93 protein-coding genes and 3 tRNA genes are annotated in these 96753 nt (G+C 66.8%); 48 read left to right on the top strand and 48 right to left on the bottom strand.

Features of this window, described 5'->3' with window-relative positions; genetic code table 11:
* The 10 genes from DN824_RS11595 to DN824_RS11550 form a co-directional block, all read left to right on the top strand.
* Positions 1 to 740 (top strand): S1 RNA-binding domain-containing protein (locus DN824_RS11595; RefSeq protein ID WP_138408557.1); only part of this gene is annotated, 740 nt, incomplete at its 5' end.
* Positions 737 to 1480: a 23S rRNA (guanosine(2251)-2'-O)-methyltransferase RlmB gene (gene rlmB, locus DN824_RS11590; protein ID WP_138408556.1), complete on the top strand. Its 744-nt coding sequence runs from the start codon at positions 737 to 739 to the stop codon at positions 1478 to 1480. The genes DN824_RS11595 and rlmB, both read left to right, overlap by 4 nt.
* 200 nt (positions 1481 to 1680) lie before the next feature.
* Positions 1681 to 3345, top strand: coding sequence for a PAS domain-containing sensor histidine kinase (locus tag DN824_RS11585; protein ID WP_138408555.1), 1665 nt, complete (start codon positions 1681 to 1683; stop codon positions 3343 to 3345).
* Between the two features lie 188 nt (positions 3346 to 3533).
* Complete coding sequence (gene rpsF / locus DN824_RS11580; RefSeq protein ID WP_138408554.1) at positions 3534 to 3953, top strand: 30S ribosomal protein S6; 420 nt, start codon at positions 3534 to 3536, stop codon at positions 3951 to 3953.
* Positions 3954 to 3981: 28 nt separating this feature from the next.
* Entirely contained in the window at positions 3982 to 4212 is a 231-nt protein-coding gene (gene rpsR / locus DN824_RS11575) for a 30S ribosomal protein S18 (protein WP_003283112.1), read from the top strand.
* A 37-nt stretch (positions 4213 to 4249) separates the two neighbouring features.
* Positions 4250 to 5143, top strand: coding sequence for a hypothetical protein (locus DN824_RS11570; RefSeq protein WP_138408553.1), 894 nt, complete (start codon positions 4250 to 4252; stop codon positions 5141 to 5143).
* 21 nt (positions 5144 to 5164) lie between these two features.
* Positions 5165 to 5611: a 50S ribosomal protein L9 gene (rplI, locus tag DN824_RS11565; RefSeq protein WP_138408552.1), complete on the top strand. Its 447-nt coding sequence runs from the start codon at positions 5165 to 5167 to the stop codon at positions 5609 to 5611.
* 108 nt (positions 5612 to 5719) lie between these two features.
* Positions 5720 to 7114: a replicative DNA helicase gene (gene dnaB / locus DN824_RS11560; protein ID WP_138408551.1), complete on the top strand. Its 1395-nt coding sequence runs from the start codon at positions 5720 to 5722 to the stop codon at positions 7112 to 7114.
* Positions 7115 to 7202: 88 nt separating this feature from the next.
* A complete protein-coding gene (gene alr / locus DN824_RS11555) occupies positions 7203 to 8276 on the top strand; it encodes an alanine racemase (protein WP_138408550.1) in 1074 nt (357 codons plus the stop codon).
* Between the two features lie 111 nt (positions 8277 to 8387).
* A complete protein-coding gene (locus tag DN824_RS11550) occupies positions 8388 to 10682 on the top strand; it encodes a YgiQ family radical SAM protein (protein ID WP_138408549.1) in 2295 nt (764 codons plus the stop codon).
* Between the two features lie 46 nt (positions 10683 to 10728).
* On the opposite strand, the gene DN824_RS11545 is transcribed toward DN824_RS11550, so the two are convergent.
* Positions 10729 to 12699 (bottom strand): methyl-accepting chemotaxis protein, encoded by a 1971-nt coding sequence (locus tag DN824_RS11545; protein ID WP_138408548.1) that lies wholly within the window; start codon positions 12697 to 12699, stop codon positions 10729 to 10731.
* Between the two features lie 101 nt (positions 12700 to 12800).
* Entirely contained in the window at positions 12801 to 14396 is a 1596-nt protein-coding gene (locus DN824_RS11540; protein WP_138408547.1) for a response regulator, read from the bottom strand.
* 274 nt (positions 14397 to 14670) lie between these two features.
* Between DN824_RS11540 and DN824_RS11535 the strand changes: the two genes are divergently transcribed.
* Positions 14671 to 15729 carry a DUF2333 family protein gene (locus DN824_RS11535; RefSeq protein ID WP_138408546.1) on the top strand — a complete coding sequence of 353 codons (1059 nt, stop codon included), beginning with the start codon at positions 14671 to 14673 and terminating at the stop codon, positions 15727 to 15729.
* Positions 15730 to 15791: 62 nt separating this feature from the next.
* On the opposite strand, the gene DN824_RS11530 is transcribed toward DN824_RS11535, so the two are convergent.
* From DN824_RS11530 to DN824_RS11520, 4 genes are all read right to left on the bottom strand, one after another.
* Positions 15792 to 17132, bottom strand: a complete 1341-nt coding sequence (locus DN824_RS11530; protein ID WP_138408545.1) for a sigma-54-dependent transcriptional regulator — start codon at positions 17130 to 17132, stop codon at positions 15792 to 15794.
* Positions 17133 to 17257: 125 nt separating this feature from the next.
* Complete coding sequence (locus DN824_RS11525; RefSeq protein WP_241663895.1) at positions 17258 to 18850, bottom strand: sensor histidine kinase; 1593 nt, start codon at positions 18848 to 18850, stop codon at positions 17258 to 17260.
* A complete protein-coding gene (locus tag DN824_RS22700; protein WP_241663894.1) occupies positions 18840 to 19079 on the bottom strand; it encodes a PP0621 family protein in 240 nt (79 codons plus the stop codon). The genes DN824_RS11525 and DN824_RS22700 overlap by 11 nt, the downstream gene beginning before the upstream one ends.
* A 97-nt stretch (positions 19080 to 19176) precedes the next feature.
* The gene (locus DN824_RS11520) at positions 19177 to 20175 is read right to left on the bottom strand and encodes an outer membrane protein assembly factor BamD (protein WP_138408543.1); all 999 of its coding nucleotides are present in this window, start codon (positions 20173 to 20175) and stop codon (positions 19177 to 19179) included.
* Between the two features lie 146 nt (positions 20176 to 20321).
* Here DN824_RS11520 and rluD point away from each other — a divergent pair, with 146 nt between their 5' ends.
* The 3 genes from rluD to clpB all read left to right on the top strand — a co-directional run bounded on the left by rluD (position 20322) and on the right by clpB (position 24749).
* The gene (gene rluD, locus DN824_RS11515) at positions 20322 to 21296 is read left to right on the top strand and encodes a 23S rRNA pseudouridine(1911/1915/1917) synthase RluD (protein ID WP_138408542.1); all 975 of its coding nucleotides are present in this window, start codon (positions 20322 to 20324) and stop codon (positions 21294 to 21296) included.
* A complete protein-coding gene (pgeF, locus tag DN824_RS11510) occupies positions 21293 to 22042 on the top strand; it encodes a peptidoglycan editing factor PgeF (protein ID WP_174236499.1) in 750 nt (249 codons plus the stop codon). Before rluD ends, pgeF begins: the two co-directional genes overlap by 4 nt.
* 142 nt (positions 22043 to 22184) lie before the next feature.
* A complete protein-coding gene (gene clpB, locus DN824_RS11505) occupies positions 22185 to 24749 on the top strand; it encodes an ATP-dependent chaperone ClpB (protein ID WP_138408540.1) in 2565 nt (854 codons plus the stop codon).
* Positions 24750 to 24787: 38 nt separating this feature from the next.
* Here clpB and DN824_RS11500 read toward each other — a convergent pair whose 3' ends face one another.
* Positions 24788 to 25132, bottom strand: coding sequence for a PilZ domain-containing protein (locus DN824_RS11500; RefSeq protein ID WP_138408539.1), 345 nt, complete (start codon positions 25130 to 25132; stop codon positions 24788 to 24790).
* Positions 25129 to 27405 carry a DUF1631 domain-containing protein gene (locus DN824_RS11495; protein ID WP_138408538.1) on the bottom strand — a complete coding sequence of 759 codons (2277 nt, stop codon included), beginning with the start codon at positions 27403 to 27405 and terminating at the stop codon, positions 25129 to 25131. The genes DN824_RS11500 and DN824_RS11495 overlap by 4 nt, the downstream gene beginning before the upstream one ends.
* Positions 27406 to 27608: 203 nt before the next feature.
* Between DN824_RS11495 and DN824_RS11490 the strand changes: the two genes are divergently transcribed.
* The 3 genes from DN824_RS11490 (at position 27609) to DN824_RS11480 (ending at position 27853) form a co-directional block, all read left to right on the top strand.
* Positions 27609 to 27684 (top strand) — tRNA-Asn (locus DN824_RS11490).
* Positions 27685 to 27693: 9 nt separating this feature from the next.
* A tRNA-Pro gene (locus DN824_RS11485) sits at positions 27694 to 27770 on the top strand.
* 7 nt (positions 27771 to 27777) lie between these two features.
* A tRNA-Lys gene (locus tag DN824_RS11480) sits at positions 27778 to 27853 on the top strand.
* Positions 27854 to 27981: 128 nt separating this feature from the next.
* Here DN824_RS11480 and DN824_RS11475 read toward each other — a convergent pair.
* The 3 genes from DN824_RS11475 to DN824_RS11465 all read right to left on the bottom strand — a co-directional run bounded on the left by DN824_RS11475 (position 27982) and on the right by DN824_RS11465 (position 31876).
* Positions 27982 to 29280, bottom strand: coding sequence for an NAD(P)/FAD-dependent oxidoreductase (locus DN824_RS11475; protein WP_138408537.1), 1299 nt, complete (start codon positions 29278 to 29280; stop codon positions 27982 to 27984).
* A 53-nt stretch (positions 29281 to 29333) separates the two neighbouring features.
* Positions 29334 to 29507 (bottom strand): DUF3094 family protein, encoded by a 174-nt coding sequence (locus DN824_RS11470; RefSeq protein WP_138408536.1) that lies wholly within the window; start codon positions 29505 to 29507, stop codon positions 29334 to 29336.
* Positions 29508 to 29608: 101 nt separating this feature from the next.
* On the bottom strand, positions 29609 to 31876 hold the full coding sequence (locus tag DN824_RS11465; protein ID WP_138408535.1) for a DUF1631 domain-containing protein: 2268 nt from the start codon (positions 31874 to 31876) through the stop codon (positions 29609 to 29611).
* Between the two features lie 288 nt (positions 31877 to 32164).
* Between DN824_RS11465 and nadC the strand changes: the two genes are divergently transcribed.
* On the top strand, positions 32165 to 33013 hold the full coding sequence (nadC, locus tag DN824_RS11460) for a carboxylating nicotinate-nucleotide diphosphorylase (RefSeq protein ID WP_138408534.1): 849 nt from the start codon (positions 32165 to 32167) through the stop codon (positions 33011 to 33013).
* A 43-nt stretch (positions 33014 to 33056) separates the two neighbouring features.
* On the opposite strand, the gene DN824_RS11455 is transcribed toward nadC, so the two are convergent.
* A complete protein-coding gene (locus DN824_RS11455) occupies positions 33057 to 33494 on the bottom strand; it encodes a Z-ring associated ZapG family protein (RefSeq protein WP_138408533.1) in 438 nt (145 codons plus the stop codon).
* Positions 33495 to 33640: 146 nt separating this feature from the next.
* Between DN824_RS11455 and DN824_RS11450 the strand changes: the two genes are divergently transcribed.
* The 3 genes from DN824_RS11450 (at position 33641) to zapE (ending at position 36951) form a co-directional block, all read left to right on the top strand.
* Positions 33641 to 34261 carry an alpha/beta hydrolase gene (locus DN824_RS11450; protein ID WP_138408562.1) on the top strand — a complete coding sequence of 207 codons (621 nt, stop codon included), beginning with the start codon at positions 33641 to 33643 and terminating at the stop codon, positions 34259 to 34261.
* A gap of 73 nt (positions 34262 to 34334) precedes the next feature.
* Positions 34335 to 35696, top strand: coding sequence for a tryptophan--tRNA ligase (locus DN824_RS11445; protein ID WP_138408532.1), 1362 nt, complete (start codon positions 34335 to 34337; stop codon positions 35694 to 35696).
* 160 nt (positions 35697 to 35856) lie between these two features.
* Positions 35857 to 36951, top strand: coding sequence for a cell division protein ZapE (gene zapE / locus DN824_RS11440; protein ID WP_138408531.1), 1095 nt, complete (start codon positions 35857 to 35859; stop codon positions 36949 to 36951).
* Positions 36952 to 37118: 167 nt separating this feature from the next.
* Here the strand turns inward: zapE and DN824_RS11435 are convergent, their stop codons facing one another.
* On the bottom strand, positions 37119 to 38108 hold the full coding sequence (locus DN824_RS11435; protein WP_138408530.1) for a GlxA family transcriptional regulator: 990 nt from the start codon (positions 38106 to 38108) through the stop codon (positions 37119 to 37121).
* Positions 38109 to 38267: 159 nt separating this feature from the next.
* Here DN824_RS11435 and nfi point away from each other — a divergent pair, with 159 nt between their 5' ends.
* The 6 genes from nfi (at position 38268) to DN824_RS11405 (ending at position 44305) form a co-directional block, all read left to right on the top strand.
* Positions 38268 to 38984 carry a deoxyribonuclease V gene (nfi, locus tag DN824_RS11430; protein WP_138408529.1) on the top strand — a complete coding sequence of 239 codons (717 nt, stop codon included), beginning with the start codon at positions 38268 to 38270 and terminating at the stop codon, positions 38982 to 38984.
* Between the two features lie 70 nt (positions 38985 to 39054).
* Positions 39055 to 39624 carry a 1,6-anhydro-N-acetylmuramyl-L-alanine amidase AmpD gene (gene ampD / locus DN824_RS11425; protein ID WP_138408528.1) on the top strand — a complete coding sequence of 190 codons (570 nt, stop codon included), beginning with the start codon at positions 39055 to 39057 and terminating at the stop codon, positions 39622 to 39624.
* Entirely contained in the window at positions 39621 to 40457 is an 837-nt protein-coding gene (gene ampE / locus DN824_RS11420; protein WP_138408527.1) for a regulatory signaling modulator protein AmpE, read from the top strand. Before ampD ends, ampE begins: the two co-directional genes overlap by 4 nt.
* 192 nt (positions 40458 to 40649) lie before the next feature.
* Positions 40650 to 42680 carry a methyl-accepting chemotaxis protein gene (locus DN824_RS11415; protein WP_158295381.1) on the top strand — a complete coding sequence of 677 codons (2031 nt, stop codon included), beginning with the start codon at positions 40650 to 40652 and terminating at the stop codon, positions 42678 to 42680.
* A 198-nt stretch (positions 42681 to 42878) separates the two neighbouring features.
* A complete protein-coding gene (locus tag DN824_RS11410; RefSeq protein WP_138408526.1) occupies positions 42879 to 43547 on the top strand; it encodes a peroxiredoxin-like family protein in 669 nt (222 codons plus the stop codon).
* 53 nt (positions 43548 to 43600) lie between these two features.
* On the top strand, positions 43601 to 44305 hold the full coding sequence (locus DN824_RS11405) for an SDR family oxidoreductase (protein ID WP_138408525.1): 705 nt from the start codon (positions 43601 to 43603) through the stop codon (positions 44303 to 44305).
* Between the two features lie 11 nt (positions 44306 to 44316).
* On the opposite strand, the gene DN824_RS11400 is transcribed toward DN824_RS11405, so the two are convergent.
* The 4 genes from DN824_RS11400 to ada all read right to left on the bottom strand — a co-directional run bounded on the left by DN824_RS11400 (position 44317) and on the right by ada (position 47474).
* On the bottom strand, positions 44317 to 45225 hold the full coding sequence (locus DN824_RS11400) for a LysR family transcriptional regulator (protein WP_138408524.1): 909 nt from the start codon (positions 45223 to 45225) through the stop codon (positions 44317 to 44319).
* A gap of 101 nt (positions 45226 to 45326) precedes the next feature.
* Complete coding sequence (locus tag DN824_RS11395; RefSeq protein ID WP_138408523.1) at positions 45327 to 46106, bottom strand: TatD family hydrolase; 780 nt, start codon at positions 46104 to 46106, stop codon at positions 45327 to 45329.
* A gap of 43 nt (positions 46107 to 46149) precedes the next feature.
* Positions 46150 to 46386, bottom strand: coding sequence for a hypothetical protein (locus tag DN824_RS11390; protein ID WP_138408522.1), 237 nt, complete (start codon positions 46384 to 46386; stop codon positions 46150 to 46152).
* A gap of 50 nt (positions 46387 to 46436) precedes the next feature.
* Positions 46437 to 47474: a bifunctional DNA-binding transcriptional regulator/O6-methylguanine-DNA methyltransferase Ada gene (gene ada, locus DN824_RS11385; RefSeq protein WP_138408521.1), complete on the bottom strand. Its 1038-nt coding sequence runs from the start codon at positions 47472 to 47474 to the stop codon at positions 46437 to 46439.
* A 148-nt stretch (positions 47475 to 47622) separates the two neighbouring features.
* Between ada and DN824_RS11380 the strand changes: the two genes are divergently transcribed.
* Positions 47623 to 48513, top strand: a complete 891-nt coding sequence (locus DN824_RS11380) for a PA4780 family RIO1-like protein kinase (protein ID WP_138408520.1) — start codon at positions 47623 to 47625, stop codon at positions 48511 to 48513.
* A 163-nt stretch (positions 48514 to 48676) separates the two neighbouring features.
* Here the strand turns inward: DN824_RS11380 and DN824_RS11375 are convergent, their stop codons facing one another.
* Genes DN824_RS11375 through DN824_RS11365 form a run of 3 tightly spaced genes read right to left on the bottom strand, consistent with a single transcriptional unit; the run spans position 48677 to position 54208 of the window.
* Positions 48677 to 50119, bottom strand: a complete 1443-nt coding sequence (locus tag DN824_RS11375; protein ID WP_138408519.1) for an efflux transporter outer membrane subunit — start codon at positions 50117 to 50119, stop codon at positions 48677 to 48679.
* Positions 50116 to 53175 carry an efflux RND transporter permease subunit gene (locus DN824_RS11370; RefSeq protein ID WP_138408518.1) on the bottom strand — a complete coding sequence of 1020 codons (3060 nt, stop codon included), beginning with the start codon at positions 53173 to 53175 and terminating at the stop codon, positions 50116 to 50118. The genes DN824_RS11375 and DN824_RS11370 overlap by 4 nt, the downstream gene beginning before the upstream one ends.
* A 4-nt stretch (positions 53176 to 53179) precedes the next feature.
* Positions 53180 to 54208, bottom strand: coding sequence for an efflux RND transporter periplasmic adaptor subunit (locus DN824_RS11365; RefSeq protein WP_138408560.1), 1029 nt, complete (start codon positions 54206 to 54208; stop codon positions 53180 to 53182).
* 258 nt (positions 54209 to 54466) lie between these two features.
* On the opposite strand from DN824_RS11365, the gene bfr reads away from it, so the two are divergent.
* Positions 54467 to 54931, top strand: coding sequence for a bacterioferritin (gene bfr, locus DN824_RS11360; RefSeq protein WP_138408517.1), 465 nt, complete (start codon positions 54467 to 54469; stop codon positions 54929 to 54931).
* A gap of 57 nt (positions 54932 to 54988) precedes the next feature.
* On the opposite strand, the gene cueR is transcribed toward bfr, so the two are convergent.
* Together cueR and DN824_RS11350 are read right to left on the bottom strand one after the other, a co-directional pair.
* Positions 54989 to 55387, bottom strand: coding sequence for a Cu(I)-responsive transcriptional regulator (gene cueR, locus DN824_RS11355; RefSeq protein ID WP_138408516.1), 399 nt, complete (start codon positions 55385 to 55387; stop codon positions 54989 to 54991).
* Positions 55384 to 57795 carry a heavy metal translocating P-type ATPase gene (locus DN824_RS11350; RefSeq protein ID WP_138408515.1) on the bottom strand — a complete coding sequence of 804 codons (2412 nt, stop codon included), beginning with the start codon at positions 57793 to 57795 and terminating at the stop codon, positions 55384 to 55386. Before DN824_RS11350 ends, cueR begins: the two co-directional genes overlap by 4 nt.
* 134 nt (positions 57796 to 57929) lie before the next feature.
* Between DN824_RS11350 and DN824_RS11345 the strand changes: the two genes are divergently transcribed.
* Complete coding sequence (locus DN824_RS11345) at positions 57930 to 58127, top strand: heavy-metal-associated domain-containing protein (protein ID WP_138408514.1); 198 nt, start codon at positions 57930 to 57932, stop codon at positions 58125 to 58127.
* A 3-nt stretch (positions 58128 to 58130) separates the two neighbouring features.
* On the opposite strand, the gene DN824_RS11340 is transcribed toward DN824_RS11345, so the two are convergent.
* A complete protein-coding gene (locus tag DN824_RS11340) occupies positions 58131 to 58754 on the bottom strand; it encodes a TetR family transcriptional regulator (RefSeq protein WP_138408513.1) in 624 nt (207 codons plus the stop codon).
* Positions 58755 to 59076: 322 nt separating this feature from the next.
* On the opposite strand from DN824_RS11340, the gene DN824_RS11335 reads away from it, so the two are divergent.
* Positions 59077 to 60252: a multidrug effflux MFS transporter gene (locus tag DN824_RS11335; protein ID WP_138408512.1), complete on the top strand. Its 1176-nt coding sequence runs from the start codon at positions 59077 to 59079 to the stop codon at positions 60250 to 60252.
* A gap of 13 nt (positions 60253 to 60265) precedes the next feature.
* Here the strand turns inward: DN824_RS11335 and DN824_RS11330 are convergent, their stop codons facing one another.
* From DN824_RS11330 to rutA, 12 genes are all read right to left on the bottom strand, one after another.
* Positions 60266 to 60445 (bottom strand): hypothetical protein, encoded by a 180-nt coding sequence (locus tag DN824_RS11330; RefSeq protein WP_138408511.1) that lies wholly within the window; start codon positions 60443 to 60445, stop codon positions 60266 to 60268.
* Positions 60446 to 60524: 79 nt separating this feature from the next.
* On the bottom strand, positions 60525 to 61475 hold the full coding sequence (locus tag DN824_RS11325; protein WP_138408510.1) for an adenosine deaminase: 951 nt from the start codon (positions 61473 to 61475) through the stop codon (positions 60525 to 60527).
* A gap of 437 nt (positions 61476 to 61912) precedes the next feature.
* Positions 61913 to 62506 (bottom strand): IMPACT family protein, encoded by a 594-nt coding sequence (locus DN824_RS11320; RefSeq protein WP_138408509.1) that lies wholly within the window; start codon positions 62504 to 62506, stop codon positions 61913 to 61915.
* A gap of 101 nt (positions 62507 to 62607) precedes the next feature.
* Entirely contained in the window at positions 62608 to 63246 is a 639-nt protein-coding gene (locus DN824_RS11315) for a DUF1826 domain-containing protein (protein WP_138408508.1), read from the bottom strand.
* Entirely contained in the window at positions 63246 to 64451 is a 1206-nt protein-coding gene (gene zigA, locus DN824_RS11310) for a zinc metallochaperone GTPase ZigA (RefSeq protein WP_138408507.1), read from the bottom strand. Before zigA ends, DN824_RS11315 begins: the two co-directional genes overlap by 1 nt.
* Positions 64452 to 64461: 10 nt before the next feature.
* Positions 64462 to 64866, bottom strand: coding sequence for an RNA polymerase-binding protein DksA (dksA, locus tag DN824_RS11305; protein ID WP_138408506.1), 405 nt, complete (start codon positions 64864 to 64866; stop codon positions 64462 to 64464).
* Between the two features lie 315 nt (positions 64867 to 65181).
* Positions 65182 to 65712: an NADH-dependent FMN reductase RutF gene (gene rutF / locus DN824_RS11300; protein WP_138408505.1), complete on the bottom strand. Its 531-nt coding sequence runs from the start codon at positions 65710 to 65712 to the stop codon at positions 65182 to 65184.
* A gap of 13 nt (positions 65713 to 65725) precedes the next feature.
* Positions 65726 to 66316 carry a malonic semialdehyde reductase gene (locus tag DN824_RS11295; protein ID WP_138408504.1) on the bottom strand — a complete coding sequence of 197 codons (591 nt, stop codon included), beginning with the start codon at positions 66314 to 66316 and terminating at the stop codon, positions 65726 to 65728.
* Between the two features lie 11 nt (positions 66317 to 66327).
* A complete protein-coding gene (rutD, locus tag DN824_RS11290; protein WP_138408503.1) occupies positions 66328 to 67125 on the bottom strand; it encodes a pyrimidine utilization protein D in 798 nt (265 codons plus the stop codon).
* Positions 67126 to 67165: 40 nt separating this feature from the next.
* Positions 67166 to 67552: a pyrimidine utilization protein C gene (gene rutC / locus DN824_RS11285; RefSeq protein ID WP_138408502.1), complete on the bottom strand. Its 387-nt coding sequence runs from the start codon at positions 67550 to 67552 to the stop codon at positions 67166 to 67168.
* Positions 67553 to 67609: 57 nt separating this feature from the next.
* A complete protein-coding gene (gene rutB / locus DN824_RS11280; RefSeq protein ID WP_138408501.1) occupies positions 67610 to 68356 on the bottom strand; it encodes a pyrimidine utilization protein B in 747 nt (248 codons plus the stop codon).
* On the bottom strand, positions 68356 to 69444 hold the full coding sequence (rutA, locus tag DN824_RS11275; protein WP_138408500.1) for a pyrimidine utilization protein A: 1089 nt from the start codon (positions 69442 to 69444) through the stop codon (positions 68356 to 68358). The genes rutB and rutA overlap by 1 nt, the downstream gene beginning before the upstream one ends.
* A 308-nt stretch (positions 69445 to 69752) precedes the next feature.
* Between rutA and rutR the strand changes: the two genes are divergently transcribed.
* Positions 69753 to 70454, top strand: coding sequence for an HTH-type transcriptional regulator RutR (gene rutR, locus DN824_RS11270; protein WP_414718413.1), 702 nt, complete (start codon positions 69753 to 69755; stop codon positions 70452 to 70454).
* 33 nt (positions 70455 to 70487) lie between these two features.
* Entirely contained in the window at positions 70488 to 71123 is a 636-nt protein-coding gene (locus DN824_RS11265; protein WP_138408498.1) for a cysteine hydrolase family protein, read from the top strand.
* A 65-nt stretch (positions 71124 to 71188) separates the two neighbouring features.
* On the opposite strand, the gene DN824_RS11260 is transcribed toward DN824_RS11265, so the two are convergent.
* Both DN824_RS11260 and DN824_RS11255 read right to left on the bottom strand, forming a co-directional pair.
* Complete coding sequence (locus DN824_RS11260) at positions 71189 to 72316, bottom strand: PQQ-dependent sugar dehydrogenase (RefSeq protein ID WP_138408497.1); 1128 nt, start codon at positions 72314 to 72316, stop codon at positions 71189 to 71191.
* Between the two features lie 76 nt (positions 72317 to 72392).
* The gene (locus tag DN824_RS11255; protein WP_138408496.1) at positions 72393 to 73199 is read right to left on the bottom strand and encodes a helix-turn-helix transcriptional regulator; all 807 of its coding nucleotides are present in this window, start codon (positions 73197 to 73199) and stop codon (positions 72393 to 72395) included.
* 98 nt (positions 73200 to 73297) lie between these two features.
* Between DN824_RS11255 and DN824_RS11250 the strand changes: the two genes are divergently transcribed.
* Both DN824_RS11250 and DN824_RS11245 read left to right on the top strand, forming a co-directional pair.
* Positions 73298 to 73756, top strand: a complete 459-nt coding sequence (locus DN824_RS11250) for a carboxymuconolactone decarboxylase family protein (RefSeq protein ID WP_138408495.1) — start codon at positions 73298 to 73300, stop codon at positions 73754 to 73756.
* 233 nt (positions 73757 to 73989) lie between these two features.
* Positions 73990 to 75015, top strand: a complete 1026-nt coding sequence (locus DN824_RS11245) for a CNNM domain-containing protein (protein WP_138408494.1) — start codon at positions 73990 to 73992, stop codon at positions 75013 to 75015.
* A 243-nt stretch (positions 75016 to 75258) separates the two neighbouring features.
* Here DN824_RS11245 and DN824_RS11240 read toward each other — a convergent pair whose 3' ends face one another.
* The 5 genes from DN824_RS11240 to DN824_RS11220 all read right to left on the bottom strand — a co-directional run bounded on the left by DN824_RS11240 (position 75259) and on the right by DN824_RS11220 (position 78573).
* Positions 75259 to 76554: a PQQ-dependent sugar dehydrogenase gene (locus tag DN824_RS11240; RefSeq protein WP_138408493.1), complete on the bottom strand. Its 1296-nt coding sequence runs from the start codon at positions 76552 to 76554 to the stop codon at positions 75259 to 75261.
* On the bottom strand, positions 76551 to 76994 hold the full coding sequence (locus DN824_RS11235) for a DUF2231 domain-containing protein (protein ID WP_414718412.1): 444 nt from the start codon (positions 76992 to 76994) through the stop codon (positions 76551 to 76553). The genes DN824_RS11240 and DN824_RS11235 overlap by 4 nt, the downstream gene beginning before the upstream one ends.
* Before the next feature lie 281 nt (positions 76995 to 77275).
* Positions 77276 to 77641 carry a GFA family protein gene (locus DN824_RS11230; protein WP_138408492.1) on the bottom strand — a complete coding sequence of 122 codons (366 nt, stop codon included), beginning with the start codon at positions 77639 to 77641 and terminating at the stop codon, positions 77276 to 77278.
* Positions 77642 to 77763: 122 nt separating this feature from the next.
* The gene (locus DN824_RS22895; RefSeq protein ID WP_138408491.1) at positions 77764 to 78084 is read right to left on the bottom strand and encodes a putative signal transducing protein; all 321 of its coding nucleotides are present in this window, start codon (positions 78082 to 78084) and stop codon (positions 77764 to 77766) included.
* A gap of 75 nt (positions 78085 to 78159) precedes the next feature.
* Entirely contained in the window at positions 78160 to 78573 is a 414-nt protein-coding gene (locus DN824_RS11220) for a hypothetical protein (RefSeq protein ID WP_138408490.1), read from the bottom strand.
* Between the two features lie 655 nt (positions 78574 to 79228).
* Between DN824_RS11220 and DN824_RS22890 the strand changes: the two genes are divergently transcribed.
* The 9 genes from DN824_RS22890 to DN824_RS11175 all read left to right on the top strand — a co-directional run bounded on the left by DN824_RS22890 (position 79229) and on the right by DN824_RS11175 (position 88856).
* Positions 79229 to 79426, top strand: a complete 198-nt coding sequence (locus tag DN824_RS22890) for a hypothetical protein (RefSeq protein ID WP_158295380.1) — start codon at positions 79229 to 79231, stop codon at positions 79424 to 79426.
* Positions 79427 to 79672: 246 nt separating this feature from the next.
* The gene (locus DN824_RS11210; protein ID WP_138408489.1) at positions 79673 to 80683 is read left to right on the top strand and encodes an isopenicillin N synthase family dioxygenase; all 1011 of its coding nucleotides are present in this window, start codon (positions 79673 to 79675) and stop codon (positions 80681 to 80683) included.
* On the top strand, positions 80680 to 81066 hold the full coding sequence (locus tag DN824_RS11205; RefSeq protein ID WP_138408488.1) for a VOC family protein: 387 nt from the start codon (positions 80680 to 80682) through the stop codon (positions 81064 to 81066). Before DN824_RS11210 ends, DN824_RS11205 begins: the two co-directional genes overlap by 4 nt.
* A 40-nt stretch (positions 81067 to 81106) precedes the next feature.
* Complete coding sequence (locus DN824_RS11200; protein ID WP_138408487.1) at positions 81107 to 82207, top strand: BMP family ABC transporter substrate-binding protein; 1101 nt, start codon at positions 81107 to 81109, stop codon at positions 82205 to 82207.
* Positions 82204 to 83763 carry an ABC transporter ATP-binding protein gene (locus DN824_RS11195; protein ID WP_138408486.1) on the top strand — a complete coding sequence of 520 codons (1560 nt, stop codon included), beginning with the start codon at positions 82204 to 82206 and terminating at the stop codon, positions 83761 to 83763. Before DN824_RS11200 ends, DN824_RS11195 begins: the two co-directional genes overlap by 4 nt.
* Entirely contained in the window at positions 83756 to 84883 is a 1128-nt protein-coding gene (locus DN824_RS11190) for an ABC transporter permease (protein ID WP_138408485.1), read from the top strand. The genes DN824_RS11195 and DN824_RS11190 overlap by 8 nt, the downstream gene beginning before the upstream one ends.
* Positions 84883 to 85809 carry an ABC transporter permease gene (locus DN824_RS11185; RefSeq protein WP_138408484.1) on the top strand — a complete coding sequence of 309 codons (927 nt, stop codon included), beginning with the start codon at positions 84883 to 84885 and terminating at the stop codon, positions 85807 to 85809. The genes DN824_RS11190 and DN824_RS11185 overlap by 1 nt, the downstream gene beginning before the upstream one ends.
* 128 nt (positions 85810 to 85937) lie before the next feature.
* On the top strand, positions 85938 to 87434 hold the full coding sequence (locus tag DN824_RS11180; protein ID WP_138408483.1) for a CoA-acylating methylmalonate-semialdehyde dehydrogenase: 1497 nt from the start codon (positions 85938 to 85940) through the stop codon (positions 87432 to 87434).
* Positions 87435 to 87593: 159 nt separating this feature from the next.
* Positions 87594 to 88856: a 3-phosphoshikimate 1-carboxyvinyltransferase gene (locus DN824_RS11175; protein WP_206666164.1), complete on the top strand. Its 1263-nt coding sequence runs from the start codon at positions 87594 to 87596 to the stop codon at positions 88854 to 88856.
* A gap of 31 nt (positions 88857 to 88887) precedes the next feature.
* Here DN824_RS11175 and DN824_RS11170 read toward each other — a convergent pair whose 3' ends face one another.
* From DN824_RS11170 to DN824_RS11160, 3 genes are all read right to left on the bottom strand, one after another.
* Entirely contained in the window at positions 88888 to 89277 is a 390-nt protein-coding gene (locus DN824_RS11170) for a hypothetical protein (RefSeq protein WP_138408482.1), read from the bottom strand.
* A 109-nt stretch (positions 89278 to 89386) separates the two neighbouring features.
* The gene (locus tag DN824_RS11165) at positions 89387 to 89587 is read right to left on the bottom strand and encodes a hypothetical protein (protein WP_174236498.1); all 201 of its coding nucleotides are present in this window, start codon (positions 89585 to 89587) and stop codon (positions 89387 to 89389) included.
* Between the two features lie 89 nt (positions 89588 to 89676).
* Positions 89677 to 90021 carry a zinc ribbon domain-containing protein YjdM gene (locus DN824_RS11160; RefSeq protein ID WP_138408481.1) on the bottom strand — a complete coding sequence of 115 codons (345 nt, stop codon included), beginning with the start codon at positions 90019 to 90021 and terminating at the stop codon, positions 89677 to 89679.
* A 196-nt stretch (positions 90022 to 90217) separates the two neighbouring features.
* Here DN824_RS11160 and DN824_RS11155 point away from each other — a divergent pair, with 196 nt between their 5' ends.
* From DN824_RS11155 to DN824_RS11145, 3 genes are all read left to right on the top strand, one after another.
* Entirely contained in the window at positions 90218 to 90652 is a 435-nt protein-coding gene (locus DN824_RS11155) for a phage infection protein (protein ID WP_138408480.1), read from the top strand.
* 119 nt (positions 90653 to 90771) lie between these two features.
* Positions 90772 to 91482 carry a DUF1294 domain-containing protein gene (locus DN824_RS11150; RefSeq protein WP_138408479.1) on the top strand — a complete coding sequence of 237 codons (711 nt, stop codon included), beginning with the start codon at positions 90772 to 90774 and terminating at the stop codon, positions 91480 to 91482.
* Between the two features lie 105 nt (positions 91483 to 91587).
* Positions 91588 to 92223, top strand: coding sequence for a c-type cytochrome (locus DN824_RS11145; protein ID WP_138408478.1), 636 nt, complete (start codon positions 91588 to 91590; stop codon positions 92221 to 92223).
* Here the strand turns inward: DN824_RS11145 and DN824_RS11140 are convergent.
* A complete protein-coding gene (locus tag DN824_RS11140; protein ID WP_138408477.1) occupies positions 92217 to 92699 on the bottom strand; it encodes an acyl-CoA thioesterase in 483 nt (160 codons plus the stop codon). The two genes, DN824_RS11145 and DN824_RS11140, sit on opposite strands and share 7 nt — an antisense overlap.
* A gap of 73 nt (positions 92700 to 92772) precedes the next feature.
* Positions 92773 to 93534, bottom strand: a complete 762-nt coding sequence (locus DN824_RS11135; RefSeq protein WP_241666693.1) for a phytanoyl-CoA dioxygenase family protein — start codon at positions 93532 to 93534, stop codon at positions 92773 to 92775.
* Between the two features lie 317 nt (positions 93535 to 93851).
* Here DN824_RS11135 and DN824_RS11130 point away from each other — a divergent pair, with 317 nt between their 5' ends.
* Positions 93852 to 94385: a cytochrome b gene (locus DN824_RS11130; protein WP_138408475.1), complete on the top strand. Its 534-nt coding sequence runs from the start codon at positions 93852 to 93854 to the stop codon at positions 94383 to 94385.
* Positions 94386 to 94407: 22 nt separating this feature from the next.
* Here the strand turns inward: DN824_RS11130 and DN824_RS11125 are convergent.
* Positions 94408 to 96753: SbcC/MukB-like Walker B domain-containing protein (locus DN824_RS11125; RefSeq protein ID WP_282097004.1), on the bottom strand; the 2346-nt coding region annotated here is incomplete at its 5' end.

Here is a 96753-nt window from a genome sequence, read left to right as displayed (position 1 = left end):
CGCCGCACGTGCGGCGCGAGGGCGCCGGGGTGATGCCCAAGGCCAAGATCTATCCGTACGACGAGGCGGCGCTCGAGCAGTTGGGCGAGCAGTGCTCGATGACCGAGCGACGGGCCGACGAGGCGACGCGCGATGTGGTCAACTGGCTCAAGTGCGAGTTCATGAAGGATCGTGTCGGTGAGGTTTTCCCCGGCGTGATCACGGCCGTGACCGGCTTCGGCATCTTCGTCGAGCTGACCGACATCTACGTCGAGGGCCTGGTCCACGTCACCGCGCTGCCCGGTGACTACTACCACTTCGACCCGCTGCACCATCGCCTTGCAGGCGAGAAGACCGGCCGCAGTTTCCGTCTTGGCGATACCGTCCAGGTCAAGGTCATGCGCGTTGCGCTCGACGAGCGCAAGATCGACTTCGAACTCAGCAGCGGCGGCACCGTCGGCCGTGCCGATCGTGCGCCGGGCGCTGCATCCGATGGCAAGCGGAGCAAGCGCAAGGACGAGGGCGGCAAGCGCGGCGTGGACGAGTCCTTCATGGCGGACGAGACGCGGGGCAACGCCGAGGTACGCAAGAGTCGCGAACTGAAGAAGGCCCTGCTGGCCGAAGCCAAGGCGCCGAAAAAGGCCCGGACCGGCACGTCGAAAGGCGACAAGCGCAGCACGTCGAGCAAGCCGGCTGCCGCCAAGCCGAGCGCGCGCAAGGACACGGGCTCGACGCCGCGCAAGCGCAAGGCCAAATCATGAGTGACCTCGAGAAGATATACGGCCTGCACGCCGTAGAAGCCCTGTTGCGGCATCATCCCAAGCGGGTCAAGCGGGTCTGGCTGGCCGAAGGGCGGGGCGACCCCCGTGTTCAGACGCTGCTGGAGCTGGCCGGGCAGGCGCGGGTGTCGGTCGGTCAGTGCGAGCGTCGTGAGATGGATGCCTGGGTCGAGGGCGTTCATCAGGGTGTGGTCGCCGAGGTCAGTCCCAGTCAGGTCTGGGGCGAGGCGATGCTCGAAGAACTGCTCGACCGCGCCGAGACGCCACCACTGCTGCTGGTGCTCGACGGTGTCACCGACCCGCACAACCTCGGTGCCTGCCTGCGTACCGCCGACGCCGCCGGAGTGCTCGCCGTGATCGTGCCCAAGGACAAGTCGGCCACGCTCAACGCGACGGTGCGCAAGGTTGCCTGTGGCGCGGCGGAAGTGATTCCGCTGGTGGCTGTCACCAACCTGGCGCGCACGCTCGAGAAATTGCGCCAGCGTGGGCTGTGGACCGTCGGCACCGCGGGCGAGGCGGAGCAGGAGCTCTATGACCAGGACCTGAGCGGTCCGACGGTGCTGATCATGGGAGCCGAAGGCAAGGGCATGCGGCGGCTGACCCGCGAGCACTGCGACTACCTGGTGCGGCTGCCCATGGCCGGCAGCGTCAGCAGCCTCAATGTGTCGGTCGCCACCGGCGTCTGCCTGTTCGAGGCGTTGCGCCAGCGCCGGGCTCGCTGATCGAACTTCGGCGCGGCTTGTCGGGTCGTTCGCACTTTGGCGATCGCCCGGCAACCGATCGCCGGATTCGCGGTCAATGGCTTGCCCGAGGCAAAAGCCCGGGCTCCTTCTAATAAAATTTCCAGGCCCTTGAGCCAGTTGCCGGGATCGGGCTGCAAGAACGCCCCGAGCGTCGCCAGGCCCCGCGTGTTGGAGGTGGTATGCAGCAAAGTCCGTCGTTCGAGAGCCTGTTCCGGCTGTCGCCCAATGCCTATGTGCTGCTCGATCCCGAGCGGGTCATCCTCGACGCCAACGCGGCCTATGTGCGTCTCACCGGACGGACCCTGGACGAGATTCGCGGGCACCGCCTGCCTGAAGCCTTCGCGGCAGACCACGAACAAGCCGGGTCCGCCCATCCGCAGGCGCTGCTGGATTCTTTCGCTCGCGTGCTCGAGCGCAAGGAAACCGACTCGCTGTCGCGGGTTCGCTACCCCGTCCGTGATGCCGGCCAGGGCGCCGCTGGCGAGGGCCGCCCCTGGCGTGTGACGCATACGCCGATCATGGATGAGCAGGGCAAGGTCACGGCGGTCCTGCAGCATGTGGCGCAGGAGCCGCATGGCGAGGCGGAACTGGTCGGTCATCGCCAGCAACTGGAGGCGCTGGTCAACGAGCGTACCCGCGAGCTCGAGCGCAGCGAGGCAGAGCGGCAAGCGGTCGAGGCCGCGCTGTTCCAGGCGCAGAAGCTCGAAGCGGTCGGCAAGCTGACCGGCGGGATCGCCCACGACTTCAACAACATGCTGCAGATCATCGGCGGCAACCTCCAACTGCTGCGGCGCAACCTGTCCGGTGATGCCACCGCGCTGCGCCGCCTCGACTCGGCGGTCAGCGGTGTGGAGAAGGGCGCGCGGCTGGCCAGCCAGCTGCTCGCCTTCGCCAGCCGTCAGCCGCTGCAGCCGCAGACCATCCATCTCGGCGAGCTGGTGCCGCGCATGCTCGAGCTGCTGCATGGCTCGCTCGGCCAGGCCACCGAGGTGGAGGTCGACATCGATCCGGCCGCCTGGCCGGTCTTCGCCGATGTGTCCAACCTGGAAACGGTGATCCTCAACCTGGCGGTCAATGCCCGTGATGCCATGGGCGCCGGCGGGCGGCTGCTGATCGGCGTGCACAATCAGCGCATCGAGCCGGGCTCGCTGGAGTTTCCCGAGGCCGCGCCCGGGGACTACGTCCGGCTGCAGATGACCGACTTCGGTCCGGGTATGGAAACCGAGGTGCAGGCGCGCGCCTTCGAACCCTTCTTCACCACCAAGCAGGCCAGCAATGCCTCCGGTCTCGGGCTGAGCATGGTGTACGGCTTCGTCAAGCAGAGTGGCGGTTTCGTGACCTTGCAAAGCGAAGTGGGCAAGGGCACCACGGTGGTGGTCCTGCTGCCTCGCGGCGAAGGCGAGGCGGCAGCCCCGGCCGAAACGGCGCCTGCCCAGGTGGCGGCTCCAGCGCCTGCGGCCCCCGCTGACGAGGTGCTCTCGGCGGGCCTCAAGGTGCTGTTCGTCGAGGACGATCCGACCCTGCGGATGCTCACCGGCGAGGTGATGATGGAGCTGGGGCACGAGGTGAGCCTCAGCGAGTCGGCCGAGGATGCGCTGGCGCGTCTGGAGAACGAGCGTTTCGACGTGCTGTTCACCGACGTCGGCCTTGCCGGCATGAGCGGCATCGAGCTGGTGCGCAAGGTGCAGGAGCGTTACCCGCAGCTCAGCGTGGTGATCGCATCGGGCTATGCGGTCGACCCTCGGCAAGAGGGGCTCAAGCCCCTGCATACCATGCTCAAGCCCTACGATATTCATCGGGTGCGGGACATGCTGGCGGGTATCCAGGCGACGCTTCGGCCATGACGCAGCGCTGATCGGCGGCTGGTCAAAAAACCACCATTCGCCTTGCGTGCGCGCAGGGCCTTCTCTAGAATGGCGCCCCTTGCCCGTACGGCAGGCGCTTGCGCGCCCGTCATGCAGGCAGGAATAACTACTCATTCACTCCTTGCCTGACCGCTTCGTCGGCAGGCTGCAACCCGTAAGGAGCATCTATGCGTCATTACGAAATCATCTTCCTGGTTCACCCGGACCAGAGCGAGCAGGTCGGCGGCATGGTGGAGCGTTACACCAAGCTGATCGAAGAAGACGGTGGCAAGATCCATCGCCTGGAAGACTGGGGCCGCCGTCAGCTGGCTTACGCCATCGACAACGTGCACAAAGCCCATTACGTCATGCTGAACGTCGAGTGCAGCGGCAAGGCCCTGGCCGAGCTGGAAGACAACTTCCGCTACAACGACGCCGTCATCCGTAACCTCGTCATCCGTCGCGATGAAGCCGTCACCGAGCAGTCCGAAATGCTCAAGGCCGAGGAAAACCGTAGCGAGCGCCGCGAGCGTCGTGATCGCCCTGAAAACGCTGATGGCTCCAACGAGCGCGACAGCGACAGCAGCGATAACAACGCTGACGAGTAATCCACGGGTCTATTGAGGAGCCTATTTCATGGCACGTTTTTTCCGTCGTCGTAAGTTCTGCCGTTTCACCGCTGAAGGCGTGAAAGAGATCGATTACAAGGATCTCAACACCCTGAAGGCGTACATCTCCGAGACCGGCAAGATTGTCCCCAGCCGCATCACCGGAACCAAGGCCCGTTACCAGCGTCAGCTGGCCACGGCCATCAAGCGTGCGCGCTACCTGGCCCTGCTGCCTTACACCGACAGCCACGGTCGTTGAACCAGGTTGCTCGACAAGGACGTAAAGGATAGATCGCATGCGCGCGCTGGCTGAATTCATCATGCGCGGGCGCATGCAGGCCACCCTGGTGGTGGTCGGTTGCGCGGCGCTGCCGCTGTTGTTCTGGCTAAGTGCTGCGGCAGGTGCTCTGGTGCTGCTGCGACGAGGCCTGAACGACGCGATGGGCGTCATCGGTTGGGCGCTGCTACCGGCGTTTGTCTGGTGGTATTTCGGCGATCCCCGCACCCTGTTGGTGCTGGTGGGCGCGCTGGGCCTGGCGATGCTGCTGCGAAGCAGTGGTTCGTGGAACCGCGTGATGTTGTGCAGTGTGGGGCTTGGGTTGCTGTATGCCTGGGCCCTGGGTGAAGTGTTCGGCGAGCCGATCGCGGCCGTCGCAGGCGAGCTGCAGAAAGTCCTCCCGGGCACCTTGTCGGATGCCTACGAGCAGCTTTCGGCAGCCGAGCGCGAGCGGCTCGAAGGGCTGCTGGCGCCGGTTCTGACCGGTCTGCTGGCGGCGCTGATGCAGATGGTGACGTTGCTGAGCCTGATGCTCGGCCGTTACTGGCAGGGGGTGTTGTACAACCCTGGCGGCTTCGGCCGCGAGTTCCAGACGCTGCGTTTTCGGCCGCTGCTGGCGTTCCTGCTGCTGATGGGCATGCTGATCGGGCCGAACCTCGGTGTGCAGTTCGCGGTGTTGACACCGCTGTGCAGCGTGCCGCTGTTCTTCGCCGGCCTGGCCCTGGTTCACGGGCTGGTCGCACAGGGCAGGCTGGCGCGGTTCTGGCTGGTCGGGCTGTACGTCACCCTGGTGCTGTTCATGCACATGATTTATCCGTTACTGGCCGTAGTGGCCGTTGTCGACAGCTTGTTTGATTTTCGCGGCCGCGCCTCCCGAAACAACGGTGCGGGGCCTGCGAACGGTGAAGGTTAAAAGTTAAGAGGTAAGACTCAAATGGAAGTCATCCTGCTGGAAAAGATCGCCAACCTGGGCAACCTGGGCGACAAGGTAAACGTCAAATCCGGTTACGGCCGTAACTACCTGCTGCCGCAAGGCAAGGCGACCGCTGCGACTGCTGCCAACGTGGCCGCTTTCGAAGAGCGTCGTGCCGAGCTGGAAAAGGCTGCTGCCGAGAAGAAGGCTTCGGCCGAATCCCGCGCTGCTCAGCTGGCCGAGCTGGAAGTCACCATCACCGCTACCGCGGGCGATGAGGGCAAGCTGTTCGGTTCCATCGGCACCCACGACATCGCCGACGCCCTGACCGCCTCCGGCGTCGAAGTGGCCAAGAGCGAAGTCCGTCTGCCGAACGGCACCATCCGTCAGACCGGTGAATACGACGTGGCTGTGCACCTGCACACGGACGTCGAAGCCACCGTCAAGCTGATCGTGGTCGCTGGCTGACACAGCCGTCGTCTGGCACCGACGGTGCCTGACGAGTAACATCGGGCACGTTTCCGCGCGAGCGGGACGTGCCCTTTGTCTTTCTGAGCCCCTATTTTTCCGAGTCCCATGAACGACATCAGCATTCCCCAGCAGTACGATCTGGAAACCGCGGCGCTGAAGGTGCCGCCCCATTCCATCGAGGCCGAGCAGGCCGTGCTCGGCGGGCTGATGCTGGACAACAACGCCTGGGAGCGCGTGCTCGACCAGGTGTCCGATGGCGACTTCTACCGTCACGATCATCGCCTGATCTTCCGCGCCATCTTCAAGCTCGCCGAGCGCAATTCGCCGTTCGACGTGGTGACCCTGTCCGAGCAGCTGGACAAGGAAGGGCAGCTGTCACAGGTCGGCGGCCTGGCCTACCTGGGCGAGCTGGCGAAGAACACGCCGTCGGTCGCCAACATCAAGGCCTACGCGCAGATCATTCGCGAGCGGGCGACCCTGCGCCAGCTGATCGGGATCAGCAACGAGATCGCCGACAGCGCCTACGCGCCGCAGGGCCGCACCGGCGAGGAGATTCTCGACGAGGCCGAGCGGCTGATCTTCCAGATCGCCGAAGCACGGCCCAAGACCGGCGGTCCGGTGGGGATCAACGACATCCTGGTCAAGGCCATCGACCGGATCGACAGCCTGTTCAACAACGGGGATGCGATCACCGGGCTCTCCACCGGCTTCACCGACCTGGATGGCCAGACCAGCGGCCTGCAGCCGGCCGACCTGATCATCGTTGCGGGTCGTCCGTCGATGGGCAAGACCACCTTCGCCATGAACCTGGTCGAGAACGCCGTGTTGCGCACCGACAAGGCGGTGCTGGTCTACTCGCTGGAGATGCCGGCCGAATCCATCGTCATTCGTATGCTGGCTTCGCTCGGCCGCATCGACCAGACCAAGGTCCGCGCCGGTCGCCTGGACGACGACGACTGGCCGCGTCTGACCTCGGCGGTCAACCTGCTCAACGACCGCAAGCTGTTCATCGACGACACCGCCGGCATCAGCCCCTCGGAGATGCGCGCGCGTACCCGGCGCCTGGCGCGCGAGCACGGCGAGATCGCCATGATCATGGTCGACTACCTGCAGCTGATGCAGATTCCCGGCTCCAGCGGCGACAGCCGCGTCAACGAGATCTCCGAGATCTCGCGCTCGCTCAAGGCGCTGGCCAAGGAATTCAACTGCCCGGTGGTGGCTCTGTCGCAGCTCAACCGCTCGCTGGAACAGCGACCCAACAAGCGTCCGGTGAACTCCGACCTCCGCGAATCGGGGGCCATCGAGCAGGACGCCGACATCATCATGTTCGTCTATCGGGACGAGGTGTATCACCCGGAGACCGAGTACAAGGGCGTCGCCGAAATCATCATCGGCAAGCAGCGTAACGGCCCGATCGGCACCACGCGGCTGGCGTTCCTCGGCAAGTACTCGCGCTTCGAGAACCTGGCGCCGGGCGCCTACCAGTTCGACGACGAGTAAGCGCAGTCGGCTCCCGGCGGCGGTTGAGCTTGAAGCTTGCGGCTCGAAGCCTGAAGCTTGCACCACCTTTCTCACTGCGGATCTTGCTATGCGTCCCCTCATCGCCACGGTCGACCTGGCCGCACTTCGCCACAACTACAGCCTGGCCCGCCAGTGCGCGCCCGGGCGCAAGGCCTTTGCGGTGGTCAAGGCCGATGCCTATGGCCACGGCGCGCGCCAGGTCGTCGCGGCGCTGGCTGATGTGGCCGATGGCTTTGCGGTCTGCAGCCTGGAGGAGGCCGCCGAGATTCGCGCGGTGAACGAGCAGGCCCGCATGCTTCTGCTCGAGGGCTGCTTCGAGGCCGCGGAATACGAAGCCGCCGCCGAGCTGCGGCTGGATGTGGCGGTGCAGGGCTCGGCCAACGCCGAGCAGCTGCTCGCCGCCTCGTTGCCACGGCCGCTCAACGTCTGGATGAAACTCGACTCGGGCATGCACCGCCTGGGCTTCACTGCCGAGGCGGTGCGCGACTGGTATCCCCGGTTGCGCGAGGCGCCCCAGGTCGCCGAGCTGAATCTGATGAGCCACTTCGCCTGCGCCGACGAGCGAGGGCACCCGCTCAACGAGCTGCAGCTGGAGCAGTTCTGCGCGCTCTGCGAGCTGGAGTTCGATCATCGCTCGATGGCCAACTCCGCCGCGGTGCTGACCCTGGCGGCGGCGCACATGGACTGGCTGCGTCCGGGCATCATGCTCTACGGCGCGACGCCTTTCGCGGAACTCTCGGCCGAGGCGCTGGGGCTCAAGCCCGTGATGACCCTCACCGCCGGGCTGATCGCGATCCGGGACGTGCCAGCAGGCGAGAGCGTTGGCTACGGCGCGGGCTGGGTGGCACAGCGGCCCTCGCGTATCGGCACGGTCAGCTGCGGGTACGCCGACGGTTATCCGCGCACGGCACCGCCCGGCACCTCGGTGGTGATTCGCGGGCGGCGCGTGCCGCTGGCAGGCCGGGTTTCGATGGACATGCTGGCGGTGGACCTCACCGACCTGCCCGACGCGCAGCTTGGCGATGCGGTCGAGCTGTGGGGCGCGCAGATGCCGATCGACGAGCTCGCCCAGGCCTGCGGCACCATCGGCTACGAGTTGCTGACCAAGGTCACCCGGCGCGTGCCGCGGCGCTATATCTGACAGCCGGCAGGCTGGCGCGGCTCGTCGTAAAGGCTGAGCGGGGTGGTCGGGTTTGTTCATTTTTTGTGCTATATTCCGCGCCCCTGAAAAACCTGTCGTCGGTCCCCCGTGATGCAAGCAGCCAAGCCGCTTTTCGACTACCCCAAGTACTGGGCCGAATGTTTCGGTCCGGCGCCGTTCCTGCCCATGAGCCGCGAGGAAATGGACACGCTCGGCTGGGACAGTTGCGACATCATCATCGTGACCGGCGATGCCTACGTCGATCACCCGTCGTTCGGCATGGCGATCATCGGCCGCCTGCTCGAAGCGCAAGGCTTTCGCGTGGGGATCATCGCCCAGCCGGACTGGCGATCCAAGGACGACTTCATGAAGCTCGGCCAGCCGAACCTGTTCTTCGGCGTCGCGGCGGGCAACATGGACTCGATGATCAACCGCTACACCGCGGACAAGAAGATCCGCTCCGACGATGCCTACACGCCTGGCGGCCTGGCCGGCAAGCGTCCGGACCGCGCCAGCCTGGTCTATAGCCAGCGCTGCAAGGAAGCCTACAGCCACGTGCCGGTGGTGCTCGGTGGCATCGAGGCCTCGCTGCGCCGCATCGCCCATTACGATTACTGGCAGGACAAGGTACGTCGCTCGATCCTGATGGATGCGACGGCGGACATCCTTCTTTACGGCAACGCCGAGCGCGCCGTAGTGGAGATCGCCCAGCGCCTGGCGTTCGGCGAGAACATCGACAACATCACCGACATCCGCGGCACCGCCTTCATCCGTCGCGACGCGCCGCAGGGCTGGTTCGAGATCGACTCGACGCGCATCGATCGTCCAGGGCGGGTCGACAAGATCATCAACCCCTACGTCAATACCCAGGACACCGCCGCCTGCGCCATCGAGCAGGAGAAGGGCGCGCCCGAAGCCGAGGACCCCAACGAGGCCAAGGTCGTGCAGCTGCTCGCGCATCCGCGTCTGGAGCGGGACAAGACGGTGATCCGCCTGCCGTCCTTCGAGAAGGTGCGCAACGACCCGGTGCTCTATGCCCACGCCAACCGCGTGCTGCACCTGGAGACCAATCCGGGCAACGCCCGTGCGCTGGTGCAGAAGCACGGCGAGGTGGACGTCTGGTTCAACCCGCCGCCCATCCCGATGACCACCGAAGAGATGGATTACGTGTTCGGCATGCCTTACGCGCGCGTGCCGCACCCGGCGTATGGCAAGGAGAAGATCCCGGCCTACGAAATGATCCGTTTCTCGGTGAACATCATGCGCGGCTGCTTCGGCGGCTGCACCTTCTGCTCGATCACCGAGCATGAAGGCCGGATCATCCAGAACCGTTCCCACGACTCGATCATTCGCGAGATCGAGGAGATGCGTGACAAGGTGCCGGGCTTTACCGGCGTGGTCTCCGACCTCGGCGGGCCGACCGCCAACATGTACCGCATCGCCTGCAAGGACCCGGAAATCGAGCGCCACTGTCGCAAGCCGTCGTGCGTGTTCCCCGGCATCTGCGAGAACCTCAACACCGACCATAGCTCGCTGATCGAGCTGTACCGCAAGGCGCGCGCGCTACCGGGGGTGAAGAAGATCCTGATCGCCTCGGGACTGCGCTACGACCTGGCCGTGGAGTCGCCGGAGTACGTCAAGGAACTGGTGACCCACCACGTCGGCGGCTACCTGAAGATCGCGCCGGAACACACCGAGCGCGGCCCGCTGGACAAGATGATGAAGCCGGGCATCGGCAGCTACGACCGCTTCAAGCAGATGTTCGAAAAATATTCGAAGGAGGCGGGCAAGGAGCAGTACCTGATCCCGTACTTCATCGCCGCGCACCCGGGCACCACCGACGAGGACATGATGAACCTCGCCCTGTGGCTCAAGCGCAACGGCTTCCGCGCCGACCAGGTGCAGGCGTTCTACCCGTCGCCGATGGCCACGGCCACCGCCATGTACCACTCGGGCAAGAACCCGCTGCGCAAGGTCACCTACAAGAGCGACGGCGTGACCATCGTCAAGAGCGATCAGCAGCGGCGCCTGCACAAGGCCTTCCTGCGCTACCACGATCCCAAGGGCTGGCCGCTGCTGCGCGAGGCGCTGCAACGCATGGGGCGTGCCGACCTGATCGGCAACGGCAAGCATCAGCTGATCCCGGCCTTCCAGCCGGCGACGGACGAGTACCAGAGCGCCCGGCGCAAGAACTCCACGCCGGCCGGCAGCAAGAAGCTCGGCAAGCAGGGTGCCAAGCCGTTGCTGACCCAACACACCGGCCTGCCGCCGCGCAGCCACGATGGCAACCCTTGGGAAAAGCGCGAGCAGGCCAAGGCCGCCGCCGAAGCCCGGCGCCGTGGCGCGGCGGGCGGCAAGCCAGCCGGCAAGGGCAAGCCGGGTAAGCGTCCGGTGGCGCCGCGCTGATCGAAGCGGTCGGTTAGCGGGCGGGCGCTTCGTCCGCGCCCGAATGTCAGATGCGGAACGTCTGGGTCGCGGCGCTCAGGTCGCTGCCCAGTTTCAGCAGCGTCTCGCTCTGGTCCCGGCCCCGGCGGATGTGTTCCAGATTGGCGTCACCCAGCTGGTGGATGCCCTCGCTGTTGCTGCGGATTTCGCTGACGGTCTCGCTCTGTTGAGCGGTCGCCTGGGCAATCTGGTCAGCCATAGAGCCGATGGTGGCGATGGCCGCGACGATCTGTTCGAGGGCGCCATCGGCTGATTTGGCGCCCCTGGCCGTGGCTTCGGCCTGGGCGGCCTGGGCACGCATACCCTCCACCGAGTGCTGCGCGGCCTGCTGAAGGCTGACGATGCGCTTCTGAATCTCCTCGGTGGCGGCGCTCGAGCGCTGCGCCAGCGACCTCACCTCTTCGGCCACCACCGCAAAGCCGCGTCCGTTGCTGCCTGCGCGAGCGGCCTCGATCGCCGCATTCAGTGCCAGCAGGTTGGTCTGCTCGGCGATGGCACGGATGACGCCGAGGATATTGCCGATGCTGGACGTTTCGCTCGCCAGGTGCTCGATCGCCTGCTCGTTGCGCTGCACCGCTTCGACCAGGCCGCGAAGCTCACCGAGGCTTTCGCCGATGACCTGCTGGCCCTGGGCCACGGCTCGGCTGGCGTCCCGGCTCGCGCCTGCGGCCTGGTTGGCCCCGTCGGCGACCTGCTGGATGGTGGCTTCGAGTTCGCCCAGGGAATCGCGGATCTGGGCAGTGCCGCCGGCCTGGCGCTGGGCGCCCTGGTGCAGCTCGTTGCTCATCTGTGCCAGACGCCCGCTGCTGTCGGTCACCTCGACGGCATGCTGGCGCAGCGTGCCGACCAGCTGCAGCAGATAGGTGCGCAGGTGGTTGAGCGAGGTTTCGATGTCGAGCAATTCCCGTGTGCGCGAGGGGACCGCGGCCGGCCGGCTGAAGTCGCCGGCCGCCCAGGCGCCGAGCGCTGGGGCCAGGCCTCCCAGGGTGCGGGTGAGCTGGCGTTGCAGGCGGTCGATGGCCAGCGCGATCAGCAGGATGAAGCCGATGATGATGGCCTGGACCAGGCGTACTTCACCCTGGATTCTGCCGTGCTCCTGGCGCACGGCTGGCTCCAGGGCCGCCAGGGCGTTCTGCAGGTCGGCCAGCTTGCGCAGGCTGGCCTCGGCCAGCGTCGTGCGCTGCCGGGTCGATTCGAGGGTGCGCTGCAGTTCCGCGGGATAACGGCTCACCAGGCTTGCGAAGTCGCGTTTGACCGACGCCGCGGGGTCCTCGGTGGGCTTGTCCGCCTCGACGTCGCGCTCCAGGCCCAGCAGCGCGGCAAAGTTGTCGGCCGTCGAGTTTTGCACTTCGCTGACACCCAGGGCGGGCAGACTGTCGAGGCGCCGCGCATCGGCGCTGAGCAGCTGCAGTATCTGGTCGATGTCGCCGGCCAGTTCGTCGCGACCGCTGTTCATCATGCGGCCCCGGGCGTGGGCGAGGCGCAGCAGGTGCTGAGCGCTGGTGAACAGGACGCCCTGATAGTCCGCCGCGACCGACGCCTGGGCCTTCGCGGCGTAGCCCTGGAGCGTGCCGAGTGCCGCGGCCATTTCACGCTCGGCCTGCAGCAGCAGGCCCTGCGGGTCGCCCGCGAGTTTTCCGGCCGCAAGCAGGTCGCCGGCGCTGAACTGAAGCAGGTCTTCGAGCGTGGGGAGAACCTGATCCAGGAACGAGGCGGGCATCGCCTGATGCAATTCGCCTTCGAGCGCCTGCAGCGCTTGCAAGGCTTCGCTGTGGCGAACGGCGTCGCCGCTGGCCAGATAGCCCTGGATGTGCTGCGCGACGTCATGCTGAAACTGTTGCGAGATGCCCAGGTAGCGCGCCATCAGCAGGTAGGGCTTCTCCAGGGCCCGTTCCGACCACCAGAGGGTGGCCGCAAGCGCGGCGCAGACGCCGACGAGCAGGAGGGTGTTCAGGGTGGTGAGCGACTTCAGGCGCATGCTCGCCTCGCAGCAAGACAGGGAGCTCCGAAGATATGGCGTTTTGATGTCAGTCTGGTGACGGCGGGCGCCCTCTGGTCGGAGGGCGCTGCACTAGCGGCTCAGAAGCGCTCGACGCGGTTGCGGCCGCCTCGCTTGGCACGGTAGAGCGCTTCGTCGGCACACTGGGTGAGGGTCTTCACGTCGGCATCGGCACTCAGTTCGACGATGCCGCAGCTGAAGGTGCAAAGCAGATCCTGGGGCTGTGCCGGGTAGCGGATCTCGGCGAAACGCCGACGGATGTCGTCGAGCACCTTGGCGGCGGAGGCGGCATCGGTATCGGGCAGCACCACCGCGAACTCCTCGCCGCCGTAGCGGCCGATCTGGTCGGTCTTGCGCAGGCGCTGCTTGAGGAACAGGGCGAGGCTCTTGATGACCCGGTCGCCCATGGGGTGGCCGTACTCGTCGTTGACCTTCTTGAAGTGGTCGATGTCGAGCATGGCGAAGCTCAGCGGCTGGTTGTCACGCCGGGCACGCAGTCGGGCATCTTCGAGCAGCTGCAGCGTATGGGTGTGGTTGAACAAGCCGGTGAGGCTGTCGCGCACGATGCGTGCCTTGAGGTTGCGGGCGCGTTCTGCGCGGGTGCGGACGGTGGCGATCAGGTGGCTGGGCTTGATCGGCTTGGTGAGGAAGTCGTCGCCGCCTTCGCTCATCGCGTCGAGCTGCTTGTCGAGGTCGTCTTCGGCCGACAGGTAGATGATCGGCACGCTGACGTAGCGCTCGTGCTGGCGGATCACCTTGGCCAGCTCGGTGCCGATGCAGTCGGGCATGTACATGTCGAGGATGATCAGGTCCGGCTGGAACTCGGCCAGCGCGTTCAGCGCATTGATCGGGTCGATCAGCGTGCGGGTGACGATCCCGGCATTGTTGAGCACGCGTTCGGTGTGGGTGGCCTGGGCCCGCGAGTCGTCGATGATCAGCACGCGGAAGGGCTCGTAGTGCGCCGAGCTGGTCACCACCTCGATCTTTTCCAGCAGGCTGGAGGCATCCAGGGTGCCGGTGAAGAAATCCAGCCCTCCGGCGCGTACCGCGGCCAGTCGGGTAGGGGTGTCGGTTTCGTCTTCGCTGAAGAACAGCAGCGGGATGCGCTGTTCGACGCCTTGCTGAATCTGCTCGGCCAGGCGCAGGCCTTCACCGGCACCGCTGAAGTCGACCTCCATGACGATGGCGGCCGGGTGACGCTCGCGCATCGCGGCGCGAAAGGCCGTGACGTCGTCGAACGCCTGGGCCGACATGCCGAAGAACTCCAGCTGGCGTACCAGGCGCGTGGCGCGCTCGTGGTCCTGCAGGGCAAGGTAGACCGGCTTGCGCAGCGGCGGCAGGTAGGTGTTGTCCAAGGGATCGTTCTGGCGCAGGCCGGTTCGTGCCAGGCGGTGCATCAGGTGGCTCAGCGAGGAGATGGTCGCGCTGGACAGTCGCCCACGGTTGTCCTGCACGTCGCTCAGGCATTCGCCGATGGCGGTGGCCAGTTCACTGTGCTCGGCCTGCTTGAAGCGGTCGGCGAAGCGGCGAAGCCGCAGGTTGGCGTCGCCCAGAGCGGTGAGGTAGCCGGCGTTCCATTCGCTGCGTTGCAGGCGTTGCCAGACTTCGAGCACCTCGCGGGCCTGGTGGATGACGCGCTGGGCAAAAAGCTGTTTGAGAATTTCTTGATCCGACATGCTGGCTTCCTGGGAGCGCCGTGGTCGAACAGGGATGAACAGGTGGGGCCGGCTCGGGAGCGGGCGTGGCAGATAGGCTGTTCAGTGCTGTCGAAGGTAGAGCATGGCCTAATGCTACCACTGATGCCTGCCGTGCCAGTCGCGGTTTTTACCCGCGCCATTGGATGTTGTGACGCGGAGCATGCCGCAGCCTGCGTTATAGTGCGGGACGTGCTTCGCAACCCTGTCACGGCCTTGCGGTCGAACGATGAATTCGAGAGAAAGGACACATTTCATGCTGGACTGGAAGAATCGCGGCGGTCGTTTCGGTCGCACGCCCGATGGCTCTACGCGAACCGGCCGATGGGTCGACAATCCACTGCTGCGCGGCCTGGCGTTGCTGCTGGGGCTTTACCTGCTGGTGGTCCTGATCCTCGGCTGGTACTGGAGTCGCGAGCCCGGTGCTTTCTCGGTGCAGCAGAACGCCCGCGAAATGGCCGAGGCGTCGCAGCGTCCGCTGGTGAACGGTTACACCACGGTGGCGACCCTGCGTCGTGTCGCCAGTACATTGCTGGACAAGCCCGGTGGCTACCTGACCAACGACATCGCGCCGCCCGGTGTCTGGCTCGACAACATGCCCAGCTGGGAGTACGGCGTGCTGGTGCAGGTGCGCGACCTGACCCGGGCCCTGCGCAAGGATTTCGCCCGGTCCCAGTCCCAGTCGACCGAGGACCCGGATCTGGCCAAGGGCGAGCCGCTGTTCCACTTCAACAACCGCAGCTGGATGCTGCCGGCGACGGAATCCGAATACCGCGAAGGCATCCGGGCGCTGGATCGCTACCTCGGGCGGCTGAGCGCGCCTGAGCCGCAGGCGCTGTTCTACACCCGCGCCGACAACCTCAACAACTGGCTGGGTGACGTCAATACGCGGCTGGGGTCGCTGTCCCAGAGACTGTCGGCGAGTGTCGGGCGGGTGCGCCTGAACAGCAACGCCGACCCCGAGCAGGCCGAGGCGGGCGTCGCGCCGCAGGTCAAGGAAGAGGTCGTGGTCACGCCCTGGCTGCAGATCGACAACGTGTTCTACGAGGCGCGCGGCCAGGCCTGGGCGCTGTCGCACCTGCTGCGCGCGATCGAGGTGGACTTCGCCGACGTGCTGGCCAAGAAGAACGCGACGATCAGCGTGCGGCAGATCATTCGGGAGCTCGAGGCCGCCCAGGAGCCGCTGTGGAGCCCGATGGTGCTCAACGGCAGCGGCTACGGATTGCTGGCCAACCACTCGCTGGTGATGGCCAACTACATCTCCCGCGCCAACGCCGCGATCATCGACCTGCGCAACCTGCTCGCCCAGGGCTGAGATCGGTCAAAAAGAAGGGGACGGCCCTTGCGGGCGCGTCCCCTTTTTCATGTCCGGAGCCGTCAGTCCAGGCCGAGCTTCTTCAGCCGGTAGCGCATCGAGCGAAAGCTCAGGCCGAGGCGCTGGGCGGCGGCCGTACGATTCCAGCGCGTTTCCTCCAGTGCCTGCATGATCAGCTTGCGCTCGATCTCTTCCAGGTGATCTTCCAGGTTGTCGATCTGCGCCAGGCTGGCTTCGCCCTTTTCCGTCGCGCCGGTCGCATCGGCCAGGCGCAGGTCGCTCGGTTTGATCTGGTCGTCTTCGCAGAGCGTGTAGGCGCGCTCGAGCATGTTCTCCAGTTCCCGCACGTTGCCGGGAAAGCGGTAGTTCTTCAGCTTTTCCAGGGCGTCGGGATGCAGCTTGGCGGCGCTTTCACCGTAGTCCTTGGCCAGGCGCTGGAGCATCACGGTTGCCAGCTGGGCGATATCCTCGCGGCGCTCGCGCAGCGGCGGCACGCGTAGCTCGATCACGTTGAGCCGGTAGTAGAGGTCCTGGCGGAAGCGGCCGGCACTCACCTCGGTGGCCAGGTCCTTGTGGGTGGCGCAGAGGATGCGCACGTCGACCAGCAGTTCGTGCTGGCCGCCGACGGCCCGCACGGCCTTTTCCTGGATCGCGCGTAGCAGTTTGACCTGCATCGGCAGCGGCAGGTCGGCCACCTCGTCGAGGAAGAGGGTGCCGCCGTTGGCCGTCTGGAACAGGCCGAGCTTCTCTTCGGTGGCACCGGTGAAGCTGCCTTTCTTGTGGCCGAAGAATTCGCTTTCCATCAGCTCCGAAGGAATGGCACCGCAGTTGACCGGTACGAAGGCGCCGTCGCGACGTGGGCCCTGCTCGTGAATCAGCCGGGCCACCAGCTCCTTGCCGCTGCCGGATTCACCGCTGATGTAGACCGGTGCCTGGCTGCGCGCCAGTTTGCCGATCTGTTTGCGCAGCGCCTTCATCGGTGGCGATTCGCCGAGCAGGCGGCTGTCGACCGGCACCTCCTCGGTGCTGGCTTCGCGCAGCCGCAGGGCGGTGCTGACCAGTTCGCGCAGGCGGTTGAGGTCGACCGGCTTGGTCAGAAAGTCGAAGGCCCCGGCCTTGAGTGCGTTGATCGCGGTGTCCAGGCTGCCGTAGGCGGTGATCATCGCGACGGGCATCTGCGGATGCTGCTGCTGGATGTACTGCACGATCTCGAGCCCGGTGCCGTCGGGGAGGCGCATGTCGGTGAGGCAGAGGTCGTAAGGTTCCCGGGCGAGGCATTCGCGCGCTTCCTTGACGTTGCGCGCGCTGCGCGTGTCGAGCTTCATGCGGCCGAGGGTGATTTCCAGCAGTTCCCGGATATCCGGCTCGTCGTCGATGATCAGCGCTTTCTGGCGGGCAGTCATGTATCGGTCTGCAGTCCTGGCGGGTGGTCTGGGGTGTCGTCGTTTATGTTAACCCTTAGCAGGCTGGCTGTACGCAGGGGCGTGGTCGTTGTGTGACCTGTTGCCACGCCACGGGACGAATCGGTTCAGCTGAGCTTGCGCGGATGGGCGAAGAAGATGCGGAAGCAGCTGCCGCCTTCCTCGCGCGGCCGATAGTCCAGCCGTGCCTGGTTGCTTTCGCACAGCTCGCGGGAGATGTACAGGCCCAGGCCGGTGCCCTTGGCTTCGGTGGTGAAGAAGGGCTCGAATATGTGCTGGCGCTGCTCGTCCGAGACGCCGGGGCCATCGTCCAGAATTTCCACCACCGGCAGGTCGCTGTCGGCGTCGCGATACAGGCGCAGCCAGACCTGGGCCTGCGCGTGTCGCTTGCCGCTGAAACGCAGGCCGTTCTGCACCAGGTTGGTCAGCACCTGGATCAGCTGGTTGGGGTCCATGCGTGTCTGCAGGGAGCTGCCGCTGGTTTCTACGTGCAGTGACTGGTTGGCCGACAACCCGACCCGGAACTCGCCGGCGAAGCGGTGCAGCCAGTACTTGAGGTCCAGCAGTTGGGGTTCCGACTGGCGCCTGCGCGACAGCTGCAGGACGTTCTCGATGACCAGGTTCATCCGGCGGGAGTGATCCTGGATGATCTGCGCCAGGCGACGATCCGGACCATCCAGCTCCTCGGACTCCTGCAGCAGCTGGGCGGCATGGCTGATGGCGCCCAGCGGGTTGCGGATCTCGTGGGCGATGCCGGCGGTGAGGCGCCCGAGCGAGGCGAGCTTGAGTTGCTGGGCCTGCTGCGCGATCTGCGAGATGTCTTCCAGGAAGATCAGGGTGTCGTGCTGTTCGCCGTGCTGGAGGGAAGCGAAGCTCGGCTGCAGCGTCGGGCCGCCGTCGTTGCTCTGCAGGCTTGCCGGACGTCGGGTGGGGTTGTGGTGCCACTGTTGCAGGCGCTTGACCAGTTCCGGGCAGAGCGGGTCCAGGAGCTGGCCGGCCAGCGCCTCCTGGCCGAGCATGCTGAGTGCCCCCTGGTTGGCCAGCAGCACGCGGTTGTGGCGGTCCACCACCACGATGCCGGTACGCATGCGCTGCAGGATCAGCGCATTGAGCGCCTCGAGGTTGGCGACGTCCTCGGCGCGCTGCTGGGCCAGGGTTTCGCTCAGTTGCAGGCGCTTGGTCAGCTCCTGGACGAGCAACGCCGCGGCGAAGCACAGGGTGCCGAGGGCGGCGGCCTGCACGAACTGGCCATTGGCCGCCGGCACGCTCAGGCTGAGGTAGAAGGTCAGGTAGATCAGGCCGATGGCGGCGACCGCGGCGACCACCAGGCCGATCCGCCCGCGCAGCAGGATGTTGGAAATCGCCACGGCGATGATCAGCAGGTTGCCGATGCCGCTCGGCGTGCCGCCGGCGAAGTAGAACAGCGCCGACAGCAGGCTGACGTCGAGCAGTGCGAGCACGAAGACATAGCCGCCGCGGCGAGGGTTCTGGATCATGACCGCGGCGAGCATGTTCAGCGCCAGGTAGAACCAGGCCCCTTGGCGAAACAGCGTCGGGTTGGCCATCTCCAGCAGATTGCTGTGCAGGTCGCTGCTGACCAGCAGCACCAGCGCCAGACCGATGGTGAGGCGATAGAGATGGTAGAGGCGAAGGATGCGCCGGCCCTGGATGCCGCCGAGCGTCAGGGGCTTATCGGCCACCGTCTTTCTCGCCCTGCTCCAGGTGGGCTCGGCTGCAGAACCACTGGTCGTGCGCCAGTAGCGCCTGCTGACGGGGAACGTGCACGCCGCAATGGGCGCAGCGCACCATCGGCGCGGCGCCGGGCTCGGCATGGGTCTTCAGTGGCGGCTTCTTGTGCGTGAGCCGTCGCCACAGCCAGACGGCCGCCGCGATCAGCGCGATCAGTATCAACAGACGAAACAGACCCATGGCGCGTTTCCAGAAGCCGGGTTGGGTATCGGCCAGAGCCCGGCAGGGTGCCGGGCTCTGGTGTGCTAAATCGACCCGTGCGGGTGCCGCAGCAGGTTCAGTCGAACAGGCCGAAGGTGAGGCGGCTCCACCAGGAGCGGCGCGGGCCTTCTTCCTGCTGGGCGGCTTCCTCGAGCTCTGGCAGCAGGTCGCGCGGCAGGTCCTGCTGGGCGTTCTCGTACTGGCGGATCACGTCCTGGCTGGCGCGGGTGCTGCTCTGCGGGCGCGGTACGTCGCCATCGATCAGGCCGAGGGTAGCCTTGGCCAGCCAGGAGCGGGAGTCCTCTTCGCGCTCGCGCGGTACGAACTGCCCGTCACGCAGGCTGGGGTGGTCCGGGTAGTTCAGTTTCAGGGCGGCGAGGCTGCTCGCGGCCGGCTCCTCGAGGCCCATGCGCTGGTAGGCTTCGGTCATCACCGCCAGGCCATCGCCGACCGACGGCGTTTCCTGGAAGTTTTCCACCACGTAGCGCCCGCGGTTGGCGGCGGCGACATAGGCCTGGCGCTTGAGGTAGTAGTGGGCGACGTGGATCTCGTTGGCGGCCAGCAGGTTGCGCAGGTAGATCATCCGCGCCTTGGCGTCCGGCGCGTAGCGGCTGTTGGGGTAGCGAGCGGTCAGTTGGGCGAATTCGTTGAACGAGTCGCGCGCCGCGCCCGGGTCGCGCTTGGTCATGTCCAGCGGCAGGAAGCGCGCCAGCAGGCCGCGGTCCTGGTCGAAGGAGGCCAGGCCCTTGAGGTAGTAGGCGTAATCGACGTTCGGGTGCTGCGGGTGCAGGCGGATGAAGCGCTCGGCGGCGGAGCGGGCCGCGGCGGGCTCCTGGTTGCGGTAGTTGGCGTAGATCAGTTCCAGCTGCGCCTGCTCGGCGAAACGGCCGAACGGATAGCGCGATTCCAATGCCTTGAGGTTGTTGATGGCGCTGGTGTAGTTGCGGTTGTCCAGGTCGGTTTGGGCGCGCTGATACAGTTCCGCTTCGCTCAGGTTCTCGCTGATGGGTTCGTTGGAGGAGCAGGCGGCGGTGAGGGCGAGGATGGCGATAAGCAGCAGGTGTTTCACTGGCATGGCGGCTTGCGTCCCTGTGACGGCTGGCTGTCTCGTGCGCAGCCGTCCTGTTATGATGGGCGCCCCGGAGTGCCGGGACAAAGATGCCGTATTTAAACATAAAGCGCGCAGCCGAACCAAAGGCGGCGCCCTCGCCGCAGTCCTCTATGCCCACTATCCCGAACCAGACCATCCATCTGCGCGCAGAAGTGCCTTTCGAACTGGGCGGACAGCGCTTCGATCAGGTCGCGGCGCAGCTGTTTTCCGATCATTCGCGCTCGCGCCTGGCTGCCTGGATCAAGGACGGGCAGCTGACGGTCGACGGTGCGTCGCTGCGCCCGCGCGACACGGTGCACGCCGGTTCGGTGCTCGAACTCAGCGCCGAACAGCAGGCGCAGGGGGAGTGGGTCGCCCAGGACATCGAGCTCGACATCGTCTTCGAGGACGAGCACATCCTGGTGCTGAACAAGCCCGCCGGGCTGGTGGTGCATCCGGCGGCCGGCCATGCGGACGGCACGCTGCTCAACGCCCTGCTGCACCACGTGCCTGACCTGGTGAACGTGCCGCGTGCCGGCATCGTCCACCGCCTGGACAAGGACACCACCGGCCTGATGGTGGTGGCCAAGACGCTGCAGGCACAGACGCGCCTGGTCGAGCAGCTGCAGCAGCGCAGCGTCAGCCGTATCTACGAGGCCATCGTGATCGGCGTGGTGACCGCCGGCGCCACCATCGATGCGCCGATCGGGCGCCATGGCCAGCAGCGCCAGCGCATGGCGGTGGTCGATGGCGGCAAGCCGGCGATCAGCCATTACCGGGTGCTCGAGCGCTTCCGCTCCCACACCCATGTGCGGGTCAAGCTGGAGACCGGCCGCACCCACCAGATTCGCGTGCACATGGCCCATGTCGGCTTTCCGCTGGTGGGCGACCCGGTCTATGGCGGGCGTTTCCGCATCCCGCCGGCGGCGAGCCAGACCCTCGTGCAATCGCTGCGCGACTTCCCTCGTCAGGCGCTGCATGCGCGCTTCCTCGAGCTGGACCATCCGGCGACCGGAAAGCGGATGAAATGGGAGTCGCCCCTGCCCGACGACTTCGTCTGGCTGCTGACCCTGTTGCAGCAGGACCGCGAGGCGTTCGTCGGGTGAGCGCCTGGTCGCAGGACTGGATCGTCCCGGACTGGCCTGCCCCCGCACGGATAAAAGCCTGCGTGACCACCCGGCTCGGAGGCGTCAGTCAGGCGCCTTTCGACACCTTCAACCTGGGCGACCACGTGGGCGACGACCCCCTCGCAGTGGCTCGTAACCGGCAAGTGCTGGCCGATGCCCTGGGGTGCCGTCCAGCCTGGATGAGCCAGGTCCACTCGTCCATCGCCGTCGAGGCCGACCCTGAGCGGGTGCTCGAAGCGGACGCCTGCTGGACCGCCCGAGACGGTATCGCCTGCGCGGTGCTGACCGCCGATTGCCTGCCGGTGCTGTTCTGCGACCGGGACGGTACCCGTGTAGCGGCGGCGCACGCCGGCTGGCGCGGGCTCGCCGGCGGTATCCTGGAGGCGACGATGGACGCGCTGGCGGTGCCGGCCGATCAGTTGCTCGTGTGGCTGGGGCCGGCCATCGGCCCCGCCGCGTTCGAGGTGGGGCCCGAGGTACGCGAAGCCTTCGTCGCCCAGCATCCCGAAGCGGCGGATGCCTTCGTGCCAGGCGCCAATGCCGGGCGCTTGCTGGGCGACCTCTATGCCCTGGCACGCATTCGCCTGGCGGCGCGCGGTGTCGCGGCGGTCTACGGCGGCGGGCTCTGCACCTTCAGCGAAGCGCGCTTCTATTCCTATCGCCGGGCGCCGCGCACCGGCCGGCTGGCCAGCCTGGTCTGGATCGATCCCTCCGACGGACGCTGACCACGACACGGCTCCCGACTGACCTGAATCAGTCCGGGTCGGCTTGAATCTCCCACAATGACCCTTATCTAAGCTGCATTCGCGCAGGTTTTGTTCGAGGTGCGGTTCAGTGCGCCGGCCTGCCTTACTTGAGGGTTAATCCATGCGTATCGACCGTTTGACCAGCAAGCTGCAGCTTGCTCTGTCCGACGCCCAATCCCTGGCCGTCGGTCTCGACCATCCTGCCATCGAGCCCCTGCACCTGATGCAGGCGCTGCTCGAGCAGCAGGGCGGCTCCATCAAGCCGCTGCTGATGCAGGTCGGCTTCGACATCAATGGGCTGCGCAAGGCGCTGACCAAGGAGCTCGACCAGCTACCGAAAATCCAGAACCCGACCGGCGACGTCAACCTGTCGCAGGACCTGGCGCGCCTGCTCAACCAGGCCGATCGCCTGGCCCAGCAGAAGGGCGACCAGTTCATCTCCAGCGAGCTGGTGCTGCTCGCCGCCATGGACGAGAACACCCGCCTGGGCAAGGTGCTGCTGGGGCAGGGGGTCTCGAAGAAGGCGCTGGAAAACGCCGTTGCCAACCTGCGCGGTGGCGAGGCGGTCAACGACCCCAACGCCGAGGAGTCGCGCCAAGCGCTGGACAAGTACACCGTGGACATGACCAAGCGCGCCGAGGAAGGCAAGCTCGACCCGGTGATCGGTCGCGATGACGAGATCCGTCGCACCATCCAGGTCCTGCAGCGGCGCACCAAGAACAACCCGGTGCTGATCGGCGAGCCGGGCGTGGGCAAGACCGCCATCGTCGAGGGCCTGGCCCAGCGGATCATCAACGGCGAGGTGCCGGACGGTCTGAAAGACAAGCGCCTGCTGGCCCTGGACATGGGCGCGCTGATCGCCGGGGCGAAGTTCCGCGGCGAGTTCGAGGAGCGCCTCAAGGCGGTGCTCAACGAGCTGTCCAAGCAGGAAGGCCGGGTGATCCTGTTCATCGACGAGCTGCACACCATGGTCGGCGCCGGCAAGGCCGAGGGCGCCATGGATGCTGGCAACATGCTCAAGCCGGCGCTGGCGCGCGGCGAGCTGCACTGCGTCGGCGCCACCACGCTGGACGAGTACCGCCAGTACATCGAGAAGGACGCCGCGCTGGAGCGCCGCTTCCAGAAGGTGCTGGTGGACGAGCCGAGCGAGGAGGACACCATCGCCATCCTGCGCGGGCTCAAGGAGCGCTACGAGGTGCACCACGGGGTCACCATCAGCGATGGCGCGATCATCGCCGCGGCCAAGCTGTCGCACCGCTACATCACCGATCGCCAGTTGCCGGACAAGGCCATCGACCTGATCGACGAGGCGGCCAGCCGCATCCGCATGGAGATCGACTCCAAGCCCGAGGAGCTGGACCGCCTCGATCGTCGCCTGATCCAGCTGAAGATCGAGCGCGAGGCGCTGAAGAAGGAAGACGACGAGGCGACCAAGAAGCGCCTGGCCAAGCTGGAAGACGACATCGCCAAGCTGGAGAAGGAATACGCCGACCTCGACGAAATCTGGAAGTCGGAAAAGGCCGAGGTGCAGGGTTCGGCGCAGATCCAGCAGAAGATCGAGCAGGCCAAGGCCGACCTGGAGGCGGCACGGCGCAAGGGCGATCTGGCACGCATGGCCGAGCTGCAGTACGGCATCATCCCGGACCTGGAGCGCAGCCTGCAGATGGTCGACCAGCACGGCAAGGCGGAGAACCAGCTGCTGCGCAACAAGGTGACCGATGAGGAAATCGCCGAGGTGGTCTCCAAGTGGACCGGCATCCCGGTGTCGAAGATGCTCGAAGGCGAGCGCGAGAAGCTGCTGCGCATGGAAGACATGCTGCACCAGCGGGTGATCGGCCAGCACGAGGCGGTGGTCGCGGTGGCCAATGCGGTGCGCCGTTCGCGCGCGGGCCTGGCCGACCCGAACCGCCCGAGCGGCTCGTTCCTCTTCCTCGGTCCGACCGGGGTGGGCAAGACCGAGCTGTGCAAGGCGCTGGCCGAGTTTCTCTTCGATACCGAGGAGGCGATGATCCGCATCGACATGTCCGAGTTCATGGAGAAGCATTCGGTCGCGCGCCTGATCGGTGCGCCACCGGGCTACGTCGGCTACGAGGAGGGCGGCTACCTGACCGAGGCGGTGCGCCGCAAGCCGTATTCGGTGGTCCTGCTCGATGAGGTCGAGAAGGCTCACCCGGATGTGTTCAACATCCTTCTGCAGGTGCTCGAGGACGGCCGGCTGACCGACAGCCACGGGCGCACCGTGGACTTTCGCAACACCGTGGTGGTGATGACCTCCAACCTCGGTTCGGCGCAGATCCAGGAGCTGGTCGGTGATCCGGAGGCCCAGCGGGCCGCGGTGATGGACGCGGTGTCCCATCACTTCCGACCGGAGTTCATCAACCGTATCGACGAAGTGGTGGTGTTCGATCCGCTGGGGCACGACCAGATCGCCGGTATCGCCGAGATTCAGCTGGGACGGCTGCGCCAGCGTCTGGCCGAGCGCGAACTGAACCTGGAGTTGACCCAGGAGGCGATGGACAAGCTGATCGCGGTCGGCTACGACCCGGTCTACGGCGCACGGCCGCTCAAGCGCGCCATCCAGCGCTGGATCGAGAACCCGCTGGCCCAGCAGATCCTGGCCGGCACGTTCGGGCCCGGCGCCTTGGTCAAGGGCGAGGTGAAGGACGACCAGATCGTGTTCGCCTGAGGTCGCTCCGCCGGCGTCCCGGCGCGTTCAGGCGGGGTTCACGGTGTATGGCTGAAGCACTCCAGCAGCGCCTGCAGATGCAGGTGCTGCGCTTCGTCGAGGTCATCGAAATGAAAGCCCGACCAGTGGTGCCGATCGTCCGCGCCGGCGCGGCTCCACAGGCATTCGGTACCCAGGGTCAACTCTTCCAGGCCGACCGACGGCGGGATGCGGGTAATCCTGCACCGGTGGGCTCCTTCGGTCTGCGGCTGTTCGCTGAGCAGCATGAACCCGCCCAGGGACAGATCCACCACACGACCCAGGCGCTCCCCGCTCGAGGCGTCGAACACTTCGAGCGTAACGGGAATTGGCAGGCGTTGCTGCTGCCGGCGTTCGTCGCTCATCGCTCCTTCTCCTGACGATGCTTCATGCCGCGCCCCGTCAGGCGCTGCAGGAACCTGAAAATGGCGCTCATGGCGCGATCCATCAGGGGCGCGCCGCGCTCGGGCATCACGATGCGGGCGTCGCCGCGCTCCATTTCCCTGGCCAGCTCGACGATGGGCTTGACGGCGACGCGCTGGCCGCTGTGATCGACGAACATGTAGTTGCGCGTCGTCGGGCTGAACCAGGAAAGCTTGAGCAGGAGCGGCTGTCCCTGCCCGAGGAATTCGAACCAGGTGCCGAACTCGAGCCGCTCCAGGTCCTTCACGCGTTTGGCCAGCGGCCGGGGCAGGTCGGCATCGATGGTGTCGTCCGGCGCTGTGGCGTCCGCATCCAGCAGGGTGCCCAGTGGGCTTTCCGGCAGTGCGGGGGTGAGCGTGGCGGCGATCTGCGGCTGCTTGCCCTGGACGGCGTGCTGGCAGGCAACCAGATCCTGCAGTAGGCGGCGAATGCCGGCTTCGTGGTGGCCGCCCAGCAATTCGAGGCCTTGCCGCAGGTCGTCGAGCATCGCCAGGCGAAGGTTCTGCAGGCGTTCGACGCCTTCCTCGTCCAGTGGCGTTCCGCTCCAGGCCAGCTCCTGCGCGACTTCGCAGGCGCGCTGCCACTGAGGGCTCTGGTCGCCATGGCGCAGGCTGACGAAAACCAGCACGTCGGTCCAGGTCTGCTGCAGGAAGGTGCTGATGGCCAAGGGTACCGTCTTGCCGTCGAGCGCCCGGGCGGTCGCCTCGACGGCCTGCTGGCGGGCGGCCAGGAGGCGATCCCGTCCCTTGATCGCCTCGACGGCGCGGCGCTCGCGCAGTTCCACCTTGTTACGCAAGGCGGCGATGAACTCGTTGAAGTCGTCCAGCAGGCGGTCGAACAGTTGCAGGTCGGTACGGTAATGCCGCGCGACCTGCTCGACGACCCACTGCTGCTTGTTCAGCAAGGCCTGGTCGTCGCTGTCGCCGTCGCCGCCATAGAGTGCGCCGGCCTGGGCCATGGCGTTGAGCAGTCGCCGCGCGGGGTGGTGGTGATCGGTGAACAGCGCCTCGTCCTGCAAGGCCACCTTCAGGTAGGGGGTGTGCAGGTGGGACAGGACGGTCTTGCAGCTATCCGGCAGGTTCTCGTCGTCGCGGATGAACTCGAAGAGCATGCCGACCAGGTCGATGGTGTCCAGTTGCTCTTCAGTGAGCTTTCGCATGCCCGGCTGGGCGCTGCAGGCATCGAGCCGCTGGTGCAGGCCGTCGCGAAAGGCGTCGATGCCCTGCGGCTGGGCGATCCGCTGGCCAAGCTCCTCGGCCATTTCGGCCTGCAGGCGATTGAGCGCGTCGATCAGCTCGTCGGCGCTGAAACTGCGTTTGCCGGGCTGGGGCGCCTCGTCCTGATCGTCATTCGTGGTCGGGGCGCTCAGGCGCCGCTGCTCGCCGAGCAGGGCGGTCAGTCCGCGCAACAGCGCAGCCGGGTCCTGGGGCGGCGCGCCATCGAGATCGGTCGGCTGCAAGGATGTTTGCGCCGGGTCGGTTTTTGCCTGCGTAGCGGGGCGGGCCGGCGGGGTACCGCGTGGTGGCGCGTACTTCAGCTCCGGCAGGACGCCATCCTCGATGAGGCGCTGGTTCAGCGCATCGTAGAGGCTGTCGAGGCCGAACATCACATGCTGTTCGAACAGCGTATAGAGGATGGTCTTGATGCGCAGGGGGAAGGGCGAAGAAGCCATGGCCTCGCGAAAGCCCTGCGCGATGACCGCCGGTGCGAAGGGGTTGGCGTCCTCGTGCAGTTCCGGTCGTTCGACCAGCCACGCCAGGCGCTGATCCAGGCCGTTGAGCGAGGGTGCGCAGCGCTCCTGGACACGCCTGCTCATGGCGTTGATCTGCAGCGTTTCCTCGTAGTCTTCGTTGCCCACCAGCGACAGCTCTTCGGCGCTTGGCGTTGCCGCGTCATCAGTCGTGGCGATGCCGCCCAGAAAGGCATCGAAGCGACTGCCGACGAACTGGTGATAGGAGCGCTCGATCAACGGTCGCTGCTTGCGAATGTCCTGCATGCTGTCGAAGAACATTCCCTGGACCTGGTTGTTCTCGGCGCCCTGGGCGCATTCGAACAGCGTGTCGTCCGCCTGCGCGAAGACGCTGCCCAGGTGCTCGGCGAGCCTGTTCATGGCCAGGCGCCGCAGGCTTTGCCCCAGCTCACCGAAGCGGGGTTGGATGCCGCGGCTGGCGAGCGTCGAAACGGCGGGGAAAGGTGGGATGTCCTTGGTGCTCATTAGGCAGTTCCTGGAGCTTGCGGCCTGCGCTTCCTGCTGCGTCACGGATGATATGACGTCCGGCGCACAGATATATCAATTCGATAGCAGCGCTGCAAAGTATTGTCGAACCGCGAATTTTTAGGCTTGACAGCTTCGGCGGGAACCGTAAAATGGCGCGCCTCTGAAGCGGGAATCCTGCTGAAGAGCTTGAAGTGCTACGTTCCGCGATAGCTCAGTCGGTAGAGCAAATGACTGTTAATCATTGGGTCCCTGGTTCGAGTCCAGGTCGCGGAGCCAACTTCAAATCGGGGTATAGCGCAGTCCGGTAGCGCGCCTGCTTTGGGAGCAGGATGTCGGGAGTTCGAATCCCCCTACCCCGACCATCTTTATGGGTCGTTAGCTCAGTTGGTAGAGCAGTTGGCTTTTAACCAATTGGTCGTAGGTTCGAATCCTACACGACCCACCATTTCCTCCCCGCGTCGTTCGATTCTCTCCTCTCTCGATTAAAGTCTCACGGCAGGTCGCTGCGGTGGGTTTTTCTGCGTTCGTCTTTTCGCTCCGCAAGGGCCGGCGGTCATGCCGGCCCTTTGGTGTTCAGTGGAGCTTCAGGCGTGGCTCGGTGCCTTTGCTGATGCGGTCCGCGAACATCAGCAGCAGCGTGCGCGTCACGCCGTAGAGCGTGAACTGGTGCATGCGATACAGCGAGATGTAGAACATGCGCGCCAGCCAGCCCTCGAGCATGACGTTGCCGGTGAGATTGCCCATCAGGTTGCCGACGGCCGAGAAGCTCGACAGCGAAATCAGCGAGCCATAGTCGCGATAGCGGTATTCCGGAAGCGGCTTGCCTTCGAGCCGCAGCCTGATCGACTTGGCCAGCAGCGACGCCTGCTGGTGCGCGGCCTGGGCGCGGGGCGGCACGTTGCGGCCTTCGGTGCCAGGCTGCGGGCAGGCCGCGCAATCGCCGAGGGCATAGATGTCATCGTCAACTGTGGTCTGAAGCGTCGGGCGAACCACCAACTGATTGATCCGGTTGCTCTCCAGTCCGTCCAGGTCCTTGAGAAAGCTCGGTGCGCGGATGCCGGCTGCCCACACCTTGAGCGTGGCGGGGACGAACTCGCCCTGCTTGGTGTGCAGGCCTTCCGCCGTGACGTCGCTGACGGCGGCGTTGGTGAGTACCTTCACGCCGAGCTTGATCAGGGTCTGGTGGACCGGCTGGCTGATCCGTTCCGGCAGGGCGGGCAGCACGCGCGGCCCGGCCTCGATCAGGGTCACGTGGACGTCTTCGGGCTTGATGCGGTCAAGTCCGTAGGACGCCAGCTCGCGCGCGGCGTTGAGCAGCTCTGCGGCGAGCTCCACGCCAGTGGCGCCGGCGCCGACGATCGCTACGCTGATGGCAGCGGGAGGGCCTTCCTCGGCGTGGGCGCGCATGTAGTGGCTGAGCAGCTGATGGTGGAAGCGCTCGGCCTGCAGGCGGGTGTCGAGGAAGATGCAATGCTGCGCTGCACCGGGGGTGCCAAAGTCGTTCGTGGTGCTGCCTACGGCCAGGACGAGGGTGTCGTAACCGATCGTGCGTGGCGGGATCAGTTCGTTGCCCTGTTCGTCGAGCGTTGCCTGCAGCTTGACGCACTTGGTCGCGCGGTCCAGTCCGCACATGCGGCCGAGCTGGAACTCGAAGTGGTTCCATTTCGCCTGGGCAACGTAGTTGAGTTCGTCCGTAGACGAGTTCAGCGAGCCGGCGGCGACTTCGTGCAGCAGCGGTTTCCAGATGTGCGTGAGGTTCGCGTCGACCAGGGTGATCTTGGCCTTGCCCCGTTTACCGAGGGTTCTGCCGAGGCGGGACGCAAGCTCCAGCCCGCCGGCGCCGCCGCCGATGATCACGATGCGATGTGACATGTGGGTTACTCATAAGCGTGAAGGAAATTCTGTCGGATCGGCCTGCGGCGGACTCACAGCACCAGGCGACTGAGGAGGCGGCTCAATAAACCGAGACCAAGGGTGACGCCGATCACGACCAGTAACAGGATCCAGGGGCGGAAGGGTTTGCGCTCGACCTGGTGCTGTGGTGCTCGCAGGTAATCGTCGACGCGCTGCTGGTCTTCGGGAGTCAGGCGGCTTGGCATACGCACCTCTCGGGGAATGAAGCCATTCTAGCGGTGCATGGCCAAAAGCCAAGGACAAAGCTTGGCTTGGCGGGAGAGACGAGGTTGCCTGAGGGGGGGGCTCAGGCGTTCTTCAGGCGGCGCAGATTGCCGATGACCGATTCCAGGGCGCGATCGAACAGCAGTGCGTCGTCGAGCAGGCGGATGGCGCCGCGTCTGAACTCGATCGCCAGGCCCGTGCGGGTCTTTTCCAGCACCTTCATGCCGGTGCGGTTGACGAAGATGTACTTGCCGGTGGGCTTGATGATCGCGGCGAGCTTGCAGCGCAGCTTGTGCTCTTCGTCTTCCTGGAATTCGACCCAGCTGCCGACGCGCAGATTGTCGACCTTGAGCAGCGCCTCGTCGTCATCGGGGAGGCTGATCTCGGCTTCCTGGTCGCGGCTTTCGCCGGGGGCGACGAGGACGATCTCTTCGATCACCTCGATCATTGCCGGTGCGGGCGGTCCGATCAGCTCGGGTTCGTCTGGTGGCAGCTCCAGCAGGTCGAAGACGTTGTCGCCGCGCGATTCCGGCGCGGCCGGTGGGGTCGGTTGCTTCGGAGGCTGTAGCGCCTGGACGTGCAGCGCTTCGAGCTGGTTGAAGAAGTCGCTGGTGGAGAAGGGGTCGAACGCCGCGCTGGAGAGGCCGTCGCGCAGCGCCTTGAGAAGGTTCGGTACCAGTTCCAGCAGGCGTGCCCGTTCTTCGTCCGACTCGTGGGGGCTGACGCTCCAGATCAGGTCGTCCATGGTCGCGACCGCGGCGTCCCATTCGTCCGAGAGGGTGCCGTGCTTCAGGCAGGTCAGCAGCAGCACCTTGCTCCAGGCTTCCTGCAGCAGGCGGACCACCACTTCAGGGAGCGTCTTGCCGAGCATGCGCGCATTGAGCGCCTGTTCCACTTCCTGGCGGGCCATCTCGGCGCGGGCGCGGCCTTCTTCGGCGTCGCGGGTGCGCTGCTCGAGCAGCTCGCTGCGGCGACGTTCATCGCCGGTGAAGGAGAGGAAGTCGGCGAGCAGTTCGGAGAAGATCGCCGGGTCGTCGACGAAGTCGTTGAGCAGGCGAACCACCACCTGCTCGATCTTCTGGTACAGGCTGTCGCGCTGGGCTTCATCCTGGTCGCCCCAGCCCATGGCGGCGGAAGCGATCTCGTTGAGCAGGCGGCGGGCGGGGTGGCTGCCGCGGCTGAAGAACGTCTTGTCCAGCACCGCGACTTTCAGCACGGGAATCTGCAAGCGGCCGATCAGCGCCTTGAGCGAGTCGGGCAGGGTGCGGTCGTCGAGGATGAACTCGAACAGCATCGACACCAAGTTGATGACATCCTCGTCGACTTCGCCGACGACGCGCGACTTGCCGCTCTTGGCGCTGGCGCGGCGCAGCAGTTGCTCGAGCTGGTCCTGGAGGTCGAAATCCTGAATCGACTGGGGCGTGCGGCTCTGCATGTGGGACAGCAGGCGCAGCAGGTCGTGGCTGGAGATCGGGACCGCGTCGCTCGGGTGGTTGCGTGCCGGCAGCGCCGTTCCGCGAACTTCCGAGAGCAGGCTTTGCAGTGCGCCGAAGACCTCCTGCATGCCGTCGTCCACGAAGCCGGCCTGGTCCGAACCCGAAGCGCCGGCCGAGCCATAGCTGGTGGTCGCGCGGGGCTGTGCCTGGCGGCGGGGCGGGGTGGACTGCAGTTCCGGGAGCACGCCGGCGGCGACCAGGGTCTGGTTCGCCTCGGCATAGAGCTGGTCGAGGTTGCTCAGCACGTACTTCTCGAACAGCTTGAGGATGATCAGCTTGACCTTGATGTCGACGCCAAGTCCCTGGCAGGCCCGCAGGAAGTTTTCGCAAAGGGCCTGCGGACCGAGCGGATTGCTTTTGTCGTCGAGTTTCTTGCTGATCAGGGCGTTGAGTCGGGTGGTCAGATGGCTGAGCGCCATGGCGTCGCGGTTGACCACCTTGGTCACCATCGTGTCGATGGCGACGGTTTCTTCCAGTTCGTCGTTCTGGACCAGGGCCAGGCTGTCGAAGGAGGTTTCCTGAAGCGCTGGCTGGCCGATCTCGTACTGGTTGAGGGTGGAGAAGGATTCGAAGATGCTCTGCAGGAAGCCGCGTTCGATGTTACGGCGCTTCATGCGCAGGTCGCGCATGGCTTCGAAGAAGGCGTTCTGCTCGACGTTGCTGGTGGCGCGATCGGCCATCTCGAACAGGGTGTCGTCCGCATTGTCGAACAGTGTCTGCAATGCCTGCTTGAGCTGCTGTGCAGCCTTGTCGCGCACGTTGATAAGCGCCACGGGCAGTCTTCCTACCGGCGAAGTTGGCTTTTGCTCAGGGGTCCCCTTGTTGAGGTGCACCACTTTCGCATCGGTTCGCATCGAAACTCTCCCGCAATCACCGGCCATGGGATTGCAACGTGAACTGGGGTTATGCGTATTCCCGCGGCTGGAACCCGTCCTGGGATTAATTATAGGGCTGGCACAGCCAAGCCAAGCCCGGATTTTGTTTGGACATGATCCAGGTCACAGATACTCCCGGTTTTTGGGAGGGCATTCAAAAAAGATCACGGCGTCGCTCCTGTCTAGCAGAACGCGTCTCACTTGCCAACTGCGCTGCGCTAACGCCAGCCTGTCTTTATAATCCGGCAACCTGCAACGGAGTATGCCATGCCCAATTTGACGCTTGCCGATCTCTCCACCGAAATCGAGATCAATGTCCGCCGCGCGCTCAGCGAAGACCTCGGAACGGGCGATATCACCGCGCAGCTGATCCCCGCCGAACGCCTTGCCCATGCGACCGTGATCACCCGGGAGAACGCCGTGATCGCCGGCGGCGCCTGGGTCGACGCGGTGTTTCGCCAGCTCGATCCGCGGGTCGCAGTTCACTGGCAGGTGCTCGATGGCGACCGGGTGCGTCCGGACCAGCCGCTGTTCCACCTGGAAGGACCGGCCCGGGCACTGCTGAGCGGCGAACGCACCGCGCTCAACTTCCTGCAGACCCTCTCCGGCGTGGCGACCCGCGCACGTCATTACGCCGACCTGGTGGAGGGGACCGGGGTGCGTTTGCTCGATACCCGCAAGACGTTGCCCGGCTTGCGGCTCGCGCAGAAGTACGCGGTCACCTGTGGCGGCTGCCATAACCACCGGATCGGTTTGTACGACGCCTTCCTGATCAAGGAGAACCACATCGCGGCCAGCGGCGGGATCGCGGCGGCGGTGGACGCGGCGCGGCGTATCGCGCCGGGCAAGCCTGTGGAAATCGAGGTCGAGAGTCTGGATGAGCTGGAGCAGGCGCTCGAGGCGGCTGCCGACATCGTCATGCTCGATGAGCTCAGCCTGGACGACATGCGCACCGCGGTGCGGCTGACGGCGGGAAGGGCGAAGCTGGAGGCTTCCGGCGGCGTCGACGAAAGCACCTTGAGGGCGATTGCCGAGACCGGGGTCGATTACATCTCGATCGGCGGGCTGACCAAGCATGTGCAGGCGGTGGACCTGTCGATGCGCTTGCGCCAGTAGGACGCGAGTGGCGGCAGGGATGCCGCCACGGGGGCGTGCCTGATCAGTGCTTGCTCTTCAGGCCGAAGTTCTCGTGCAGGGTGCCCGGGGCGCCTTCGCCCTTGGGCGCATAGTCCTTCGGCGGTTCGGTGAAGGTGGGCGAGGTCAGCCGTTCACGGCTGGAGGCGTGGTTGTTCTCGTCGGCGTGCAAGGCCGCCAGCAGGCGTTGGCGGGTCGGCTCGTCGAGGGCCAGGCGGTCGGCACCTTCGGAAAGATGGTCCTGGATGTCCTGGTAGCTGTTGGTGAGCTTACGCAGCAGGCTGGCCGTCGTGTTGAAGTGGGTCACCACTTCGCTCTGATAGGTGTCGAAGCGCTCCTGCAGGTCGTCGACCTGGCGCTGAGTGCGGTTGGGCGAGCTGTTGCGGGCCACCAGGTATCCGATGGCGATGCCGATGGCGACACCGACAAGCGGCAGTAACCAGATCGTGAGGCTTTGTTCCACGAGTCCTTCCCTCTAGGTAAACGGCTGAGCTTACGTTAACGTCTCGTACCTGCCCTGTATACCGCGATGCGACGCGGTGGACATCGGCTAGCGTCTGAGCAAGACGAGTCGACTCGACCCGAGGTCACGGAGTTCCCCCTTTGTTGATACGTGAAAATCCTGTCTCCCTCGAAGGCCCCTGCGGCGCGCTGGAAGGCCTTTATTTCGATCAGGCGGCGCCCACCCGCGTAGCGCTCGTCTGCCATCCCAACCCGGTCCAGGGCGGCACCATGCTGAACAAGGTGGTTTCCACCCTGCAGCGCACCGCCCGCGACGCCGGCTTCGCGACCCTGCGCTTCAACTACCGTGGCGTCGGCGCCAGTGCCGGCGAGCACGACATGGGCAACGGCGAAGTCGACGATGCCGAAGCCGCGTTGCGCTGGCTGCAGGGCCAGCATCCGGGGCTGCCGGTCACGCTGTTCGGCTTTTCCTTCGGAGGCTTCGTCGCGGCCAGCCTGGCCGCCCGCCTCGAGCAGCAGGGCCGGAGGGCCGAGCGCCTGTTCATGGTCGCGCCGGCGGTCTCCAGGCTGGCGGGCAAGCCGATGCCGCAGGGCGGCGCGCTGACGATCATCCAGCCCGAGAGCGACGAAGTGGTCCCGCCCGAGTCGGTGTACGCCTTCAGCGTGGCGCTCGAGCGGCCCCATGAGCTGCTGAAAGTGGCAGAATGCGGGCACTTTTTTCACGGCAAGCTGGTGGAATTGAAGGATCTGGTGCTGCCGCGCCTGTGATCCACCGCTCCCGATGATGGCGAGGCTCCGCGGCCTTGCCGTCGCTTGCCCCGCTTGAGCCGAGACGACAGCCATGACCACCCGCATCCTGACCGGTATCACCACCACCGGGACTCCCCACCTGGGCAACTACGCCGGCGCGATCCGCCCGGCGATCGTCGCCAGCCGCCAGAGCGATGCCGACTCGTTCTACTTCCTCGCCGACTACCACGCCCTGATCAAGTGCGATGACCCGCAGCGCATCCAGCGCTCGCGCCTGGAAATCGCCGCGACCTGGCTCGCCTTCGGCCTGGATACCGATCGCGTGACCTTCTATCGGCAGTCGGACATCCCCGAGATTACCGAACTCACCTGGCTGCTGACCTGCGTGGCCGGCAAGGGCCTGCTCAACCGCGCCCATGCCTACAAGGCCGCGGTCGACAAGAATGGCGAGAACGGTGAGGACCCCGATACCGGTGTGACCATGGGGCTGTTCAGCTATCCGGTGCTGATGGCTGCGGACATCCTCATGTTCAACGCGCACAAGGTGCCGGTCGGTCGCGACCAGATCCAGCACGTGGAAATGGCACGTGACATCGCCCAGCGGTTCAACCACCTGTTCGGCCAGGGCCGCGAGTTCTTCACGCTGCCCGAGGCGGTCATCGAGGAGAGCGTGGCGACCCTGCCGGGGCTCGACGGGCGCAAGATGTCCAAGAGCTACGACAACACCATCCCGCTGTTCGGCAGCGCCAAGCAGCTCAAGGATTCCATCGCCCGCATCGTCACCGACTCCCGTGCGCCCGGCGAGCCGAAGGATCCGGACAACTCCCACCTGTTCACGCTCTATCAGGCCTTCTCCACACCCGCGCAGCAGGCCGAATTCCGCCAGCAGCTGCTCGAAGGGCTCGCCTGGGGCGAAGCCAAGCAGCGCCTGTTCGAACTGCTCGAAGGCGAGCTTGGCGAGGCGCGCGAGCGTTACCAGCACCTGATCGAAAAGCCGTCGGAGCTCGAAGACATCCTCCAGGCCGGCGCGGCCAAGGCGCGCCGTATCGCCACCCCGTTCCTCCAGGAACTGCGCGAGGCGGTTGGCCTTCGCTCGTTCCGCAACGAACTGCAAAGCACCGCCAAGGCGAAGAAGAAAGCCGGCAAGAGCGCGCGTTTCGTCAGCTTCCGCGAACAGGACGGCAGCTTCCGCTTCCGTTTCCTGGCCGCCGATGGCGAGCAGTTGCTGCTCTCTCGGCCCTTCACCGATCCCAAGGCGGTGGGTGTTGCGACCCAGCGGCTGGCAACCCTGGGCGCCGATGCGCTGGAACTTCGCGCCGACGAGGGCAATCAGTTCACGCTGTGGCTGGACGGCGAGTGCATCGCCGACAGTCCGGACTATGACGACGTCAACGCGCGCGACGCGGCCATGTTCAGGCTGCACACGGCCGTGGCGACCCTGGCCGGCGCCTGAGTCTGGCCCGGCGAGCCGGCTGCAGCGGGCCCGCCATCGCTCTGCCGGCGCAGCCGTCCCGCCAACCAGTCGAGGGCTCAGGTTGAACGATTTCAGCAAATTGCCAAGCACCGAGGGCGCCGCTAAAGTGGCGACCCCGTTTCACTACCCCGATCCCGCCATGACACCTCTTGAGCGTTACCAGGCTGACCTGAAGCGTCCCGACTTTTTCCACGACGCGGCCCAGGAAACTGCGGTGCGGCACCTCCAGCGTCTGTACGACGACCTGATCGCCGCCGATCGCAACAAGTCGGGGTTGATCGGCAAGCTGTTCGGCAAGAAGACGCAGGAGCCGATCAAGGGGCTGTATTTCTGGGGCGGTGTCGGCCGCGGCAAGACCTACCTGGTCGACACCTTCTACGATGCGCTGCCGTTCAAGCAGAAGATGCGCACCCATTTCCACCGCTTCATGAAGCGCGTGCACGAGGAAATGAAGACCCTCAAGGGGGAAAAGAACCCGCTGACCATCATCGGCAAGCGTTTCGCCGACGAGGCGCGGGTGATCTGCTTCGACGAATTCTTCGTTTCCGACATCACCGACGCGATGATCCTCGCCACCCTGCTCGATGAGCTGTTCAAGAACGGCGTCAGCCTGGTCGCGACCTCCAACATCGTGCCGGACGGCCTCTACAAGGACGGCCTGCAGCGGGCACGCTTCCTGCCGGCCATCGCCCTGCTCAAGCAGCACACCGTGATCGTCAACGTCGACAGCGGGATCGACTACCGGCTGCGGGCGCTCGAGCAGGCCGAGCTCTACCACTGGCCGCTCGGCCCCGAGGCCGAACAGAGCCTGGAGAAGAGCTTCCGCAGCCTGCTCACCGAGAACTGCGAGGCGCAGGAAAACGAAGCCCTGATGATCGAAAACCGGGCGATCAAGGCGCGCAAGGTCGCCAACGACGTCGCCTGGTTCGAGTTCCGCGAGCTGTGCGACGGGCCCCGCAGCCAGAACGACTACATCGAGCTGGGCAAGATCTTCGAGGCGGTGCTGGTCTCGAACGTCGAGCAGATGGGCGTCGCCAAGGACGACATGGCGCGGCGCTTCATCAACCTGGTCGACGAATTCTACGACCGCAACGTCAAGCTGATCCTGTCGGCCGAGGTCGAACTCAAGGACCTCTATACCGGCGGGCGGCTGGAGTTCGAATTCCAGCGCACCCTGAGCCGGCTGCTGGAAATGCAGTCCCACGAGTTCCTTTCGCGTCCGCATAAGCCGTAGGACGAGCAGCTGGAAGCCTGAAGCTGGAAGAAAAAAGGCAGCCTGTAGGGCGGGTGAAACCCGCGCGGTTACACGCCCGACGTTCTGTAGGAGCCGTCGAGCGTGCCGTCTTTTCCGCTGCGCCGAACGCTTTCCAGCTTCCAGCTTCCAGCTTCCAGCTTCCAGCTTTAGCCGCCTTTATGCCGATACTGCTGGCGGTACTGGTTGGGGGTGAGTTCGGTGTGCTGGCGGAACAGGCGGGCGAAGAAGCTCGCGTCGTCGTAGCCCACTTCATAGCTGACGGTCTTGATGCTCTTGCGCGTCGATGACAGCAAGCCCTTGGCCGTCTCCACGCGCAGCCGCTGCAGATAGTGGAGCGGCTTGTCGCCGGTGGCGGCCTGGAAGCGGCGCATGAAATTGCGAATGCTCATGCCGTGCTGGCGGGCCACGTCCTCGAAGCGAAATTTTTCCGCGAAGTGCGCTTCGAGCCATTCCTGGATCTGCAACACGCTGGTGTCCAGGTGCAATTTCTGGCCGCCGAAGCCGATGCGGCCGGGGCTGTAGCGTCGCTGCACCTCGAACAGCACGTCGCGCGCCATGCCCTGGGCCACGTTCGGTCCGCAGAAGCGCTCCACCAGGAACAGGTAGAGATCGCTCGCCGAGGTGGTGCCGCCCGCGCAGTAGAGGTTGTCGCTGTCGCTCAGGTGCTTGTCCGGGTTGAGCTGGACCTGGGGAAACCGGCGGGCGAACTCCTCGGCGAAACGCCAGTGGGTGGCGCCCTGCTTGCCATCGAGCAGGCCCGCCTCGGCCATCCAGAACACTCCGGTGGCCTCGCCGCAGATGGCGGCCCCGGCCTGGTGCCGTTCGCGCAACCAGGGCATCACGCCGGGGTAGCGCCGGCAGAGCGTATCGAAGTCGCCCCAGAAGGCCGGCAGGATGATCGCGTCGGCGTCGCCCAGCCCGCTGTCCACGCCGATCTGCGTGCCGCTGAAGGTGGTCACCGGGCAACCGTCCGGGCTCGCCAGGCGGCTCTCGAGCGTTGGCGTCTCGAGGCCGAGCTGGCGAGCGTGGCGCAGGGCGGCCATGTGGAAGAAGTCCTGGGCCTGGGTCAGGGTGGAGGCGAACACGCCGTCGGTGGCGAGCACGCTGATGCGTTTGAAGCAGGTCGGCGATTGCATCGTGGCTTTTCTAATTGTTGTCGGATATCAAGGTCGTATCGGCCCTGTTACGGCGTGATCGTCGTGTGTTTTTCCGGCACTGTCCAGTTAGCCATAAGTCGTCGGCGCTGAACCGGATCGCCACGTCCGCATCCAACCCTCATCAACCTGGAGGAGTTCATGAGCGTTCCCGAGCCCCGCTATGCCTCGCCATTCGGCGACTGGGACGGCAGCACCGCCGCCGCCCGCGAACTGCAGCAGGTCCTCGCGGCGCAGGTGCGCCTGGAAGACGATTTCGGGCCGCTGAAGCTGATCGCCGGCGTCGACGTCGGCTTCGAGGAAGGTGGCGCCATCACCCGCGCCGCGGTCGTGCTGCTCGATGCCAACACCCTCGAGCCGGTGGCCCAGAGCCTGGCGCGGATTCCCACCTCGATGCCCTACGTTCCGGGCCTGCTGTCGTTTCGCGAGCTGCCGGCCGTGCTGCAGGCGCTCGAGGCGCTGCCGCAGGTGCCGGACATGATCTTCAGCGACGGCCAGGGCATCGCCCATCCGCGCCGGCTCGGCATCGCCGCTCACCTGGGCGTGGTGACCGGGCTGCCGACCATCGGCGTGGCGAAGAAGATTCTCACCGGCCGCCATGAAGAGCTGGCGCTCAACCGGGGCGCCCAGGTCGACCTGCTCGACAAGAGCGGCGACGTCATCGGCACGGTGCTGCGCAGCAAGGACAAGGTGCGTCCATTGATCGTCTCGCCGGGCAACCGGGTCAGCCTGGCCAGCGCGCCGCGGCTGGTGATGGACTACGTGACCCGTTATCGGCTGCCGGAGCCGACCCGTCTCGCCGATCGACTGGCGTCCCGGCGCGATCGCCAGGCGACGGACCAGCCGCAGCTGTTCTGACACTGGCGAAAACCGTGTGCTGAGCGGCTCGACGCTTTAAGCTTGGGGACCCCTCGACCCAGGAGCCTCCATGCAGCTGGATCCCGCCACCGGCTGGTGCCAGGGCATCAGCCACCGCCCTTCGCCCAATTTCAATGCGCGCCCCGCAGGCGAGGTGTCCCTGCTGGTGCTGCACAACATCAGCCTGCCGCCCGGGTGCTTCGGCACCGGCAACGCGCAACGCCTTTTCCAGAACTGCCTGGACCCCACCGAGCACCCTTTCTTCCAGGAAATCGCCGACCTCAGGGTTTCGGCGCACTTTCTCATCGAGCGCGACGGCGCGGTCACCCAGTTCGTCTCGACCCTCGATCGCGCCTGGCATGCCGGCGTCTCATGCTTCTGCGAGCGGGAGAATTGCAACGATTTCTCCATTGGCATCGAGCTCGAAGGCACCGATGATCAGCCGTTCACCGAGGCCCAGTACCAGGCGTTGATCCCACTGTGCCAGTTGCTGCAGCGGCACTACCCGGCGATCACCCCCGATCGGGTCTGTGGCCACAGCGATATCGCGCCGCAGCGCAAGACCGATCCCGGCCCGTTCTTCGACTGGCGCCGCCTGGTCGCGGCCTCGATCTGTACCGAAACAAGGAGCGTGATGTGAGTTTTCTGGTTCTGCTACTGGTGCTTCTGGTCGAGAAGTTCTCGTCGCTGCGTCTGGCGGTACAGCGCGACGGCTGGTGGCTGGCCCTGCAGACCCGCCTGCAGGCGCACCCGACGCTGAGCGGCTCGCCCTGGTTGCTGCTGACGCTGCTGGTGCTGTTGCCGGTGCTCGCGCTGGCGCTGCTGCTGGCGGTGCTCGAGCCGCTGGCCTATGGCTTGCTCATCCTGCCGGTGCACCTGCTGGTGGTGCTCTACAGCCTGGGCCGAGGCGACGTGAAGCGCCAGCTCGGTCCGTTTCGCGACATGTGGCGGCGCGAAGACCGGGAGGGCGCCTTCCTGGCGGCCGAGCGGGACCTGGGGCTGACCGCCGACAGCGAACAAGGGCTGTTCGAGGGCGTCGAGCGGCACCTGCTGTGGCAGGGCTTCCAGAGCTTCTTCGTGGTGATCTTCTGGTACATGCTGCTCGGCCCGCTGGTGGCGCTCGGCTACCGCCTGCTGGCGCTGGTCGCCGAGCACGGCGCCAGCCAGGGACTGCGCGAGCGGGCCGCACAGGTGCGTCATGCGCTGGACTGGCTGCCGGTGCGGGCGCTGACGGCAAGCTTTGCGCTGGTGGGCAACTTCGTGGCGGTCAATCGGGTCCTGCTGCCCGAGCTGCTGCACTGGGAGCTGCCCGCTGATCGGCTGCTCGGCCAGGCCGGGCCGGCGGCGGCCGATCTCGACGAGCGCTTCATCGGCGAGCCGGGCGTGGCCCGCCTGGACGCGCTCTGGGCCTTGCTGATTCGTGCCGGGGCGCTCTGGTATGCGGTCTTCGCGGTAGTCACGCTGCTCGCCTGAGCCGCGCCGCGTTCCGCTGTCCTCCCTCCAGGACCCTGCTCGCTCTGGCAGGGTCCCATCCTTCCCGTTTATGGCGGCACATCGCTATTGCTTAAGTTGGCTGCCGCCCCGTCGATATCCCGTATAACGATCTCACTCCGACGAGCTCCGCAGCCGGCCGGCTGCGCCCAATAACAATACGGGAGACGTCCCTTGAAGCGCCTGCTCAATCCCGCAGTGGCGATGATGAATCGCCTCAGTTTCGGCATGAAGTTCAGCCTGATCAGCGTGCTGTTCTTCGTCCCCATGCTGCTCACCAACTACTTCCTGGTGAAGGATTCCTACCGCGAGTTCGTCGCGACCCAGGTCGAGCTGGAAAGCCTCGAGCCGCTCTCGGCGGCGCTGTCGCTGCGCCGGGACCTGGAAGACTGGAAGGACCTGGTGCGGATCGAGGCGATCATCGGGCAGGCCGGCAACTCCCAGGCGCTGAGCGCGCGGATGGCGCGTGCCCAGGAGGGCGTGACCCGGGGGCTCGGCGCCCTGGCGCCGGTTGGCGAGGAGGGCGATCAGGTCGCCGAGTTCACCTCGCGCCGCGACGCGCTGGCCACCGCGTTCGAGGCGGCGCGCAAGGAATCCTCGCTGCAGTCCAGGGTGGCGATGGCCGATCAGGTGCTCGGCCACGCACAGGTGCTGATCCGCTTGATCGCCAATCAGTCGGGCCTGAGCGTCGACACCCAGAGCGACGTTCGCCAGCTCAGCGAGCTGCTGACCGCGGCGACGCCGGCCGTCACGGCATTGCTCGCAGAGGCCCGGGCGGTTGGCGCCTACACGTTCGGCCAGGGGTTTCTCAATTCCGATGCGAGCAATGCCCTGGACGGCCTGGTGCTGGAGCTGGAAAAGACCCAGGCCCAGTACGGCGCCCAGCTGCAGGATGCGTTGGGCAGCGTCGGCGCCGCCGCGGATCGGCTGCAGGCCGCCGCCGAGGCCAGCCGCGACTCCCTGCGGATCGGCAGCGAGCTGATCCAGGACGAAGTGATCATGGCCGACGCACTGGACCAGCCCTGGGAGCGGTTCTACGACCGGCTCACCGCCGAGATCGCCAAGACCTACGCCTTCAACGACGCCTCGCTGGCCGTGCTCGACCAGCGCCTGAGCGAGCGCCTGCAGGACAAGCGGCTGGAAGTGATCCTGCTGCTGACGGCGCTGGCGCTGGTGTTCGTGCTGGTGGTGTATCTCTACAGCGCGTTCTACGTGTCCACCCGCGCCTCCCTGTCGGCGCTCGGGCGGGTGCTCGATCAGGTGGCCGCGGGCGACATGACGGCCCGTTTCAAGGTCCAGAGCCGCGATGAAATGGGCGAGCTGGGACAGGTCTTCAACGCCTCGATCACCCGCATTCGCGAACTGATCGAGCGGGTCGGGCAGACGGTGGGCGAGGTCAACCGGCAGGCCGGTGCGGTCGAGGGCATCGCCGCCGACAGCAGCCATGCGGTCACCGAGCAGCGTGGCCAGATCGACCAGGTCGCCACCGCGATGAACCAGATGTCGGCCACGGCCCAGGCGGTGGCGAGCAGCGCGTCGGCGGCGGTCGACGGAGCCCAGGCGGTGAACCGGGAAACCCTGAGCGGGCGGGGCCTGGTGGATGCCCAGGTCGACAGCATCCAGCGGCTGGCGGGCGAGATCGAGCAGTCGGTGAGCGTGATCAACCAGCTGGTCACCGACAGCACGGCGATCAGCCAGGTGCTCGACGTGATCAAGGCCATCGCCGAACAGACCAATCTGCTGGCCCTCAACGCGGCGATCGAGGCCGCGCGCGCCGGCGAGCAGGGCCGGGGCTTCGCGGTGGTCGCCGACGAGGTGCGCAATCTGGCGCGGCGCACCCAGCAGTCCACCGCCGAGATCGAGCAGATGATCGCCCGTCTCCAGTCGGGTGTCGGTGCGGCGGTCAAGACCATGCACGCCAGCCACCGGATGGCCGACGACACGGTGAGCCAGTCGGCACAGGTCCAGGAAGCCCTGCAGAACATCCTCGGGGCGGTGGGCATGATCGTCGACCAGAACCAGCAGATCGCCGCCGCGGCCGAGGAGCAGACCGCCGTGGCCCACGATATCGACCAGAACATCGTCGCCATCAGCCAGGCTGGCCAGCGTACCGCCCAGGGCGCAGGGCAGGCCGAACAGGCGAGCCGCGAACTCACCGCCCAGGTGGCCCAGCTGCAGCAGCTGATCGGCGCGTTCAGGGTATGAGGGCGGGCACGCGGGCCTGAGCGACAGCGCCCCGGGGCTATCTCCAGCGCGGCGCTGCGCCGATGCGGGACGGGCGGGCCCTGCCGGCGGTCGTGGGAATAACCGTTATTCCCGCCGGCCGCCTACCTGACCACCGGCGGATACCGAAAGATGGCACCCACGACGAACACCGGGTTCGTCGACCACTTCGGAGTAGCCATGTCCCTGCAAGACTCGCTCGATGCCTTCAAGGCCGATTTCAAGGCCGGCAAGCCGCCGTTCAACGCCCCCGCCCACATCCATCCCATCATGGAGCGCGCCACTGCCGAGCTGATTGCCAGTGGCCAGGCCGCCCGTGCCGTGAAGGTGGGGGAGCGCGCGCCCGCCTTCGAGCTGGCCGACCAGAACGGTCAGCCGGTGTCCTCGGCCGAACTGCTCGCCCAGGGGCCGCTGGTGATCAGCTTCTACCGGGGCGTCTGGTGTCCGTACTGCAACCTGGAGCTGCAGGCGCTCGATGAGGCGCTCGCGCGCATTCGCGAGCTGGGCGCGAACCTGGTGGCGATCTCGCCGCAGACGCCGGTGAACAGCCGCAAGGCGGTGCGTACCCAGGCGTTGGGTTTTCCAGTGCTAAGCGACCGGAGGGGAGAGGCGGCGGCCGCGTTCGGCCTGCGCTTCACGCTGCCCGATTACCTGGTCGAGCTGTACAAGGCGCTCAAGAACGACCTGCCGGCCTTCAACGATGACCCGAGCTGGACGTTGCCGATGCCGGCGCGCTACGTGATCGGTCAGGACGGCACGGTGCTGTATGGCGAGGTGAACCCGGATTACACCCGCCGCCCCGACCCCTCGGAGCTGTTCCCCGTGCTGGAAAAGGCCCGTCGCGGCTGACCCGTCACGCCGCGCCCGTAAGGCGCGGCCATTCCCCTTGTCTGGAGTACGCCATGACGACACGTACCTTTCTCATTACCGGCGCCACCAAAGGCATCGGCCTTGCGCTGGCGGAGCGGCTGTCGCGTGCCGGCCATCAGGTGGTCGGTATCGCCCGCGAGCGCGCGGCCTTTCCCGGTGAGCTGGTCTGCCTGGACCTGGCCGATCGCGCCGCCACCGCCACCGTGCTGCACGAACTGACGGCCCGCCATGCGTTCGACGGCGTGGTGAACAACGTCGGCCTGGTCAGGCCGCAACCGCTCGGCGAGGTCGATCTCGACACGCTCGACAGCGTGCTGGCGCTCAATCTGCATAGCGTCCAGGCACTGCTGCCGGGCATGCGCGAGCGCGGTTGGGGACGGGTGGTGAACCTTTCCAGCCTGACCATTCTGGGCATGACCCAGCGCACCGCCTATGCGGCGGCCAAGGCCGCGCTGGTGAGCTTCGCTCGCAGCTGGGCGCTGGAGCTGGCCGGCACCGGCATCACGGTCAATGCGGTGGCGCCCGGTCCGACCGAGACCGAGCTGTTCCGCGCGGGCAATCCGCAGGGCAGCGAGGGCGAAAAGCGCTATCTCGCGGCGGTCCCCATGGGGCGTTTCGGCAAGCCGGAGGAGATCGCGGCGACCATCGCCTTCCTGCTGTCGGACGAAGCCGGGTTCATGACCGGGCAGACGTTGTACGTGGACGGCGGGGCGTCGATCGGCAAGGCCGCCTTCTGACCCGGTCCGGATCAGGCGGGTTGGAACGTGCCGGCCTGCGCCGCCAGGGTTTGCTCGACGAACTCGACGAACGCCCGCGTCCGTGAAGTGACCCGCCGGCCGGCCGGGAACACCGCCCAGAGGTCCACCGTCGGCAGCAGCCAGTCGTCGAGTACGGTGTGGACGGCCCCGCTCGCCAGCTCGGGGGCGAACATCCAGTGCGAGGCCACCGCCAGCCCGATGTCATTCAGTACCGCGGTGCGTACGCCTTCGGCCGCGCTGATCCGCAGCCGGCCTGAAACGCTCACGGCGGCCTCGCGGTTCTGCTGGCTGAACGGCCAGACCTCGCCGCCGCCACGCTGGGAGTAGACGATCACCTGGTGGCGGGCGAGGTCTTCCGGCGTACGCGGGATGCCCGCCGAGGCGAAGTAGGCGGGCGTGCCTATGACCCGGCGCCGGCATTGCGCGAGTCGCCGGGCCGTCATCGTGGAATCGTCCAGCGCACCCATGCGCAGCGCCACGTCCACGCCTTCGCCAAGCAGGTCGATGACGCGGTCGTCCAGCGTCACGTCGACCTCCAGCTCCGGGTAGCGGTCCATGAACCCCTTGAGCGCCGGCAGGATGTGCAAGCGGGCGAAGGTGGTCGCCGCGCTCACCCGCAGCACGCCGGACAGGCCGGCGGCGGAGGTGCGCGCGGCCTGTTCGGCGTCGTCGGCGGCTTCGATGGCGCGGCGGGCGTGCTCGTAGAAACGCTGCCCGGCGTCCGTTGGCGTCAGCCCGCGGGTGGAGCGCATCAGCAGCGGCGTGCCGAGCCGGGCTTCGAGCTGCGCGATGGTCTTGGACACGGCCGGCTGGCCGAGTTTGAGTCGTCGTGCTGCGGCCGAAAAGGAACCTGCCTCCATCACGCTGACGAAGGTTTCCATGGCGGTCATGCGATCCATAGCGGCGGGTCCTGCGCAGGAGCGGGTGGGCGGGGAGGCGAAAGTGTAGGGAAGCAATGGGCGATTGGTACAGATGGAGCCTCGCCCGAGCGGGCCGCGGCTCAGCTCCAGCCGAACAGTTCGCAGGTGTTGCGGTAGCTGGCCTCGGCCAGTGCTTCGCAAGCGATGCCGCGCAGCTCGGCCAGTTCGCTGCAGATGTCCGGCAGGAACTCGGGGCTGTTGCGCTGGCCCGCGTGGCTGAAGGGGGTGATGTCCGGGGCGTCGGTTTCCAGCACGATGCTTTCGAGCGGCAGTTGCTTGAGCACCCGGTGCATGCGGTGGGCCTGGGGCCAGGTGCCGGCACCGCCGAGTCCCAGCTTGTAGCCCAGGCGGATGTATTCGCGTGCCTCTTCCCAGCTGCCGCTGAAGGCGTGGGCGATGCCGGCGCGCTTGAGCTTGCGGCGCTTGAGCGCGGCGATCATCGGGGCGTGGGCACGGCGCACGTGCAGCAGCACCGGCAGCTCGAACTCGTCGGCCAGATCGAGTTGCGCGTCGAGCAGCTGTTGCTGGCGCTCCTTGTCCGGATCCTCGATGTAGTAGTCCAGGCCGATTTCGCCGATGGCGCACAGCTTGTCCTCGCCGCGCAGGCGCTCCAGCCAGCGCCGCAGCTCGCCCAGGTGCGCGGGACGATGGTCGGCGAGGAACACCGGGTGCAGGCCGAGCGCGGCGTGCACGCCCGGTTCATCGAGCGCCAGCTGCCAGACCCGCTGCCAGTTGGCCTGGTGCACGCCGAGTACGATCAGCCGCTCGACGCCGGCCGCCTGGCAGCGGGCGATGACCTCGTGGCGGTCGTCGTCGAAATGCTCGAAGTCGATGTGGGTGTGGGTGTCGATCAGGGGCACGCGGGTCTCCGGAGTGGCGCAAGGGCGGATTATGCCGGGCCGCTCATTCGGGTTCGATCTGGATGTTGCTCACGCCCAGCTCGTCCATCCGGCTGTGCTCGCTCCGCCGCTCGGGGCTCTCCCAGGGAGCGTCAACTGCCGCGCGAGGCTCGCGGACATGGTGCAGGAGGATTTCCAGCTCGGCCTGTTCGATGCTCGGCTCCTCGAACGAACTCATGGTCAGCGAGGCGGGCCTGCCGTCGATCAGGTAATGGATGCGGTAGCGTTTGAGGTCGGTCATCGCGGCTCTCGTGGTCGGCAGTCGTACAGCATCGGACCATCAAAAGCCGTTCAGTCTCCCTGTGACCTGCGCTGTTCTTCGTCGAGCAGGCGCGCCTTGCGCTCCACGCCCCAGCGGTAACCGGTCAGCGCGCCGCTGGCGCCGACCACGCGGTGACAGGGCACCAGCAGGCCCACCGGATTGCTGGCGCAGGCGCGGGCGACGGCGCGCGCGTGGCTGCCCAGTTCGGCGGCCAGCTCGCCGTAGCGGCGCGTCTGGCCGGCCGGGATTTCCTGCAACGCCTGCCAGACCCGTTGCTGGAAGGCGCTGCCGCGCAGGTCCAGCGGCAAACGTGCGGCGCGCGACGGCTCTTCCAGTTGCTCGACGATGCGTTGCAGCCAGTCACCCAGGCCCGCCTGATCCGGCTCGAGCCGTGCGGCGGCGAAGCGTTGGCGCAGTTCGGCCTCGAGGGCCGCCGGGTCGTCGCCGAACACCAGCGCGCACACGCCCTGGTCGCTGGCGGCGACCAGCAACAGCCCGAGGGGGCAGGGCGCCACCGCATAGCGCAGGGTTTCGCCCGCGCCCCGGGCGCGTCGCTGGCGCGGGGTAAGGCTGGTCGGGCCGCGGTACAGGGCGCGGCTGTCGGCATAGCCGCATTCCAGCGCGGCGGCCAGCACGCTTTCGGCTTCCGGCAGCCGGGTCTCGAGGCGCTGACGCCGGCGGGCGGCGGCCCAGGCGCCGGGGGGCAGGCCGGTCCGGGCCTTGAAGGCGCGGCTCAGGTGCGAGGTGGACAGGCCGATGCGCGCGGCCAGTTGCTTGAGCGTCATGCGCTCGTCCGCTTCGAGCAGCCGGCAGGCGGCCGCCACCAGTTCGTCGAGCTGCGCCGAGGGGCTGAGGCCGGTCGGCGAGCAGCGCAGGCAGGGGCGAAAGCCCGCCGCGGCGGCTTCCTGCGGATGGGCGTAGAAGGTCACTCCCTCGCGCCTGGGTCGGCGCGCCGGGCAGCTGGGGCGACAGAAGATGCCGGTCGAGTGCACGGCGAAGACGAAGCGATCGTCGAAGCGTTCGTCGCGTTCGCACAGGGCTTGCCAGCAGCGGTCGAGGTCGAGCATGGGCGGCTCCGTCGGGTGATGGGGCCATTGTCGGCCCGGTCGCTCGCGGCTGCCACCGTCAGATGCGCTTTCAAACTCTTTGCCCCGGCGTGGAAGCCTGCCGTAACCTGAGGGCACGCCTCCTAACGAAAGGACCCGCAAGTCGCAGATGAAAACGCCCAAACGACTCGAACCGTTGCTCGAGGATGGTCTGATCGACGAAGTGCTGCGGCCACTGATGAGTGGCAAGGAAGCAGCGGTGTATGTGGTGCGGTGCGGTGACGAGCTGCGTTGCGCCAAGGTGTACAAGGAAGCGACCAAGCGCAGCTTCCGGCAGGCGGTCAAGTACCAGGAAGGCCGCAAGGTGCGCGGCAGCCGTGATGCCCGGGCGATGGCCAAGGGCACCAAGCATGGTCGCAAGGAACGCGAGGAGAACTGGCAGAACGCCGAGGTGGCGGCGCTGTTCCGCCTTGCCGATGTCGGCGTGCGGGTTCCCAAGCCCTACGACTTCCTCGATGGCGTGCTGCTGATGGAGATGATCGCGGGCGAAGACGGTGACGCCGCGCCTCGCCTGAACGATGTCGACCTGCATCCGGACGATGCGCGCGAATTCCATGCGTTCATGATCGGCGAGGTGGTGAAGATGCTCTGTGCCGGCCTGGTGCACGGCGACCTGTCCGAATTCAACGTGCTGCTCGATGCCGAAGGGCCGGTGATCATCGACCTGCCGCAGGCGGTGGACGCGGCTGGCAACAACCATGCGTTCGAGATGCTCGAGCGCGACGTCGGCAACATGGCCGCCTACTTCGGCCAGTTCGCGCCGGAGCTGCGCTACACCCGCTACGCCAAGGAGATGTGGGCCCTGTATCAGGAAGGCAAGCTGACGCCCGAGACCCGCCTGACCGGCGAGTTCGCCGAGCCCGAGGACGCCGCCGACCTCGATGCGGTGATGCGCGAGATCAAGGCGACGCTGGCCGAGCAGGCCCGCCGCGAGGCCCTGCGCAACGCCGAGGACGCGCCGAACGACGAACCGCCCACCCCGCCGTGGATGCGTAACTGAACCTGCCGGTACGCGCCGCGCCGCCTTGTATGGCCGGCGCGGCGTCTTGGCGATCTCGCCTGCGATCAACGCAACGCCTGGCCGCCTGTCTTCAGGGGCATGAACTACTTAGCCGCACGCGCTCTAACGACCAGCTTCCAGCTTCCAGCTTCCAGCTTCCAGCTTACGGCTCCGCCTGCACCTGCCAGCCGCCGCCGAGGGCGACGAACAGCGCGACCTGTGCGGTGGCCAGGGCGGTACGGCCTTCGAGGGCCCGTTGCCTGGCCTGCAGGGCGCCGCGCTGGGCGTCGAGTACCTCGCTGAGGTTGGCTTCGCCGAGGCGGTAGCTGCGCTGGGCCAGGTCATAGGCACGCTCGCGGTGGCGCAGGGTGGTGTCCAGCGCGCGATGACGGCGTTGCTGGCCATCGATGCGCACCAGGCCGCGTTCGACTTCCTCCAGGGCATTGGCGACCGTTTGTTCGAAGGTCATGTACGCCGTGTCGCGTTCGGCGTCGGCCAGGTCGATGGCGGCGCCGCGATTGGCAAAATCGAGAAACGGCAGGCCGAAGGTTGCGCCGAGGCGGGCGAAGTTGGACGAGCTGCCGAGCTCGTTGTTGAGGTACATGCCCGAGCGTCCCACCGCCGCCTGCAGGGCAATGCGCGGGAACAGGTCGCGGCGGGACGCCAGCGCCTGCAGGTCGGAGCTTTCCAGGCGGGCGGCCTCGGCGATCAGGTCGGGACGCCGGCGCAACAGGTCGATGGGCTGGCCCGGCGCGATGGCCTGGCTGGCCAGCGGCACGGGTGAATGCGCCGCATAGTCGCGCGCCACGCTGCCCGGCGGCAGTGCCAGCAGGGTGTCCAGGGCCAGGCGGGCTTCGGCGAGGTTGATGTCCAGTTCGCCCAGGTCTGCCTCCAGCGAGGCCCGTTCGGCCGAGGTCGCTTCGACGTCCAGGCGCGTCACCTCGCCGGCTTCGAAAAGCCGTGCGGAAATGCGTTCCAGCTCCCGGGCCACCCCGACGCCTTCTTCGAGCAGCGCGCGCTGCGCCTCCAGGGCGCGCAGCTGGATGTAGCCCTGCGCGGCATTGGAGGCCACCGCCAGGCGCGCGGCGATGGCCTGGGCCTGGGCCGAGCGCACCTGGTGCCGGGCGCTGTCGGCGCGGGCACGGGTCGCGCCGAACAGGTCCAGCTCCCAGGTGGCCTGCAGCGCCAGTTCCCAGTTGTCCAGGCGCAGGTTGTCCTCGAGCCCCAGGCCGGCCAGCGGGCTGTCCGGCGGAATGTCCTGGTCGTTTTCCAGCCACTGGCGGCTGGCCGATCCGGGCAGATCCAGGCTCGGAAACAGCCCGGCGCGCGACTGGCGCAACTGCGCCCTGGCGTTGTTCACGCGTAGCATCGCCAGCTGCACGTCGCGGTTGCGCTCCATCGCCTGGTGGACCAGGCGAGTCAGTTCCGGGTCGCCGAAATGCCGCCACCAGTCGGCCAGGGCCTGCTCGTCGGCAGGTTGCGCCCCGGCGGCGCCGAACCAGCTGTCGGGCAGTACGGTCGGCGGCTGCTCGGGCACGCTGGAACAGGCGGACAGACCGAGCACCAGGGCGAGCAGGGCGGGTTTGAACGGTGGCAGCCGGGTCATTGCACCTCCTCCTGCTTGACGCCCATCAGCAACAGATACAGGCAGGGCACGGCGAGCAGCGTCAGCAGGGTCGCGAAGCTCAGGCCGCCCATGATGGTCACCGCCATGTTGGCGAAGAAGGGGTCGAACAGCAGCGGCACCATGCCCAGCACGGTGGTGCCGGCTGCCATGGCCACCGGCCGCAGGCGCGATGCCGAGGCCTCGATGATCGCGGTCAGGCGCGGCACCTGTTCGTCGATCTGCCGGTCGATCTCGTCGACCAGCACCACCGCATTCTTGATCAGCATGCCGGTCAGGCTGAGCAGGCCGAGCAGCGCCATGAAGCCGAACGCCTGGCCGGTCGCCAGCAGCGCCACGGTCACCCCGCAGATCGCCATGGGCACCACCAGCCAGATCATCAGCGGCTGGCGGACCTTGGCGAACAGCAGGACCGTGACCAGCATCATCCCCAGGAAGGGCAGCGCCAGGGTCCTGGACAGCGCTTCCTGGGCGTCGGCCGACTGCTCGTAGTCGCCGCCCCACTTCAGCGAGTAGTCGGGCGGCAACTCGATGCCTTCGATCAGCGGGCGGATGCGCGCCAGGGCGTCGTTGGTGTTCTCCCCGTCCAGCGGCTCGGCGCGGATGGCGATGGTCCTCACCCGGTCGTAGCGGCGGATCATGGTGTCCTCGCTGACCACGTCGACGCCGTCGGCGACCTGCGCCAGCGGCACGTAGTCGCTGATCGCCGGGCTCCAGATCAGCCGTTGCAGCAGGTCGTCGGGCCCGGCGCGGTCCCGTTCGGTGGCGCGCAGCAGGATGGGGATCAGCTCGTCCTTTTCGCGGAACAGGCTGACCTGGGAGCCCTCGGTCGCGACGGCCAGCGAACGCGCCACCGCCTGTCGGGTCAGGCCGGCGTCGGCCAGCCGCTCCAGCGCCAGGCGCGGTTGCAGGGTCAGCACCGGCGGGCGCCAGTCGTCGCGGATGTTCAGCACCTGGCCTTCGTCGCGCAGGCGCCGCTGGCCTTCGGCCGAGAGCTGGCGCAGCACCTCGATGTCCGGGCCGCTGATGCGGGCCTCGAGCTTGGACTCGGCGTTGGGGCCGAACATGAAGCGTGCGGCGGCCACATCGCTGCCCGGATAGCGGCCGGGCAGCGTCTGGTTGATCTCGCGGACCAGGCCGTCGATCACCTCGGCGTCATCGGTGCGCACCAGGAAATGCATCAGCGATGAGTTCGGCTGTTCCGGCGCGTAGGTGAGCATGAAGCGCGAGGCGCCGGAGCCGATGTAGGTGGACACGTCGGTGACCCCGTCGAGCCCGGAGAGGTAGTTCTCCAGTTCCTGCGCGGTGCGGCTGGTGTCGCGGATGTGGGTGCCCTGGGGCAGGAACAGGTTGACGTAGAACAGCGGCGTGCTCGACGGCGGGAAGAAGCTCTGCGGAACCCGGGTGAAGCCGAACATGCAGGCGACGGTCAGGATCACCAGCGCGCCGATGGTCAGCCCGGGGTGGCGCAGCGTGATACGTGCGGTCGCGCGGAAGCGGTCGTAGATCGGGCCGCTGTAGAGCGACTGCGCGTCGGCCTCGCCCTGCTCGGGCTCGTGGCGCTTGCGCTCGAGCAGGTAATAGCCGAACAGCGGCACGATCATCAGGGCGAGGATCCAGCTCAGCAGCAGCGACACGGCGATGACGAAGAACAGCGAGAAGAGGAACTCGCCCGTGGTGTCCTGCGACAGGCCGATGCCGGCGAAGGCGAGGATGCCCACCACGGTCGAGCCGAGCAGCGGCCACTGGGTCTGGCCGAGCACCTTCTGCGAGGCCTTGAGGATGGACAGGCCGCGGCGCTGCTGGATCAGCATGCCGTCGCAGACCACCACCGCATTGTCCACCAGCATGCCCATGGCGATGATCAGCGCGCCGAGGGAAATGCGTTCGAGCTCGATGCCGCTCAGCCACATCACCATCAGCGTGCCGAGCACGGTCAGGAACAGCACCGAGCCGATGATCACCCCGGCGCGCAGGCCCATCGCCAGGCAGAGCACGCCCACCACGATGGCGACGGAGAGGAACACGTTGAGCGCGAAGCTGTTCACCGAGTCGTCGACGATCTGGTGCTGCTGGTACAGCGGGTGGAGTTCGGCGCCCAAGGGCATGCGGTGCTCCAGCGCGGCGAGGGTGGACTCCACGGTGCGCCCGACGTCGACGATGTTGCTGCCGGAGATGCCGCTGACGCCAAGGGTCAGCGCTGGCTGGCCGTTGTGGCGGATGATCTGCACGGGGCGCTCGGCGTAGTCGCGGCGGATCTGGGCGATGTCGCCCAGGTCGACGCTCCGCGCGCCCTGACCGACCGGCAACGCACGCAGGGTCTCGAGCGAGTCGAACGAGCCGGTCGGGCGGATGCGCACGAACAGCTCGCCCGCCTCTACGCCGCCGGCCTCGACCACCGCGTCGGCATCGGCGAGCGCCGCGCTGATCTCGTCCGGCGACAGGCGCAGGGCGGCCAGGCGCGCCTGGTCCACCTCGACCAGGATGCGTTCTTCCTGAACCCCGGCGATGTCCACCTTGGCCACGCCTTCCGCTGCCAGCAGGCCACGGCGCAGCTCCTTGGCCGCCTCGTGCAGTTCCTTGAGGGTCAGGCCCTCGCCGGTCAGCGCGTAGTAGATGCCGTAGACGTCGCCGAAGTCGTCGTTGACCACCGGCGCCTGGGCGTCCGGCGGCAGGTCGCCCTGGGCGTCGCTGACCTTGTTGCGCAGCTCGTCCCAGACCTGGGGCAGCGCGTCGCCGGCGATGCTGTCGAGGATCTCGACGCGGATTTCCGCCTGGCCGACCATCGAGCGCGAGCGGATCTCCTTGATCTGCGACATCTGCTGGATGGCGCTCTCCAGCGGTTCGGTCACCTCCTGCTCCACCTCCAGCGCCGTCGCGCCGGGGTACTGCACGTTGATGATCGCTTCCTTGATGGTGAACTCCGGGTCCTCGAGGCGGCCGATCTCGAAGAAGGCGACGATCCCGCCGATCAGGCAGGTGAGCACCAGCAGCCAGGTGTTGACCGGCTTGCCAATGGCGTAGCGTGCGAAATCCATCGGCTCAGTTCCGCTGTTGGGCTTGGATGGGCTGGCCTTCGGACAGCTTGCTGCCGCCGGCGACGACGATCTGCGCCTCGGTGCCGAGGTCGGTACGGATCACGACCTGCTCACGCTCGATCCCCAGCACCTCGACGGCGCCGCGTTGCGCCTGGCCGTCGACGACGAGCCAGACGAAATGGCTGCCGTCCGATGCGGTCTGTAGCGCCGAGACCGGCATTCGGTAACGGTCCCGACCCTCCTCGGCCGGCGGGGCGGGGCGTTGCAGGGTGACGCGCAGGGCCATGCCGGGCAGCAGGTTGTAGTCGGCCGGGGGTTCGCCCTGCAGGATCAGGCGGTAGGTGCGCGAGCCTTCGCGCGGCTGGGTGCTGTGTTCCTTGTAGCGCAGCGGCAGGGTGACGTCCTCGGCGATCACCAGCTGGCCCTCGGCCTGCAGCTGCGGACCCAGCGGGATGCTCAGGGCGGCGTTCTCGGAGAGGTCGACGCCGACTTCCACGCGCTGGTTGTCCTGCATGCGCAGGATGGGCGTGCCGCTGCCGACCACCATGTCCGGCTCGGCCATGCGCTGCGCGACCACGCCGTCGAATGGTGCCGTCAGGGTGGCGTAGCCGATGTTGCGCTGGGCCGCGTCGCGGGCCACGGTGGCGGCCACCAGCTCCGCTTCCAGCGGCTCGACGGCGGCCGGAGCGAGGATGCCCTCGGCGAGCAGCTGGCGCTTGCGCGCCAGATCGGCCTGCAACTGGCGATGGCGGGCGCTGGCTTCGCGCAGCTGCAGTTCGTAGTCGGTGCGATCCAGCTGGGCCAAGGGCTGGCCGCGGGTCACCCGGGTGCCTTCGTCGACCAGGATGCGCTCGATCCGTCCGGATACCTGGAACGACAGTTCGGTGCTGGTGACGCTCTCCACCACGCCGGAAAAGCGCAGCGCCCGCGGCTCGGGCTCGGCGGGCTGGAGCGTCTCGACGAAGGCGACCCGCGGCGGCGGTGGCTGCTGTTCCTCTTCGGCACAGCCGGACAGCGCCAGCGCGAGGGTCATCAACAGCGTGGCGGGGCGAAGGTTTCGCGTGGACGGGGGCGTGGAGAAGGGCAGCATCCGGGCTCCTGCTCGGTATCGACATGACGGAATCGGCGCTAGAGCGTAGCAAAGTAGACGATGGCGTCTGGTTTTGGTTCGTAACCAAAGACGTACCTGCGTCAGTTGGCAGCAGCGCTCAAGGTGTGAAGCGCTTGACCCGGTTTAGTTCTATGGGATCCTTTGCCGCCTGGAGTCGTCATTTGAACGAGGAAGCGCGTCATGCAAGGTCAAACACCGGTCATCGAGTACCTCAAGGAGCTGCTGCGAGGCGAGCTGGCCGCGCGCGACCAGTATTTCCTGCATTCGCGGATGTATGCCGATTGGGGCTACACCAAGCTCTACGAGCGGATCAATCACGAGATGGAGGAGGAGACCCAGCACGCCGATGTGCTGCTGCAGCGCATCCTCTTCCTCGAAGGCACGCCGGACATGACGCCCGAGGCCATCCACCCCGGCCAGACCGTGCCGGAGATGCTGCGCAGCGACCTGGCGCTGGAATACAAGGTGCGCGAGGCGCTGGCCAAGGGCATCGCGCTGGCCGAAGCCCACGGCGACTACCCGACCCGCGATCTGCTGGCCGTGCAGCTGCACGACACCGAAGAGGACCATGCCTACTGGCTCGAGCAGCAGCTGGGGCTGATCGACCGCATCGGGCTGCAGAACTACCTGCAGGCGCAGGTATAAGGGAAGCAGCCGGAAGCCGGAAGCCGGAAGCGCCAGGCTCGGCTTCAAGCTTCAAGCTCAGCAACATCCCCCTGACTCCAGGTCCTTAAGGATCGGGCAGTCCGGGCGGCCATCGCCGTGGCAGTGATCGACCAGCTCCTGCAGGGTGTCACGCAACCCCACCAGTTCGGCGATACGCCGGTTCAGGTCGTCGATGTGGGTGGCGGCCAGCGCCTTGACGTCGGCGCTGGCGCGCTGGCGATCCTGCCAGAGGGTCAGCAGCCGGCTCACTTCCTCCAGTGAAAACCCCAGATCGCGCGAGCGCTTGATGAAGGCCAGGCGGTGCAGGTCATCGTCGCCATAGCGCCGGTAGCCGTTGGCGTTGCGCCCGGCGGGCGCGATCAGCCCGATGGATTCGTAGTAGCGGATCATCTTGGCCGAGAGGCCGCTGCGGGTGGCTGCCTGACCGATGTTCATGCGCGTGACTCCTGTGCACGGGGCGCGGTGGCCGGTTTCCAGCGTTTGAGCAGCAGCGCGTTGCTCACCACGCTGACGCTCGACAGGGCCATGGCGGCGCCGGCCACCACCGGGTTGAGAAAGCCGAAGGCGGCCAGCGGAATGCCCACCAGGTTGTAGATGAAGGCCCAGAACAGGTTCTGCCGGATCTTGTGGTAGGTACGGCGGCTGATCTCCAGCGCCGCCGGGACCAGCCGCGGGTCGCCGCGCATCAGGGTGATGCCGGCCGCATGCATCGCCACGTCGGTGCCGCCCCCCATGGCGATGCCGACATCCGCCGCGGCCAGTGCCGGGGCGTCGTTGATGCCGTCGCCGACCATGGCGACCACGGCGCCTCCCTGCTTCAGTGCGGCGACCGTGGCCGCCTTGTCCGCCGGCAGGACCTCGGCATGCACGTCGTCGATGCCCAGCGCGCGGGCGACCGCCCGGGCGCTGCCCCGGTTGTCTCCGGTGATCAGGTGGCTGCCGATGCCCTGTTCACGCAGCGCCGCCAGCGCCTCGGCGGCGCCTTCCTTGAGGCCATCGCCGAACGCGAACAGGCCGAGCACGCGCCGCTGCGGCGACGTCTCGATCAGCCAGGAGAGCGTGCGGCCTTCGGCTTCCCACGCCTGGGCCCGTTCAGCGAGTTCGCCGGGTTGCAGGCCGGCGTCCTCCAGCAGGCGACGGTTGCCCAGCGCCAGCGCGCGGCCATCCAGCCGGCCTTCGATACCGCGGCCGGTCAGCGAGCGGCTGTCGGCGACTTCATCGAGGGCCAGGTTCAACGCTTCGCAGCGACCGAGTACCGCACGGGCCAGGGGATGTTCGCTGCCGCGCTGCAGGGCGCCGGCCTGGCGCAGCAGCGCGGCTTCGTCGCCCCCGACGGCGTGCAGGTGGACGATGCGCGGCTCGCCGGAGGTCAGGGTGCCGGTCTTGTCGAAGGCCACGGCGCTGACGCGATGGGCGATCTCCAGCGCTTCGGCGTCCTTGATCAGGATGCCGTGGCGCGCCGCCACGCCGGTGCCGGCCATGATCGCGGCGGGCGTGGCCAGGCCCAGGGCGCAGGGGCAGGCGATCACCAGCACGGCCACGGCGTTGATCAGCGCGACCTCGGCCGAGGCGCCCGCCAGCAGCCAGCCGGCCAGCGTCAGCAGCGCCACGACCAGCACCGCCGGGACGAACACCTGGCTGACCCGGTCGACCAGCTTCTGGATCGGCGCCTTGGCGGCCTGGGCGTCCTCGACCAGGCGGATGATCCGCGCCAGCACGGTTTCGCTCCCCAGTGCGGTGGTGCGCACCAGCAGGCGCCCGTCACCGTTGATCGCACCGCCGGTGACGCCGTCGCCCGGCCCCTTGGCCACCGGCAGGCTTTCGCCGCTGATCAGCGCCTCGTCGGCCTGGCTTTCGCCCTCGATCACTTCGCCGTCCACCGGGAAGCGCTCGCCGGGCCTGACCCGCACCAGGTCCCCCAGCCGCAGTTCGGCGAGCGGCACATCCTGCTCCCGGCCGTCGACGACCCGCACCGCCCGCTCCGGACGCAGCGCCTCCAGGGCGCGGATGGCCGCGCTGGTCTGGCGCTTGGCGCGGCTTTCCAGGTATTTGCCCAGCAGCACCAGGGCGATGACGGCGGCGGAGGCCTCGAAGTAAAGGTGCGGCATCTGACCGGCCGGCGTCGCCCACCATTGGTAAAGGCTCAGACCGTAGCCGGCGCTGGTGCCGAGGGCCACCAGCAGGTCCATGTTGCCGGCGCCGGCACGCACGGCCTTCCAGCCGGCGACGTAGAAGCGTGCGCCGAGCAGGAACTGCACCGGCGTCGCCAGCAGGAACTGCATCCAGGCCGGCAGCATCCAGTGGTGCCCGAGCGGCATCCCGAGCATGGGCAGCACCAGGGGCGCGGCCAGCAGCAGGGCCGCGATCAGGGTCCGGCGTTCGCGCCGCAGACGCGCATCGGAGTCCCCGGCCGAGGCCGGTTGCGCGCCGGCCAGATGGGCGCCATAGCCTGCGGCCGTCACCGCGCCGATCAGCGTGCCTGCGTCGGGCAGCCCGGCGACCTCGACCCGCACCCGCTCGCTCGCCAGGTTGACCGACGCGCGGCGCACCCCCGGGACCTTGAGCAACGCGCGCTCGACCCGGCCGGCGCAGCTGGCGCAGGTCATGCCGTCGACCGCCAGCTCGAGCGATTGCAGCGGTACCCCATAGCCGGCCTTTTCCACCGCCTCGATGAGCGGCTGCAGCGCGCCGTCGCGGGTTTCGATGCGCACCTGCTCGCTGGCCAGGTTCACCTGCGCGCGGGTGACGCCCGGCACCTTCTGCAGGGCGCGTTCGACGCGTCCCGCACAGCTGGCGCAGGTCATTCCGGTCACGGGCAGGTCGAAGGTCGTGGCGTGGGTCATGGGAGCCTCCTGTGTCACACATGATCGACCTTGACCCTATGGGAAGGTCAAGCGGACAGGCAGCCGGGATTCGGCTTGACCTTGCCCGGGTGGCAAGGCCGACAATCCCGGGCATCACAACGGAGGAGAACAGCATGCAACGTTTGACGGTGGAAGGTATGACCTGCGCTCACTGCGAGCGCGCCGTGAGCGAGGCGATCAAGCGGCTGGACCCCGAGGCGCGCGTGCGCATCGAGTTGGCCAGCGGACTCGTCGAGGCGGATGGTCGGCTGGACCCTGCCGAGGTCCGCCAGGCGATCGAGGAGGAGGGGTACCGGGTCGTCTCCGGCTGAGGCTCAGTCCAGGCTCGCACCGTCGGCGAGCAGGCCCCTGAACAGCGGATCGATCAGCGCGGCCGGATCGCTCTTGGCGTCGTAGAGCGTCGGGTCGCGGGTCCAGTCGGTGAACAGGCCGATCATCAGGGCATGCACCGACAGGGCCGCCAGGCGCGGCGTCACCCCGGGGCGCAGGTGCTTTTCGGCGCAGATCATCAGCTGTTCGCAGGTATCGATGAACTGATCGATGAAGGCGTTGTGGCGTTCCTCGGCCTCGCGCAGCTCGTCGGTGAACTCGCAGCGGTGCAGCAGAATGGTGAGGATGCGCTGCTTCTGCTCGTCGTGGCCCAGGGTTTCGATCCCTTCCACGCAGAGATCGCGCAACACCCGCAGGGGTTGCTGCTGGTCACATCGGCTCAGGCGCTCAGCCAGTTGCTCGGGTGGCAGGCGGACCTGATTGAGCATTTCGTGGAACAGGTGCGCCTTGTTCTCGAAATGCCAGTAGATGGCGCCCCGGGTGACCCCCGCGTCGCGGGCGATCTGGTCGAGGCTGGTGTGGGCCACGCCGCGCTCGAGGAACAGCCGTTCGGCTGAGGCCAGGATGGCGATGCGGGTTTTTTCGGCGTCTTCTTTGGTTCGGCGCATGGCGGTCGTTCAAAAAGGTGTCGCCCGGCTCGGTGCCGGGTCAGGTGGCGAATACCGCGAGCCTGGTGGCTCGCTCCTGCCCCAGGGGGGGTTGCGGGCCGCAAACGTTCCGCTGTTCGACGCGCCGCTGACGCAGCGGCATTGGGCCGGATGCGTCGATTGGCAAAGTGCGTTCAGGGTAACGGCCCACAAGTAGCTGTCATAGGTTTACAATCGAGAGTGTATGTAACAGCATCTTACGCCCCTGTAAATGTCCAAGCTCTGGCATCGCGTCGGTAACCCACCGCCATCGCGAGGGGTTTTCCATGTGTTGGAGTAGGCAATGCCTCTGCGGATTCTCTTGATTCTCGGCGCGCTCAGCGCCTTCGGCCCCCTGGCCATCGACTTCTACCTGCCTGCCTTCCCGGCGATCGCCCAAGCCTTCGATACCCATGTGGAGCACGTCCAGCAGTCGCTGGCCGCGTATTTCATCGGCCTGGCCATCGGCCAGCTGATCTACGGCCCGCTGGCCGATCGTTACGGACGGCGGCGGCCGCTGCTGCTCGGCGTCACGCTGTTCACCCTGGCTTCGCTGGCCTGCTCGTTCGCGCCGTCGATGGACTGGCTGATCGGCGCGCGCTTCGTGCAGGCGCTGGGCGGCTGCGCCGGCATGGTGGTCGCCCGCGCGGTGGTGCGCGACCTGTGCGATCCGATGGCCAGCGCCAAGGTGTTCTCCCAGCTGATGCTGGTGATGGGGTTGGCACCGATCCTGGCGCCGGTGCTCGGCGGGCTGCTGCTGGCGCACCTGGGCTGGTCGTCGATCTTCGTCGCCCTGACGCTGTTCAGCGGCGCCTGCCTGATCGCGGTGACGCTGTGGCTGCCGGAAACCTATCCCAAGGGCCTGCCACCGGCGCCGATGTCCGGCGCGCTGGGCCAGTATCGGCGCATGTTCGGCGACCGCCAGTTCCTGGGCAATGCGATGACCGGCGGCTTCGCCATGGCCGGGATGTTCGCCTACATCGCCGGTTCGCCCTTCGTCTTCATCGAGCTCTATGGCGTTGCGCCGCAGCACTACGGCTGGCTCTTCGGCATCAATGCGGTGGGCTTCATCGTGATGGCGCAGGTCAACGCGCGGCTGATGCTTCTGCGCGGGCCGGAGTTCTGGCTGCAGCGCTGGATCCTGGTGTATTTCGTCAGCGCCCTGGTGCTGCTGATGGTCGCGGCGTTGCGCCCGCCGATGCTCTGGCCGCTCCTGATACCGCTGTTCGTCTGTATTTCCAGCCTCGGCTGCATCCTCCCCAATGCGACCGCCTGCGCGATGGCGGGGCAGGGCGCCAATGCCGGCAGCGCGTCGGCCCTGCTCGGCTGCCTGCAGTTCAGCGCGGCCGCCGGCTTCGCGTCGCTGGTCGGGTTGCTGCACAACGGCACGGCCATGCCACTGGCCGCGACCTTCAGCCTGTGCGGGCTGCTGGCCGTTGCCGTGGTCCGCTGGACCGTTCGCGGACGCCGCCTCGCCTAGACGAGGCGGCCGTTCAGACGTGCAGGGTTTGCGGTTCGCGGGGCAGCGGGTGGGGCGCTGCGAGGCGGCTCTGCAGCAGATCGACGAAGGCCCTGGCCTCGGCTTCGCTGCGGAAGGACACCTGATGGCGGTCCAGGCTCACCTGCCAGGTGCCGTTGCGGGCTGATCGGTTGGGGCAAACGCGGATGTTCATGGGTCCACCTCCAGGAAATGGACCCTGAGTCTAGACGCTGATCCGGAACCTGCCTTGATTCGGATCAATCGACTTTGGTCTAGCGCGCCAGGCGAGCCTCCAGGCTGTTGCGCGCCAGTCGTTCGGCCTGCTCGCGGGTCATCTGCAGCGCCTCGTGCAGGGCCATGAAGTTCTCCGTCACGTAGCCGCCGAAATAGGCCGGATCGTCGGAATTGACCGTGACCTTCACGCCCCGCTCCAGAAGCTCGAGGATGTTGTGCTGGCTCATGTCGTCGAACACGCAGAGCTTGGTGTTGGACAGCGGACAGACGGTCAGCGGGATCTGCTCCTCGACCAGGCGCTCGATCAGTCGCGGATCTTCCGCGGCGCGCACGCCGTGGTCGATGCGGTTCACCTTGAGCAGGTCCAGCGCTTCCCAGATGTATTCGGGCGGGCCTTCCTCCCCCGCGTGGGCGACGGCGAGTAAGCCTTCTTCCCGGGCGCGCTGGAACACGCGCTCGAACTTGCTCGGCGGATGGCCCAGCTCCGAGCTGTCCAGGCCCACGGCGAAGAAGGCGTCGCGGTAGGGCAGCGCCTGCTCGAAGGTCTTGAACGCTTCCTCTTCGGGCAGGTGGCGCAGGAAGCTCAGGATCAGGCCGCTGGTGATGCCGAGCTGCTCGCGGCCATCCCTGAGCGCCGCGTCGATGCCTTGCAGCGCCACTTCGAAGGGAATGCCGCGTTCGGTGTGGGTCTGCGGGTCGTAGAAGGGTTCTGTGTGGATGACGTTCTGCGCCTTGCAGCGCTGCAGGTAGGCCCAGGTGAGGTCGTAGAAGTCCTGCTCGGTGCGCAGGACGTCGGCCCCGCGGTAATAGAGATCGAGGAATTCCTGCAGGTTGTTGAAGGCGTAGGCGCTGCGCAGCGTGTCCACGTCGGGCCAGGGCAGCACCACCTTGTTGCGCTCGGCCAGGGCGAACAGCAGTTCAGGTTCCAGCGAGCCTTCCAGGTGCAGGTGCAGCTCGGCTTTGGGCAGGGCATTGAGCCAGTCGTACATGATCGGGTCCCGGGCGTTCGGCAAAGAGACATTCTAGCGAGGGGTCAGAGCAAGTCATATGCCAGGGAACGCCGCCCTGCCTGCGTGCTGTGGCAATTTGATGACGGCCCGGTGAAGTGTCGAAGAAATGATCAGTCACCTGGAGCCCGCTTGCGGTGAGGGCTGGCGCGGTTATCCAGCAGGTTATCCACAGAGTTTTCCCCGGTTTTTCGGCATAACTGGCGCGACGGTCGGTCAGGCCTGATATCACCCTGATACTGCCCTCTTGTTTCGAAAAAATTTCTATATTTCAGTAAGTTGAGCGAGAAAATTCCCACGCTGCGCAAGCTTTGGTCATTAAGTGAGCAACTTCGTGCAGGCCCCGCCGTGCCAGTATCCCAGCCGCCCATCCAAAGGTTATCCACAATTGGCTCCACAGTATTTGTGGGCAAGGCGCGCTAAACGGAGTCGCAGGCCTCGAGGCTGATCTGACCGCGGCTGATGTCCGCCAGCAACCGGCGCAGCCTGTCCACGTCGGCCTGCGGCAAGGCGATGACCAGCTCCGCCCCGGTGCCGTCGAAGTGCTCCTGCTCGAGCTGCGCGCCGAGATCGACCAGGCGCGCCTTCAGCAACGCGAGTTCGCCGAAGGGGCAGTGGCAGCGCCAGCGACTGAGGGCGACCAGCTCGATGCGCTCGCCGGCCTGCAGGCATTTGGCGGTGGTGCCGCCATAGGCGCGGGCCAGGCCGCCGGTGCCGAGCTGAATGCCGCCGTACCAGCGCGTGACGACCACCACCACCTGGTCGCAGTCCTGTCCCTCGATAGCGCTGAGCATGGGCCTGCCGGCGGTGCCGCCCGGCTCGCCGTCGTCGCTGAAACGGTATTGCGCACCGACTTTCCAGGCCCAGCAGTTGTGCGTCGCGCCGGCATCGCTGACCTGCTCGATGAAGGCCTGGGCCTCGGCGGCACTGGCGACCGGCGCCGCGTGGGCGAGAAAACGGCTCTTGCGGATGATTTCCTGGTAGTCGCAGGGGGCGGACAGGCTGAACGGCATGGCGGCAACGCGGCAAGGAAGGGGCCCGTAGTTTAACGGCCCCACCGCAGGCTGGGGCCAGCGCTGGCGTTCGGCGCAAGGGGGGTGCCGCAAGCCCTGGTTCAGGCCAGCCAATCCAGGGTCAGGATCAGGCGCCGTCCGCCATCGCTCGGCGGCGAACGGTGGATGATCCCGGCGCCCTCGTTGCCTTGCCATTTCTCGCCCTTGAACAGCGCGACCGCGCCGGTCGGAAGCTGCTCGATCATCCTTGCCTCGACCGGCTCGGCGGCCGGATCGCCCAGGCGCTGGCGCGGCATCGTCTCTTCGCGCAGCCACTGGCTGCCCGTGCCGACATAGGTGGTGATCAGTCGTAACGGCACATGGTCCACGTGAAAGCGCGGGCACATGGCCTGGTCCAGCAGGCGCAGCCTGACACCGACCCGACGCGCATCGACCAGGCAGGCAAAGGCGCCGGTCAGCCAGGTCACGTCATCGATGAAGTCCGGATAGCCGTCCAGGCCGCGACAGGCCGTTGCGAACGACTCCAGCACGCAGGGGGCGTCACCCTCCACGTCCAGGACCCGCGACTCGGCCAGCGGCGCGGGATTGGCCGCGACGGCCTGGCAGAAGTCGCGCAGCTGCGGTGAGAGCGCGCGTCGCCAGACCGCCAGGTTGACCCCGTCGCGCAGGGCTTCCCCGAGTACCGCCGGCGCGTCGCCGAATCGCTGCTGCGGCCCGAACGAGCGTTGCCGGGCCAGCATCAGGCGGCCTCCTCGTGCCAGGGGCCGAACGGATCGGGCAGCTCCAGCCAGGCCTCGATGCCGGCGGCCAGTTCCGCCTCGTTCAGCAGGCAGGCGTCCAGCTCGGCGGTCAGGCGGGCGAAGTCGATGTTCTGGCCGATGAACACCAGTTCCTGGCGGCAATCGCCGATGCCCTCTTGCCAGTTGCGCATGATCGCCTGCAGCCCGTCCTCGTCGCTCGGCCACTGGCTGCGCGGGACGAAGCGCCACCAGCGGCCGGCGTACCCGTGACGCATCAGGCCGCCGGCCTGGGACCAGCTGCCCGCTTCCTGCGGCTTGCTGGCCAGCCAGAAGAAGCCCTTGGAGCGCAGCAGGCGGCCATTGCTCCACCCCCGCCCGAGGAAATCGAAGAAGCGCTGCGGATGGAACGGGCGACGGGCGCGATAGGCGCTGGAGGCGATGCCGTATTCCTCGGTTTCCGGGACGTGCTCGCCGCGCAGCTCCTTGAGCCAGCCCGGCGCCTCGGCCGCGCGGGCGAAGTCGAAGCGGCCGGTGTCGAGGATCTTCTCCAGCGGCACCGCGCCCATGCTCATCGGCAGGATCTCGGCGTGGGTATTGAGGCGCTGGAGGATGGCGGTCAGCTCTTCGCGTTCGGCGCTGGAGATCAGGTCGATCTTACTGATGAGGATGACGTCGGCGAATTCCACCTGCTCGATCAGCAGGTCGGTGATCGCGCGTTCATCGTCTTCGCCCAGGGTCTCGCCGCGGCTTTCGAGGCTCTCGGCCTCATGGAAGTCGCGCAGGAAGTTCACCCCGTCGACCACCGTGACCAGGGTGTCCAGGCGCGCCAGGTCCGCCAGGCTCTGGCCCTGCTCGTCGCGAAAGGTGAAGGTCTCGGCGACCGGCAGCGGCTCGGAGATTCCGGTGGATTCGATCAGCAGGTAGTCGAAGCGGCCGTCGCGGGCAAGGGTGGCGACTTCCTCCAGCAGGTCTTCGCGCAGGGTGCAGCAGATGCAGCCGTTGCTCATCTCGACGAGCTTTTCCTCGGCGCGGTTGAGGGTGACGTCGCGCTGCACTTCGCTGCCGTCGATGTTGATCTCGCTCATGTCGTTGACGATCACCGCGACCTTGCGGCCGTCGCGGTTCTTCAGGATGTGGTTGAGCAGGGTGCTCTTGCCGGCGCCGAGAAAGCCGGACAGCACGGTGACGGGGAGACGGTTATCCATGGGGGTGTCCTCAGGCGTTGCGGTGGTGTCTTTCGCGCGCTTCCTGGCGCTCTTTGGCTTCGATGCACAGTTCGGCGGTGGGCCTTAGCAGCAGGCGCCTGAGGCCGATCGGCTCGCCGGTCTCGCGGCACCAGCCGTATTCGCCACGGGCCAGGCGCTGCAAGGCCTCGTCGATCTTGTCGAGCAGCTTCTTGTTGCGTTCGAGCACGCGCAGCTGCCACTGGCGCTGCTCCTCGGCGCTGCCCACGTCGGCGGGATCGCTGCTGGGCTCCTGCTCGCGCAGGCCTTCGAATTCGTTCGAGATGCGCTGCTGCAGGTCGCTGCGCTGGGCCAGCAACAGGTCACGAAAGAACGCCTGCTGCTCGTCGTTCATGTAGTGCCCGGCAGGCTGGGCGAGAAGTTCGGCTTCGGTCATGGCGCTTCGGTTCAAGGATGAATTAACTGTTATAACATAACATTTAATAGCGCGATGGCGAATGCTGTTTGTTGCATCTGGAAGGGGCGCCATTGCGGTCGAGCCCCGGCGTCCCGGCCGCTCCCACCAGGCAAAGCGCACCGGAGCTGAAACCATCAATGAGAAAGTCGGGGCGAGCGCTGGCGCATCACGCCCTACGGCCTGGACGGCCTCGTGCCGGTGGCCCCGTGGAAGCGGTCTCGACCGCGAAAAAGGGCATCGGAGCAATTGCGGTCGAGGCCCGGCGTCCCCGAGCGCCCTACAAGAACGGCCGGATCAGCAGGCCGCGCCGGGCAGCCCGTGGTAGTTGCGGCCGAAGTAGACCAGCGCGTCGGCGGCGTCGCGCTGGCGCACGGCGAGCACTTCGCAATAGAGGATGTCATGGGTGCCGACGCTGGTGCTGTGGCTGATGCGGCAGTCGAACGAGACCGCCGCCCCCTCGAGCAGCGGCGCCCCGGTCACGGCGGTGGTCCAGTGGGCGGCGGCGAAGCGCTCGGCCATGTCGGTCTTGCCGCCGAACAGGTTGGACAGCGCGCGCTGGTCGTCGCACAGGGTGTTCACGCACAGGGCCTGGTGCGCGGCGAACACCGCATGCACCGAGGCCGAGCGGTTGAGGCAGACCAGCAGGGTCGGCGGCTCGTCGCTGACGCTGCACACCGCGGTCGCGGTGAAGCCGGCGCGTCCGGCCGGGCCGTCGGTGGTGACGATGTTCACCGCCGCAGCCATGTGGGCCATGGCGTCGCGGTAGTCGAGCCGGGACACCGGCGCCGGCAGGTCGCGGATCGTCTCGAGGGTAGCCAGTTGCATGGACGTTCCTCCATCAGGCCAGAACGCAGGCCTTTTCGAATGGCAGTCGCGGCAGGCGGTCGCGCAGCTTGCTGGCATCGCCGTAGCCGAGGTTGATCAACAGGTTGGATTTCCAGGTGGTGCCGGCGAAGAAGGCCTCGTCCAGCGCCTTGGCGTCGAAGCCCGACATCGGCCCGCAATCGAGCCCCAGCGCCCGGGCCGCGAGGATCAGGTAGCCGGCTTGCAGCGAGCTGTTGCGCAGGGCGTTCTCGGTGATCAGCGCCGCCTGGCCGGCGTACCAGCTGCGCGCATCGGCATGGGGGAAGAGTGCGGGCAGGGTCTCGGGAAAGTCCTCGTCATAGGCGACGATGACCGTCACCGGCGCGCTCATGGTCTTTTCCAGGTTGCCCTTGGACAGGCAGGGCGCGAGCTTTTCCTTGCCCTGGGGCGTGCGTACGAAGACGAAGCGGCCCGGGCAGCTGTTGACCGCGGTCGGTCCCTGGCGGACCAGCTCGTAGAGCTGGCGCAGCAGGCTGTCGGGGATCTCGCCGGGCAGCCAGTAGCTGTGGGTGCGGGCCTCGCCGAGCAGGGCGGCCAGGGCGATGGAATCGAGCGGAGTGGGCATGGAGGGTTCCTTTAGGCTGCCGTCGCCGGGTCGCGCTGCCGCGCCAGGTGCTCGAGCAGGATTCGGTTGAAGGTGGGCGTGTCGCTGACGCTGGAGGCATGGCCGCCATGATCGAGCAGTTCCAGACGCGCGTCGGGCAAACGGTCGGCCAGGTGCTGCGAGCGGGTCCAGGGCACCAGCATGTCGTCGCGGTTGGCGATCAGCAAGGTCGGCGTGGTGATGCTGGCGAGCCGGTCTTCGATATCGAAGGCCAGCAGCGCGCCGATGCGCCGCAGGACATTGTCCTGTCCGGGGAAGTGCGCCAGCGCGTGGGCGTCGTCGCGGGCCAGGCGCTGGCTGTTTTCGGCGATCCAGGTCGGCGGGTAGAGGAACAGCGCCTGGGCCTGGACGAAGGCCGCCGGGCCGCTGTCGCGCAGCAGGTGGGTGCGCACCGCGAAGCAGCGCGCGCTGTGCGGGTTGGGGCTGCTCCAGGCGTTGACCAGCACCTGGCTCTGCAACAGCTGCGGCCGCATCAGGGCGATCTGCAGGCCGACCAGCCCGCCGAGGGCATGGCCGACGAAGTGGCAGCGCGCGATGCCCACGGCGTCGAGCAGCTCGATCAGCTCGCGGGCCATCGCCTCGATCGAATAGCCCTCGGGAATCTGCGCCGGGCTCTTGCCGGTGCCGCGCTGGTCGTAGACCAGCACCCGGTAGTCGTCGATCAGCGCCGGCAGCTGCGGCGTCCAGAACGCGCCGGCGCCGCCGAGGCCCGAGCAGAGCACCAGCGTCGGTGCGTCCGGCTCCGGGCGGCCGTGAAGTTCGTAATGCATGGTGTCCCTCCGCTGGCGGTGATGCGTGCGTCGGCGAGCCTTACCGGCCGACGTGGGCGATGCTGGCGATCTCGATCAGCGCATCGGGCTTCACCAGGCCGCACTGGATGCAGTAGCGCGCCGGCTTCTCGCCGGGGAAGTATTCGGCGTACACCTCGTTGACCTTCCCGTAGTTGGCCCAGTCGGTGAGCATGATCATGTTGAAGGTCACGTCGTCTAGGGTGCCGCCGGCGGCCTCGACGACGCCCTTGATGGTTTCCAGCACGTGGCGGGTCTGGGCGGCGGCATCGCCGACGTGGACCACGTTGTTGTCCTTGTCGAAGGGCAGGGTGCCGGCGACGTAGAGGATGCCGTCGGCCATGGAACCGGGCACGTAGGGGGCGAGCGGTTTGCCGGAGCCGGCGGGGATGATCGATTGCTTGGGCATGTCGGTGATTCCTTGCAAGGCATGGCGCGCCGGCGAGGCGGCGCGTTGTCGTTGTGGTTACAGCGCGCGGGCGGTGGCCTCGGCGTTGGCGAAGGTGGCGCAGAAGTCGTCCACGCCGGACACCCAGCCGAAGAACGTCTCGATGTTGTACAGCGCCGCCTGCTGGGCGAATTCCGGCCCGGCCTGGTGGGTGGCGTCGGCCAGCACCACGCCGAAATATTCGAGGTGGAAGCCGTCACGCAGGGTCGACTCCACGCACACGTTGGTGGCGATGCCGGTGAACACCAGGTTGCGGATGCCGCGGGCGCGCAGGGTGCTGTCCAGGTGCGAGTTGAAGAAGCCGCTGTAGCGCGGCTTGGGCACCACGATGTCGCCCGGCTGCGGCTCGAGGGCGTCCACCAGCTGGTAGTCCCAGCCGCCCTTGGCCAGCAGCGTGCCGGCCAGTTCGGGGCGCTTGCGCATGGTCTTCAGCGCATTGGACTTGTGCCAGTTGGGCGAGCCCGGGCCGCCGGCCTCGACGTAGCGGTCGTCCCAGCCGTTCTGCAGGAAGATCACCTGGATGCCCGCCGCGCGGGCGGTGGCGAGCGCCCGGGCGATCTTCTCGATCACCGGCCCCGTGCTCGACACGTCGAAGCCGGCCAGGTCCAGGTAGCCCCCGCGGGTCGCATAGGCGTTCTGCATGTCCACCACGATCAGCGCCGTCTCGCTGGCCTTCATCGCCAGCGGCTCGGGGCGCGCCGGCAGCTTCAGCGCGGCGCCGGTCGGGTCCGGTGCGTAACCGGAAAAGTGTTCGGCGGCATTCATCAGGCGGACTCCTTCAGCGGTTCGATGTGGCGCCGGCTGTGCATCAGCGGCTGGATCTTCTGGCCGAAGGCCTCGACGCCTTCGAGGAAGTCGTCGAAGGTCAGCATCACGCCCTGCATGCCGGGCACCGTGGCGATCTCGTCGAGCATGCGGGCCACGTTGGCGTAGGAGCCGACGAGGGTGCCCATGTTGATGTTCACCGCCGAGGTCGGGTCGGCCATCTGCCGCACGTTGGTGTCGCTGCCGGAGGTCTTGTCCGCCGCGCCCTGTTCGCCGAGCCAGGCGATGGCGTCCTGGTCGGCGCCGGCCTTGTAGTGCTCCCAGCGGGCACGGGCGGCCTCGTCGGTCTCGTCGGCGATGACCATGAACAGCACGCAGGAGGTCACGGTGCGGCCGGTCTTCTCGGTGGCCTTGAGCAGGCGCTCGGTGGCCGGGGCGAAGGCGGTGGGCGTGTTCACGCCCTTGCCGAAGCAGAAGTTGTAGTCGGCGTACTGCGCCGAGAAGGCCATGCCGGCGTCCGACGAGCCGGCGCAGATGATCTTCATCTCCGCCTGCGGGATCGGGCTGACGCGGCAGTCTTCCATCCGGAAGTGCTCGCCCTTGAAGTCGCTGCGGCCGGTCGCCCAGAGATCGCGCAGCACCTGGGCGTACTCGCCGAGGTACTGGTAACGGGTGCCGAAGAATTCATCGCCCGGCCACAGGCCCATCTGGCTGTACTCGGGCTTCTGCCAGCCGGTGACCAGGTTGACGCCGAAGCGGCCGTTCGAGATCGAGTCGATGGTCGAGGCCATGCGCGCGACGATGGCCGGCGGCAGGGTCAGGGTGGCGGCGGTGGCGAACAGCTGGATCTTGCTGGTCACGGCGGCGAGGCCCGCCATCAGCGTGAAGGACTCCAGGTTGTGCTCCCAGAACTCGGTCTTCCCGCCGAAGCCGCGCAGCTTGATCATCGAGAGCGCGAAGTCGAAGCCGTAGTGCTCGGCCTTCTGCACGATGGCCTTGTTGAGTTCGAAGGTCGGCATGTATTGCGGCGCGTTTTCGGAAATGAGCCAGCCGTTGTTGCCGATCGGGATAAAGACGCCAACGTCCATGGGTGATCCTCTCTGCCAGGTACCTGTGGGGCCGCCCTCGGGGGCGAGCGTTGACAGAGCCAGAGCAGGATGCGGGCCATGTTTCGAAAGTGCTTTGCTTTCAGATGCTTGCAAAATGGTCGGCGCTTGCTGCGGACCAATTGGTCTACTTTAGAGCACTCGTTTTGTGCGCCGGTGCGCGCTCATGGGGCGCCACGGCGCCCGGCGGGGGCCATCGGACGGGCCTGTCGATGCGGCCTTGCGACTCGTCACCCGCACGCGCCTTTCCGCTACAGTACCGCCTCCCTGTTGCCCGATCCCGACGACCCGTGTCCGACAAAACCCCCGTCAAACGCCCGCCCGCCAAGAGCAAGGCGCCCGCGCCGAAGAAGACCCGTACGCCCAGCGCCGCGTCGCTGCGCCGCCGTGCCGAGCAGATGGAGGCCAAGCGCGCCCAGATCATCGAAGCGGCGCTGGGGCTGTTTTCCCGCTTCGGCCTGCATGGCACCAGCCTCGATCAGGTCGCCAGCCAGGCCGACGTCTCCAAGACCAACCTGCTGTACTACTTCGGTAGCAAGGAGGAGCTCTACGTCAGCGTATTGCGCCAGCTGCTGGAGGTCTGGCTGCGGCCGCTCAAGGCGTTTTCCGTCGAGCAGGACCCGGTCGAGGCGATCGGCGACTACCTGCGGGTGAAGCTCGAACTCTCCCGCGACCACCCCGAGGAGTCCCGGCTGTTCTGCATGGAAATCATGCAGGGCGCGCCGCTGCTGCTGGGCGAGTTGGAACAGCCTTTGCGTGAACTCGTCGAGAACAAGGTCGCGGTGATCCAGGGCTGGATCGATGCCGGCAAGCTGGCTCCGGTCGAGCCCCATCACCTGATCTTCTCGCTCTGGGCCACCACCCAGCACTACGCCGATTTCCGCGTCCAGGTCGAGGCGGTCGCCGGCAGGACGCTGGATGACCCGGTGTTTTTCGAAGAGGCGCTGCACAGCCTGCAGGCGCTGATACTCAACGGGGTTCGACCGCGCTGACGGCGCATCGGGCCCCCTCCAAGGAGTCCGAGCATGGGCAAACCCCTGATCACCTGGCCGCTACATCGCGGCCGCACCGCCATCGTCGTCGTGGACATGCAGAAGGTGTTCTGCGAACCCGACGGTGCGCTGTACGTGCCGGCCACCGCCGCCATCATCCAGCCGATCGCCGCACTGCTCGAGTGCGCCCGCGCGGCGGCGGTGCCGGTCATCTACCTGCGCCACGTGGTGCGCGGCGATGGCAGCGACACCGGGCGCATGCGCGACCTGTATCCGAACGTGGACCGCATCCTCGCGCGGGACGACCCGGGCATCCAGGTCATCGAGGCCCTGAGCCCGAGGCCCGGTGACGTGGTGGTCGACAAGTTGTTCTACAGCGGCTTTCACAACACCGACCTGGACACCGTGCTGCGTGCGCGCGACATCGACACCCTGGTCGTCTGCGGCACCGTCACCAACGTCTGCTGCGACACCACCATCCGCGACGCCGTGCACCGCGAATACAAGGTCATCGCCCTGAGCGATGCCAACGCCGCGATGGACTATCCCGACCTCGGCTGGGGGGCGGTGAGCGCCGCCGACGTCCAGCGTGTCGCGCTGACCACCTTCGCCTACGAGTTCGGCGAGGTGACCACGACGGAGAACCTGATGGGCCGGCTGGCCGGCTGAAGGCCGCAGGCGGGCCGATGCGAAGGGAGCACAAGGCCGCCTGCCGCGGCCCTGTGCAGTCGGGGTTACTTGGGCTGCAGCTGGAGCAGGCGACCGCCTTTACCGTCCTCGAGTACCCAGATGCTGCCGTCCGGGCCTTCTTCGACTTCGCGGATGCGCGAGCCCAGGTCGTAACGTGCCGCCTCGGTGGCCTCCTCGCCGTCCAGGGTGACGCGCACCAGGCCCTTGAACGAAAGGCCACCGATGAAGGCATCGCCGTTCCAGTCGGCAAACCGATCGCCGCCGTAAATGATGAGGCCGGCCGGGGAGATCACCGGTGTCCAGGAAATCTTGGGCGCGATGAATTCAGGCCGCGTGTCGTGGTTGGGGATCGGCGTCCCATCGTAGTGCTCGCCCTCCGAGACTTCCGGATAGCCGTAGTTGCCGCCTTTCTGGATCAGGTTGAACTCGTCGCCGCCCTCGGGGCCCATCTCGTGTTCCCACAGGCGGCCTTGCGCGTCGAACGCGATCCCCAGGGGGTTGCGTTGCCCCAGCGACCAGATCTGCGCCGTCACGCCGCCCTTGTCGGCGAACGGGTTGTCGGACGGCACGCTGCCGTCGTCGTTCAGGCGCAGGATCTTGCCCAGGTTGCTGTTCATGTCCTGGGCCGGCGTGAACTCTTGCCGATCACCCGAGGAGATCCACAGCTTGCCGTCCGGGCCGAAGGCGAGGCGATGGGCGTAGTGTCCCCGCCCCGAGAACTTGGGCGTCTGGCGCCAGATCACCTCCACATCGGAAAGCGAACCACCGTCGTCCCCCAGCTCCAGGGTCGCACGGGCGAGGGCCGCGCCCCGGTCGCCGCCCTCGCCCTGTTCGGCGTAGCTGAGGTAGATGACGCGGTTCTGCGCGTAGTTCGGGTGAAGGATGACGTCCCCAAGCCCGCCTTGCCCGCCATAGGCCACTTCCGGAACGCCGTCGATATCGCGGGCATCGCCCGTCTGCACGTCGACGTGCTTGAGCGTGCCGCCCTTTTCGGTCACGAGTGCGGTGCCGTCCGGCAGGAACGTCATGGCCCAGGGTTCGGCGAAGGTGGCGCGGGGTGTCGCGCTGAAGGGCCACTGGTCCTGCTTGATCGCCTCGGTCGCTGCCGTTGCGGCGAGCGAGACGAAACCGAGCGCTAGCGTGCTGGCAATCTGCATGGGGATACGCTTCATAACCATCCTCCTCTGAAGTGAGGGGTTCACGTTACTGCGTGGGGCGATGACCTTGCCGGTGGATTTGTAAGGGGGTTTAACGCCGCGTCGGGGGCTGCGCACGCAACCGGTACTGCCCTGGCGTCATGCCGACCACGGTCTTGAAGTCGTGGATGAAGTGGGCCTGGTCGCTGTAGCCGCAGGCCAGGGCGGTGTCCAGCAGCGGCGTGCCCAACTGCAGTTCGCGGCGGCTCAGGGCCACGCGCTGGATGCGGCTGAACTGCTTGGGCGACAGGCCGACCTGGTGGCGGAACAGCCGCTCCAGCTGTCGCTGGCCGAGCGGCACGGCCTGCATCAGGTCCGACAGGCGTGCGCCGCCGCCACTGGCGGCGATCTGGCTCAACAGCTGCTGCACCGGGGAGCGCTGCTCGCGCGCAGCCGCCAGGCGCGCCAGCAACGCCTGCTCGACCAGCCGCTGTTGCCCGTCCCGGTCCAGATCGGCCAGCGCGTCGGTCAGGGTCGTCAACCGCAGGCCGGGCCCTCCATCCCCGTGAAAGCCCGACAGTTCGTCCAGGCCCATGCCGAAGAAGAGGGCGCCCATGCCGGGGCGAAAACGCACGCCCATCAGCTTCACCCGGCCGGCGAGCTGCAGCCGGGCGCTGGACAGCTGCGGGCCGGCGACCAGTGCGGCGGGCCTGTGCAGGACGCCATCCAGGCTCAACGGGTCGGCGAAGTTGAAGATGACGCCGCTGCCGCCGTCCGGGTGCAGCATCTGCATGTCGTAGGTGGCGCCCGCAGCGCCTTCGATCCACCAGAAGCGCTGCACATGGGCAGCCAGCGCCGGGCTCGGCGGACGGGCGAGGAAGCCCGGGATGCGCGGCAGGCGTTCATGCAGTGTGGGCATGCTGCCCCCGGCGTTGAAGGATGTCGAAATTCTACAATAGCGCACGCCGGTGGCTGCGTAGGCTGGGCTCCACATTCACACCGAGAGGAGAGTCCACCATGCGCATGAACTACCAGGCTGCCGCCCCCGAGGCGATCAAGGCGATGATGGGGCTGGAAACCTACCTGGCCCGCCAGAGCCGCAGCGAGGAGGGTGTCGACAAGCCCCTGATGGAGCTGGTCAAGATCCGCGTCTCGCAGCTCAACCACTGCGCCTTCTGTATCGACATGCATACCAAGGATGCCCGCGCGCTGGGCGAGACCGAGCAGCGCATCTATGCCCTGAGCGCCTGGCGCGAGACGCCGTTCTTCACCAACCGCGAGCGTGCCGCGCTGGCCTGGGCGGAGGCCAACACCCTGTTGCCGCAGGGGGTCGACCAGGCGCTGTTCGATGAGGTGCGCCGGCACTTCTCCGAGCCGCAGCTCGCCAACCTCACCCTGGCGGTGGCGGCCATCAACGCCTGGAATCGCTTCGGTGTATCCTTCGCGCCGGTGCCCGGCAGCTACCAGCCCGTCTGAGCAAGGGCCGCCTTTCTCGCGGGCCGGGCGGTGGTCCGGCCCACGAGAAACGGGCTCGCGGGCGACGAACGGTGCAGTCGAAAGGAATTCCTTTGCGGGTTGCTGTCCAACCGGTATTCGTCAGGCGAACACGCCGGAGGAAACAAAATGTTGCAGCCCATTCCAGGCTTTCGATTACCGTGTTGTGGCGTTGCTGTAGATTGGACGGCCCTTAGCAACGATCCTTTTGGCTCATGACCCTCCTGATAGCGTTCGCTGTCTTATCCATCCTGGTTTCCTTCATCTGTTCGATCCTGGAAGCCGCACTGCTCTCGCTGACCCCCAGCTTCATCGCCCACCAGAAAGCCACCAAGCCCAGGCTCTACGAGCGGCTGAAGGTGCTCAAGGACAAGGTCGACCAGCCCCTGGCCGCGATTCTCACGCTCAATACCGTCGCCCACACGGTCGGCGCGACCGGCGTGGGTGCGCAGGTCACCGTCGTGTTCGGCAACGGGTACGTCGGCGCCGCCTCCGCCGTCATGACGGTCCTGATCCTGGTGCTGTCCGAAATCCTTCCCAAGACCATCGGCGCCCGTTACTGGCGAGCCCTGGCACCGTACCTGCCTCCCGTCCTGAACGGCATGATCTGGATGCTCAAGCCCTTCATCCTGCTGTCCGACATGATCATGCGACTGTTCGGCGGCAAGGAGCCGGAGCACGACATCCGCCAGGAGATCAAGGCGCTGACCTTGCTCGGCCGCGAGACGAACAGCCTCGACGAGGACGAGCAGCGCGTCATCAGCAATATCCTGGACTTGCACGAGGTCAGGGTTCGCGACGTCATGACGCCACGCACGGTGTGCCATTACACCTTGCCCGACGCCACCATCGGCTCGTTCAAGGAGAAGGTCGCCGACAGCCAGTTCTCGCGCTACCCGGTGATCGGCGAGGACGAAAGCCCCCTCGGCGTGGTCTTCCGTTATGACGCGCTGGCGGCGGCCGATGACGACGCGCCGGTGTCGTCGATCATGAAGCCCCTGAAGGTCGCGCCGGAGACCACCAGCGTCGAAAGCCTCATGACCCAGCTGCTGCACGAGCGCCAGCACATGTGCCTGGTCTATGACGAATTCGGCAGCTGGCGAGGGCTGGTCACGCTCGAAGACATCATGGAAACCATCATCGGCAAGCCGATCATGGACGAAACCGACGACATCCCGAACATGCGCCGCTTCGCCAAGCGTCGCTGGGATCACCGCGTCAAGAGCGCCCGCGACAGCTGATTGCGGGCCGGCAAGCGGGGCTCGGCGGATATCGGCGCCCCTGCCGTCTGGTTTATTCACCGCTCGGCCCCCTTGCGTCGAGCGTAGGGTGGAAAACCGCGAAGCGTTTTCCACTACCGGTCTGACTACTGCCGCCCATCCCGGCCGCCACGCTTGCCGATACGGATCGGGCGCTGGCGGGGACGCTGCGCACAAAGCCGACGACCCTGCGGTCGTCGGCTTTGCGGGCGAGGGGAGAATCGCCTACTGGTCGCGCGTTACCCGCCACACGATGTTCGCCAGGTCGTCGGCGACGATCAGGGCGCCGCGCGGGTCGACCGTCACGCCGACCGGACGGCCGCGGGTCTTGCCGTCCTCCGTGCGAAAGCCCGTCACGAAGTCGATCGGCTGGCCCGAGGGGCGACCCTCGCTGAATGGCACGAAGATCACCCGATAGCCAACCGGCTGCTTGCGGTTCCAGCTGCCGTGCTCGCCGATGAACACGCCATCGGCGAACTGCTCGCCCATGGACGGCTCGGAGAAGTCCAGGCCGAGGGCGGCGACGTGGGAGCCCAGCGCATAATCCGGCGTGATCGAGGCCGCGACCTTCTCCGGATCATGCGGCCGAACCCGAGGGTCGACGTGCTGGCCCCAGTAGGCGTAGGGCCAGCCGTAGAAGCCGCCTTCACGCACCGACGTGAGGTAGTCCGGCACCAGATCCTCGCCGAATTCGTCCCGCTCGTTGACCACCGCCCACAACTGCCCGGTCCCCGGCTGAATCGTCAGCGCGGTGGGGTTGCGCAGGCCGGTCGCGTAGGGCTTGTACAGGCCGGTCTCGGCCTCGACCTGCCAGACCAGGGCGCGGTCCACCTCGGCCTCCATCCCGCGTTCGGTGATGTTGCTGTTGGAACCGATACCGACGTACAGGAAGCGCCCGTCCGGGCTGATGGTCAGCGCCTTGGTCCAGTGGTGGTTGATCTCCGAAGGCAGGTCCGTGACCTTTTCCGGCGGCCCGCTGGCCTCGGTCTGGCCGTCCTGGTAATCGAAGCGCACCAGCTCGTCCTGATTGGCCACGTAGAGGTTGCCCTCATGCAGCGCCAGCCCGTACGGCGCATTGAGGTCCTCGGCGAACACCGTCTGCAGCTCGTAGGTGCCGTCGCCATCGGCGTCGCGCAGCAGCGTCAGGCGGTCGCCGCTTTCCACCGAGGTGGTGCCCCGGGACTTGATGACACCGGCGATCACGTCCTTCGGCTTGAGATTCGGTGCGCTGCCGCCCCGTCCTTCCGCCACCAGGATGTCCCCGTTGGGCAACACCAGCGTCTGCCGCGGAATCTTCAGGTCGGTCGCGATCGCCGTGACGGAGAAGCCCTCTGGTACCGTCGGCAGGGCGTCGCCCCAGGGCGTCGGCTCGGCGATCGTCATGCTGGGCAGCAGCCCACGCGCGGGCTCGCCGAGCTTGGGATCGGGGCCGTACTGCTGGGCGATATCCTGCCCTTCGCCCCCGCAGGCGGCGAGAAACACGGCCATCGCCAGAACGGTTACTGGGCTCGAATGTTTCATGCCACACCTCCCACGTGCCGGTGAACGTACCGGTGAGAGAGACCGATCCATGTCGCCGCGCAGGCCAGCACGGCGACGATCACCGACAGCACCAGGCTTTGCGGCATGGTGGCCCAGGCATCCTTGGCGTGCTCCAGAGCGTTGATGAAACCCAGCACCCAGGTCGCCGCCATGAGCAGCACGTAAACCAGCGGCCGCCCCGTCTTTCGCTCGGCCCGGATCAGCTCGACCAGCGCGAACAGCAGCGCCAGACCACAGAAGATCAAGCCGCCGACGATCAGCCAGGAGGCGAAGTTGTTCCACTGGATCTGGTAACTGCGAACGTAGGCGATGTCGCTCAGCAAGGCGCCGAGAAACAGGGGGACGGTCCCGGCAAGCAGGGTCGCATGCAACGGGTTCGGCATGCTCGGGTAGGTGGTGCGGTGGGTGGTTGCGGTCACGGCAGATTCCTCAATCGCTGGGGCGGTCTGGCCTGATGCCATTGCAGATGCGTGGCCGCCAGGCTCGCGCTGAATGTGCTTAAAGAGGATCGTGTCGCAGGGGGATAAGTTCAGTCGTGGGTGGGCAAGGCCGAGGGTTTCGGCCGGGGCGTATGCTGCAGCTAACGAAGGTTGAGTGGTCGCTGGCAAGGCGCGGCGCGCCGGTTGGGGGCGGGCCAATCGATTGATGGTTTGGCTATCTCGGAAATTAATCTGCTCCTTTTCTTCTTTTCTAATTATTGTTACCTACTGTTTAGCCAGCATGCTCTAGACCCCAAATGAATATCTTTGATGCTTCTCGGTTCAAAGCGGCTGTCGAGTAACGCCACAGCTATAGATACCCAGTCAGGAAATTTTTCACTACCGCTCCATTCGATACTGGAGCCGCAAACGCTACAGAACTTCCTCACGACACTCCTGGATGAGTTGTAAGAGGTCAGCAGTTGCGCGGATAGATACTCCAGATCATGTCTAGGCACACTTGCATACGTGGCAAATGCAGCGCCGTGCTGCTTCTGGCACATCCTGCAATGGCAGTTCGACACTGCCTTGGGCTCGGACCGTAAGCGGAATGAAACCGCGCCACATAAACAGCTACCGCTGTGCATTCATACTCCTGCAGCTAACGTTTGGTTAAAGGGCGGGCTTTAGCCCATTCCCGTGGGCGAAGCGAGCGGTTTGAAGTGCCTGTTATGTGCAACCGGATGCCGGCGGCAAAGGATAGCCAGGGTCAATTTGAGCCCCCGCAATTCCAGCAAGACATAAAGTTGCCAGGGTTGCTCTCCTTGCATTTTTTGCACAGCCACTCAATCTCACTGTGCGGATCATTTGACTCTTGATCGTGTTGATAGCGCCCGACTAATTTAGCAGCGATTTCAAACTGTTCAGGGTGAACCCAGAGTTCAGGATGTATTGGTCTATGGAAAGATACAATTGAACGAATAGAGCCTTGGTGCTCATTTAGTATTTTTACGGTTATGCCATTGCTTTGCAGGTAGCTGGCTATCAAATTAACCTGAATGAGGCTGTCAGATTCCAAAAGTTTTCGCACAGTTAACGCACCTGACGTTTGGTTAAGGGGCGGGCTTTAGCCCGTCCCAGTGAGCGAAGCGAGTGATTTGAACCGCTAATTAGAGGGCCTTGTTGCGCGCGTTCTCATGGTGTGGCCGACGCCTGCCGAGAGCGTAAATAAAACTGTAAGCCTGATAATTGCTACGGCAGAATAATTTAGCTGCGACAGGCGGCTTTCTAGATCGTGCGTTTGGGATGCAAGCATCGCTATTCCGATAAGGCAAAAAATGGTGCCATAAGTGCCACCTACAATCGCGCCGTTCTTTAACGGAGAAGTAACTGAAAAGTATCCGGCGGTGAAGCCACCAATAAGCCAAGGCAACGAATAAAGAGCCTCAAGAATGAAGCTCGGATACAACCCGGAAAATGGCTCGATGAAAACTAGCTCGAGCCCAGATTTTACAAGCTGTGCAAATAAATAAGCTGCGATTGTTGCGAATAAGCCGAATTGTAACGGGCGTAGCTTCATGGGGCTCTCTAACGTTTGGTTAAGGGGCGGGCTTTAGCCCGTCCCAGTGAGAGAAGCGAACGGTTTGAGCGTTTCCGAGGGGTGGTGACTGTATAAGGGCGTTATACACCCCGTTTTGTAAACCGCGATTGCTCGGTCAGGTGGGGGACCCGATCCGGCTTGAACACTACTTGAGCGGAACTGAGCGTGTCTATCGCGGGCGGATAACACTCGGTATTCGTTTTGAGAATGCGGACATTCGCACCAAATGCAGCCCCTCGCTGTTAGGGCGTCACTTATGACTCAGGGGTTCGCCAGCAGTGTTCGTCTGAGTTAACGAATCTTTAGATTGGCGCCGCGAGGTGAGCGCGGCGTCAGTTTGCCGTTAGAGCTCGATGAATATCCCGGCCTGTAAAGCGCGAGGCGCACCCGGGTAGGCCCAGATGTTGCCCCAGGCGCGCTCGTCATAGTCTCATCGAAGACGTTGTCGAGGTTGAGGTTCACGCGGATGCGGTCGGCCAGCGGGTACTAGGCCAACCAGGTCGGCGACCGTGTAGCCGTTCATGTCGAAGGCGGTGGAGGAGATGCTGCCTTGCGGGCACCCACATACTTCACGCCGACACCCACGCCCAGGCCGTCCAGCACGCCATTGTCGAACTCATAAGCGTCGAGCAGGTTGAAACTGTGGCGTGGCACGTTGGCCAGGCGGCTCCGACGGGCAGGCTGGCGCTGGTGCTTTGGTTACTTCCGCATCCACGTAGGCGTAGCCGCCGATCACGCGCGTTATCAAAAAGACGCGTTCTTTCTCATGGTTGCCGCCATTCTGCACATCGTCGTGCTGCAGGTTGCCATTGCACAGCACGCCCGCTTCTAGTGCCCTGCTGCACAAACCAAGTGCTCTGATCCAGACCAAACGATCCACCGTTTCCGCTCGGATTCTGTAAGTCGTTGATCCATAAGTGCATCGTTTGGGTGGCACGCTTTCTGCTCTTTGCTCCGCTGTCGGCCCGGCGTGCGAACGGGGCGGCCGGGCCCGTGGGGCTCGACTTTCCGAGAAGCGCCAGCGCCCGTGTGCGACGCGCTCGAGCAATCCGCCTTGCGTTCAGAGGAGTGCTTCACCATGACTCTGCAATACGTCCCTATCATCGACCTGGCGCCGTATTTCGCCGGCACGCCGGAAGGCAAGCAGCAGGTGGCCAAGGCCGTCGACCAGGCCTGTCGCGACATCGGCTTTCTGGTCATCACCAACCATCAGATCCCCACCGAGCTCGTAGAGCGCGTGTCGCGGCTCACGCGGCAGTTCTTCGCCTTGCCGTTGCCGGAAAAGCGCAAGGTCGACCGGCCCAGCCCGGAAATGGTGCGCGGCTACAGCGCCGTGGCCGAGGAGAGCCTGTCGTACTCGATGGAGGAGGCCGCACCGGGCGATCTGAAGGAATCCTTCTCCATCGGCCCGAGCGACGTGCCGGACGAGGACTACTACCACTGCGCCGCCGCCGGCCCGCATTTTGCGCCGAACGTCTGGCCGACCGGCATCGAGGGGTTCGAGCAGGCCTATCGCGAGTACTTCGAAGCGATGAGCGACCTCTCGCAGTCGCTGATGCGTATCTTCGCCCTGGCGTTGGCGCTGCCGGAGACCTTCTTCGACGACAAGATCGACAAGCACATCAGCATGTTCCGCAGCCTGAGCTACCCGGACGTGAAGGGCGAGGTCGAGCCCGGCCAGATGCGCGCCAGCGCTCACACCGACTACGGCAGTCTGACCATCGTCAAGCCGGACAACGCCCTGGGCGGCCTGCAGGCGCGCAACCGGCAGGGCGAGTGGGTGGACGTGCCCTACGTGGACGGCGGCTTCGCGGTGAACATCGGCGACCTGATGATGCAGTGGACCAACGACCAGTGGATTTCCACCCTGCACCGCGTGGTCAACCCGCCCAAGGACAGCCCCACCGACAACGGCCGCCAGTCGCTGGTGTTCTTCCACCAGCCCAACTACGACGCGGTGATCGAGTGCCTGCCCGGCTGCTGCAGCGCCGCCAACCCGCCGCGCCACGCGCCGGTCACCTCCGGCGACAACCTGCTCTCCAAGTTCGTCAAGCAGACCACCTTCGGCAAAGGCCTGGAGGTCGCATGAACACGCTCTCCTACGTCAACGTCTTCGCCCGGGACATCGAGGCCCTGAGCGGCTTCTACCGCGAGCTGTTCGGCTTCCGGAACATTCCCGAGATCGCCTCGCCGATCTTTCGCGGGCTCGACACGGGCAAGTCCTGCATCGGTTTCAACGCGCTGGAGGCCTACGACCTGCTGCACCTGGAGGAATACGCCGACACCCGCGGCTGCAAGTTCCTGCTCAACATCGACGTCGAGGCGCAGGAGGAGGTGGACCGCCTGGTGCCCATCGCCCGCGACCTGGGCGCGACCCTGATCAAGGCGCCGTACCGGACCTACTACGACTGGTACCAGGCCGTACTGCTGGACCCGGAAAAGAACGTGTTTCGCATCAATTACAAGCTTTGACCTGCACTGCCTTCCGATAGCCAACTTCAGGAAAACGACAATGCTGAATCAGTTCATGAAACGGACCTTGTGTGCGGCGGTATCGCTCGGCCTTGCGGGCGCGGCGGGGACGGCAGGGGCACAGGAGGGCCTGACCCTCGACAAGCCGGCGAAGATCGCCATGCTCTACATCAGCCCGCGCAACGATGGCGGCTGGACCCAGGCCTTCGACGAGGCGCGGCAGAAGCTCGAAGCCGAACTCGATACCAAGATCCAGTACGTCGAGAGCGTGCCGGAGAACGCCTCTTCGATCCGCCCGGCGGTGGACCGGCTGATCCAGCGCGGCGCCAACGTCATCGTCGGCACCGCCTTCGGCTACTCGGACACCTTCAAGGAACTGGCCGACAAGTACCCGAACGTGGCCTTCCTCAACGGTTCGGGCACCACCAACAGCGCAAATCTCGAATCCTTCTACGGGCGCACCTACGAGAGCCAGTACCTGTGCGGCATGGCCGCCGGCGCGGCGTCGAAGAGCGGCAAGCTCGGCTTCGTCGCGGCCAATCCCTTCGGCCAGGTGAACTGGACGGTCAATGCCTTCGCCCTCGGTGCCCAGCAGATCAACCCGGACGCCACCGTCACGGTGGTCTACACCGGCGCCTGGAACGACCCGGTCAAGGAACGCGCCGCGGCCATGGCGCTGATCGACTCCGGTGCCGACGTCATCGGCCAGCACGTCGACAGCCCGACGCCGCAGATCGTCGCCCAGGAGCGCGGCGTGCACGGCACCGGTCACCACCGCGACATGAGCGAGTTCGCCCCGGACGCCACGGTCTGTTCCTCGGTCTGGGTGTGGGACCGGTTCCTCGCCCCGGAATTGAAGAAGATCGCCGCCGGCAACTGGACGCCCCCCGAGCACGGCGCGCTGCTGTCCATGGCCGAGGGCGGCACCGACGCGGCCTGCTGCGGCCCGGCGGTCTCCGACGAGCACAAGGCGAAGATCATGGCGGCCCGCGAGGAGCTGCTCAACGGGCAGAAGAAGATCTACGCCGGCCCGATGGTCGACCGCGACGGCAAGGCGCGCATCGCCGAGGGCGAGGTGATGGCCGACTCCGCGCTGTGGCAGATGGACTGGTTCGTCAAAGGCGTGACGACGCAGCAATGAGTGCGCAGAACGCGCTGCAGCTCAGCGGCATCAGCAAGTCGTTCGACGGCTTCATGGCCCTGTCCCATGCGGATTTCACCGCCCGCTGGGGCGAGGTGCATGCGTTGCTCGGCGAGAACGGTGCAGGCAAGTCGTCGCTGATGAACATCGCCGCCGGGCTCTACGCGCCGGAGAGCGGCTCGCTGCTGATCGACGACAACCCGGTGCGCCTGAGCGGCCCGCGCGACGCCAGCCGCTACCGCATCGGCATGGTCCACCAGCATTTCAAGCTGGTGAAGCCGTTCACCGTGGCCGAGAACATCCTGCTCGGCCTGCCCGAGCAGCCCGGCAACAGCACCTTCACCGGCAGCCACCGCCAGCGCCTGCGCGCGCTGGAGGCGCAGATCCGCGAGAAGGCGGCCGAGCTGGGCTTTGCCATCAACCCGGGGCAGTCGACCGAGCGTCTTTCGGTGGCCGAGCAGCAGCGGGTGGAGATTCTCAAGGTGCTGCTGGCCGGCGCGCGCATCCTGATCCTCGACGAGCCCACCGCGGTGCTCACCGACCAGGAGGCCGAGCGCCTGCTGGAGACGGTGCGCGCCTTCGCCCGGCAAGGCGCGGCGGTGGTGCTGGTCACCCACAAGATGAGTGACGTGAAGCGCTTCGCCGACCGTGTCACGGTGATGCGTGGCGGGCGAACGATCCAGACACTCGATCCGCAGAGCGTCTCGGTGCCCGAGCTGGTACGCCTGACGGTGGGCGATTCGGCCCCGGCCAGCGAGTACCAGCCGGCCACGCCCGGCGAGGTGCGCCTGCAGGTGCGCGACCTGCGCTCGCGCGGCGGCGGGCATGGTGCGCTCAACGGCGTGACGCTGAGCCTGCGCGCCGGCGAGATCTACGGCATCGCCGGCGTCGGCGGCAATGGCCAGGGCGAACTGGCCAACGTCTTGATGGGCCTGCCCGAGCCCTGCGAAGGCGAACTCGAACTGGCCGGTTTCGGCGACCTGCGTCGGGCCAGCAGCGAGCAACGTCGTGAGTTGCGCATCGCCGCGATTCCGGCCGATCGCTATGGCACCGCGCTGGCCGGTGAACTCTCGGTGGCGGAGAACTTCGGCGTCGGGCAGATCCATAGCGGGCGCTACGGCTCCTTCTTCAACCTGCGGCGCAAGCGCCTGGAGCGGGAAGCCGCCGAGGCCGTCGCGGGCTTCGACGTGCAGGGTGTGCGCTCGCTGAAACAGAAGGCCGCGCTGCTCTCCGGCGGCAACGCGCAGAAGCTGGTGATCGCCCGCGAATTCTCCCGCGACCCCCAGCTGGTGCTGGTGCACAGCCCCAGCCGTGGGCTCGACGTGCGCGCCAGCGCGGCGGTGCATGCGCGGCTGCGTGCCGCCCGCGATGCCGGCGCGGCGGTGCTGGTGATCAGCGAGGACCTCGATGAAGTGCTGGCGCTCGCCGACCGCATCGGCGTGATGAATGCCGGGCGGATCGTCGCCGAGTTCGAGCGTCCCGCCGACCGCCAGGCCATCGGCAAGGCGATGGTCGGCCACGCCGGTGCAGCCATGAATGAGGTGAGCCATGAATGAACAGGTACGCCCCGTGATCCTCGAACAGGCCCGGCCGACGGCCAAGCTGCCCCTGCTCGCCCGTCGCTATGCGCTGGAGGTCCGCCAGCAGCTGGCCTGGCCCTGGCAGGTGCTGATCCTCGGGCTGGCGCTGCTGCTGGGGCTGGGCATTTCTGCCGCGATACTCATCGCGGCCGGGGTGCCGGCCGGCGAGCTGCTCAACGAATTCGTCGTCATGACGGTGTTCGATGCCCAGAGCCTGAAGGCCGTGCTGTTCCAGGCCGCGCCGATGATCCTCGTCGGCCTGGCCGGCTGCATGGCGTTTCGCGCCCGCTTCTGGAACCTGGGGCTGGAGGGCCAGATGATCTGGGGCGCCATCGGGGCGACGGCCGTCTCGCTGTTCCAGATCGGCCCCGAGGCGCTGCGCCTGCCGCTGATGCTGGTCGTGGCGATGCTCTGCGGTCTCGCCTGGGCGCTGGCGCCGGTGCTGCTCAAGCTGCGCCTTTCGGTCAACGAGATCATCTCCACGCTGATGCTCAACTACCTCGCGCTCAATTTCCTGCTGCACCTGCTCTACGGCAGCTGGAAGGACCCGAGGAGCTCGTTTCCCTACTCGCCGCAGTTCCAGCCCTTCGAGCGATTGCCCGAGCTGTTCGACGGCATCAGCGCGGCGGTGCCGCTGGCGCTGGTGGTCGCGCTGCTGGCGTTGTGGTTCCTCGGCATCTCCCGCGCCGGGCTGTACCTGCGCTTCGTCGATGCCAACCCTCGGGTAGCCGGCGCGGTGGGCGTGCCGGTGCGCAAGATGATCATCGGCACGGTGCTGCTCTCCGGCGCCATGGCGGGGATCGCCGGCTTCATGGTCATCGCCGGGCAGGAGGGGCGGCTGACCCAGTCGTTCTACCAGGGGTACGGCTTCTCCGGGATTCTCATTGCGTTCCTGGCACGCAACAACCCGCTGGCGGCGCTGGTGGTGGCGCTGCTGATGGCGATGCTGTTCGTCGCCGGGCGCAGCCTGCAGGTGTTCTACCAGATCCCGTTCTCCATGGTGCAGCTGATCCAGGCGATCCTGGTCATCTGCGTCGCCTCCTCGGATTTCTTCATCCGCCACCGTATCCGCCGCGTTCAGGGAGGCGAAAGCTGATGGACATGATCGCCAACTGGCTCGGCAACACGCCGGACTTCGCCGTGCCCTTCGCCCTGGCGGCGCTGGGGCTGATCCTCACCGAACGCGCCGGCGTGCTGGCCCTGGGCGCCGAGGGGCTGATGCTGGTCGGCGCGCTGGCCGGGATCGGCGCGCAGCTGGCCTACGGCACCCCGGGCGTTTCGCTGCTGCTGGCGATGGGCGCGGCGGCGGTGGTGTCCCTGCTGTTCGCGCTGATGGTGCTGGTGCTGCGCATCAACCAGGTGATCGCGGGCCTGGCGCTGGTGTTCTTCTGCCAGGGACTGACCGGGTTGCTCGGCACGCTGCTGGACTGGACCAACAAGCCGGTCCGGGGCCTGGGCGCCGTCGAGCTGTGGCCGCTGTCGGAACTGCCGCTGGTGGGCAAGGTCTTCGTGCAGAACCCGCTGGTGTTCATCACGCCGCTGATCTTCCTCGCCGTGGTCTGGTTTCTCGGCCGCACCACCACGGGCCTGCGGATGCGCGCGGTGGGGGAGAACCCACAGGCGGCGGATGCGGCGGGCATTTCCGTGCTCGGCTACCGGCTGGCGGCGATTCTCGCCGGCGCCGCGCTGATCGGCCTGGCCGGCGGCTACATCTCGGTGCTCAGCACCAAGCTGTGGATCGCCGACATGACCGGCGGGCGCGGCTGGATCGCCGTGGCGCTGGTGATCTTCGCCCGCTGGGCGCCGTGGAAGGCCCTGGCCGGTGCGCTGCTGTTCGGCTGCATCGAGGCGCTGATCCCGCAACTGGCCGCCGCCGGCGTGCGTCTGCCGCAGTACTTCGTGCAGATGACGCCCTATGCCGTGACCCTCGGCGTGATGATCTGGGTGGCCATGGGCGCGCGTGCCGGCGCCGACCAGCCGGGCGCGCTCGGGGTGCCCTTCATCCGCGAGGAACGCCGCTGACGGGCGGGCGCCGGGGCGGCGGGCGGCGTGCTAGTCTCGAACAGGCGCGCCGCCCGCGCCCGGTGCCCGCGACATTCCCGGCCGCGAGCCGACACCTTCGCTCCACCTACTAGAACAAGGGAATCACCATGAGCACCATCCCCCATCTGATCAATGGCGAGCGTATCGCCGGCGCTGGCCGGACTGCCGATGTGTTCAATCCGTCCACCGGAGAGGCCATCCACCAGGTCGCCCTGGCGGATCGCGCGGTCATCCAGCAGGCCATCGACGCGGCCAAGGCGGCGTTCCCGGCGTGGCGGGCGACCCCGCCGGCCAAGCGCGCGCAGGTGATGTTCCGCTTCAAGCAGCTGCTCGAAGACAACGCCGAGCAGATTGCCGCGCTGATCAGCCAGGAGCACGGCAAGACCATCGAGGATGCCGGCGGCGAGCTCAAGCGCGGTATCGAGAACGTCGAGTACGCCTGTGGCGCGCCGGAGCTGCTCAAGGGGGAGTACAACCGCAACGTCGGCCCCGACATCGACGGCTGGAGCGATTTTCAGCCGATCGGCGTGGTCGCCGGCATCACGCCGTTCAACTTCCCGGCGATGGTGCCGCTGTGGATGTACCCGCTGGCGATCGCCTGCGGCAACTGCTTCATCCTGAAGCCATCGGAGCGTGATCCAAGCTCGACGCTGCTGATCGCCGAACTCATGTACCAGGCGGGCCTGCCCAAGGGCGTGCTCAACGTGGTGCATGGCGACAAGGAAGCGGTCGACGCGCTGATCGAGGCGCCGCAGGTCAAGGCGCTCAGCTTCGTCGGCTCGACGCCGATCGCCGAGTACATCTACAGCGAGGGCGCCAAACGCGGCAAGCGCGTGCAGGCCCTCGGCGGGGCGAAGAACCACGCGGTGCTGATGCCCGACGCCGATCTGGACAACGCGGTCAGCGCCTTGATGGGCGCGGCGTACGGCTCCTGCGGCGAGCGCTGCATGGCGATCTCGGTGGCGGTCTGCGTGGGCGATCAGATCGCCGATGCGCTGGTCGCCAAGCTGGTGCCGCAGATCAAGGCGCTGAAGATCGGCGCCGGCACCCGTTGCGGCCTGGACATGGGCCCGCTGGTCACCGGCGCGCACCTGGACAAGGTCACCGGCTACGTCGAGGACGGCGTCAAGGCCGGCGCCGAGCTGGTGGTCGATGGTCGCGGCCTGAGCGTGGCCGGCAACGAGAACGGCTTCTTCCTCGGCGGCTGCCTGTTCGACCGGGTCACCCCCGACATGCGCATCTACCAGGAAGAAATCTTCGGCCCGGTGCTGTGCATCGTCCGGGTCAATAGCCTGGAAGAGGCGATGGCGCTGATCAACGAGCACGAATACGGCAACGGCACCTGCATCTTCACCCGCGACGGCGAGGCGGCGCGGCTGTTCTGCGACGAGATCGAGGTGGGCATGGTCGGCGTCAACGTGCCGCTGCCGGTGCCGGTCGCCTATCACAGCTTCGGCGGCTGGAAGCGCTCGCTGTTCGGCGACCTGCACGCCTACGGCCCGGACGGCGTGCGTTTCTACACCCGGCGCAAGTCGATCACCCAGCGCTGGCCGCAGCGCGCGAGCCACGAGGCGGCGCAGTTCGCCTTCCCCAGCAACGGCTGAGGCAGGGCGACGAGCGAAAGGCCAGTCGTGAGACTGGCCTTTTTGTTTGCCGCAGCGGTTGTCGCGGGCCGGGTTGTTTCATAGTCTGCATGCCCCGGCGTGCCTCGCGGCCGCCGTCGTCCTTTCATCTGCGCCGACAGCAGGCTATCGAGCATTGGCATGAGCGACTTTCTGCAACGTACCTCCCTGACTCCGATTCCGGTCCAGCATCCTCTGCGGGGGCGGCTGACGCTGCCCGGCTCCAAGTCCATCACCAACCGGGCACTGTTGCTGGCGGCGCTGGCGCGCGGCACCAGCCGGCTCAGCGGCGCGTTGAAGAGCGCCGACACCCACTGGATGGCGCAGGCGTTGCGGGCCATGGGCGTGACGGTGGAGGAGCCCTCGGCCGACAGCTTCGTGGTGCACAGCGAAGGGCGCCTGGTCGCTGCGCAGGAGCCGCTGTTCCTCGGCAATGCCGGCACGGCGATGCGCTTTCTGACCGCGGCGGTGGCCAACGTGGAGGGGCAGGTGGTGCTCGATGGCGACGAGCACATGCGCAAGCGTCCGATCGAGCCGCTGGTGCAGGCGCTGCGCGCCCTGGGCCTGGAGATTTCCGCCAGCGGTGGCTGCCCGCCGGTGACGGTGCAGGGGGCGGGGCGCCTGCGCGGCGGGCGCATCGAGATCGACGGCGGGCTGTCGAGCCAGTACGTCTCGGCGCTGCTGATGGCCGCCGCCTGCGCCGAAGGCCCGTGCGAAGTGGCGCTGCTGGGCAGCGAGATCGGCGCGCGCGGCTACATCGACCTGACGCTGGCGGCGATGCGTGCCTTCGGTGCCGAGGTGGAGCAGCTCGACGCCGCCACCTGGCGCATCCTGCCGACCGGCTACCGCGCCTGCGATTTCGTCATCGAACCCGACGCCTCGGCCGCCACCTATCTGTGGGCCGCCGAAGCGTTGACCGGCGGCGCCATCGACCTGGGCGTGCCGGCCGATGCGTTCATCCAGCCCGACGCCCGGGCCAAGGCGGTGATCGATGCCTTCCCCGAGATGCCGGCGGTGATCGACGGCTCGCAGATGCAGGACGCGATCCCGACGCTCGCCGTACTGGCGGCCTTCAACCGCACGCCGGTGCGCTTCACCGGCATCGCCAACCTCCGGGTCAAGGAATGCGACCGCGTCGCCGCGCTGGCCACCGAGCTGTCGCGCATTCGCCCGGGCCTGGGCATCGAGGAGGGGGACGATCTGCTGGTCGCCTCCGACCCGTCGCTGGCCGGCCAGCATCTGCCGGCGCGTATCGAGACCTATGCCGATCACCGTATCGCCATGAGTTTCGCCCTGGCCGCGCTGAAGATCGAGGGGCTCGAGATCCTCGATCCGGGCTGCGTGGCCAAGACCTATCCCGGCTACTGGGAAGCGCTGCAAGCGCTCGGCGTGCGCTACCGCTGAGCCCGGGCGGGCAGCCGGTCGCGGCTGCCGCTCAATCCATCGAATCGGCGCTCGGCGAGGCGTCGGCCGGCTTGCAGGTGATCTCGGCATAGGGGCGGTCCGGCGAGTATTCGCCGGGAACGCGCTCGATCACCTGGCTGTTGGGGTCGACCGTGAACGTCGGCGTAGTGGCCGCCGTGGTGCGGTCTTCCGGTGCCATGTGGAATTCGCAGGACGCCATCTGCGCGCTCTGGTTCATCACCTTCACGGCGCGCACGCCTACCAGCTCCGGCCCGTTCTGCGTCTGCAGCGGAACGCCCATCGGTTCGACGACCAGATCCAGGCCATTCAAGTGAGTGACGATCTCCACCTTCTGCGACTGGGCGAATGCGGCGGAGCAGAACAGGGCTGCCGCACAAACGGCGAACGAGGGCTTGACCATGGGGCCTCCTGGTTGGGTCGGTTACCCATAGGAGATGAGCGAGCCCCCGGAGTTCGCCCGAGGCGTCGCAAAGATGATTTCAGCGTGTGGATCGGCGCCGGCATGGCGGTCATTGCGAGGCGCGCAGCGCCTCTTCCAGGCGCTGGTTGCTCTGCCGGTTGGCCTCGTCGATCTGCTGCTGCAGCCGGGCCATCTGTTGCTGCGCCTGGCTGGCCTGCTCGGCCTGGAGACTGGCGGTGGCGGCGGTTTCGCCTGCGCCGCAGCCGGCCAGGGCGAACAGGCTGACGAGCAGGGCAAGGGCGTGGCGCATGTCGGGACTCCTGAACGCGTGTGGGCTCGGCCTTCGACTCTAGCGCAGCCCCGCGGGCCGGGGCGTGACCGACTCTGCGCCGCGGCGGCTCAGCTCTTCTTGACGAATTCGGACTTGAGCTTCATCGCGCCGATGCCGTCGATCTTGCAATCGATGTCGTGGTCGCCCTCGACCAGGCGGATGTTCTTCACCTTGGTGCCGACCTTGACCACCAGCGAGGAGCCCTTGACCTTGAGGTCCTTGATCACGGTGACGCTGTCACCGTCCTGCAGCGGGTTGCCCACCGCGTCCTTGATCACCTTGTCGCCTGCGCCGGCGGCTTCTTCGCCTGGCGTGGACGACCACTCGTGGGCGCATTCGGGGCAGACCAGGATCAGGCCGTCTTCATAGGTGTATTCGGATGCGCAGGCGGGGCAGGGCGGCAATGTACTCACGGGTTCCTCGCGGACAGGGCGGAAAAAGGCGCGGATTGTATAGGGTTTTGTTCCTGGCTGCCGGACCTGGCGCCGCTTCGGGGGCAACCATCAATTGCGGCAATGAAGGCTATCAGCCCTGTCTGTTTCACCAGGGCGGGGGTCGCGGCGCAGTATTCACCCCGTAGCCACTTCCCAACCCTTCGAGGAACCGATCATGAAAACCGAAACCATCGCCGCGCTGTTCATCGCTGCCCTGGGCGCCGCCAGCAGCTTCGCCGCCACCGACCTGGTCGCCGAAGGGGGCGCCGAGCGCACCGGCATTCACCGCGTTGCCGAAGACGGTGCAGACCGCGTTGGCGCACATCGTCTGGCCGAAGGCGGTGCCGAGCGTACGCTGAACCGTCGCGTTGCCGAAGACGGCGCCGACCGCGTTGGTGCACATCGTCTGGTCGAAGGCGGTGCCGAGCGTACGCTGAACCGTCGCGTTGCCGAAGACGGCGCCGACCGCGTTGGCGCACATCGTCTGGCCGAGGGCGGTGCCGAGCGTACGCTGAACCGTCGCGTTGCCGAAGACGGCGCCGACCGCGTCGGGGCGCATCGTCTGGCCGAAGGTGGCTCCGAGCGTACCCTCATCGGCCGTACAGCCTGATCGAGGGCTGCATCACCAAGGGGCGCCAGCGGGCGCCCTTTTTTTGTTTGTGCGCGGGTGTGGTGACCGTGGCGGCGGCCCTTGGGTAGCATCGCGTCTTTGCCTGGACCGAACGAGACATGGAACAGCGCGGGACCTTGAAATCCTGGAACGAGCAGAAGGGCTTCGGCTTCATCCGTCCACAGGGCGGCGGCGCCGAGGTGTTCGTCCATGCCTCCAGCGTGCGGGGCGACCGGCGCCCGGTGGCTGGCGACCGGGTGCTGTTCGTGGGCGGTCGCGACGAACAAGGCCGGCCGCGCGCCGAGTGGATGCGTCTGGAGGCTGGCCTGGCGCCAGATCAGCCGGCGGCCGGGCGAACGTCCAGGCCCGCCAGGAGCAGCGCCTCCCCGCCGAAGGGCCAGGCGCCGCGTCGTGCCGCGCGAGCCGCCGGCATGCGCCACCTTCCGGCGAAGCTCGTCGTCTTCGCGCTGCTCTGCGCATTGCCGCTGTGGGGCGGGCTGCAGCCGCTGCTGGCGGGTCGGATGCCGGTCGTCCTGATGATCTATGGCGCGGCGAGCCTGGTGACCTTCCTGCTCTATTGGCGCGACAAGCACAGCGCGATGAAGGACCGCTGGCGCAGGCCCGAGAGCCGGCTGCACCTGTTCGAACTCGTCGGCGGCTGGCCCGGTGCCCTGGTCGCCCAGCAGCTGCTGCGGCACAAGACGCGCAAGCTGGGCTTCCAGCTGCCGTTCTGGTTCATCGTGCTGATGCACCAGGCGTTCTGGATCGACCTGCTGTTGCTGCGCGGCACGCTGGGTGCCGAGCGCCTGCGGCCGTTGCTCGGCCTCTGAGGCGGGGCTATCACCGGGTTTATTGATCTGCGCCAGGGTGCGCACGGGGAGAGGGACTTAGAGTCGCGCCCATAAAAATGGACGTGTACCGACAGGATCTTTCCCATGCGTTTCGTGTTTTTCGCCCTGTTCTGCAGCCTGGCTTCCCTGGCTCATGCCAACGAGGAAGCCGCTGCCCGATTCAACGCCCTGATGGCCGACGATGCGCTGCGACAGCAGGCCTACGCCGCCGGGCAGGAGCGCATCGTGCTCTGCGGCCATTGCCATGGCAGCGACGGCAACAGCAAGCGCGAGCACATCCCGAATCTGGCCGGCCAGAATCCGCGCTACCTGTTCAGTTCGTTCGAGAAGTTCGCCGACGGCCAGCGCAGCGACTACGTGATGTCGCAGCTGGCGCAGATCCTTTCGCTGGAGGAGCGGGTCAACATCGCCGTGTACTTCAGCCAGCAACGGGTCAAACCCAAGGCCCATAAGGTCGACCCGGCGCTGAGCCTCAAGGGCGCCGCGGTGTTCAGGAACACCTGCATCGCCTGCCACGGCGCGCATGCCCAGGGCCAGGAAAGCGCGCCCCGCCTGGCCGGCCAGCCGGCCGAATACCTGCAACGCACCCTGAGCCGGTTTCGCGACAAGGACCCGAGCCGCGCCGGCTCGCCGATGCTGCCCATCGCGGCCATCCTGTCGGAGCAGGACATCACCGCGGTGGCGGCCTATCTCTCGCAGCTGTCGGGGACGGCTCAGTAGGCGTCTTTCAGGGCGAGGTAACGCGCTTCGAGTTCCTGGCGGATCTGCCGGCGCTGCTGCGCCTGGGCGAAGCGCCGCTTCTGGTCCGGCGTCTGCGGTTCGAGCGGGGGAACCGTGGTCGGCTTGCCGTCGGCATCCATCGCCACCATGGTGAAGAAGCAGCTGTTGGTGTGGCGTACGGTCTTCTCGCGGATGTGTTCGGTGATCACCTTGATGCCGACTTCCATCGAGGTGTTGCCGGTGTAGTTGACCGAGGCGAGGAAGGTCACCAGTTCGCCGACGTGGACCGGCTGGCGGAAGTTGACCTGGTCGACCGACAGGGTGACCACGTAGTGGCCGGCGTAGCGGCTGGCACAGGCATAGGCCACTTCGTCCATGTACTTGAGCAGCGTTCCGCCGTGCACGTTGCCGGAAAAGTTGGCCTGATCCGGGGTCATCAGCACGGTCATGGACAGTTCTGCGCTTCCTAATAGCATTGCATCGAAACTCGTCGAGGGCGGGGGTTCGCTAACTGTAGTGGATTGCCCGCCCCGGTGGCGAACGGCCGCTTCAGTCGTATTCGGAGGGTTCGTGATCGCCCAGCAGCCGGCGCTGGCGCGGCGTGGCGGCGGCCAGCACCCGGGGATCGAAGCGCCATTGCAGATACGGCGAGAATTTCTGCGCCACCATGCGCCGACCGTAATGCACCTGCAGCAGGTAGCGGATGCGGTCGCCGCTGAGGTTGCGGCTGCCGGCGTGCCAGAGGTCGCTGCGAAACAGCAGCACGTCGCCGGCTTCGCAGAGCACGGGTTCGGCAGCGCGGCCGCGCCAGTGGGTTTCGCCCTCGGCCGGCGCGCGCCCGGCCCGGTGGCTGCCGGGAATCACGCAGGTCGGGCAGAGGTCTTCGGTGATCCTGTCGATGAACAGGTGCGCGGTGAGGATCTGCATCGGCACGCGAAAGTCCGGGTCCGCCAGCAGGGATTCGGGCAGTTCCATGACCTGGTAGTCCTGGTGCAGGTCGCCGCCGATGAAGCCCGGATGGCAGCGCCAGGCGGTTTGGCCGATCACGTGGCAATCGGCGCCGAGCGCGGCCTCGGCCAGCTCGATCACGCCGGGCAGGTCGAGGTAGGGCAACCATAGCGGGTCACGGTTGAACACGCATTTGTAGTGGTCGACCAGGCCGGTGTAGTCCCAGTGCTCGGGGCGCAGCGCGTCGATCGCCTCGTGCAGTTCGGCGATCCGGCCGGCGTCGAGCACCCCGCGCAGCAGGACGAAGCCGTCGCGGTGCAGGGCCTCCAGGTGCGCGGCGATGGGTGGGTCCGAAGGTGTCACCGGTCCTCCCGTTTCAGGTTTCGGCCAAGGTCTTGGGTGGTTCCTGTTGGAGGCCGACAGGTTGTTGAAAGGTCCGTTGATTATCTTCCCCGCACCCCCGGCAGCGCCGGCGGGTCGACGCCGCGCCATGAGCGCAGCGTTCGCTTTTCCCAGTGTGTGTGTATCGTTCGGCCCCGGCGGCGTCGCCACAAGTGGCGCTACCGGGCTCGTCCTATCCGCCTTTCCCTTCTGAAACACCTTGCAAAGGCCGTCTCGCTTCACCTCGTCAGCACGGAGCGAGACAATGCCCGGCTCGCCATGACGATTAAGGATTGCCCATGCAATTGCCGCGTTACACCGCCACCCAGATCGGCTTTCACTGGATCAGCGCGCTGCTGGTGCTGCTGATCATCGCCTTGCCCTACGGCAGCGGCCTGATTTTCGAAAGCCTGCTGGGCGGCCGGGGCGAGGTCTTCACCCTGCACAAGTCGCTGGGCGTGGCGGTGCTGGTGCTGACCGTGCTGCGGCTGTGCTACCGGGGCCGCAAGGTGCCGGCCCAGGCGCTCAAGCCGGAGGAGTCGATCGCCCAGCAGCGCGCCGCCAAGGTCGGTCATGGCCTGCTCTACCTGCTGCTGCTGGTGATGCCGATTTCCGGGCTGATGTTCGGCAGCCGGCCGTTCAGCCTGTTCTGGCTGGTCGAGATCGGCCCGCTGCCGTTGTCGTCGGACGTGCGCGGCATCGCCAAGGAGGTCCACCTGATCAGCCAGTACCTGCTGTTCGCGCTGATCCTCGGCCACGCCGCCATCGCGCTGTGGCACCACTACGTGCGTCGCGACGACGTGCTCAAGGGCATGCTGCCGTTCCTGCGCTGATCCCCGCCAACGGGCAGGGCGCCTAGGCGCCGCTGCCCACGATCCTCAATCCGCTCTGACCGTTGCCCTGGCGCTGCACCTGGATCTGCACCGGGATGCGCTCGTGCATTTCCGCCACGTGTGAAATCACCGCCACCTTGCGCCCCTGGGCCTGCAGCGAATCCAGCGCGTCCATGGCGATCTGCAGCGATTCGGGGTCGAGGCTGCCGAAGCCTTCGTCGATGAACAGCGACTCGATCCTGAGCTTGCTCGAAGCCATCGAGGCCAGACCCAGGGCCAGCGCCAGCGAGACGAGGAAGGTCTCGCCGCCCGACAGCGAGTGCACCGAGCGCAGCTCGTCGCCCATCTCCGTGTCCATCACCAGAAGCCCCAGCGGGCTGCCGCCGCGCTTGAGCCGGTAACGCCGGGCGAGCTGGCGCAGCTGCACGTTGGCGTGCTGCACCAGCAGGTCGAGGTTGTAGGCTTGCGCGATCTTGCGGAAGGCGCCGCCGTCGCTCGAACCGATCAGGGCGGCGAGGCGGCCCCAGCGCTGGCTCTCGGCGGTGGCGTCGGCGATCTGCGTGAGCAGTGCCTGGCTCTGGTTGCGCCGCCGGTCGTCGTCGAGCAGGGCGGCGCGGGTCTCGGTGCCGCGCTGCTCGGCCTGTTCGCACTGGGCGAGCTGGGCGTTCAATCGCTCTTCCAGGGTTTCGGCCTGCGCCGCCTCCGGCTGTTCGGCGCGATGGGCCGTCAGCCGCTGCTCGCAGCCGTCCAGGCGCTCGCGACCCCGGGCGAGCTGCTCGGTGTTGGCCCGCAGCCGCTCGCGTGCTTCGCCCAGTAGCGCATCGTCCAGCTGCAGCAGCTGCGCCAGGGTCGCATCGTCCAGATCGGGGTGCGCGGCGCGCCAGGCGGCGAGTTCGTCGGCCAGAGCGCTGCGCTCGGCCAGCAGCTCGTCGCGGCGCTGGCTACAGTTCTGCTGCTCGCCGGCGAGCCGGGTCAGCTCGACGCGCGCCTCGTTGAGTTGCCTGTCCACTTCGACCTGCCGCTGCCGGGCGGCCTGGATCGTGGCTTCGAGGCGCTGCTGCCACGCCTGGGCGCTGGGGTGCTCGCCCAGGCTTTCGCGCAGGCGCTGGCGGCAGGCCTGCTCGCGGTCTTGCAGCTCGGCGAGGCGGCTGCCGCACGCCTTGTGCTGGTCGAGGCGATGCTGTTGCAGCAGCTGCTCGCGCTCCAGCGCGGCCTGGCGCTGTTGCCGTTCTTCGGCCAATGCCGCGTGCTGGTCGATCTGCTGGCGCCGCGCCTCGACCTGGCCGTCCAGCTGCATGAAGGTCTCGGCGGATGCCTCGCGCCAGCGATCCAGCAGGGCGGCGGGCAGCAGGCCGGCGAACTCGGCCAGCTCCTCTTCGAGCCGCTCGTTGTCCCGTTCGATAGCGGCGCGCTGACCGGCCAGCGCCTGGGTGGCCTGGACGCAGGCTTCGCGGGCGTGCTGCCAGTCCCTGTGCAGCGTTTCGCTGCGCTGCTGCAGCCCGAGCAGCTCGCGCTGGCGGGCATTGGCGGCGGCGATGTCCTGCCGCAATGTCGCGATCCGCCCGTCGAGCCAGGACGGTCGTTCCGTATCCGGCTGGGCCAGCAGCTCGGCATGGCCGGGCAGGGCCGCCAGTTGCGGCTCCAGTCGGGCCCGTTCCTCGGCGATTTCCGCCTGGCGCTGGGCGTTCTGCTTGAGCCCGGTGGTCAGAGCGATGTGCTGGTCGCGCAGGGCCTGCAGCTTTTCGTCCTGGGTCTTGAGCTGCCGCTGCGCCCGCTCGACTTCCTGCTCGTCCTGCTGATCGAGGGCGGCGAGCAGGGCCGTGCCGTCGTGCCAGGGGTGCTCGGCACTGCCGCACACGCTGCAGGGCTCGCCCGGCACCAGCGCCGCCCGCAGGGCCTCGACGTTGGCGCTGCGTGCCAGACGCTGGCGATCCAGCACTGCCTGCACCACCTTGAGCGCCTTCTCCGCATCGTCGCGTTCGCTGCGGGCGAGCTTGCCGGCCTGGGTCAGTGCGTCGAGTTCGGTCTGCTGGCGGCTCTGGTCGCTCTCCAGGGTTCGCTGTTGGGTGGCGAGCTGCTGCTGGCGCGACCAGAGGTGGTGCAGGCTTTCCCACTGGCGTTCGGCTTCGCGCCAGGATTCGAGCCGGGCGTTGAGGTGCGCGAGCTGTTCGCCCAGGCCCGTCTCGCCGCCGATCTGCGCCTGCAGTTCATCGAGCGCTTGGCGCGCGCTGGCCTGTCCGGCTTCGGCCGCCTTGGCGCTGGTTTCCAGGGCCGGCAGTTCCCCACGGCCCTGACGCAGGCGGGCGGCGATCTGCACGGCCTGCTGCAGGCGCGGCCGGTAGCCGCTCCAGGCTGCGCAGAGCGGCTG

This window comes from Stutzerimonas nosocomialis (assembly GCF_005876855.1).
Lineage (GTDB): Bacteria > Pseudomonadota > Gammaproteobacteria > Pseudomonadales > Pseudomonadaceae > Stutzerimonas > Stutzerimonas nosocomialis.
Note: the sequence above shows the minus strand (reverse complement) of the source record. Positions and strands in the feature narration are given on the sequence as shown.

Coding starts and splice junctions, on each gene's coding strand:
- DN824_RS11200 (WP_138408487.1), top strand. CDS start 81,107: ATGCTGAATCAGTTCATGAAACGGACCTTGTGTGCGGCGGTATCGCTC.
- rpsR (WP_003283112.1), top strand. CDS start 3,982: ATGGCACGTTTTTTCCGTCGTCGTAAGTTCTGCCGTTTCACCGCTGAA.
- DN824_RS11570 (WP_138408553.1), top strand. CDS start 4,250: ATGCGCGCGCTGGCTGAATTCATCATGCGCGGGCGCATGCAGGCCACC.
- nfi (WP_138408529.1), top strand. CDS start 38,268: ATGAGCGTTCCCGAGCCCCGCTATGCCTCGCCATTCGGCGACTGGGAC.
- dnaB (WP_138408551.1), top strand. CDS start 5,720: ATGAACGACATCAGCATTCCCCAGCAGTACGATCTGGAAACCGCGGCG.
- rutC (WP_138408502.1), bottom strand. CDS start 67,552: ATGCCCAAGCAATCGATCATCCCCGCCGGCTCCGGCAAACCGCTCGCC.
- DN824_RS11520 (WP_138408543.1), bottom strand. CDS start 20,175: ATGCCAGTGAAACACCTGCTGCTTATCGCCATCCTCGCCCTCACCGCC.
- cueR (WP_138408516.1), bottom strand. CDS start 55,387: ATGAACATCGGTCAGGCAGCCACCCGCAGCGGCCTCTCGGCCAAGATG.
- DN824_RS11140 (WP_138408477.1), bottom strand. CDS start 92,699: ATGCTATTAGGAAGCGCAGAACTGTCCATGACCGTGCTGATGACCCCG.
- DN824_RS11195 (WP_138408486.1), top strand. CDS start 82,204: ATGAGTGCGCAGAACGCGCTGCAGCTCAGCGGCATCAGCAAGTCGTTC.
- DN824_RS11375 (WP_138408519.1), bottom strand. CDS start 50,119: ATGACCCGGCTGCCACCGTTCAAACCCGCCCTGCTCGCCCTGGTGCTC.
- DN824_RS11260 (WP_138408497.1), bottom strand. CDS start 72,316: ATGAAGCGTATCCCCATGCAGATTGCCAGCACGCTAGCGCTCGGTTTC.
- DN824_RS11230 (WP_138408492.1), bottom strand. CDS start 77,641: ATGCACAGCGGTAGCTGTTTATGTGGCGCGGTTTCATTCCGCTTACGG.
- DN824_RS11465 (WP_138408535.1), bottom strand. CDS start 31,876: ATGCGAACCGATGCGAAAGTGGTGCACCTCAACAAGGGGACCCCTGAG.
- DN824_RS11540 (WP_138408547.1), bottom strand. CDS start 14,396: ATGTCGGATCAAGAAATTCTCAAACAGCTTTTTGCCCAGCGCGTCATC.
- DN824_RS11365 (WP_138408560.1), bottom strand. CDS start 54,208: ATGACCCTCGCGCTGGCGCTGTCCGGCTGTGCCGAAGAGGAACAGCAG.
- DN824_RS11255 (WP_138408496.1), bottom strand. CDS start 73,199: ATGCCCACACTGCATGAACGCCTGCCGCGCATCCCGGGCTTCCTCGCC.
- DN824_RS22700 (WP_241663894.1), bottom strand. CDS start 19,079: ATGGGTCTGTTTCGTCTGTTGATACTGATCGCGCTGATCGCGGCGGCC.
- rlmB (WP_138408556.1), top strand. CDS start 737: ATGAGTGACCTCGAGAAGATATACGGCCTGCACGCCGTAGAAGCCCTG.
- DN824_RS11410 (WP_138408526.1), top strand. CDS start 42,879: ATGTCCCTGCAAGACTCGCTCGATGCCTTCAAGGCCGATTTCAAGGCC.
- DN824_RS11405 (WP_138408525.1), top strand. CDS start 43,601: ATGACGACACGTACCTTTCTCATTACCGGCGCCACCAAAGGCATCGGC.
- DN824_RS11150 (WP_138408479.1), top strand. CDS start 90,772: ATGGAACAGCGCGGGACCTTGAAATCCTGGAACGAGCAGAAGGGCTTC.
- DN824_RS11240 (WP_138408493.1), bottom strand. CDS start 76,554: ATGAAACATTCGAGCCCAGTAACCGTTCTGGCGATGGCCGTGTTTCTC.
- DN824_RS11545 (WP_138408548.1), bottom strand. CDS start 12,699: ATGCGCCTGAAGTCGCTCACCACCCTGAACACCCTCCTGCTCGTCGGC.
- DN824_RS11190 (WP_138408485.1), top strand. CDS start 83,756: ATGAATGAACAGGTACGCCCCGTGATCCTCGAACAGGCCCGGCCGACG.
- alr (WP_138408550.1), top strand. CDS start 7,203: ATGCGTCCCCTCATCGCCACGGTCGACCTGGCCGCACTTCGCCACAAC.
- DN824_RS11435 (WP_138408530.1), bottom strand. CDS start 38,108: ATGCAATCGCCGACCTGCTTCAAACGCATCAGCGTGCTCGCCACCGAC.
- DN824_RS11315 (WP_138408508.1), bottom strand. CDS start 63,246: ATGCTGGCCCGGCAACGCTCGTTCGGGCCGCAGCAGCGATTCGGCGAC.
- DN824_RS11205 (WP_138408488.1), top strand. CDS start 80,680: ATGAACACGCTCTCCTACGTCAACGTCTTCGCCCGGGACATCGAGGCC.
- DN824_RS11185 (WP_138408484.1), top strand. CDS start 84,883: ATGGACATGATCGCCAACTGGCTCGGCAACACGCCGGACTTCGCCGTG.
- ampD (WP_138408528.1), top strand. CDS start 39,055: ATGCAGCTGGATCCCGCCACCGGCTGGTGCCAGGGCATCAGCCACCGC.
- DN824_RS11245 (WP_138408494.1), top strand. CDS start 73,990: ATGACCCTCCTGATAGCGTTCGCTGTCTTATCCATCCTGGTTTCCTTC.
- DN824_RS11325 (WP_138408510.1), bottom strand. CDS start 61,475: ATGTACGACTGGCTCAATGCCCTGCCCAAAGCCGAGCTGCACCTGCAC.
- DN824_RS11585 (WP_138408555.1), top strand. CDS start 1,681: ATGCAGCAAAGTCCGTCGTTCGAGAGCCTGTTCCGGCTGTCGCCCAAT.
- DN824_RS11380 (WP_138408520.1), top strand. CDS start 47,623: ATGAAAACGCCCAAACGACTCGAACCGTTGCTCGAGGATGGTCTGATC.
- DN824_RS11495 (WP_138408538.1), bottom strand. CDS start 27,405: ATGAGCACCAAGGACATCCCACCTTTCCCCGCCGTTTCGACGCTCGCC.
- DN824_RS11350 (WP_138408515.1), bottom strand. CDS start 57,795: ATGACCCACGCCACGACCTTCGACCTGCCCGTGACCGGAATGACCTGC.
- dksA (WP_138408506.1), bottom strand. CDS start 64,866: ATGACCGAAGCCGAACTTCTCGCCCAGCCTGCCGGGCACTACATGAAC.
- rutB (WP_138408501.1), bottom strand. CDS start 68,356: ATGAATGCCGCCGAACACTTTTCCGGTTACGCACCGGACCCGACCGGC.
- DN824_RS11180 (WP_138408483.1), top strand. CDS start 85,938: ATGAGCACCATCCCCCATCTGATCAATGGCGAGCGTATCGCCGGCGCT.
- rutA (WP_138408500.1), bottom strand. CDS start 69,444: ATGGACGTTGGCGTCTTTATCCCGATCGGCAACAACGGCTGGCTCATT.
- DN824_RS11530 (WP_138408545.1), bottom strand. CDS start 17,132: ATGACTGCCCGCCAGAAAGCGCTGATCATCGACGACGAGCCGGATATC.
- DN824_RS11320 (WP_138408509.1), bottom strand. CDS start 62,506: ATGCCGTTCAGCCTGTCCGCCCCCTGCGACTACCAGGAAATCATCCGC.
- DN824_RS11335 (WP_138408512.1), top strand. CDS start 59,077: ATGCCTCTGCGGATTCTCTTGATTCTCGGCGCGCTCAGCGCCTTCGGC.
- DN824_RS11390 (WP_138408522.1), bottom strand. CDS start 46,386: ATGACCGACCTCAAACGCTACCGCATCCATTACCTGATCGACGGCAGG.
- nadC (WP_138408534.1), top strand. CDS start 32,165: ATGCCCAATTTGACGCTTGCCGATCTCTCCACCGAAATCGAGATCAAT.
- DN824_RS11155 (WP_138408480.1), top strand. CDS start 90,218: ATGAAAACCGAAACCATCGCCGCGCTGTTCATCGCTGCCCTGGGCGCC.
- DN824_RS11340 (WP_138408513.1), bottom strand. CDS start 58,754: ATGCGCCGAACCAAAGAAGACGCCGAAAAAACCCGCATCGCCATCCTG.
- DN824_RS11500 (WP_138408539.1), bottom strand. CDS start 25,132: ATGAGCGACGAACGCCGGCAGCAGCAACGCCTGCCAATTCCCGTTACG.
- ada (WP_138408521.1), bottom strand. CDS start 47,474: ATGCTCGACCTCGACCGCTGCTGGCAAGCCCTGTGCGAACGCGACGAA.
- clpB (WP_138408540.1), top strand. CDS start 22,185: ATGCGTATCGACCGTTTGACCAGCAAGCTGCAGCTTGCTCTGTCCGAC.
- DN824_RS11535 (WP_138408546.1), top strand. CDS start 14,671: ATGCTGGACTGGAAGAATCGCGGCGGTCGTTTCGGTCGCACGCCCGAT.
- DN824_RS11130 (WP_138408475.1), top strand. CDS start 93,852: ATGCAATTGCCGCGTTACACCGCCACCCAGATCGGCTTTCACTGGATC.
- DN824_RS11295 (WP_138408504.1), bottom strand. CDS start 66,316: ATGCCCACTCCGCTCGATTCCATCGCCCTGGCCGCCCTGCTCGGCGAG.
- DN824_RS11265 (WP_138408498.1), top strand. CDS start 70,488: ATGGGCAAACCCCTGATCACCTGGCCGCTACATCGCGGCCGCACCGCC.
- DN824_RS11170 (WP_138408482.1), bottom strand. CDS start 89,277: ATGGTCAAGCCCTCGTTCGCCGTTTGTGCGGCAGCCCTGTTCTGCTCC.
- DN824_RS11445 (WP_138408532.1), top strand. CDS start 34,335: ATGACCACCCGCATCCTGACCGGTATCACCACCACCGGGACTCCCCAC.
- rpsF (WP_138408554.1), top strand. CDS start 3,534: ATGCGTCATTACGAAATCATCTTCCTGGTTCACCCGGACCAGAGCGAG.
- DN824_RS11175 (WP_206666164.1), top strand. CDS start 87,594: ATGAGCGACTTTCTGCAACGTACCTCCCTGACTCCGATTCCGGTCCAG.
- zapE (WP_138408531.1), top strand. CDS start 35,857: ATGACACCTCTTGAGCGTTACCAGGCTGACCTGAAGCGTCCCGACTTT.
- DN824_RS11345 (WP_138408514.1), top strand. CDS start 57,930: ATGCAACGTTTGACGGTGGAAGGTATGACCTGCGCTCACTGCGAGCGC.
- DN824_RS11220 (WP_138408490.1), bottom strand. CDS start 78,573: ATGAAGCTACGCCCGTTACAATTCGGCTTATTCGCAACAATCGCAGCT.
- DN824_RS11145 (WP_138408478.1), top strand. CDS start 91,588: ATGCGTTTCGTGTTTTTCGCCCTGTTCTGCAGCCTGGCTTCCCTGGCT.
- DN824_RS11250 (WP_138408495.1), top strand. CDS start 73,298: ATGCGCATGAACTACCAGGCTGCCGCCCCCGAGGCGATCAAGGCGATG.
- zigA (WP_138408507.1), bottom strand. CDS start 64,451: ATGGATAACCGTCTCCCCGTCACCGTGCTGTCCGGCTTTCTCGGCGCC.
- DN824_RS11475 (WP_138408537.1), bottom strand. CDS start 29,280: ATGTCACATCGCATCGTGATCATCGGCGGCGGCGCCGGCGGGCTGGAG.
- rutD (WP_138408503.1), bottom strand. CDS start 67,125: ATGCATTACGAACTTCACGGCCGCCCGGAGCCGGACGCACCGACGCTG.
- bfr (WP_138408517.1), top strand. CDS start 54,467: ATGCAAGGTCAAACACCGGTCATCGAGTACCTCAAGGAGCTGCTGCGA.
- rutF (WP_138408505.1), bottom strand. CDS start 65,712: ATGCAACTGGCTACCCTCGAGACGATCCGCGACCTGCCGGCGCCGGTG.
- rplI (WP_138408552.1), top strand. CDS start 5,165: ATGGAAGTCATCCTGCTGGAAAAGATCGCCAACCTGGGCAACCTGGGC.
- DN824_RS11330 (WP_138408511.1), bottom strand. CDS start 60,445: ATGAACATCCGCGTTTGCCCCAACCGATCAGCCCGCAACGGCACCTGG.
- DN824_RS11210 (WP_138408489.1), top strand. CDS start 79,673: ATGACTCTGCAATACGTCCCTATCATCGACCTGGCGCCGTATTTCGCC.
- DN824_RS11400 (WP_138408524.1), bottom strand. CDS start 45,225: ATGGATCGCATGACCGCCATGGAAACCTTCGTCAGCGTGATGGAGGCA.
- DN824_RS11470 (WP_138408536.1), bottom strand. CDS start 29,507: ATGCCAAGCCGCCTGACTCCCGAAGACCAGCAGCGCGTCGACGATTAC.
- DN824_RS11550 (WP_138408549.1), top strand. CDS start 8,388: ATGCAAGCAGCCAAGCCGCTTTTCGACTACCCCAAGTACTGGGCCGAA.
- DN824_RS11370 (WP_138408518.1), bottom strand. CDS start 53,175: ATGGATTTCGCACGCTACGCCATTGGCAAGCCGGTCAACACCTGGCTG.
- DN824_RS11165 (WP_174236498.1), bottom strand. CDS start 89,587: ATGCGCCACGCCCTTGCCCTGCTCGTCAGCCTGTTCGCCCTGGCCGGC.
- rluD (WP_138408542.1), top strand. CDS start 20,322: ATGCCCACTATCCCGAACCAGACCATCCATCTGCGCGCAGAAGTGCCT.